Origin of the sequence: Synechococcus sp. RS9916, assembly GCF_000153825.1 — a bacterium.
GTDB lineage: Bacteria > Cyanobacteriota > Cyanobacteriia > PCC-6307 > Cyanobiaceae > Synechococcus_C.
The window spans coordinates 157,003-261,442 of sequence record NZ_DS022299.1; the positions used below are offsets into that span (position 1 = coordinate 157,003).

The 104,440-nt window shown below is 60.8% G+C and carries 132 protein-coding genes and 1 pseudogene (2 of these 133 running past the window's edge); 76 read left to right on the forward strand and 57 right to left on the reverse strand.

Annotated elements, in window-relative coordinates; translation table 11 throughout:
• Window positions 1-22: the final stretch of a hypothetical protein gene (locus tag RS9916_RS00980; protein WP_007097286.1), read on the forward strand. Its footprint begins 203 nt before the window's first position; only the last 22 of its 225 coding nucleotides appear in the window; its start codon lies beyond the left edge, outside the window; the stop codon is at window positions 20-22.
• A 27-nt stretch (window positions 23-49) separates the two neighbouring features.
• On the opposite strand, the gene RS9916_RS00985 is transcribed toward RS9916_RS00980, so the two are convergent.
• Window positions 50-508, reverse strand: coding sequence for a hypothetical protein (locus RS9916_RS00985; protein ID WP_038023001.1), 459 nt, complete (start codon window positions 506-508; stop codon window positions 50-52).
• An 82-nt stretch (window positions 509-590) separates the two neighbouring features.
• Here RS9916_RS00985 and RS9916_RS00990 point away from each other — a divergent pair, with 82 nt between their 5' ends.
• Window positions 591-1,301, forward strand: a complete 711-nt coding sequence (locus RS9916_RS00990; RefSeq protein WP_007097288.1) for a hypothetical protein — start codon at window positions 591-593, stop codon at window positions 1,299-1,301.
• Window positions 1,302-1,309: 8 nt separating this feature from the next.
• Here the strand turns inward: RS9916_RS00990 and RS9916_RS00995 are convergent, their stop codons facing one another.
• Complete coding sequence (locus tag RS9916_RS00995; RefSeq protein ID WP_007097289.1) at window positions 1,310-2,158, reverse strand: NAD-dependent epimerase/dehydratase family protein; 849 nt, start codon at window positions 2,156-2,158, stop codon at window positions 1,310-1,312.
• A gap of 212 nt (window positions 2,159-2,370) precedes the next feature.
• Between RS9916_RS00995 and RS9916_RS15010 the strand changes: the two genes are divergently transcribed.
• Window positions 2,371-2,556: a hypothetical protein gene (locus RS9916_RS15010; RefSeq protein ID WP_156777445.1), complete on the forward strand. Its 186-nt coding sequence runs from the start codon at window positions 2,371-2,373 to the stop codon at window positions 2,554-2,556.
• Between the two features lie 16 nt (window positions 2,557-2,572).
• On the opposite strand, the gene RS9916_RS01000 is transcribed toward RS9916_RS15010, so the two are convergent.
• On the reverse strand, window positions 2,573-2,854 hold the full coding sequence (locus RS9916_RS01000; protein WP_007097291.1) for a hypothetical protein: 282 nt from the start codon (window positions 2,852-2,854) through the stop codon (window positions 2,573-2,575).
• A gap of 102 nt (window positions 2,855-2,956) precedes the next feature.
• Here RS9916_RS01000 and RS9916_RS01005 point away from each other — a divergent pair, with 102 nt between their 5' ends.
• Window positions 2,957-3,247, forward strand: a complete 291-nt coding sequence (locus RS9916_RS01005) for a hypothetical protein (RefSeq protein ID WP_007097292.1) — start codon at window positions 2,957-2,959, stop codon at window positions 3,245-3,247.
• Window positions 3,248-3,610: 363 nt separating this feature from the next.
• Here RS9916_RS01005 and RS9916_RS01015 read toward each other — a convergent pair whose 3' ends face one another.
• The 4 genes from RS9916_RS01015 to RS9916_RS01030 form a co-directional block, all read right to left on the reverse strand.
• Window positions 3,611-3,922 (reverse strand): hypothetical protein, encoded by a 312-nt coding sequence (locus RS9916_RS01015; RefSeq protein ID WP_007097294.1) that lies wholly within the window; start codon window positions 3,920-3,922, stop codon window positions 3,611-3,613.
• Between the two features lie 44 nt (window positions 3,923-3,966).
• A complete protein-coding gene (locus RS9916_RS01020; RefSeq protein ID WP_038023973.1) occupies window positions 3,967-4,431 on the reverse strand; it encodes a cupin domain-containing protein in 465 nt (154 codons plus the stop codon).
• Between the two features lie 480 nt (window positions 4,432-4,911).
• On the reverse strand, window positions 4,912-5,379 hold the full coding sequence (locus tag RS9916_RS15015; protein WP_232199489.1) for a DUF4278 domain-containing protein: 468 nt from the start codon (window positions 5,377-5,379) through the stop codon (window positions 4,912-4,914).
• A 398-nt stretch (window positions 5,380-5,777) separates the two neighbouring features.
• A complete protein-coding gene (locus RS9916_RS01030; RefSeq protein WP_007097298.1) occupies window positions 5,778-6,266 on the reverse strand; it encodes a DUF411 domain-containing protein in 489 nt (162 codons plus the stop codon).
• 328 nt (window positions 6,267-6,594) lie between these two features.
• On the opposite strand from RS9916_RS01030, the gene RS9916_RS14690 reads away from it, so the two are divergent.
• Complete coding sequence (locus RS9916_RS14690) at window positions 6,595-6,759, forward strand: hypothetical protein (RefSeq protein WP_007097300.1); 165 nt, start codon at window positions 6,595-6,597, stop codon at window positions 6,757-6,759.
• A 111-nt stretch (window positions 6,760-6,870) separates the two neighbouring features.
• Window positions 6,871-7,143 (forward strand): hypothetical protein, encoded by a 273-nt coding sequence (locus RS9916_RS01040; protein ID WP_038023979.1) that lies wholly within the window; start codon window positions 6,871-6,873, stop codon window positions 7,141-7,143.
• 8 nt (window positions 7,144-7,151) lie between these two features.
• Here the strand turns inward: RS9916_RS01040 and RS9916_RS01045 are convergent, their stop codons facing one another.
• Window positions 7,152-7,973, reverse strand: a complete 822-nt coding sequence (locus RS9916_RS01045; protein ID WP_007097302.1) for a PhzF family phenazine biosynthesis protein — start codon at window positions 7,971-7,973, stop codon at window positions 7,152-7,154.
• Window positions 7,974-8,035: 62 nt separating this feature from the next.
• Here RS9916_RS01045 and RS9916_RS01050 point away from each other — a divergent pair, with 62 nt between their 5' ends.
• Window positions 8,036-8,263, forward strand: a complete 228-nt coding sequence (locus tag RS9916_RS01050; protein ID WP_007097303.1) for a Nif11-like leader peptide family natural product precursor — start codon at window positions 8,036-8,038, stop codon at window positions 8,261-8,263.
• Window positions 8,264-9,113: 850 nt separating this feature from the next.
• Here RS9916_RS01050 and RS9916_RS01055 read toward each other — a convergent pair.
• Entirely contained in the window at window positions 9,114-9,602 is a 489-nt protein-coding gene (locus tag RS9916_RS01055; protein WP_038023981.1) for a DoxX family protein, read from the reverse strand.
• A gap of 143 nt (window positions 9,603-9,745) precedes the next feature.
• Here RS9916_RS01055 and RS9916_RS01060 point away from each other — a divergent pair, with 143 nt between their 5' ends.
• Window positions 9,746-9,961, forward strand: a complete 216-nt coding sequence (locus RS9916_RS01060) for a Nif11-like leader peptide family natural product precursor (RefSeq protein ID WP_038023983.1) — start codon at window positions 9,746-9,748, stop codon at window positions 9,959-9,961.
• Window positions 9,962-9,983: 22 nt separating this feature from the next.
• Here RS9916_RS01060 and RS9916_RS01065 read toward each other — a convergent pair whose 3' ends face one another.
• The 3 genes from RS9916_RS01065 to sodC form a co-directional block, all read right to left on the reverse strand.
• Window positions 9,984-10,283, reverse strand: a complete 300-nt coding sequence (locus RS9916_RS01065) for a hypothetical protein (RefSeq protein WP_007097307.1) — start codon at window positions 10,281-10,283, stop codon at window positions 9,984-9,986.
• Window positions 10,284-10,414: 131 nt separating this feature from the next.
• Window positions 10,415-10,771 carry a hypothetical protein gene (locus tag RS9916_RS01070; RefSeq protein WP_007097308.1) on the reverse strand — a complete coding sequence of 119 codons (357 nt, stop codon included), beginning with the start codon at window positions 10,769-10,771 and terminating at the stop codon, window positions 10,415-10,417.
• Between the two features lie 16 nt (window positions 10,772-10,787).
• The gene (gene sodC, locus RS9916_RS01075; RefSeq protein WP_007097309.1) at window positions 10,788-11,321 is read right to left on the reverse strand and encodes a superoxide dismutase family protein; all 534 of its coding nucleotides are present in this window, start codon (window positions 11,319-11,321) and stop codon (window positions 10,788-10,790) included.
• Window positions 11,322-11,520: 199 nt separating this feature from the next.
• On the opposite strand from sodC, the gene RS9916_RS01080 reads away from it, so the two are divergent.
• From RS9916_RS01080 to RS9916_RS01090, 4 genes are all read left to right on the forward strand, one after another.
• Window positions 11,521-11,820 (forward strand): hypothetical protein, encoded by a 300-nt coding sequence (locus RS9916_RS01080; RefSeq protein ID WP_038023007.1) that lies wholly within the window; start codon window positions 11,521-11,523, stop codon window positions 11,818-11,820.
• Window positions 11,813-11,989, forward strand: coding sequence for a hypothetical protein (locus RS9916_RS14230; RefSeq protein WP_007097311.1), 177 nt, complete (start codon window positions 11,813-11,815; stop codon window positions 11,987-11,989). The genes RS9916_RS01080 and RS9916_RS14230 overlap by 8 nt, the downstream gene beginning before the upstream one ends.
• Before the next feature lie 152 nt (window positions 11,990-12,141).
• Window positions 12,142-12,294: a hypothetical protein gene (locus tag RS9916_RS14695; RefSeq protein ID WP_198003372.1), complete on the forward strand. Its 153-nt coding sequence runs from the start codon at window positions 12,142-12,144 to the stop codon at window positions 12,292-12,294.
• 198 nt (window positions 12,295-12,492) lie between these two features.
• Window positions 12,493-12,684: a hypothetical protein gene (locus RS9916_RS01090; protein WP_007097314.1), complete on the forward strand. Its 192-nt coding sequence runs from the start codon at window positions 12,493-12,495 to the stop codon at window positions 12,682-12,684.
• Between the two features lie 66 nt (window positions 12,685-12,750).
• Here the strand turns inward: RS9916_RS01090 and RS9916_RS01095 are convergent, their stop codons facing one another.
• Window positions 12,751-13,041, reverse strand: coding sequence for a DUF3104 domain-containing protein (locus RS9916_RS01095; protein ID WP_007097315.1), 291 nt, complete (start codon window positions 13,039-13,041; stop codon window positions 12,751-12,753).
• Between the two features lie 227 nt (window positions 13,042-13,268).
• Between RS9916_RS01095 and RS9916_RS01100 the strand changes: the two genes are divergently transcribed.
• From RS9916_RS01100 to RS9916_RS14235, 3 genes are all read left to right on the forward strand, one after another.
• Entirely contained in the window at window positions 13,269-13,421 is a 153-nt protein-coding gene (locus RS9916_RS01100; RefSeq protein WP_198003373.1) for a bacteriocin, read from the forward strand.
• A complete protein-coding gene (locus tag RS9916_RS01105) occupies window positions 13,408-13,707 on the forward strand; it encodes a hypothetical protein (protein ID WP_156777446.1) in 300 nt (99 codons plus the stop codon). The genes RS9916_RS01100 and RS9916_RS01105 overlap by 14 nt, the downstream gene beginning before the upstream one ends.
• Before the next feature lie 511 nt (window positions 13,708-14,218).
• A complete protein-coding gene (locus RS9916_RS14235; protein WP_156777447.1) occupies window positions 14,219-14,764 on the forward strand; it encodes a hypothetical protein in 546 nt (181 codons plus the stop codon).
• Window positions 14,765-14,907: 143 nt separating this feature from the next.
• Here the strand turns inward: RS9916_RS14235 and RS9916_RS01110 are convergent, their stop codons facing one another.
• Entirely contained in the window at window positions 14,908-15,345 is a 438-nt protein-coding gene (locus RS9916_RS01110) for a hypothetical protein (RefSeq protein ID WP_007097319.1), read from the reverse strand.
• Between the two features lie 153 nt (window positions 15,346-15,498).
• Window positions 15,499-15,762 (reverse strand): AbrB-like transcriptional regulator, encoded by a 264-nt coding sequence (locus tag RS9916_RS15370; protein ID WP_007097320.1) that lies wholly within the window; start codon window positions 15,760-15,762, stop codon window positions 15,499-15,501.
• A gap of 166 nt (window positions 15,763-15,928) precedes the next feature.
• On the opposite strand from RS9916_RS15370, the gene RS9916_RS01120 reads away from it, so the two are divergent.
• Window positions 15,929-16,240, forward strand: a complete 312-nt coding sequence (locus tag RS9916_RS01120; RefSeq protein WP_007097321.1) for a hypothetical protein — start codon at window positions 15,929-15,931, stop codon at window positions 16,238-16,240.
• 161 nt (window positions 16,241-16,401) lie between these two features.
• On the opposite strand, the pseudogene RS9916_RS14240 reads toward RS9916_RS01120, so the two are convergent.
• From RS9916_RS14240 to RS9916_RS01135, 4 genes and pseudogenes are all read right to left on the reverse strand, one after another.
• A pseudogene (locus RS9916_RS14240) lies at window positions 16,402-16,560 on the reverse strand (glycine zipper 2TM domain-containing protein); the annotation flags it as partial.
• Between the two features lie 576 nt (window positions 16,561-17,136).
• Window positions 17,137-17,301, reverse strand: coding sequence for a hypothetical protein (locus RS9916_RS14245; protein ID WP_007097324.1), 165 nt, complete (start codon window positions 17,299-17,301; stop codon window positions 17,137-17,139).
• A 102-nt stretch (window positions 17,302-17,403) separates the two neighbouring features.
• Window positions 17,404-17,685, reverse strand: coding sequence for a hypothetical protein (locus RS9916_RS01130; RefSeq protein WP_007097325.1), 282 nt, complete (start codon window positions 17,683-17,685; stop codon window positions 17,404-17,406).
• Window positions 17,686-18,009: 324 nt separating this feature from the next.
• Window positions 18,010-19,128, reverse strand: coding sequence for a hypothetical protein (locus tag RS9916_RS01135; protein WP_007097327.1), 1,119 nt, complete (start codon window positions 19,126-19,128; stop codon window positions 18,010-18,012).
• A gap of 83 nt (window positions 19,129-19,211) precedes the next feature.
• Between RS9916_RS01135 and RS9916_RS01140 the strand changes: the two genes are divergently transcribed.
• Complete coding sequence (locus tag RS9916_RS01140) at window positions 19,212-19,376, forward strand: hypothetical protein (protein ID WP_156777448.1); 165 nt, start codon at window positions 19,212-19,214, stop codon at window positions 19,374-19,376.
• A 27-nt stretch (window positions 19,377-19,403) separates the two neighbouring features.
• Here RS9916_RS01140 and RS9916_RS01145 read toward each other — a convergent pair whose 3' ends face one another.
• Genes RS9916_RS01145 through RS9916_RS01150 form a run of 3 tightly spaced genes read right to left on the reverse strand, consistent with a single transcriptional unit; the run spans window position 19,404 to window position 20,456 of the window.
• Window positions 19,404-19,619 carry a hypothetical protein gene (locus RS9916_RS01145; protein ID WP_050752286.1) on the reverse strand — a complete coding sequence of 72 codons (216 nt, stop codon included), beginning with the start codon at window positions 19,617-19,619 and terminating at the stop codon, window positions 19,404-19,406.
• 29 nt (window positions 19,620-19,648) lie between these two features.
• Entirely contained in the window at window positions 19,649-19,813 is a 165-nt protein-coding gene (locus tag RS9916_RS14250) for a hypothetical protein (protein WP_007097330.1), read from the reverse strand.
• Window positions 19,776-20,456 carry a phosphoribosylanthranilate isomerase gene (locus RS9916_RS01150; RefSeq protein WP_007097331.1) on the reverse strand — a complete coding sequence of 227 codons (681 nt, stop codon included), beginning with the start codon at window positions 20,454-20,456 and terminating at the stop codon, window positions 19,776-19,778. Before RS9916_RS01150 ends, RS9916_RS14250 begins: the two co-directional genes overlap by 38 nt.
• 60 nt (window positions 20,457-20,516) lie before the next feature.
• On the opposite strand from RS9916_RS01150, the gene RS9916_RS01155 reads away from it, so the two are divergent.
• The gene (locus tag RS9916_RS01155; protein WP_038023013.1) at window positions 20,517-20,855 is read left to right on the forward strand and encodes a phenylpyruvate tautomerase MIF-related protein; all 339 of its coding nucleotides are present in this window, start codon (window positions 20,517-20,519) and stop codon (window positions 20,853-20,855) included.
• A 192-nt stretch (window positions 20,856-21,047) separates the two neighbouring features.
• On the opposite strand, the gene RS9916_RS14255 is transcribed toward RS9916_RS01155, so the two are convergent.
• Window positions 21,048-21,251 (reverse strand): hypothetical protein, encoded by a 204-nt coding sequence (locus RS9916_RS14255; protein ID WP_156777449.1) that lies wholly within the window; start codon window positions 21,249-21,251, stop codon window positions 21,048-21,050.
• Window positions 21,252-21,375: 124 nt separating this feature from the next.
• Between RS9916_RS14255 and RS9916_RS01160 the strand changes: the two genes are divergently transcribed.
• The 3 genes from RS9916_RS01160 to RS9916_RS01170 all read left to right on the forward strand — a co-directional run bounded on the left by RS9916_RS01160 (window position 21,376) and on the right by RS9916_RS01170 (window position 23,014).
• Window positions 21,376-21,663 carry a DUF427 domain-containing protein gene (locus RS9916_RS01160; RefSeq protein ID WP_038023985.1) on the forward strand — a complete coding sequence of 96 codons (288 nt, stop codon included), beginning with the start codon at window positions 21,376-21,378 and terminating at the stop codon, window positions 21,661-21,663.
• A 107-nt stretch (window positions 21,664-21,770) separates the two neighbouring features.
• Entirely contained in the window at window positions 21,771-22,358 is a 588-nt protein-coding gene (locus RS9916_RS01165; RefSeq protein WP_007097335.1) for an inorganic diphosphatase, read from the forward strand.
• Between the two features lie 128 nt (window positions 22,359-22,486).
• Window positions 22,487-23,014, forward strand: coding sequence for a L,D-transpeptidase (locus RS9916_RS01170; protein WP_007097336.1), 528 nt, complete (start codon window positions 22,487-22,489; stop codon window positions 23,012-23,014).
• A 19-nt stretch (window positions 23,015-23,033) separates the two neighbouring features.
• Here RS9916_RS01170 and hemC read toward each other — a convergent pair whose 3' ends face one another.
• Window positions 23,034-23,984 (reverse strand): hydroxymethylbilane synthase, encoded by a 951-nt coding sequence (gene hemC, locus RS9916_RS01175; RefSeq protein WP_007097337.1) that lies wholly within the window; start codon window positions 23,982-23,984, stop codon window positions 23,034-23,036.
• A gap of 83 nt (window positions 23,985-24,067) precedes the next feature.
• Between hemC and RS9916_RS01180 the strand changes: the two genes are divergently transcribed.
• Complete coding sequence (locus RS9916_RS01180) at window positions 24,068-24,556, forward strand: DUF6561 domain-containing protein (protein ID WP_007097338.1); 489 nt, start codon at window positions 24,068-24,070, stop codon at window positions 24,554-24,556.
• 45 nt (window positions 24,557-24,601) lie between these two features.
• Here RS9916_RS01180 and RS9916_RS01185 read toward each other — a convergent pair whose 3' ends face one another.
• Window positions 24,602-24,940 carry a hypothetical protein gene (locus RS9916_RS01185; protein WP_007097339.1) on the reverse strand — a complete coding sequence of 113 codons (339 nt, stop codon included), beginning with the start codon at window positions 24,938-24,940 and terminating at the stop codon, window positions 24,602-24,604.
• Between the two features lie 145 nt (window positions 24,941-25,085).
• On the opposite strand from RS9916_RS01185, the gene RS9916_RS01190 reads away from it, so the two are divergent.
• From RS9916_RS01190 to RS9916_RS15030, 7 genes are all read left to right on the forward strand, one after another.
• Window positions 25,086-25,829 (forward strand): hypothetical protein, encoded by a 744-nt coding sequence (locus RS9916_RS01190; RefSeq protein WP_007097340.1) that lies wholly within the window; start codon window positions 25,086-25,088, stop codon window positions 25,827-25,829.
• Window positions 25,830-25,855: 26 nt separating this feature from the next.
• Entirely contained in the window at window positions 25,856-26,146 is a 291-nt protein-coding gene (locus RS9916_RS01195) for a DUF3104 domain-containing protein (protein ID WP_007097341.1), read from the forward strand.
• 9 nt (window positions 26,147-26,155) lie between these two features.
• Complete coding sequence (locus RS9916_RS01200; protein ID WP_007097342.1) at window positions 26,156-26,866, forward strand: hypothetical protein; 711 nt, start codon at window positions 26,156-26,158, stop codon at window positions 26,864-26,866.
• 95 nt (window positions 26,867-26,961) lie between these two features.
• Complete coding sequence (locus RS9916_RS01205; RefSeq protein ID WP_007097344.1) at window positions 26,962-27,441, forward strand: nucleoside deaminase; 480 nt, start codon at window positions 26,962-26,964, stop codon at window positions 27,439-27,441.
• A gap of 5 nt (window positions 27,442-27,446) precedes the next feature.
• A complete protein-coding gene (locus RS9916_RS01210; protein WP_007097345.1) occupies window positions 27,447-28,109 on the forward strand; it encodes a hypothetical protein in 663 nt (220 codons plus the stop codon).
• Between the two features lie 168 nt (window positions 28,110-28,277).
• Window positions 28,278-28,928: a hypothetical protein gene (locus tag RS9916_RS15025; RefSeq protein ID WP_007097346.1), complete on the forward strand. Its 651-nt coding sequence runs from the start codon at window positions 28,278-28,280 to the stop codon at window positions 28,926-28,928.
• A gap of 8 nt (window positions 28,929-28,936) precedes the next feature.
• Window positions 28,937-29,305, forward strand: coding sequence for a carbohydrate porin (locus RS9916_RS15030; protein WP_232199491.1), 369 nt, complete (start codon window positions 28,937-28,939; stop codon window positions 29,303-29,305).
• Window positions 29,306-29,417: 112 nt separating this feature from the next.
• Here RS9916_RS15030 and rpoD read toward each other — a convergent pair whose 3' ends face one another.
• Window positions 29,418-30,857, reverse strand: coding sequence for an RNA polymerase sigma factor RpoD (gene rpoD, locus RS9916_RS01220; protein ID WP_007097348.1), 1,440 nt, complete (start codon window positions 30,855-30,857; stop codon window positions 29,418-29,420).
• 382 nt (window positions 30,858-31,239) lie between these two features.
• Here rpoD and priA point away from each other — a divergent pair, with 382 nt between their 5' ends.
• Entirely contained in the window at window positions 31,240-33,474 is a 2,235-nt protein-coding gene (priA, locus tag RS9916_RS01225) for a primosomal protein N' (RefSeq protein WP_050752224.1), read from the forward strand.
• 31 nt (window positions 33,475-33,505) lie between these two features.
• Here the strand turns inward: priA and RS9916_RS01230 are convergent, their stop codons facing one another.
• The 3 genes from RS9916_RS01230 to RS9916_RS01240 are packed head-to-tail and all read right to left on the reverse strand — an operon-like array spanning window position 33,506 to window position 36,052.
• Window positions 33,506-34,609 carry a DUF3153 domain-containing protein gene (locus RS9916_RS01230; RefSeq protein ID WP_007097350.1) on the reverse strand — a complete coding sequence of 368 codons (1,104 nt, stop codon included), beginning with the start codon at window positions 34,607-34,609 and terminating at the stop codon, window positions 33,506-33,508.
• Between the two features lie 3 nt (window positions 34,610-34,612).
• On the reverse strand, window positions 34,613-35,476 hold the full coding sequence (argB, locus tag RS9916_RS01235; RefSeq protein ID WP_007097351.1) for an acetylglutamate kinase: 864 nt from the start codon (window positions 35,474-35,476) through the stop codon (window positions 34,613-34,615).
• Between the two features lie 9 nt (window positions 35,477-35,485).
• Window positions 35,486-36,052 carry a DUF2854 domain-containing protein gene (locus RS9916_RS01240; protein ID WP_007097352.1) on the reverse strand — a complete coding sequence of 189 codons (567 nt, stop codon included), beginning with the start codon at window positions 36,050-36,052 and terminating at the stop codon, window positions 35,486-35,488.
• Window positions 36,053-36,127: 75 nt separating this feature from the next.
• Here RS9916_RS01240 and RS9916_RS01245 point away from each other — a divergent pair, with 75 nt between their 5' ends.
• Window positions 36,128-36,337 carry a hypothetical protein gene (locus tag RS9916_RS01245; RefSeq protein WP_007097353.1) on the forward strand — a complete coding sequence of 70 codons (210 nt, stop codon included), beginning with the start codon at window positions 36,128-36,130 and terminating at the stop codon, window positions 36,335-36,337.
• A 16-nt stretch (window positions 36,338-36,353) separates the two neighbouring features.
• On the opposite strand, the gene RS9916_RS01250 is transcribed toward RS9916_RS01245, so the two are convergent.
• On the reverse strand, window positions 36,354-36,848 hold the full coding sequence (locus tag RS9916_RS01250) for a single-stranded DNA-binding protein (RefSeq protein WP_007097354.1): 495 nt from the start codon (window positions 36,846-36,848) through the stop codon (window positions 36,354-36,356).
• Window positions 36,849-36,883: 35 nt separating this feature from the next.
• On the opposite strand from RS9916_RS01250, the gene cobK reads away from it, so the two are divergent.
• Both cobK and cutA read left to right on the forward strand, forming a co-directional pair.
• Window positions 36,884-37,666 (forward strand): precorrin-6A reductase, encoded by a 783-nt coding sequence (gene cobK, locus RS9916_RS01255; protein ID WP_038023989.1) that lies wholly within the window; start codon window positions 36,884-36,886, stop codon window positions 37,664-37,666.
• A gap of 5 nt (window positions 37,667-37,671) precedes the next feature.
• A complete protein-coding gene (gene cutA, locus RS9916_RS01260; protein ID WP_007097356.1) occupies window positions 37,672-38,007 on the forward strand; it encodes a divalent-cation tolerance protein CutA in 336 nt (111 codons plus the stop codon).
• Window positions 38,008-38,011: 4 nt separating this feature from the next.
• Here the strand turns inward: cutA and RS9916_RS01265 are convergent, their stop codons facing one another.
• The 4 genes from RS9916_RS01265 to RS9916_RS01280 form a co-directional block, all read right to left on the reverse strand.
• Window positions 38,012-39,022, reverse strand: coding sequence for an adenosine kinase (locus tag RS9916_RS01265; protein WP_007097357.1), 1,011 nt, complete (start codon window positions 39,020-39,022; stop codon window positions 38,012-38,014).
• A gap of 54 nt (window positions 39,023-39,076) precedes the next feature.
• The gene (locus RS9916_RS01270) at window positions 39,077-40,396 is read right to left on the reverse strand and encodes an adenylosuccinate synthase (protein WP_198003374.1); all 1,320 of its coding nucleotides are present in this window, start codon (window positions 40,394-40,396) and stop codon (window positions 39,077-39,079) included.
• 100 nt (window positions 40,397-40,496) lie between these two features.
• Window positions 40,497-40,922, reverse strand: a complete 426-nt coding sequence (psb27, locus tag RS9916_RS01275) for a photosystem II protein Psb27 (protein ID WP_007097359.1) — start codon at window positions 40,920-40,922, stop codon at window positions 40,497-40,499.
• Window positions 40,923-40,938: 16 nt separating this feature from the next.
• The gene (locus RS9916_RS01280) at window positions 40,939-42,741 is read right to left on the reverse strand and encodes a proline--tRNA ligase (RefSeq protein ID WP_007097360.1); all 1,803 of its coding nucleotides are present in this window, start codon (window positions 42,739-42,741) and stop codon (window positions 40,939-40,941) included.
• A 174-nt stretch (window positions 42,742-42,915) separates the two neighbouring features.
• Here RS9916_RS01280 and RS9916_RS01285 point away from each other — a divergent pair, with 174 nt between their 5' ends.
• From RS9916_RS01285 to RS9916_RS01300, 5 genes are all read left to right on the forward strand, one after another.
• Window positions 42,916-43,389 (forward strand): hypothetical protein, encoded by a 474-nt coding sequence (locus tag RS9916_RS01285; RefSeq protein ID WP_007097362.1) that lies wholly within the window; start codon window positions 42,916-42,918, stop codon window positions 43,387-43,389.
• A 112-nt stretch (window positions 43,390-43,501) separates the two neighbouring features.
• The gene (locus tag RS9916_RS15035; protein ID WP_007097363.1) at window positions 43,502-43,762 is read left to right on the forward strand and encodes a hypothetical protein; all 261 of its coding nucleotides are present in this window, start codon (window positions 43,502-43,504) and stop codon (window positions 43,760-43,762) included.
• Window positions 43,704-44,216, forward strand: a complete 513-nt coding sequence (locus RS9916_RS01290) for an inorganic diphosphatase (protein WP_007097364.1) — start codon at window positions 43,704-43,706, stop codon at window positions 44,214-44,216. Before RS9916_RS15035 ends, RS9916_RS01290 begins: the two co-directional genes overlap by 59 nt.
• Window positions 44,217-44,313: 97 nt before the next feature.
• A complete protein-coding gene (locus tag RS9916_RS01295) occupies window positions 44,314-44,673 on the forward strand; it encodes a 2Fe-2S iron-sulfur cluster-binding protein (RefSeq protein ID WP_007097365.1) in 360 nt (119 codons plus the stop codon).
• A 3-nt stretch (window positions 44,674-44,676) separates the two neighbouring features.
• Window positions 44,677-45,039: an arsenate reductase family protein gene (locus RS9916_RS01300; protein ID WP_038023017.1), complete on the forward strand. Its 363-nt coding sequence runs from the start codon at window positions 44,677-44,679 to the stop codon at window positions 45,037-45,039.
• Here the strand turns inward: RS9916_RS01300 and RS9916_RS01305 are convergent.
• Complete coding sequence (locus tag RS9916_RS01305; RefSeq protein WP_007097367.1) at window positions 45,002-46,507, reverse strand: hypothetical protein; 1,506 nt, start codon at window positions 46,505-46,507, stop codon at window positions 45,002-45,004. The two genes, RS9916_RS01300 and RS9916_RS01305, sit on opposite strands and share 38 nt — an antisense overlap.
• Window positions 46,508-46,632: 125 nt before the next feature.
• Here RS9916_RS01305 and lepB point away from each other — a divergent pair, with 125 nt between their 5' ends.
• Window positions 46,633-47,331, forward strand: coding sequence for a signal peptidase I (gene lepB, locus RS9916_RS01310; RefSeq protein WP_050752287.1), 699 nt, complete (start codon window positions 46,633-46,635; stop codon window positions 47,329-47,331).
• Here the strand turns inward: lepB and RS9916_RS01315 are convergent.
• Complete coding sequence (locus RS9916_RS01315; protein WP_038023990.1) at window positions 47,303-48,583, reverse strand: dihydroorotase; 1,281 nt, start codon at window positions 48,581-48,583, stop codon at window positions 47,303-47,305. The two genes, lepB and RS9916_RS01315, sit on opposite strands and share 29 nt — an antisense overlap.
• Window positions 48,584-48,587: 4 nt before the next feature.
• Complete coding sequence (locus RS9916_RS01320; RefSeq protein ID WP_007097370.1) at window positions 48,588-49,919, reverse strand: histidine phosphatase family protein; 1,332 nt, start codon at window positions 49,917-49,919, stop codon at window positions 48,588-48,590.
• 68 nt (window positions 49,920-49,987) lie between these two features.
• Between RS9916_RS01320 and RS9916_RS01325 the strand changes: the two genes are divergently transcribed.
• From RS9916_RS01325 to RS9916_RS01350, 6 genes are all read left to right on the forward strand, one after another.
• The gene (locus RS9916_RS01325; RefSeq protein ID WP_232199492.1) at window positions 49,988-51,367 is read left to right on the forward strand and encodes a CPBP family intramembrane glutamic endopeptidase; all 1,380 of its coding nucleotides are present in this window, start codon (window positions 49,988-49,990) and stop codon (window positions 51,365-51,367) included.
• 85 nt (window positions 51,368-51,452) lie between these two features.
• On the forward strand, window positions 51,453-51,908 hold the full coding sequence (locus tag RS9916_RS01330; protein ID WP_007097372.1) for a hypothetical protein: 456 nt from the start codon (window positions 51,453-51,455) through the stop codon (window positions 51,906-51,908).
• A gap of 4 nt (window positions 51,909-51,912) precedes the next feature.
• Window positions 51,913-53,739, forward strand: a complete 1,827-nt coding sequence (locus RS9916_RS01335) for a penicillin-binding protein 2 (RefSeq protein ID WP_007097373.1) — start codon at window positions 51,913-51,915, stop codon at window positions 53,737-53,739.
• Between the two features lie 62 nt (window positions 53,740-53,801).
• Window positions 53,802-54,974 (forward strand): transaldolase, encoded by a 1,173-nt coding sequence (locus RS9916_RS01340; RefSeq protein WP_007097374.1) that lies wholly within the window; start codon window positions 53,802-53,804, stop codon window positions 54,972-54,974.
• A 105-nt stretch (window positions 54,975-55,079) separates the two neighbouring features.
• Window positions 55,080-55,466: a Crp/Fnr family transcriptional regulator gene (locus RS9916_RS01345; protein WP_007097375.1), complete on the forward strand. Its 387-nt coding sequence runs from the start codon at window positions 55,080-55,082 to the stop codon at window positions 55,464-55,466.
• Window positions 55,467-55,474: 8 nt separating this feature from the next.
• Entirely contained in the window at window positions 55,475-56,998 is a 1,524-nt protein-coding gene (locus RS9916_RS01350) for a deoxyribodipyrimidine photo-lyase (RefSeq protein ID WP_007097376.1), read from the forward strand.
• Here RS9916_RS01350 and RS9916_RS01355 read toward each other — a convergent pair.
• From RS9916_RS01355 to pyrH, 3 genes are read right to left on the reverse strand one after another with little or no spacing between them, the layout of a single operon-like run.
• Window positions 56,995-58,158 carry an NAD(P)/FAD-dependent oxidoreductase gene (locus RS9916_RS01355; protein ID WP_007097377.1) on the reverse strand — a complete coding sequence of 388 codons (1,164 nt, stop codon included), beginning with the start codon at window positions 58,156-58,158 and terminating at the stop codon, window positions 56,995-56,997. The genes RS9916_RS01350 and RS9916_RS01355 overlap by 4 nt on opposite strands.
• Window positions 58,159-58,172: 14 nt before the next feature.
• Window positions 58,173-58,721, reverse strand: a complete 549-nt coding sequence (frr, locus tag RS9916_RS01360) for a ribosome recycling factor (protein WP_007097378.1) — start codon at window positions 58,719-58,721, stop codon at window positions 58,173-58,175.
• 8 nt (window positions 58,722-58,729) lie between these two features.
• A complete protein-coding gene (gene pyrH, locus RS9916_RS01365) occupies window positions 58,730-59,437 on the reverse strand; it encodes a UMP kinase (protein WP_007097379.1) in 708 nt (235 codons plus the stop codon).
• 112 nt (window positions 59,438-59,549) lie between these two features.
• Between pyrH and RS9916_RS01370 the strand changes: the two genes are divergently transcribed.
• A complete protein-coding gene (locus RS9916_RS01370; RefSeq protein ID WP_007097380.1) occupies window positions 59,550-59,735 on the forward strand; it encodes a hypothetical protein in 186 nt (61 codons plus the stop codon).
• A gap of 15 nt (window positions 59,736-59,750) precedes the next feature.
• Here the strand turns inward: RS9916_RS01370 and cobO are convergent, their stop codons facing one another.
• Genes cobO through RS9916_RS01385 form a run of 3 tightly spaced genes read right to left on the reverse strand, consistent with a single transcriptional unit; the run spans window position 59,751 to window position 62,276 of the window.
• Window positions 59,751-60,416, reverse strand: a complete 666-nt coding sequence (cobO, locus tag RS9916_RS01375) for a cob(I)yrinic acid a,c-diamide adenosyltransferase (protein WP_007097381.1) — start codon at window positions 60,414-60,416, stop codon at window positions 59,751-59,753.
• Window positions 60,413-61,060, reverse strand: a complete 648-nt coding sequence (locus RS9916_RS01380; protein ID WP_007097382.1) for a class I SAM-dependent methyltransferase — start codon at window positions 61,058-61,060, stop codon at window positions 60,413-60,415. The genes cobO and RS9916_RS01380 overlap by 4 nt, the downstream gene beginning before the upstream one ends.
• A gap of 4 nt (window positions 61,061-61,064) precedes the next feature.
• The gene (locus tag RS9916_RS01385) at window positions 61,065-62,276 is read right to left on the reverse strand and encodes a site-specific integrase (RefSeq protein WP_007097383.1); all 1,212 of its coding nucleotides are present in this window, start codon (window positions 62,274-62,276) and stop codon (window positions 61,065-61,067) included.
• Between the two features lie 81 nt (window positions 62,277-62,357).
• Here RS9916_RS01385 and hemH point away from each other — a divergent pair, with 81 nt between their 5' ends.
• From hemH to RS9916_RS01415, 6 genes are all read left to right on the forward strand, one after another.
• The gene (gene hemH, locus RS9916_RS01390) at window positions 62,358-63,533 is read left to right on the forward strand and encodes a ferrochelatase (protein ID WP_007097384.1); all 1,176 of its coding nucleotides are present in this window, start codon (window positions 62,358-62,360) and stop codon (window positions 63,531-63,533) included.
• A gap of 90 nt (window positions 63,534-63,623) precedes the next feature.
• Window positions 63,624-65,477, forward strand: coding sequence for a biosynthetic-type acetolactate synthase large subunit (gene ilvB, locus RS9916_RS01395; RefSeq protein ID WP_038023991.1), 1,854 nt, complete (start codon window positions 63,624-63,626; stop codon window positions 65,475-65,477).
• Window positions 65,478-65,494: 17 nt separating this feature from the next.
• A complete protein-coding gene (locus tag RS9916_RS01400; protein WP_007097386.1) occupies window positions 65,495-65,863 on the forward strand; it encodes a hypothetical protein in 369 nt (122 codons plus the stop codon).
• Window positions 65,864-65,865: 2 nt separating this feature from the next.
• Complete coding sequence (locus RS9916_RS01405; RefSeq protein ID WP_007097387.1) at window positions 65,866-66,084, forward strand: GIVxVP protein; 219 nt, start codon at window positions 65,866-65,868, stop codon at window positions 66,082-66,084.
• A 26-nt stretch (window positions 66,085-66,110) separates the two neighbouring features.
• Window positions 66,111-67,337, forward strand: a complete 1,227-nt coding sequence (locus tag RS9916_RS01410) for a hypothetical protein (RefSeq protein ID WP_007097388.1) — start codon at window positions 66,111-66,113, stop codon at window positions 67,335-67,337.
• Between the two features lie 33 nt (window positions 67,338-67,370).
• On the forward strand, window positions 67,371-69,038 hold the full coding sequence (locus tag RS9916_RS01415) for an NAD(P)/FAD-dependent oxidoreductase (protein WP_007097389.1): 1,668 nt from the start codon (window positions 67,371-67,373) through the stop codon (window positions 69,036-69,038).
• Window positions 69,039-69,057: 19 nt separating this feature from the next.
• Here the strand turns inward: RS9916_RS01415 and RS9916_RS01420 are convergent, their stop codons facing one another.
• The 4 genes from RS9916_RS01420 to RS9916_RS01435 form a co-directional block, all read right to left on the reverse strand.
• Window positions 69,058-69,669, reverse strand: coding sequence for a hypothetical protein (locus RS9916_RS01420; protein ID WP_232199493.1), 612 nt, complete (start codon window positions 69,667-69,669; stop codon window positions 69,058-69,060).
• 68 nt (window positions 69,670-69,737) lie between these two features.
• The gene (pgeF, locus tag RS9916_RS01425) at window positions 69,738-70,580 is read right to left on the reverse strand and encodes a peptidoglycan editing factor PgeF (protein WP_007097391.1); all 843 of its coding nucleotides are present in this window, start codon (window positions 70,578-70,580) and stop codon (window positions 69,738-69,740) included.
• Window positions 70,577-71,476: a Tab2/Atab2 family RNA-binding protein gene (locus tag RS9916_RS01430; RefSeq protein ID WP_007097392.1), complete on the reverse strand. Its 900-nt coding sequence runs from the start codon at window positions 71,474-71,476 to the stop codon at window positions 70,577-70,579. The genes pgeF and RS9916_RS01430 overlap by 4 nt, the downstream gene beginning before the upstream one ends.
• On the reverse strand, window positions 71,473-72,792 hold the full coding sequence (locus tag RS9916_RS01435) for a S1 RNA-binding domain-containing protein (protein WP_007097393.1): 1,320 nt from the start codon (window positions 72,790-72,792) through the stop codon (window positions 71,473-71,475). The genes RS9916_RS01430 and RS9916_RS01435 overlap by 4 nt, the downstream gene beginning before the upstream one ends.
• 70 nt (window positions 72,793-72,862) lie before the next feature.
• Between RS9916_RS01435 and RS9916_RS01440 the strand changes: the two genes are divergently transcribed.
• From RS9916_RS01440 to folE, 6 genes are all read left to right on the forward strand, one after another.
• On the forward strand, window positions 72,863-73,684 hold the full coding sequence (locus RS9916_RS01440; RefSeq protein WP_038023023.1) for a creatininase family protein: 822 nt from the start codon (window positions 72,863-72,865) through the stop codon (window positions 73,682-73,684).
• An 81-nt stretch (window positions 73,685-73,765) separates the two neighbouring features.
• On the forward strand, window positions 73,766-74,497 hold the full coding sequence (locus RS9916_RS01445) for an aldehyde oxygenase (deformylating) (RefSeq protein WP_007097395.1): 732 nt from the start codon (window positions 73,766-73,768) through the stop codon (window positions 74,495-74,497).
• Between the two features lie 139 nt (window positions 74,498-74,636).
• Window positions 74,637-75,677, forward strand: a complete 1,041-nt coding sequence (locus RS9916_RS01450) for a long-chain acyl-[acyl-carrier-protein] reductase (protein ID WP_007097396.1) — start codon at window positions 74,637-74,639, stop codon at window positions 75,675-75,677.
• Between the two features lie 22 nt (window positions 75,678-75,699).
• On the forward strand, window positions 75,700-76,689 hold the full coding sequence (locus RS9916_RS01455) for an acetyl-CoA carboxylase carboxyltransferase subunit alpha (RefSeq protein WP_007097397.1): 990 nt from the start codon (window positions 75,700-75,702) through the stop codon (window positions 76,687-76,689).
• 24 nt (window positions 76,690-76,713) lie between these two features.
• Window positions 76,714-77,421, forward strand: a complete 708-nt coding sequence (locus RS9916_RS01460) for an SDR family oxidoreductase (protein WP_038023027.1) — start codon at window positions 76,714-76,716, stop codon at window positions 77,419-77,421.
• 11 nt (window positions 77,422-77,432) lie between these two features.
• Window positions 77,433-78,188: a GTP cyclohydrolase I gene (gene folE / locus RS9916_RS01465; protein WP_007097399.1), complete on the forward strand. Its 756-nt coding sequence runs from the start codon at window positions 77,433-77,435 to the stop codon at window positions 78,186-78,188.
• A gap of 13 nt (window positions 78,189-78,201) precedes the next feature.
• Here folE and RS9916_RS01470 read toward each other — a convergent pair whose 3' ends face one another.
• Together RS9916_RS01470 and RS9916_RS01475 are read right to left on the reverse strand one after the other, a co-directional pair.
• Window positions 78,202-78,765: a hypothetical protein gene (locus RS9916_RS01470; RefSeq protein WP_232199494.1), complete on the reverse strand. Its 564-nt coding sequence runs from the start codon at window positions 78,763-78,765 to the stop codon at window positions 78,202-78,204.
• 17 nt (window positions 78,766-78,782) lie between these two features.
• Window positions 78,783-79,460, reverse strand: a complete 678-nt coding sequence (locus tag RS9916_RS01475) for a phosphoribosylanthranilate isomerase (protein ID WP_007097402.1) — start codon at window positions 79,458-79,460, stop codon at window positions 78,783-78,785.
• Window positions 79,461-79,542: 82 nt separating this feature from the next.
• On the opposite strand from RS9916_RS01475, the gene RS9916_RS01480 reads away from it, so the two are divergent.
• The gene (locus tag RS9916_RS01480) at window positions 79,543-80,823 is read left to right on the forward strand and encodes a site-2 protease family protein (RefSeq protein ID WP_007097403.1); all 1,281 of its coding nucleotides are present in this window, start codon (window positions 79,543-79,545) and stop codon (window positions 80,821-80,823) included.
• Here RS9916_RS01480 and RS9916_RS13690 read toward each other — a convergent pair.
• Complete coding sequence (locus RS9916_RS13690; protein ID WP_071961539.1) at window positions 80,733-81,575, reverse strand: protein ligase; 843 nt, start codon at window positions 81,573-81,575, stop codon at window positions 80,733-80,735. The genes RS9916_RS01480 and RS9916_RS13690 overlap by 91 nt on opposite strands.
• On the opposite strand from RS9916_RS13690, the gene RS9916_RS01490 reads away from it, so the two are divergent.
• Window positions 81,574-82,344 carry a sulfite exporter TauE/SafE family protein gene (locus RS9916_RS01490; protein ID WP_038023998.1) on the forward strand — a complete coding sequence of 257 codons (771 nt, stop codon included), beginning with the start codon at window positions 81,574-81,576 and terminating at the stop codon, window positions 82,342-82,344. The genes RS9916_RS13690 and RS9916_RS01490 overlap by 2 nt on opposite strands.
• A 7-nt stretch (window positions 82,345-82,351) precedes the next feature.
• Here RS9916_RS01490 and RS9916_RS01495 read toward each other — a convergent pair whose 3' ends face one another.
• The gene (locus tag RS9916_RS01495) at window positions 82,352-83,350 is read right to left on the reverse strand and encodes a hypothetical protein (RefSeq protein ID WP_007097407.1); all 999 of its coding nucleotides are present in this window, start codon (window positions 83,348-83,350) and stop codon (window positions 82,352-82,354) included.
• Window positions 83,351-83,361: 11 nt separating this feature from the next.
• Complete coding sequence (locus tag RS9916_RS01500) at window positions 83,362-83,856, reverse strand: CRR6 family NdhI maturation factor (RefSeq protein ID WP_007097408.1); 495 nt, start codon at window positions 83,854-83,856, stop codon at window positions 83,362-83,364.
• A 79-nt stretch (window positions 83,857-83,935) separates the two neighbouring features.
• Here RS9916_RS01500 and psaM point away from each other — a divergent pair, with 79 nt between their 5' ends.
• The 3 genes from psaM to RS9916_RS01515 all read left to right on the forward strand — a co-directional run bounded on the left by psaM (window position 83,936) and on the right by RS9916_RS01515 (window position 85,614).
• Window positions 83,936-84,040 carry a photosystem I reaction center subunit XII gene (psaM, locus tag RS9916_RS01505; protein WP_007097409.1) on the forward strand — a complete coding sequence of 35 codons (105 nt, stop codon included), beginning with the start codon at window positions 83,936-83,938 and terminating at the stop codon, window positions 84,038-84,040.
• A 245-nt stretch (window positions 84,041-84,285) separates the two neighbouring features.
• Window positions 84,286-84,588, forward strand: coding sequence for a hypothetical protein (locus tag RS9916_RS01510; protein ID WP_007097410.1), 303 nt, complete (start codon window positions 84,286-84,288; stop codon window positions 84,586-84,588).
• 66 nt (window positions 84,589-84,654) lie between these two features.
• Window positions 84,655-85,614, forward strand: a complete 960-nt coding sequence (locus RS9916_RS01515; protein WP_007097411.1) for a protochlorophyllide reductase — start codon at window positions 84,655-84,657, stop codon at window positions 85,612-85,614.
• A gap of 48 nt (window positions 85,615-85,662) precedes the next feature.
• On the opposite strand, the gene bchL is transcribed toward RS9916_RS01515, so the two are convergent.
• The 3 genes from bchL to RS9916_RS01530 all read right to left on the reverse strand — a co-directional run bounded on the left by bchL (window position 85,663) and on the right by RS9916_RS01530 (window position 89,689).
• Window positions 85,663-86,553, reverse strand: a complete 891-nt coding sequence (gene bchL, locus RS9916_RS01520) for a ferredoxin:protochlorophyllide reductase (ATP-dependent) iron-sulfur ATP-binding protein (protein ID WP_007097412.1) — start codon at window positions 86,551-86,553, stop codon at window positions 85,663-85,665.
• Between the two features lie 209 nt (window positions 86,554-86,762).
• Window positions 86,763-88,358, reverse strand: coding sequence for a ferredoxin:protochlorophyllide reductase (ATP-dependent) subunit B (locus tag RS9916_RS01525; RefSeq protein ID WP_007097413.1), 1,596 nt, complete (start codon window positions 88,356-88,358; stop codon window positions 86,763-86,765).
• Window positions 88,359-88,441: 83 nt separating this feature from the next.
• Window positions 88,442-89,689, reverse strand: a complete 1,248-nt coding sequence (locus tag RS9916_RS01530) for a ferredoxin:protochlorophyllide reductase (ATP-dependent) subunit N (protein ID WP_038023034.1) — start codon at window positions 89,687-89,689, stop codon at window positions 88,442-88,444.
• 171 nt (window positions 89,690-89,860) lie between these two features.
• Between RS9916_RS01530 and RS9916_RS01535 the strand changes: the two genes are divergently transcribed.
• Window positions 89,861-90,349, forward strand: a complete 489-nt coding sequence (locus RS9916_RS01535; protein WP_232199495.1) for a hypothetical protein — start codon at window positions 89,861-89,863, stop codon at window positions 90,347-90,349.
• Between the two features lie 38 nt (window positions 90,350-90,387).
• Here the strand turns inward: RS9916_RS01535 and RS9916_RS01540 are convergent, their stop codons facing one another.
• Window positions 90,388-90,789, reverse strand: a complete 402-nt coding sequence (locus tag RS9916_RS01540) for a hypothetical protein (protein WP_007097416.1) — start codon at window positions 90,787-90,789, stop codon at window positions 90,388-90,390.
• Window positions 90,790-90,885: 96 nt separating this feature from the next.
• Between RS9916_RS01540 and RS9916_RS01545 the strand changes: the two genes are divergently transcribed.
• Window positions 90,886-91,671, forward strand: coding sequence for a BMC domain-containing protein (locus RS9916_RS01545; protein ID WP_007097417.1), 786 nt, complete (start codon window positions 90,886-90,888; stop codon window positions 91,669-91,671).
• 27 nt (window positions 91,672-91,698) lie between these two features.
• On the opposite strand, the gene RS9916_RS01550 is transcribed toward RS9916_RS01545, so the two are convergent.
• The gene (locus RS9916_RS01550; protein ID WP_007097418.1) at window positions 91,699-92,283 is read right to left on the reverse strand and encodes a non-canonical purine NTP pyrophosphatase; all 585 of its coding nucleotides are present in this window, start codon (window positions 92,281-92,283) and stop codon (window positions 91,699-91,701) included.
• 351 nt (window positions 92,284-92,634) lie between these two features.
• Here RS9916_RS01550 and RS9916_RS01555 point away from each other — a divergent pair, with 351 nt between their 5' ends.
• The 11 genes from RS9916_RS01555 to RS9916_RS01605 all read left to right on the forward strand — a co-directional run.
• Window positions 92,635-92,946, forward strand: a complete 312-nt coding sequence (locus RS9916_RS01555; RefSeq protein WP_006169870.1) for a BMC domain-containing protein — start codon at window positions 92,635-92,637, stop codon at window positions 92,944-92,946.
• 69 nt (window positions 92,947-93,015) lie between these two features.
• On the forward strand, window positions 93,016-94,431 hold the full coding sequence (locus RS9916_RS01560) for a form I ribulose bisphosphate carboxylase large subunit (RefSeq protein WP_007097419.1): 1,416 nt from the start codon (window positions 93,016-93,018) through the stop codon (window positions 94,429-94,431).
• Window positions 94,432-94,537: 106 nt separating this feature from the next.
• Window positions 94,538-94,879, forward strand: coding sequence for a ribulose bisphosphate carboxylase small subunit (locus RS9916_RS01565; RefSeq protein ID WP_006043651.1), 342 nt, complete (start codon window positions 94,538-94,540; stop codon window positions 94,877-94,879).
• A 100-nt stretch (window positions 94,880-94,979) separates the two neighbouring features.
• Window positions 94,980-97,355 (forward strand): CsoS2 family carboxysome shell protein, encoded by a 2,376-nt coding sequence (locus RS9916_RS01570; RefSeq protein WP_007097420.1) that lies wholly within the window; start codon window positions 94,980-94,982, stop codon window positions 97,353-97,355.
• 7 nt (window positions 97,356-97,362) lie between these two features.
• Window positions 97,363-99,153, forward strand: coding sequence for a carboxysome shell carbonic anhydrase (locus RS9916_RS01575; RefSeq protein WP_038023036.1), 1,791 nt, complete (start codon window positions 97,363-97,365; stop codon window positions 99,151-99,153).
• A 2-nt stretch (window positions 99,154-99,155) separates the two neighbouring features.
• A complete protein-coding gene (locus RS9916_RS01580; RefSeq protein WP_007097422.1) occupies window positions 99,156-99,488 on the forward strand; it encodes a carboxysome peptide A in 333 nt (110 codons plus the stop codon).
• Window positions 99,488-99,739, forward strand: coding sequence for a carboxysome peptide B (locus RS9916_RS01585; RefSeq protein WP_007097423.1), 252 nt, complete (start codon window positions 99,488-99,490; stop codon window positions 99,737-99,739). The genes RS9916_RS01580 and RS9916_RS01585 overlap by 1 nt, the downstream gene beginning before the upstream one ends.
• A gap of 43 nt (window positions 99,740-99,782) precedes the next feature.
• A complete protein-coding gene (locus RS9916_RS15330; protein WP_038023039.1) occupies window positions 99,783-100,397 on the forward strand; it encodes a BMC domain-containing protein in 615 nt (204 codons plus the stop codon).
• A gap of 76 nt (window positions 100,398-100,473) precedes the next feature.
• On the forward strand, window positions 100,474-102,354 hold the full coding sequence (locus tag RS9916_RS01595) for an NAD(P)H-quinone oxidoreductase subunit F (protein WP_007097426.1): 1,881 nt from the start codon (window positions 100,474-100,476) through the stop codon (window positions 102,352-102,354).
• Between the two features lie 6 nt (window positions 102,355-102,360).
• Window positions 102,361-103,869, forward strand: coding sequence for an NADH-quinone oxidoreductase subunit M (locus RS9916_RS01600; RefSeq protein ID WP_007097427.1), 1,509 nt, complete (start codon window positions 102,361-102,363; stop codon window positions 103,867-103,869).
• Window positions 103,866-104,440, forward strand: partial view of a CO2 hydration protein gene (locus RS9916_RS01605; RefSeq protein ID WP_007097428.1) — the 5' portion only. The gene runs 562 nt beyond the window's last position; only the first 575 of its 1,137 coding nucleotides appear in the window; its start codon is at window positions 103,866-103,868; its stop codon lies off the right edge, out of view. The genes RS9916_RS01600 and RS9916_RS01605 overlap by 4 nt, the downstream gene beginning before the upstream one ends.

Here is a 104,440-nt window from a genome sequence, read left to right on the forward strand (position 1 = left end):
CGCCGACCAGTGGGTCGCTTGACCGCATCAATGGAATGACGGGTTTGCGTCAGCGGTAGCGCTGCCAATAATGCTCGAGCAGCTCCATCAGATCGTCTGGTTTTTTGCCAAACCCACTTGGCAGGGAATGCGGCGTGTTGTTGGGGCCCACCCAGAAGGTCACCAGCCGGCTCTTGTTGCCGTAACCGGTGTGCAACGTTGTGATTCCGAAGCCGTTGATGTCACCCCAGCGGTGGTGAGAGTCTCGAAACAGGACGCGCAGACGGATGCCATCAGGCCCCAATTTGATCCAGCTGCTGTTCGGCCACAGCATCAGCAGAGACACCAACAGTCCAGTGCCGCCGAGCAGGATGCCGAGCGGAACCGCCCAAGCGGCTGTGTCGCTATCGCTGCCCAGCCATTGCAATCCCAGCATCCCCAGACCGGCGCTCCCCAGCATCACCAGCAGCCAGTTGATTGTGCTGGGTTTGAGCGTCATCGACTCCGGAAGTGCATCAGAGGATGTCATCGCGTGCCACTGCAGTCGTGAGGATGCTCAGGTTTGCACGCCTGTCTCGATGTGATTAGGTGGAATCAGCAGTCAAAGCGTGATGAAACGTTGGCCTTTGATGGTCGCGGCCTGGTTTGGTCTGCTGGGTCCCATGCCTGCTCTCGCCCAGCAATGCGACATGCGGCCAACGGTGAGAGCCCTTGTTGCACCTTGGAGTTTCGGCGACAAACAATTTCTTGGTGGTCGCACAACGATCAACTATTTCATTGAAATGGAGCCACGTCGTTACACCGTGGTGGTCGGCGATCTTGAAGGAAATGTTGGGGCTGGTAGCCCACGGAAGAGCTTTCGCGCCGATCCTTTTTACGCCCATGAGAAAGCATTGGCGAAGAAGCTAATCAGGGCCACTGATCGCCTGATTGCTCTCGATTTTCGCGAGGTGCGTCGGCAGCAGGATGCCGATCTCGTCATTGTTGGTTATTGCGATCAAAACGACCGCTTAGAAGGTTCAGCGCGTCAAAACCTTGCCGGCACGCAATACATCATGATTCTCAACGGATGCCTTGGGATTGCAACGGGTCAGACGGATGCTGTTTACCTGTTTCTGCATGAATTTGGCCATACGCTCGGACTTGAGCATCCCTTCAGCAATGTTGATGGAGATTGCCTCTACGACGACAAGCCCTTCTCAGCGGCTTCGGCCCACGCCGGCATCACGGTGATGGCTTACAAGCCTCGTCCGGGTGGGCCGCCACGGTTTTTCACCGACTACGACATTGAGGTGTTGCGCCGCATCTGGGGACCGGAATAAATTCGGTTTCAGACCTTCACGGCCTCCAGCATCGAAGGTGAGCTGAATCGGAAGCCTGCGTCCTTGATCTTGCGGTTCGACACCCGGGCATTGAGCATGCGCGATCCATTCGGTTCTGAGTGACCCCACAGAACGGGTGGCAGCCCATCGCGGTCACAGATCAGGGTCGAAAGCTCTCTTCGGCTGAGCTGCATATCGTCCACCAGGTTGTAGATCCCCCGCAGGTTGTGCCTGAAGGCAAACGCCACGCCTTGGGTGATGTCGAGGATTCCGCTCCATGCAGGCACGGCATTGCCGTTTTTGGGCACCTGTTGCCCCGCAGCCCGTTGAATCATCGCCACCATGTCGCGTCCTGGTCCGTAGATCCCGCCCAGGCGGAGCACGCAAATGCCGGTGTCGGGGCGATCAATGCTCAGCAGCTGGTCTTCGGCGGCGGCCAGCAGGGCGTTGATGGGATTGCTGGTGTCGAGCCGGCTCTCTTCGTCGACGGCCTGGCCTTGCTGGTCGCCGTACACCCCCGTGCTGCTGATCAGGGTCACGTGCAGCGGACGATGACTGGTTCGGCGCCGCAAGGCGCGACCCAATCTGCTGATGCCCTGAGCAAACACGCTTCGATAGCCCTCTCCTTGCTGGGTTGGCGCCACGCTGATCAGCAGGCCATCCAAGTCATCCACAAAGCTCAGGTCCCCATCGGGATCGGTGAGATCAACTTGATGGGCTTCGTGCACCAGCTCTTGCAACTCTGGGATGCGTTCCGCTGAACGGGTGGTGCCCACCACGTGATGGCCTCCGGCCTTCATCAGAACCGCCACATCGCTACCCACATAGCCGCAGCCGATCACGCCGTAGGTCGCCATGGTGATTGCACAAGTGGAGATGTTTTAACGGTTTTGCGCGGTTGACCTGTGCAGCTGATCTGACGGTTTTCCAACCCAGCTGTCAGTTTTTTCTGACGTCGTGCTCTGTAGTGTTCATCAGGAACAGATGGATTATTTCAGGAGCGGTAAAGCTTGGTCTGCGAAGTAATTCTGTTTTGATTACTGATACCCTGCTGGTCTCAATTCATCGCATGGCGACGCGTCTCAATAGGCCAATTTCTTGGCATGATGTCAGCAACCATGGCTCACGATCGCTGTTGATTTCAGAGCAGCGCGCGAAGGCCTGTTTTCACACCTTGGAAATGCTCGGGGCAGGATCGGTCACGACCGATGGCCGAGGCACCCTGCAGTTCTGCGCTCTCGGCCAGTTCGGTTGAGTCCCGTTGATGGCGTTTACTGAGAGCGTTCCAGCTGCTGCCGGCTGAACTGTTCCAGCACGGCCAGGAAATCGGCTTCGATCGGTGGAGTGCTGAAGCGCGTGGTGCACTGCACGCAGAAGCGGATCCAGGTGGCGGCGATAGGACCGCCCGAGGCCATCACGGTGGCGTAGGCCTGCTCAAAATCAGCGCCGGAGTTCAACTGCTCCGCGATCGCTGCGTAGAGCGCTTCCATTCCCTCGATCTGAGGATCGTTGTACACCGCATGGATTGCGGTCAGGTCGGGGGTGTCGGTCATGGTCAAAATCCTGTCACCACGACAGTCGTGGGGTGCCTCACCATGGCGGTGATCTGTTGCTGCTGACTTTGGCTACCTCTGGAGTAGCGCGCGCCCGTCTCCATGTGTCTGATCGCGTTTCTGGGGCTTCTTGCGCCCCGGGTGATCCTGCTGTTGTGCTGGTTGTTCAACAGTGCCTTCGTGCTGGCACCGTTCGCTGGCTTTGGTGTTCCCAACCCTCTGATTCCTCTGTTGGGCTTGGTGCTGCTGCCCACCACGACCCTGGGGTATTGCTGGGCGGTGGCGGGTTTCGGAGGCCTGTCGAGTTTCAGTGGCGTGCTGGTGGTGGCCGTGGGTCTGGCCATTGATCTGGGGTTGATCGGTAATGGCCGCGGTGCAGCCCGCCGTTCATGAGCGGACGCAGACACACATCGGCCTGCCGCATTCAATCCAAAGAAAATGTGAAAGAGAAAATTGATTTTGCTTGGTGATTAATACTCAAAAATACTGATTGATCTTTAGCTTTCCTTTCTAGTCGTCAGGATTTAGTGACCGTAATGTGTCGGTCATCGGACCGTACATAGCTATGAAGGCAATACCTGCTTCGCCGCTCTCCTGTTTGAAGTGGAGAGACGATGGCGATCTGTCAGACCACGACACTGCAGCTCTGGTGGCTCGCTTGGTTCGTGTGGAGAAATCCAGGCGCAGCCTCCAGGACCACCACAACCACAAGCTCGGAAAAGCGGCGAAGCCAGTGATTCCGGCGCCGTTGGCGATTTAGGCGTCGCTGTTCAGCTGCTCACGCACCCGCTTCACCGCCAGGCCCGCTTCGCTGGCGGTCACACCACTGAGCAGCACCAGGCCCAGCAGTCCGATCAGCTGGTTCTGGGGGGCTTCCGGTCCCGAGGTGCCTCCACCAAGGGCAGCGCCCACTACAAACCAGGCCGTGGAGAGGATCGAGGTGATCCAGTAGGCCTTCCAGCGGCGTTGGTAGAGATAGCCCGCACCCAGGCCGGGCAACACGTTCAACAGGGCACCCACCCAGCCGGCGGACGCAGCAAGCACCTGATCGCGGCTGGGAGGGGTCATGGGTGTTGTTCTGAGGCCCCGCACTCTGGCGGATTTCGGACCGCTCAGGGGGTGAGCACCGTCACTGGCAGTCCTGGAGTGCCGGCGTAGAACACGATCACCTCCACCTCGCTGCCCGGCAGAGCTCTGCCGAAATGCACCCTATTCACGACTTCAATCAGGGCTTCTCCGGCGCCGAATTCACGTGTGCCGCCGCCCTTGAGTTGCACTTCGAGCCGCCCTTTGGTGATCACCGCAGCATTAATCACCGGATGGGTGTGCAGCGGCAAGGTGACGCCGGCGGGGATGGTGATGCGCAGGATCTGGATCTCGGGCTGGCTGCGTGGATAGGCCGGCAGGGTGTCGCCATCCCACTCCTGGGTGGATTTCGCCAGGGTTTCCACCTGAATGCCCAACGCCTTTTCCTTGCTGCCACCGTGGGCAAGGGCGGCCGGGCTTTGGAGCATCGTGTTGGCCAGCAGCGCAAGGAAGGCCGACACGAAGGCAGTTGTTGGCTGGATCCTGGCCATGGTGCTCTGCTGGCTTCGATCAGTCTGGCGAGCTTCTCCGAACTGTCCTCGGATGGGGATCGTCAGTGGTGTGGTGGCAGGGGGATGCTGAAGCTCATCCAGGCCGAATGGGTCTACCCGACTTGCCGACCATGAAGCTTGATCACGCTCGCGCCGAACCGATGGGAACCTTGATCGTGGATGGTCGCCATCAGCCATTCCGAGCTTTGGCCTGCGCACTGGGTCCTTCGGCGATTTCTATCCTTAGCGCTCGCTGAACAGGATTGCGTTTGAGATGCAGTCAGGTTTTTAACTTGGATCGGTCTTGGCTCTGAAAATCTTCCGATCCAAGGTCGCGCTGTGGTGCGTGTTTGTGCTCAGATTGGATTGAAGCATCATTGCTCCTTCTTGATCTGATCCAACACATGCAAAGTAGAGCATATGTTGGATGTCGCTGTCTTTAAAGAAGGGTTTCATGCCGTGAAAACGACGCTGAAGGCATCAAGCGTGATGAGCCGCTAAAAACTCCTCGTCGGCTTCGCGCATGGCTTCGGCATCATCTTGGAACCAGCAGCCATAGAGGAGATGGGTGATGCGATCGACGTCCATCCCACGATCTCCCACTTCTTCCCATAATCGCTTGGCCAGTTCTGCGTCACCGCGCTGGAACTGGGCCTCGGCCAGGTCGCGGGCCACGGCCAGATACGCCTGCCGGTCGTTACGCAGTCGCGCTTCGGCACTCGCGCACTCTGATTTGGGGGCGTCCTTGATGTATTGGATTCCGCGGTAGTTCAGCTGGGGATGGTGATCGCGCTTCAGCTGGGCGCGGCAGGTGTTGTAGTGCTGTTGGTGGTAATTCAGTTCCCGGCAAGCCTTGGGTGCAGGCTCGTGGTGAGTGGTGTACGTCTTGCCCCGATACAGAAGAGTCGTCATGAGTTGTTCCGGAGAAAGCTCAGGTCCCCGTTCCATGGCCTGAGTCGAGCTGCGCCCCGCATGGGCGGGGTGAACGTTGGTAGCGATTGCTACAAAGTATTCAAGCAAGCTTGGCTCTCGGAGTCCGAGTTGTTGTGATTTTCTTTATCACCCTTGGTTTTAAGTGCTAATGCTTAGGTCTTGCAAAGGTCTTGCATCCTGCTGTTCCAATTGATGGGTCGCTCTTGGATCTTGCCGGTTGGATGTATTGCCTTGTCTCTTTCGCAGTTGGCAATGTCTCGGAGGTTTTCCAGCAGCCGCAAACTGGGTGTTGCTAATTTTTCTGGGGTTGGTGTCGATGACACAGAGGGTTTTAAGCTTGTGTCCGTTTTCTTCTTTGAGCCGATAGCCCACGTCGATGCGATTATTGGGCTGATTTGTTGCTCTATCGTGAGTCATTCGTTCGTTTGCGGATAGTGCTCATAAACGGTTGTGTGGCTGTTTTTGTCAATGGCCAGCACTGCGTAGGGCTCCGGCGTGATGCCGTCATCGTCCATCCCTGGTGAGCCCATCGGCATGCCAGGAGCTGTAAGGCCGCGAATGGAGAGATGTTCTGTTAGTAGGCGGCGAATGGCGGCGGCTGGCACATGCCCTTCGATGACGTAGCCCTCCACCAGGGCGGTGTGGCAAGACTCCAGCTCCGGGATGATTCCGTTGGAGGATTTCACTGCGTCCAGGTTGTTGCTCACTACATCAGTGATGACAAAACCAGCAGCGCTGAGGTGGTTCTCCCAGGAGGTGCAGCAGTCGCAGCTGGCGGAGCGATGCACCACCACCTTGGGGTTGGTTTGTGCCTGCGCACTGGCCGCAGCAACCAGCAGCACCAGCAGGCTGCTGAGCAGATAGCCGGTCATGCGCAGGAGCAGGGATTGCAGCGAAGTCATGCAGCCGCTTGGGGAGTGAAAATGCTGATGTGAGCACCCATGCATCCTGGCTAGGGAATGGGGCAGATGCCGCTGGACCCATGGTCACACGCACCCCCACACTTCATGAGATTGATCAGCACAGTATTGGCTTGATGTTGATCTGGTCATTCATCGTCCTGACCCTGGTGGTCACTGCATTTCCATTGATCGCTGTGTTCAGCTAAATTCAGAGGGATTTGGAAGGAGTTAGGTACAACAACGTGGGTACTTTGTTCTTCGCAATCTGAGGAGGATTTCTCCCGCATTCGTTTTAGTGTCATCGCACTGTGACGGGTGGAGTTCTCTGATGGCGACCCTGGCTCTGGCGAGTGTGACTAATCCTGCTCTTGAGGAACGCGATGCGATCGAGTCGTATTTCGAATGCATCACCAGTTGTGATTTGAATGACGGTGTTTGTGTGGAGCACTGCGTGGTGGTGCATCTGCGTGCGGAGCCTGACGACGACGGATGACGGACGTTGTTGCCGTAGCGGCCCCTGATCGCTGAGTAACCCCACTGGGGTGGAATGCTCCTGTCAGAGATGACTGGGCGCCCTAAAGTGATCTCAATGAGAGAGGTGCTGATGACTCTTCTTCTCGTGTTCAACCTGCTGCTGGTTGCAGTGATCCTCACCGACTATGTGGTGCGGCAGGTGCTGGAGCGTGTCGGGGACTGGCGCCGGGTGCAGAAGATGCTCTCCGGTCACCCTGAGATGAAAGGGGTCCACCCTGACCAGGATGGCTTGGTGGTCTTTGATATCGACGAAGACCTCGGGTCCTTCATCCTCGATAACGAGGACCCTGGAGAAAACCGACCTTTTCGCGTGGTGGTGCCCGACTTCGACGACGAAGACTGACGCTCGGCTCAGGTCACTGGGTCAGGCAAGTGCAGGGTCCCGCGCAGAAAGGGCACGACCCGGCCGCTGATGAGCACCCGCGTGCCATGCATCTGGCAGTGCAACGTTCCTCCCCGTGCCGACAGTTGGCGCGCATGCAGCGACTGCTTCCCCAAACGCTGGACCCAGTAAGGCACCAGGCTGCAGTGGGCGGAGCCAGTGACCGGATCCTCCGGGATGCCGATTTTGGGTGCGAAAAAGCGGCTCACCAGATCCACGTGTTCACCTGGCGCGGTCACGATCACCCCCCGGCCATCCAGCTGTTCCAGGGCCTGAAGGTCGGGTCTGAGGGCGCGGATCTCCGCCTCGCTGGCCAACACCGCCATCCAGTCGGCACCGCGATAACAGCTTTCAGGTACGCGTCCTAGACCTTGGATCAGGGCGTCGGGTGCGGTGCAGGGTTCGCTGTGCTGCACCGGGAAGTCCAGCGTCAGCAGTGGGCTGTTGTTCAGTGACGCGTTGTCTGGTGACCCGTTCCGCATCACTTGCAAGGCACCACTGTGGGTGTCGAAGTGGAGGGCTTTGCGCTCCGGAGCCAGGCCAAACATCACCTGGGCGGCGGCCAGGGTGGCGTGTCCGCAGAGATCCACTTCGCATCGGGGCGTGAACCAGCGCAGATCGTGGCGCTCCGTTCCGCATCTCACAAACGCCGTTTCCGAGAGATTCAGCTCAGCGGCGATGGCCTGCAGCAGGGCATCGGGAAGCCACTGGTCGAGGACGCAAACGGCGGCCGGGTTGCCTGTGAAAGGTCCCTCCGCGAAGGCGGCCAGTTGTTCGATCGGAATCTGCATGGGCTGTGCCTGCCGCAGGCCGACGGAGATGCAGTTGAATCATCTCCTGCGATCAGGAGGCGATGGAGACGACACCGCTGCAGCGTTTTCTCGATCACCTCAGCCGCGACCCGGTGCTCCAGGTGAAGGTGCAGGCCGCCGTCACAGCCGATGAGGTGGCCTTGCTGGCCCAGGAGCTCGGCTACGCCGTCTCGGGCAGTGATCTGCTGCGCTCGTCTGGCGACGCCGTGAAGGGTGTGCGCGTCACTCGCGTGGATCACCCCGGTGAATATCCCGGTCGTTACTACTGACGGCTCCTTGATGCCAACAAAAAACCCCACCGCAGGTGAGGTTTGTGTTTGAAGTGTTCTGCCGGGGGATGGATCAGCCTCACAACACCACAGACCGCCCTGCCTTCCCCTTCAAGGGTTTTGTATGGCTTTCAGCTCAGCAACAGGGCTGAGCATCAGGCTCCCCGGCGTGGATTATTGAAGCGAAGTCTGGCGGTTTGGCCATTCACTGGCTTGTGATCGATTGCGTGTCATGGCGAGGTGGTGTGGATGGTGATGGCGTTGAGGGGCTGTTCCCTTCGATGCATTCACCATCGCTCTTCAGCCGGGGGCGGGTGATGACGGCTGGCAGGATCGCCGGTGATCTTGCTCACCAGAAGACGGACCCGTGTCAAAAGAGGAGGCCGCCCCTCCCGGATGGAAGAGACGGCCTAAATCGCTCGTTTGTTCATAACGACCAACCTGAATTCAGTGTTGCCGTGGAAGTGGTTCCTCAAGCAATGGGACTGAATGAATGTGGTCGAAGCAACTGGCTGTGGCGCCTGGGGCCAGGTTCTTAAGGGGGAGGGCGGTGAAACTCCTTAGGGCACCTCGGACGGTGCAGATGGAGTGCCGATCGACGTGGCGAAACCTGATTCAGTGCCTGCCGAAGGGCTGTCCCTCTCGAATGCGTGAAGACTGTTGGAGCAGGGGCCAGAAAGTCAGCGTGCTTCTTAGCTCTGCTCGGGTGGAGCGTCGGCCGTCATTGGCGCCTCCGATCTCGTTGACATCAGTGTTGATCCAACGCTGTCAAAGGGCAATCGGTGCAATGGCGCATTGCACCGATGACGCAGCACCGCCGATCATGGAAGAGGCGTGCCTGATGCCTGAATCAGTTCTGAAATTCCGCCGCATTGGGCGTCAGCAGGGCATCAAGTTTCTCGGCCTGGGCGCGTGCACTAGGAGCGATTTTGCGCACCAGCAGTTCATCCAAGGAGAAACGACCTGGTCCTGCGGCCAGCACCATCGCTGCAGCAGCGAAGTACAGACCCAGCAGTTCGAGCAGATAGATGTTGAAGCCGTTCACCACGATGGCGTGATAGATCGCCACGCTGATGGTTCCCGCAATCGCCAGGGCCCCAAAACGGGTCAGCAGTCCGGTGATCAGCAACCAGCTGCCGATGATCTCTGAAAAGGCAGCCAGATAAGACAGGGTGATGGGGAAGGGCAGGTGCAGTGGGCGCACGAAAGCTGCCGCGAAGTTTTCGATGTTGGCGAGCTTTTCGTAGCCGTGATGAATCAACAGCACACCGGTAAAAACCCGCAGAATCAACAACCCGAAGTCCGTGAGGAATGGGCGGGTAAGAACGGAACGCAGCACGTTCGAGAGGACAGCTTCGAGAAAGTTAACGATTTCCTTGGCGCTGTCGTGAGCGCTGCGGTCAGCGCTCGCCCACCGACCGACCTCAGCCGCCTTCGTCAATGATGGGTGGCTCCCTGAACAGCTCAGCTGCTTGTCGTGCCATGGCCCTGGATCAGTTGAAGGCGTTCCTGGTGCGCATGCAAGACGATGAAGCCCTGAAGCAAACTGTGCTTTCGGCCTCCACGGCCGACGATGTGGCCAAGATCGCCGCAGGTCTTGGTTACGAGTTTTCGGGCGATGAATTGCTGCGCCTGTCGGGCAAGAAAGTGGGCCGGGTGACGGTGTCCAAGCAGGACACCCCCGGCGAATACAACTGATTCGGTTGCGTGGACGGCTGCCTCAATCGACGCCCATTGAGAGATAGGTCTCGTCAACATCCACCATCTCGGCTTCGTCGTGGTGGCATCCACAGCCATAGAGCAGGTGGAGAATGCGTCCCACCTCAAGATCCCGATCCGCCACGTCCTGCCAGAGGCGTCGGCTCAACTCCATGTCGGCCAGTTCGAACTGGGCCCGCACCAGCTCGCGGGTGATGGCGAAATAGCTCTGGCGGTCATTGCGGGCCCTGCATTCCTCGGCGGCGCTCACCGACATCAGCAGCGGCGTGGTTTTGAGGAAGGCGTTCGCGAGGTTGGGCATGACACCTCCAAAGCATTGCCCACACTTTCAGCGCTTTGCTCGCCTCTGCCTACCCGTGCAGTTGCTTATTGCCTTTTGAGCAGGGGTCGGTGGAAAGTGATTTCGGCTTGTCTCAAGTCAGCGGTGGGCATTCAACGCAGTGCCGTGACACTGCCGTCTGGGGCGCGCTGGGTGAGCTCCACCACCGGAGGGAAGGCCAGGAAGGCCAGACAGGTGAGGATTTCATCAAGCCCTTCGTCATCCAACGGCTGACGGTTCGTTTCTCCAGCGATCGAAAGCCAGGCCAGCAGCGTGGAGCCGTCGCTATGCACCACCTGGGTCATCACCCCATTGGCGTGGTCGCGTTCTTCCATGCCATGGCGATCTTCGAGGATGGCCAACACGCGCTCCAGCAGCTGCTGTCGGTTGAGGGTGTCGTTTGACAGCAGTTCAACGAAAAGGTCGGCGCCGTCGGCTTCAAAACGAACGCCGTAGCTGTGGGTGGTCATGGAGTTCTGCAAACGATTAGCGGCCCACCACCCCGCAGGCGATTCGGGCACCGCCGCCACCAAGGGCGGGGGTATCGCTGTAGGTGTCCCCGCCGGCATGGACGACGAGAGCCTTGCCGCGTAAATCGGCAGTGCTGAGTCGCGGGGCGACAACGCTGGTGGGAGTGGTGCCGTCGTCGTTCACCACCAAACGGCTGAGGTCCCCGCGGTGACCATTGCCGAACGGACCGAGGTGTTCGCCGGTCTCATCAGGATCCCAATGCCCTCCTGCAGCCAGCCCGGCCACCATGGCGCCATCCGCATTGGCTGCGCTGTCGCAGCTGCCGTTGGCGTGCAGGTGGAAACCGTGTTCACCGGGGGTGAGGCCGCTGAGGCTCGGAATGATCTCCAGGCCTTGATCGCTGTCGCGGGCAGACACCCTGCCGATCGACTCGCCGACCCCATCGGCGCTGATGCGGTGCAATGTCACCTCCACGGCAGCGGCTTTGGCGATCCCAGGCCAGATCAGAACGGCCGACACCACAAGCATCAGTGCGATCAGGCGGCGCATGGAGGTGCTGCAGAACGCCACCATTCTGCGCCAATTTCTGGTGTTCAGAGGCTCATGCGGGTGTGAAGGGTTTCTTTCTGTTTGCACTCTTCCGCTTGTGGGTGTGTGCGTTTTGATTCGCCCACAGGGAACCGTTTCTGTCGTGGCGGCCACAGTGATGGGATCCCGCTCTGCCTATCAGAGGTCAAAGGAGGGATGCATGCTCACCACCACCACGCGACTCAAGTTGCAGGAAATTCTCGGGCGCGTTGCCCGCAGCGAACCGGTCAGCCTCCAGGAGCGGGTTCTGCTCCAAAAATACGCCGACCGTGATCGCACCGTTAGCAGCTGGGTGCATCGCGCTGAGCGGTTGCGTCAACGCGGCTGCGCGGCGCCTGGGTTGGATGGTCTTCTCGATGATCTCGACCTTGGTAGCAACGATGCCGGTGATCGCCATCGCCCTGGGGATGATCTGGGTGACTGGTTTGGCGGCGCTTCCCCCTGGCTGCGCCGTGACTGAAGCCGGGCCCTTTCCCGAAAGGGGCGGTCGCCTGGTGGTGATCAATGGTCGCCTGTATCGGCGTGTGGAGCTGTCGGGTTTGCCCGCGCGTCGCTGGCGTCTGGAGGCTTTGGAGCTTTCTGAGGCCATCGCCTGGTTGATTCGTGAACAGCAGCCCCCTGCGGCTTGAGCTGTTGTGCTGTTCGCCAGGTCTGCTGAATGCAGGTCAATAGGTATTTACTGCTGGGTACTTTGTTCTTCTCAACCTCCATCAATCTGTCCCTTCAATTGCGATAGGTTCGCCTTATCGGTTCATGGAGGAGACAACGCATGATGCAAGGAATGACGTCCTTGAATGGATCAGACCAGCGGGATCAGGTTGACGCGATTGAGTCCTATTTCGAGTGCATCACCAGCTGCGATATCGATGATGGTGTGTGTGTGCAGCGCTGCGTGCTTGTGCATCTGAAGCAGGGAGATGATGGTGGTGGATGACGGTGAACGGGTTCAGGTTGAGGGTGTCTTGGTGCATCGCTTTTCGGGTCATGATGGACCGATCGATCGGCCTTGCACCGGTGCCCACTGCGTTTACTGCGCCGATGTGTCGATTGCGCGCTCTTATCTGAGTTTCTGGAGGCGTTCGCCCGACCATCGCTGCCGCAGTCAGACTGCCCATCGTCCGGGACGGCGCCATTGACTGGATCTCAGCTCAACCATCGCATCGTGCGCGACGACGGTGTTGAGGACGCGATCACCCGTCTGCGATTTTCCAGCTACGACGAGGCCTATGACGAGCTGGAGCGTTTTTACGGAGACCTGTGCTGTTCCGATGATCGGATCGAGTATGCGATCCAAGAGATTGAGATGCCCGTTGGTGACGCCTGAACGTGTTGTTGCTGCAAAGGCTTAGGGGAAGTTCTTCTTCGCAGCAGATTCAGGCAATCGGTGGGGTCAAGCCGCGAGGCCGTCCATCCCCCAGAGCACATGGCTCACTTGATCAGCGTTGACCCACCTGATCTCGCCGTCGTCCACGTCTGCAATCTGGAAGCGGCTGTTCACCTTCGGGGCCCTGGCTTTCTCACAAAACACCACCTGCCCCATCCACCAGTTTTTGCTTTCCTCCTGGCCAAGAGCTGCCGTGTCCTGGACCACCACATACTGACCAGGCCTCACGCTCAAGAACGCAGGTGGTGCCTGGTTTTTGATCGGGTCAGGGACGCCCGAGGGGTGCTGCTCGCCCATGAGTACACCTGTGCTGTTCTTGGTTCTAACCCTGGTCGCTGGGCAAAGGGCAAGTGGACAGGTTCATAACTGTGAGCAGATGCGTCTATCCACAGATCAGGCGACTATCCCGTGACTCTCCACAACTGCTTGCCACTTGGATCTGAGGCTGCTGCAGAAAGGGACTGGAAGCCCTGGCCTACTGGCCCGAAATGGCTGCTAAGACTGAAGGAGTCCTGGAGACGCTGATGCCTGCAGACAAAGACAAGAAGCAACAGCTGAAGGACGAGATCACTAAGGCCAAGCAGGCCATACAAGAGTTGTCTGATAACGAATTGAAGGGTGTCAGCGGCGGTGTTCGCGGAGGTCGTGTCAAGGATCTGCCGGGTGTTCGCTACTAACCCAGAAACTTCAACACCGAAACCCAAGGAAACAATGACTGAAAAACAAGACAAGAAGCAGGAAGTCAAAGAGGAGCCAACTACGGCGGAGCAGGTGAAACAAGAACTCTCTGATGAAGCCCTTGAAGGCTTGAGTGGCGGCCTCGGCGAAGGAAAGGATTTCAAAGCCTCAGAGCCTTATATGGTTTATGCGGATGACTCCTTATTCTACGGAAAATCTGCGGCAACAATAAAGCTGAGCTGTGTGCTTTTGTCCAGTTCTGGCGATGCCTCTGTTGGGGTATAGCCTCTACCTGTAGGCCATTTGTAATTTACAGTCGCTAATCCTTTTGAGCGCAGATTGTTCTGGATCAAAGCTGGGTGGCTCTTCTTCTTGTAGTTCGACATGATTATCCACGCAAATGTTCATTTTTTGATAGCCACTCTGCTTGCTATCTCAAGAATTTTGACTACTAGCTCTGCAGCTCATTCCCAAGAAAGAGTCATAAGTGCGAATTGTGGCAAGGCCGGAATTGTCACACTAAAGATATCTAATAACCAAGCTCACTTAAAAATACCGAAATTACGTCTTTTGATTGGAGGCTCAGTCTTCAGCTCTTGGGGTGGGCAATCCACCTCGTTTTCCTCTTCTGATAATAAGGTTTCCTTTGTGACAACAAGGGGCCATGGTGCTGGTCAATTGATAGATCACACCGAACTAAAAATGGAGAGTGGTGTCTTCTCGTGTATAGCATTAAACTAAATCAACTTCATTGTGCCCTAACTCTCACTAGTTATTTGCGAAAATGATATACACAATGACAGAAAAGGCACTTTGCGCTAAGATTAGTTCGCTATTCGCTTTTCAAAGAAAAGCCAAATACATGAATATCCAAAAAAAGTTTGCAATGCCTCTTGTTTGTGTTTCTATTCTTTGCACGGCCTGTGTGGAATCCCCGTCGCCCGATCAGCAAAGTAGAGCTAAATCTGCAAACCTCGATCAACCCGTACATAGCGAATATCTTTGGAACATTGCCAAGGAATTTGAGAATAACTCTATAGTTGCAGAGGATAAATATCTATTCAAACCGATCGAACTAAAGGGATTAAAGGTTACTGATATAGACGATGGAGTCAGAAACGAATCTGTTGAGATTGACCTATCGGCAACTATTCCTCCTGGTGGTTCATGGCAACTCTTTGCACCTTCCTCTTCATGCGAAGTTGAAAGAAGCCATCCAGCAGTCAGAGCACTACAAAAAGGCGATAATGTGACAGTTAGAGGTGTTTTCGTTAGTGAATCTATGGGGCTAAGGATGAATCCGTGTAAGTTTTTTATCCCAAGAACAGGCCAATGGCATTAAACCAAAAACCACAAGAATGGTTTCGCGTCATTACTTATAGCTCGTACAAATTCATGCTAAATCTGCAGATTCATTTGCCAAAGCGATGACGCGTAAGGAGACCAAGACGATGTAGTCGGTGTCGATCGTGGACTTGTGCCTATTTAATAACGCGTGCAGGCACCCTGAGCTGTGACTAAAAACTTTGGAAATTCCCTGCTTTGCGATGTCAGGAAATAAAATTTTCCGCTCTTCCTGAAGATCGTTACTTCTGTTTTTGTGTGCAGGATCTGCTGATAGAGCTGAACTCCTTCTCCGTCAAAGATTGCTGCACCCCAGGGGCCCCAAGGATCCCAAGTGTCTTCATCAACAGGCTCCCGAATTCGGGCATTTCCGTTTGACTCGTTGACCATGGCCATCAATCGGATGTCGACCTTTTCTGTCGCGGGTTGATCTCCTGGTGCGTCAGTGAATGTGGTAGTGCCTTTTGCTTCGCACCAAAAATGCTCAAGCCCGGTCTCCTCAGCGTTTGCAGTGAGTAGAGGATTCGCAAGAGCGATTGCCAGGAGAGAGACGGAAGACGCAATGGCGGAACGAAGCATTGTCTTTGATCTCGCAAACAGTGACGATCTCAGGCCACTCTATGAGGATCAATATGAGTGTGTGCTTGCAGGTATGTAGCGCATAGATCATGAATAGCTTGAAACCATCCAGCCCTCAGTCGAACCAGTGCGTGAGCTTGTGGCTGCCCGACTTCAGATACAACAAATCACCAGGGCATGGGCAACCCTTTGCCCCACCTGATTGTGGCTCAGCTCTTTAAGCGGCGGCACCTCTGACGGTGACTTCGCGCGCATCAAAAGGGCGCGCCTGCTCGGGCTCCCCTTAGGTCCGCACGCGTCCTTGTCGCTGACGCCCATTGGCACCAGGAGGACTGGCTTGCGCCCCACTTTGATTTCGAGCTCATCACCGGCGGTGACCTTAAGCATTGCGGTGTAGGCCTTGCCGACGAGCTTCAAATTTGTATTAGTGATCTCAGTGGGCTTTGTCGTGAATGGCTTCTCTCAGGGGGCATGCAATTCATTCCCATCGTTCAATCTCTACCAATGCCGGTGTTGTGGCTCTACCCTCTCTCAAGAAGGAGGGCAAATGGAGACTTCTTTCTCTCGATTTGAGGTTGTATTCATGTTCGTGCTGCTTCTTCTTTTGGTTCTATTGCTCGTTCTTTTTGTTGCGAGCCTGGTGGCCTCTGTCTTGATGCTTTATATGGGCTGGCGCGTAGGGCCTGTGCTGAGGAAAGACAGTATTTTTTGCTTCTTGAGCATCGTCCTTGGAGTTTTTCTATGGGTGGTTGTGTTGTCATTCTTGTTTGAACCGATGTTTGCGAGGGCCGATAATCCTATTTATTATGTGTTTTATACAGCTGCTGCAGGTGCTACTCCATTTGCCGCATTCCCTGGAATCGTCTTATTCAGTGGCAAAAAAACCAAACCGTAAGAGGCACTGGGATGTCAGCTTGGTGTCCCAGGCAATGCTTGTGCCGATGAAGCCTGGCGTTTTCAGGAGCTGTCCTGAGGTGTTTCCTTTGAAGCGGGTTAGGGCTGCTGGTTGTCACCTGGCAGCCCTGTCGTTCTGATCAACGCTCCCGTGATGGGTGGTCAGCCCCCATCCACCTGGCAGCCGATCAATGCGCCCGCTGCCCCCCCGACGGGAACACCGATCCAGCGGCCGTCGCCCCGAGACAGGGCAGCCCCCAATCCAGCCCCCACTAGACCCCCGATCACGCTGCCTTCAATGCAGCTGTTGGTGTCAGGGTTGTTGACCCGAGTGCCATGGCGATCGTCGTGATTGTGGCGATTCCAGTTGGCGCGCTGCCAATTGGCTCGCTCCCATTGCTGTCGACGCCAAGCGTTTCGTCTCCAGTGGCTGCGTTGCCAGTCGTGCCGTCGCCCTTGGTTGTGGTGCCAGTGGGCGCGGCGCCAATCGGACTGTCTCCAGTGGCGGTGGCCTGCCGGCTGGTGCGCAGGGGCGACGTTCGTCCGCACCACGGTGCGTTCGATGGTCCGTTCCACTGGGCGGTTGTCACCCACCGCGTGGCTTGCGAAGGGGTGAGCCAGGGATGGTGTGGCCGATGAGGCCATTAACAACGCCACCGCAATCGGAGTTTTGGTCATGGCTTATCTGCCGTTGCTCCATCACCCTGCTGGTTGTTGCCCCCCTGGAGGTGACTGAGTGTCTGCAGGAATGCGGCCAGATGTGACTGTTGCGTCTGGGGCCCTCAGCGTCGGCGGCCGAGCATTGCAATCCAGAGGGCGAACAGGGTGCCCACAGGCACCACGATCACCAGCAGCTGAACAATCACGAATTGGCGAACGTCGGGGTCCATCTCCGATTCAGGAGGCTTCTCCAAACATGCGACGAATGTCGCTCAACTGCAGAAGATTGATCTTTTTGCGAATGCTTTTGCAGGCCTCGCAGAAACAGAGGTTGTTCAGTGAATCGTTGCGATGCAACTGGTAGGACAAAATTAATGCTTCGTCTTTCAGGGAACGTTCCATCACAAGACGACAGGGCTGAGTTCACTCACAACACCCTGTCTGTGAGGGTGCGTCAAGGTGTGTGATGTCAGCAAATCCCAAATTCAATCTGTGCTTTTGGATTCACTTTGTGTGCGCCTGATCAGGGCTGGTTGTGGTGGTGCGCAGTTGATGCATGGCCAGGTCTAGGGCCGCACGACTGCGCAACAACAACTGGTGTTGCTCGGGGTTAAAGGCAGCAAAAGCCGGGCTGTTCAGCTCTCCCAGAATCAATTCCAGGTCGTTGCAGATGTAATGCACTTTGGAAGCTAGATCCCGGCGTGCTTCGCGTTGTCGTTGGAGGGTGGCGTCCGCTGCATAAGCCGCGAGCCAGGCTCGCGACACCGCATCGGGAATTGGGCTCATGGTCGGTGTGTTCTCGGCTGCCGACGACGCTATGAACGGCTTTGGTTGGTCACTGTGCGTTGGATCAACCGTGGGCCTTGGATCGGTCACAGGAGTGCTCCTGGGCCCGACCATTCAATCGGGAGCGTGGCGTTCCGTCGTTATCAACCGGTTAGCAGTCGGTTGGCATCGGTTGAACAGGCACCGCTCATGTGGGCCGGGTTCAGTTGATCGGACTCAGTCCCCGCACCAGCACGGATTCGTAGATCGCGACTCCAAGCAGTGAGGTGAGCATTCCGATCACCAGCAGCTTGCCGCTCATTGCTCACGCTTCAATTGCGCGGATCATGACGCGTCCGTCTCCGCTTGCCCACGCATTGGTTGGCAGGAACGGGCTGCGATCACCGCGGCTTGCTTCTTGCGGTCGCCTTTCAGGGGTTGCCGTCGGATGCCATCTCCATCGATGTCGAACGTGCCGCGTTGGCAATCGATCCGCATCGTGCGCAGTCGGTACCAGCCCTCAGGCTTGGCTTTGCCCTGTTGTTGCAGGGCATTGGCGCATGAGGATGAACTACCGGTTCCGCAACTCACGACTCCGAGAACAGCGCTGAACAGATTGCCGGCGATCTGTCGGCCCCGTTCGATTTCAAAGCGATACACCTCCGCTGTGACCCGACGGGGGCCACGGGGTGTGTTGTCGCCCATGGCAGTGCTTCTGCTGCCGCGGCGGTTGGTCACCCGTGAGAACGTCTCTGGAGTGTCCATGCTCCAGTCCCCATGGATCATTCCCGGTGCCCAGTCGTCGGCGACGCCGGCGATGAAGGCCTGATATCGGGCTTTGGGGTTGTTGTGGGGGGAGTTGATGTGGAAATCGCCGATGCTGAAAAACAGATTGGCGGCATCGGTGAAGCCCTTGACGCTGAGAGCGTCGTTTTGCATCAGCCAGGCCAGGTAACGACCGGCGCGCCAATCCGCAGCATCCTCCTCTCGCCTGCTGTAAGTGCCTCGATTGCTGTGGTGGTTCACGTGATGGCCCCATTCATGGGCCAGCACCGTCAACGCCAGCAGTTGCTCGCGGGTTTGAGAAAACCTCTGGGTGCGCTGCATCCCCCGGGTGCTGAGGCTGATCTCATTGGATTCCGGGCAGTAGGCGTTCGGCCTCCGCCCTTTGCCGCAGCCGGAGAAGCGTGCGTTGCCGTGCAACAGGGTCACAGCCGGGAGGTCTTCCACCCGGTCCTTGGCCACCTGGCGCCAATAGAGGCCCAGCATGGTGTGGTGGGCTTCCAAATAGCTTGTCTGGGTGCGTCCTTCGCTGATGTCGAGGCGAAAGTGACGCAGGGTTTCCAGTTGCTCCTCGACGCTGATACCAGGGCTGCTGTTGTTGGTTTGGGCGTTGGCCGGAAACACCAGCAGCTGGCTGAGGCTGAAGGCCAGGAACAGGCGCAGTCCGAGTGCAGGTTGCATCCGTGCTGGGGCGAACAGCCCAAGGTCACTGCCCCGAATTCAATCATCGTTGCTATGAACGAAACAGCTGCTTTGGTGTTGCGATGTCCGTCTTCACCTCCGCGTTGTCGTCGTTGATCGCCGATCCATCAGCCCTGAGGGACACGGCTGTGATCACCGGTGTCTCGACCCTCACCCTGATTGGCCTGTTGTATGGACTGCGGGAACTGGGTCGTGAGATTCGACTGTTCCGCAAAGTCAAAGCCTGATGTGGTGAACAAGATTCGCGCTGTTCATCAGGGCTGATTCCTGTTCAGGCGCTGGTTGTGTTGCGCTTTCCAGCGCCGCCTCAGCTTCCGGATCTGGGGTATGGCGAGAAAGTCCATGAAGGCAAAGGTGGCAACGCAGGGCCAGAAGCCTTTGGCGATCAGAGAGCAGATCAGTCGCGAGCTGTCGTGCTGACAGATCACCAGTTCAGCCAACCAATAGATCGCGATCTTGATCGCGAACATGCAGCACCCCTTGATCAGATCATCCCTGTTCACAGCTGCAGCACCAACCAGGCCAGTCCGCAGCTCACCACCAGCGAAACCACCCCCACCAAGGCCTTCCAGAACCGGGGGTCATTGGGTTGAAACACCAGGGTGGTGCGCAGGTCGCTCATCACGCTATCGGCGCTGGCTTGGTTGGTTGTTCCTTCCTTCATCGCTCTTGGCAAGAGCAATGAATTCAGCCATGCGCTTGAGGCATTGAAAACCGTCACTGCCTTTGACGCCGCTGTTCACATCCACGCCCCAGGGGTTCACCCTGGCAATGGCCTGGCGCACATTGTCGGGGTTGAGTCCACCGGCCAGCAGCACTGGGGTGGAGCTTTGCTGCACCAGGCGAGCGGTCTGGTTCCAGTCATGGGTCAGGCCGGTGCCGCCAACCTGGCCGGTGCTGGGATTGCTGCTGTCGGCCACAACGCCATCCACCACGGCGGCGTAGCGCTCCACCAGCGCCACGGGGTCAGCCTGATCACAATGCACGGCTTTGATCAGCGTCAGCCCTGGGTGCAGGCGACGCACCTGGGCCACCGCATCCACAGCCATCGGGCTGTGAATCTGCACGGCTGCCGGGCGCACCTGGTTGATCAGCGCCAGCAGTGCGCTGGGCTCGCTGAGGTGGCTCACCAGAACGCCACTGACGAAAGGCGGAAGCGTCGCAAGAATCGCGCGTGCATCGGCTGCGCTGACGAAATGGGCGCTGGGGTGGAGCTGGCCCACCAGCACTCCCACTGCATCGGCTCCCAGCCGTGCTGCCGTAAGGGCGTCGTCGGGGCGACGGATACCGCAGATCTTCACGCGCATCTGCTGTTTTGCATGCCCCCAACACGATGGCAGGATGCCGAAACTGCCGCTCGGTCGCCCGTGCCCCTGATCAACGTGCGCACCTCCCTTGCCTCTGTTGACGATGCCGAGGTTCTGCTCAAACAGTTGTCGGCCCTGCTTGCTGAGCAGACCGGCAAGCCTGAGGCCTACGTGATGACGCTGATGGAGACCGGAGTGCCCATGACCTTCGCGGGCAGCACCGATCCCTGCGCTTATGTGGAGGTCAAGTCGATCGGAGCACTGAAGCCACCGGCGATGACGGCGGTCTTCAGTGAGCTGATCAGTGCGCGCACCGGCATCCCCGCCAATCGCATCTACATCGGTTTCGACGATGTGCAGGCCAGTGCCTGGGGGTGGAACGGCCGCACCTTTGGTTGACCCTGGTTTGCGCCAATAAAAAAGCCGAGGCCCCCACCTCGACTTTGCCCCCATCCCATTCAGGCTTGATGCCCGTGGACCCAGGATGGTTCCCCTGCATCCCGTTGGCTCTGGGCGATTGTGCTTATTTTTTGGCCGCAGAAAATTCCCTCCCGGGCGGGTGAACGATCGCTACGGAATCGCCCTCCCCTCTTAGGCAGAGGTGGCTGCGGTGTCGAGCCGTATGGAGCCGACATCGATCAACTGCAGCAGGGTTTGCCGCAACTTCTGCTCTTGGTGGTCAAGGTCCTGACGCAACAACAGAGCGCGGTAATCGGCATCGGAGATGCGGTTGTGGAGGCGCGCCTCCAGGTAGAGCTCCACCATGAATCGGCCCGACGGGGCTGAGCAGGGCATGACCCTATGTGCTGGGCGTTGCGGTCGTGATCGCCGTTGGTTCGGCTAACCGGCAGCAGGCTGCTGGGCCTCTCGGTTGCCGGCTTGCTTGCGTCACAATCACGATCCGATCGGCACTCAGGCGATGAAAGCGATTGTCAAGGGCACTGTGATTGCGGAGAGCACCGATCTTGAAATGGTCGATGGCAATCCCTATTTCCCCCGTGCAGCGATGCGGGCTGCGTACTTCCGTGATTCCAGACTCACCACGGTGTGTGGGTGGAAAGGAACCGCCCGTTACTGGGATGTGGTGGTCGATGGAGAGGTTCTCCAGAATGTGGTCTGGAGTTACGAAACCCCCAAGCCGGCTGCGGAGGCCATCCGTGAACGCTTCGCCTTCTACCGCGGCAAAGGGGTCGACCTGGTGGATTGATGGATCCGGTCGATTCGCCGCGGTGGCTGCGTTGCTGCTTGTGATCGCGTGCAGGCGGTGTCAACGGGTGTGACTCGTAGGATCGGCGGCGCTGTCCATCGCCCCCCATGGCCAATCTCGACCAGGCTCCGAGCCGCAGCATGCCCAACCTGCTGCACGTGCTGCCGGCCTTCGCCGATGAGGCGGAGCTGCGCCTGAACACGATCGTGGAGCTCAACTCCAACACGATCAACAAATACGAGCTGATCACCGAGACCGGTCACCTCAAGCTCGACCGCGTTGGCTATTCCTCCCTGGCGTATCCGTTTGCCTACGGCTGCATTCCCCGCACCTGGGACGAAGATGGCGATCCTCTCGACATCGAGATCGTGGGCGTGACTGAGCCCCTGATCCCCGGCTCCATCGTTGAAGCCCGCATCATCGGCATCATGACCTTCGATGACGGCGGTGAAGTCGACGACAAAGTGATCGCCGTGCTTGCGGATGACAAGCGCATGGATCACATCAAGAGCTGGGAAGACCTTGGCGACCACTGGAAGAAGGAAACCACCTACTACTGGGAGCACTACAAGGATCTGAAGAAGCCTGGCACCTGCAGCGTCAACGGCTTCTTCGGCACTGAGAAGGCTGTGGAGATCATCAAGAGCTGCGAGGCCCGTTATATGGCTGAGATCGACCCCAAGCTGGTCGACTGAGTTCAGGCGCAGGCGTCTTGATACAGAACAGGCGGGGGAGACCCCGCCTTTGCTTTGTCTTCATGCCGTCAGTGCTGTTTTTTCTCTGACCGATATTTAGGTTGAGACCAGCGGGTCTAGCGGGTCTCATGTCAATTCGCGTTGTGTCGGTTTTCCGTTCGTCTGCGGCTGTGTTGGCGGCGTCCCTGGTGGTGTCTGTGGCAGCTCCAGTCGTGACCAGAGCGGCTGATCCCCAGGTGGCGAGTCTCACCGTGGGAGCAGAAACCCGCATTCATCTCGATCTGGCCAGCCGCAGGATCAGCGTGATCCGTGATGGCCAGCAACTGGGCCTGTGGCCTGTGGCCATTGGAGATCCCAAGACCCCCACCCCGGCAGGGGTCTTCAAGGTGGAGAACATGCGGATCAATCCGCAGTACCAGAGCACCAAGTCGGGCAAGGTGCATCCTGTCACCGGTCCTGGTGGTCCCCTGGGGCACCGCTGGATCGGGTTCCTGCAGCAAGGGGAGAATCAGTTCGGAATCCACGGCACCCCTTGGCCTCACTGGGTGAAGATCCGCGCGGCTGTCTCCAATGGGTGTGTCCGCATGCTGAATGCCCACGTCCAGCAGCTCTATGACCTGGTGGACGTGGGCACTCCAGTGATGATCACCCGCTGACGCGGGGATCAGTTGTTGATCACTGAGGGCGCATTTCCTCGAAAATCTCCTTGAGGATTTCGCCGGCGCCCTGGCCTTTGAGGGTGTCTGCCAGTTGTTTGCCGATCGCCTCAGCATCAGCGGTCGTGCCGCTGGCCTGATCGCGGATCAGACGTTTGCCATCGAGGCTGGCCACCATGCCGGTGAGCGTCAGGGTGTCGCCGTCGATCACGGTGTTCACACCGATCGGCACCTGGCAGCCTCCTTCGAGTTCGCGCAGGAACGACCGTTCCGCCAGGCAGCGGGCGGCGGTGGGAGCGTGCTCCAGCACCTTGATCAACTCGAGCACTTCCGGGCTGCCTTCCACGCATTCGATGCCCAGGGCCCCTTGGCCCACGGCATGCAGTGAGATCTCGCTGGGAATGATCTGGTGAATGCGATCGCCGAAGCCCAGGCGGGTCAGGCCTGCAGCAGCAAGGATCAGGCAGTCGTATTCGCCGGAATCGAGCTTCTCGAGGCGGGTGATCACATTGCCGCGCACATCCTTGAACTCAAGGTGGGGGTAGTGGTGACGCAGCTGCGCCAGGCGACGCAGGGAGCTGGTGCCCACCACCGAGCCCGCAGGCAGGGTGTCCAGCTTGTATTGCGCGTTCTTGGCGTTCACCGCCAGGGCGTCAGCGGGATCTTCCCGTTCTGTGATGCAGCCCAGCATCAGGCCTTCCGGCAGGTTGGTGGGGAGATCCTTGAGGGAGTGAACGGCGATCTCGGCCCGGCCCACCAGCATCTGGGCTTCCAGTTCCTTGGTGAACAGGCCCTTGTCGCCGATCTTGGCCAGCGCCACATCCAGGATCTTGTCGCCCTGGGTCGCCATGGCTTCCACGGAAATGGCCAAGCCGGGGTGAGCCTTCTCCAGCTCGGCTTTCACCCAATTGGTCTGCACCATGGCCAGCTGGCTTCGGCGGGAGGCGATGCGCAGTTGCTCGAGGGCCATGAACAGTCACTAGCAGCCGCCCAGACTACGCAGTCGAGCTCTCAGCTTTACGATTCGCCATATGTCGAGATGAGGTCGTCTCCATGCCAGGTCCGGTGGTGAACGGCGTCCGTCAGAACGGCTCCGTCAATCCAGTGCCGCAGCAGCCCGCCGCCGCAGAGGATGCACCTTTTCTTCCCCTGCTGGCTGAAGGCACGATCAAGCTGTTGTTGCTCTGCAGCGGTCAGCTTGTGATCGCCCGCCTGCGCAACACCACCGATCGGGACGGTGCGCCGGCCTATCAGTTGCTGCGGCCTCTTGAGGTGCAACCCAAGCGCGCCATCGATGCCGATGAGGCTGCTGCTGGGGCCAATGCGTCGAGTGGATGGCTGCTGTCTCCGTTTCTGGCTGGTCTCACGTCCCAGAGCAACCTGGTGCTGTTTAAAGGTGCTGTGGCCTCCATCCTCGACCCGGAGCCTCGTTTGATTCAGGCCTACACCACGCGTACCAATCAGGAATGCCCTCCTTCCGACACCCCTGTGGAGCGGTTGAAGCGCGCCTTTCAGGAATTCACCGACAGCATTGAGGCTTGAGGGTTGGCGTTCGTTGCTGGGGCGGCCGCCCCTTAAGCCGTCGCCTCAGGGGCGTTGTTCGACCGCCAGCATCTGGGTGGTGGCCTCCTCTTCCGCGGTAAATGCCACGTCGGGGATTGCCGCGTCGATCGACCTGCGGAAATAGAGCAGCACCTGGTCGCCGATCTTGCCTTCGTAGTAGTGCTGCCAGCCCCGCTTCCCGTAGATGTTCAGCAGGTTCTGGACCTGCAAGGGTGTGTTGGTGGCCTGACTGTTTTGGTAGTGGCTGGCAAATTCCTTTTCAAGGAATTCCTTCGACACCTTGAGTTGTTCGCTGGCCTTCACCGGATCAGGGGCCGGAATCGGCGTCACGTTCACACCCACCACCCGGTACTCGTAGGCCATCGCTCTCCACCAAAAGTGGCCTCACCCTAAGGGCTTTTTTGGGGGCTTCTTGGGCTTTGTGGCCGTGTCACCGCGCGGTGTGATCGTGCTCACGGTGTGCACCCTGCGCTCTCCATAGCTTGCGGCTGTGATCAGGAGCGGCTGGATGAATCGGTTCGGTTTCGTTTTGGCGGCGATGGTGGCCTTGCTGCCGCTGGCTCATGCAATCCCCGCTCAGTCGGGCCCTGCTCAGACGGTGTCCGCCTGTGGTTCTTCCGGTGACTTCCTCGTCCCGCCGCCATCGGGTTCCGGGAGCGGCGTGCCGCTGGGGCGTCTGGTGGTGCGGGATGGCCGTGTTGACCAGCGGGTTTGGCAGCAGCCACAGCAGCGCTGTGGTCTTGCCTTCAAAGGCGTGTTGGGCCAAGAGCAGCAGGGCTTGGCGTTGGGTGCATTTCGTTATCGCCTTCTGCCTGATGAGCAGGTGCTTGTGCTCGAATCGTGGGCTCTGTTCGGGCCGGTTGGTCGCGCTTACTACCGTCCCGAGCCGCGTCAGCAGAAGCCGCTTCCCCTTCAGACCCTGCAGCGCTGGGAAGAGCAGTGTCTCGTGCAGGCCAACTACCGCCCGGTGGATCTGGCGCCCATCAAGGGCCGCCCCCTGCACTACCGCCTTGTGAAGAACGGCTGGGTTTATCGCGTCAGCTGGGATGCACAGCAGCTGCGGTGCAGGACCGGTTCGCTTGGGCGACTCGAGGAGGGCCCGTCGCCCCTTGTCTCTTCCCATGGGTTTCGGCTTGAACAGGATCAGCTGATCGAAACCGTTCGCTTGGGCGGCTCTCGGGGTGCCAGTGCCCGTTACGCAACCCGTCGCTACCTGCCGGTCACCGCTGACAACCCACAGAAGGAGCGCTAGAACATTTGTATTGATAGAGGTGTCTGGTGAGCGTTGATCGTGCTGCTCGTCCCCGTCCGGACGCTTTGGATGTCCCGCCGGTGTTTCTCAGTGTGCGTCCTGGCGATTTTGTGATTGTGGCCAAAGCCACGCAGGTCGCCCTGCACGACGACGGCGATTGGTGGATGGGGCAGGTGGTGTTTTGCGAGGGCGGTGCCCGAGACCCCCGGGTGAACAGTCTGTTTCAGATCGCGGACGTGGACGACGGTTGCATTCACTGGGTCAATGCTGACCAGGTCACCCATGTGCTCCATGGGATGGACGGTCTGATCGCCTAGCGCCTGGGGGTGGCCCGTTGCTGGAGCCTTGGGCGCCAGCATGGACGCAGCAGCAGCGCCCTGGTGGTGGATCTTCCCTTTGGTTTGATCATCGAATCCTCCGCGGATGGGCGATTGCGGGTGGGCCAGTCCCCGTCATTGGGGTCGCCCATCGCGCTGCGTTTTGACGACAACGGTGAACTCCAGCCTGTCGCGACGGCTGGCAACGGGGAGGAGGAGGTCGGGGCTTCCGCCAAGAATGCTGCGGCGCTGATTGAGCAGGCCTGTCGCTTTGATCGCTATTCCGCTGCGCTGCGGGCGATCGAAGAATTGCTGGCGCTGCAGCTGGAGGCTGGGGTCAAGCATCTGCAGCGAACGCAGCAGGAGGGCCATTCCCAGGGGCAACGGATGCTGCCGATCCTGGCGGCCCAGAAAGCGGCCAAGCGTCAGCTGCATCAGGCGCTCGTTTTGCTGCACGGCGATGAGCAGGCCGCGACGCGTTTTGCCGTTGGGATCAAGTCGCTGTGTTCGAACTACAGCGAGGAGATCGAGCTCTGCATTCGTGTGCTGGCGGCTGTGGAAACGTTTCTGGTGCGGGCCGGAACTTGGTTCGCGGCCCAGGCCATGGACCAGTGCTTGGACTCTTCAACGGTGGCGGCTTTGGTCACCTTCAGTGCAGCAGGCTCGCAAGCCAATGCAGCCAGGGGGCTGTTGCAGGACGCTTTGCAGTATTGGGAGTGAAATCCTGCAAGTCGAGCGGCCTGAGGGGCTGGCATGGCGATCGGTTGCCCCGCCTGGTGGCCATGGCCAACCTGTGATCAGCCGTTTGCGATGTCATGGCCTCGGATCAGGATCAAACACTGATGCGTGAGGCGATCCGGCTGATGCGCGACGCCGGTGTGGTGAAGAAAACAGGAGGGCCTTTCGGTGCTGTGGTCGCTAAGGACGGAGAGGTGGTGGCAGCAGCAGGAAACAGTGTGGTGAGGGATCTTGACCCCAGTGCTCACGCAGAGGTCAACGCGATCCGGGCGGCTTGCAAAAAACTTGGAACCTGGGATCTCAGTGGTTGTGTGATGTACACAAGCTGTGAGTGTTGTCCAATGTGTTACGCCACCGCGTATTGGGCTGGGATTCGCACGGTGTTCTATGCCGCTGCATGGTCGGATTACAGCGATTTGTTCTCGGATCAGGCGATCAATGAGGACATGCAACAGCCCAAAGACAAGCGCGATATCAAGCTCATGCAACTTCTTCAGGGTGAGGCCTGTGAGGTCTGGAAAGAATTCCGTTTGCTCCCTGATGGGGCGCGTTACTGAATGCTATGGCTCCGTTGAGTGATTCCGAATTGTTTGATTCGGGTCATTTTGTGTACACCATTCATAGTGTGATTCCTTGCGAGAGTCGGCAGTCATTTGAAGACTTTCAGCGTGAAATGAATGAGGTCGCCAATCGTTTTGAGGGATACCGCGGTCAATCCATTTCATTTCAGGAAAAAGAGGATGGCCAGCATGTGCTGGCAACAACGCGGATTGTGTTCGAGGCTCTGGATCAATGCCTGCATTGGCTAGACAGTCCACAGCGACGGGGGTTGTTGCATCAGGCTGAAACCTTGATGAATTATCGCTATCAAGGAACTCTTGAGGCGGATTCCTTTGATCAGTGGATTCAGATGAGGCAGCCTAAAAAGGTTCCGATCTGGAAGGTCAATCTGCTGGTTTGGTTAGCGCTATATCCCTCGGTAATGTTATTAACGGTTTTTGGCAGCTCTAGCCTTGGTCGATTGCCTTTGCCATTGAATATGTTGATTGGCAATCTGATCACTGTTCTGCTGACCGGTCATTTTTTGGTTCCATGGCTTAGTCGTCTTTACGGGAATTGGCTTCACTCGCAGTCTCTCCGCCTGGCTTGGCTTGGGACTGTTTCGGTGTTTGTGATGCAGGTCGTTCTTCTAGGCCTTTTTTCATCCTTGCCTGGGATGTTGTGAGATGTTTCGTTGCTCAGGTTTCAAGTGCCCTAGCTTCTCCAATCGAGATTGTTGCGGGCATACTTTCCTGAGCACATCGCTTCTTGAAGCCGTGTTGTCTTGCAACCTTGCCGTGATGCGCTGCAGATGGTCTGCTTCCCCTGTCAGTTGTTTGCCGATGTGAGCTAGGTGCAGGTTGGTCAGGCTCTTGGTGGGATGGTGATCCGCGCTTTGATCGCATCGGTCTGGCTTGGGGCTGCGCCACTGATGGCTCAGCCGAGCCCCCCTACGAGTAACCCGGCTGCATCGCAAAAAGCTCCTGGCACCGGGGAGTTGGGGCGTTTGTTGGGCCTGCCTGCTGATGGTGCTCTGCGCATCAGCGGTGTTTGGGTTGGCAATGGCACCTCCCAGTGGGCAGGAGGTGTGTCCGACCAGAACGGCGTCAATGGTGCTCAGGAATTCCTGCTGGAAGCGAGTTTGGATCTGGGTAAAGCCATCGGTCTGGATCACACCTGGATCTGGGTTCAGGGTCTGCAGGTGAACACCACAAGCGATGCAGGTTTGGTGACAGGCAGTGTGCAGGGGTCTAACAGCCTCACAACACCACCACCTTGGAATCGTTCGGAATTGTTTGAGTTCGCGGTCCGCAAGGATTTTTGGGATGGACGGCTCCGTTTGATTGCAGGAAAGCAGTCAGCCAGTATCACGTTTGCCAACATCAACCGCCCTGATCAAACGACAGACCCTCGTTATCAGGTGGTGAATCTGTGGTCTGCCAAGACAGCGTTCCCACCAATTGCTTTGCCGAACTGGGTGCATGGGGGGTGTATGCATTGCTGACTCAGCGTTTGTCCAGTTTTCGCCCCGAGCAAGACAGCAGTGGGATCACGAGTTTTCTCAGTGCTGGATGGTCGCCATCGATCAGCAATCACATGGGTGCGTCTGTCACGGCCGGACTCACGGCGATTGGGCCTTTGGAAAGCCGCCCGAATGACAGCATTGGTGTTGGCCTGGCCTGGGCTGAGATCAACCGAACTCAGCCATTTCTGGAGGCTGAGTTCAATGCCAATGAGTTGATGTTGCAGGGGTATGTGCAAGTCGCTCTTGCTGACTGGCTGTATCTGCAACCCACGATCACCGTGCTTCCTCTGGTGGGGGATCGCGATGCTGAGGATGACTCGCTGAGCGGCTTGCTTCAACTCACGATGCTGTTTTAAGTGGACGGTGAGTTTGGCCGATTTCTATTGTTTTCTAGGCATTAAAAAACCCAGTGCATGACTGGGTGAAGTGGAGAGGATGGGAAGAGCCGGGGTGGCTCTTGCTCCTTGATTACTTGATGTATTCCTTGAGCACCCCGTTGCGGTTGGGGTGACGCAGCTTGCGCAGCGCCTTGGCTTCGATCTGGCGGATGCGCTCTCGGGTCACATCGAAGATCTGGCCGATTTCTTCGAGGGTCTTCATCCGACCGTCGTCGAGGCCGTAGCGGAGGCGCAGCACATCCCGCTCCCGTGGGCTGAGGGTGGCCAGCACCCCTTCCAGGTCTTCCCGCAGCAGGTTCTTTGCCACGTCCTGTTCTGGATTTTCGATGTCGGCTTCGATGAAGTCACCCAGGCGGGAATCCTCTTCCTTGCCGATCGGGGTTTCCAGAGAGATGGGCAGCTGGGCGCTCTTGGCGATGAAGCGCAGCTTCTCGATGGTCATCTCCATCGATTCGGCGATCTCTTCTTCCGTCGGCTTGCGACCGAATTCCTGGCTGAGCACCTTGGTGGTTTTCTTGATCCGCGAGATGGTCTCGTAGAGGTGAACCGGCAGGCGGATGGTGCGCGACTGGTCGGCGATGGCACGGGTGATCGCCTGACGGATCCACCAGGTGGCGTAAGTGGAGAACTTGTAGCCCTTCTCGTGGTCGAATTTCTCTGCGGCGCGGATCAGGCCGAGGCTGCCTTCCTGAATCAGGTCCTGGAAACTCAGGCCCCGGTTCATGTATTTCTTGGCGATCGACACCACCAGGCGCAGGTTGGACTGCACCATCTTTTCCTTGGCCCGACGGCCCAGCATCAGGCGGCGGCGGAATTTGATCAGGGGCATTTCCACCAGGGCTGCCCACTCCTTGGTGTCCGGCTCACGGCCGTTATCACTTTCAAACTGGGCCGCCAGTTCTTCAAGCAGCAGAAGATCGGCGATTTTGCGGGCCAGCTCGATCTCTTCATCCGGCCTCAGCAGGCGGATGCGACCGATTTCTTGCAGGTAAACGCGAATGGAATCTTCGGTGTAAACCCCTTTCGGTCCCACCTTGATGCTGGCCAGAGCTTTGGCCCTGGCCTCTTTTTCAGCGGCAGCTGACGCTGGTTTGTTAGCAGCTGGTTTGGCCACAGCTGCTTTGGCGGTGTCAGCAGGCGCAGCCTCAGCCTTAGCAGCAGTTTTTGAAGCGCTGCTCTTGGCGGTTGTGGATTTGGCTGCAGTGGCCTTCGCGGTTGTGGTTTTGGCTTTGGCAGTTTTGGTTTTGGTGCTGCTGGCCTTGGTGGTTTTCTTGGCGGGCTTGGCTTTACCGTCTGCAGCGGCCAGAAGTTCGTCTGCAGCCGCTTTCAGATCCGTGTCTTTGGGAAGCGCAGCTGCACGGGTCCGAGGTGTGCGGGTTTTGGCCGCCTTGGCCGCTTTCTCTTCAGCAGAGGGCTTCACCGGCTTGGCCTTACCACTCGAATCAGCGAGCATCACGATGGATGGCTTGGCAGCGGCTTTGGCCTTAGTTTTGCTCGCAGCAGGACTCATAACGTCGAGAAGGTCAGCAGGGTTAGCGGTAACGACGGCTCCTGCCGAAACCAAGTTCGGCAGCAGGCCAGTTCAATGCAGTTCAGGCGTGCTTCAGCACCGAATCCAACGAGAAGCGGTGACGCAACTGAATTAACAAGGCTTGGCTGGTGTCTGGGACTGACGCAGGGCTGTCAGGGGCGTTCTTAGACCGGTCGACCGACGTGGGATGGATCCCTGGTTCGAGCTGCGCGTCTTCCCTCTGGACGGAACTCTGCTTGTTCCGACAACAGCGTAAAGCTGTCCAACTTCTCTATCTTAAAAAAAACTTGCGACACCTGCAACTCCACCTTTGTAGCGGTCGTGGGAGGCGAAGGTGACCACTGTGCTTCCGACCGGGCGGATGATTGAGGTGGATGTGTGGCTGGAGGCGGGCCGAGACGGGCGTGCATTCAGCTATTGCGACCGCCAGCAGCTCGGTGTCGGTTTGGGGGATTTGGTGCGCGTTTCCCTGCGGGGCCGCCCTCTCCAGGGACTGGTGATCGCCTGCCGCGAGCAGGGCGACGCGTCGATCGATCCCAAGCTGCAGCCGGTGCAGGCCGTGATTCAGGCGGCTGCCGTTGACCCGGCCTGGCGGACCTGGCTGGATGCCATGGCTTGTCGTTGTCATACCAGCCCGTTCCGGATGTTGAAGGCGGCGCTGCCCCCCGGTTGGCTCGGGCAGCGTCCCAGGGCTCCGGTCGCAGAGCGGATGCGCTGGTGGGTGTCGGTGGTGGCGGCAGCGGGCCCAGACGCGACCGAGGCTGCGCTCCCCAGGCGGCAGCAGGACTTGTTTCGCCATCTCCAGGATGCAGACGGTTGCTGGCAGAGCCAGCTCCAGATGGAGGGATTCGGTGCCCACCTGATTCAGGCGCTGTTGAAGCGGGGGCTGGTGCAGCGCGAGCAGCGACCCGCATCCAGCGGCGATCAGGCGGACGCTGCTCCTGCTGCGCCATTGGAGGAGCCTCAGATGCTCACCCCTGAACAGCAGCAGGTGGTGGAGGCGTTCTCCTCGCAGCCCGATGGGGGCGGAATGCTGCTCTGGGGCATCACGGGTTCCGGGAAAACGGAGGTCTATCTGCAGCTGGTGGCTCGGGAGTTGGCAGCGGGTCGCCATGCCCTTGTGCTCACACCGGAGATCGGTTTGATCCCGCAACTCGTTGACCGTTGCAGGCGGCGCTTCGGCGAGCGGGTCGTTGAATATCACAGTGGTTGCAGTGATCGGGACCGGGTGCGCGCTTGGCGCCGTGCTCTTGATGCCTCCCAGCAGGGCAGTGGCCCCCTGGTGGTCGTGGGAACCCGTTCCGCCGTGTTCCTGCCCCTGGCGCCTCTCGGGCTGATCGTGCTGGATGAGGAGCACGACAGCTCCTACAAGCAGGACTCACCGATGCCCTGCTATCACGCCCGAGACCTGGCCCTGGAGCGGGTGCGCTGTATGGGCGGTCGGGTTCTGCTAGGCAGCGCGACCCCCTCGCTCGAAACCTGGACACAGCTCTCTCCTGCAGGCCCTCTGGCCCTGGCACGCCTCACCCGGCGGATTTCTCAGCAGGAGCTGCCCCCGGTGCATGTGATCGACATGCGCCTGGAGTTGGCTGATGGCCACAAGCGCTTGATCAGTCGCGCTCTGATGGACCGTCTGGCCCAGCTGCCCGAGAGCGGTGAGCAGGCCGTGGTGCTGGTCCCCCGGCGCGGTTACAGCAGTTTTCTCAGCTGCCGTAGTTGCGGTGAGGTGGTGATGTGCCCTCATTGCGATGTCGCCCTCACCGTTCACGGCAAACAGCCGGGGCGGCAATGGTTGCGTTGCCACTGGTGTGACCACCGCGCTGAGGTGGAATCCCGCTGCAGCCATTGCGGTTCCACAGCCTTCAAGCCTTTTGGTGCCGGAACGCAGCGGGTGCTGGAGCGGTTGGCGGACGAACTCGAGGGATTGCGGTTGTTGCGGTTTGACCGCGACACCACTGGTGGTCGCGATGGCCATCGCCGCCTGCTGGAACAGTTTGCGGCCGGTGAAGCGGATGTGCTGGTGGGAACCCAGATGCTCGCCAAGGGGATGGATCTTCCCCGGGTCACCCTGGCGGCGGTGTTGGCTGCGGATGGCTTGTTGCACCGTCCGGATCTGCGGGCCGGAGAACAGTGTTTGCAGTTGCTGTTGCAGCTGGCGGGTCGGGCTGGCCGCGGCGAGCGTCCCGGCCAGGTCTTGGTGCAGACCTATTCCCCCGATCACCCAGTGATCCGCCACCTGGTGGATGGCCGCTACGAGCGATTTCTTGAAGAGGAGGTGTCCTTACGACGGGAGGCTGCACTCGTGCCGTTCAGTCGCGCCTGTCTGTTGCGTCTCTCCGGCGAGTCGGCCGCGGCGACGGCCACGGCTGCCAGCGTGCTGGCGGAACAGGTACGCCCGCTTTGTGCGGCTGCCAATTGGTGGTTGCTGGGGCCGGCTCCTGCTCCGGTGGCCCGGGTGGCCGGTCGCAGTCGCTGGCAACTGCTGCTGCATGGGCCAGCCGGCAGTGCCTTGCCCTTGCCCCCCGGGACGGCGCTCTGGGATTCCCTTCCCTCCGATGTGGCCCTGGCGGTGGACCCTGACCCTCTGCAGTTGTGAGGTGTGCGGCCACGCGCGTGGCCGATGGCAGCTAAGACGGCAGTTCTGGATAGCCGAAGCCCAACTTGAGACGGATCTGCTGCAGCACCAGTGTCAGGGCCAGCAGCAGCACCACCACCACGCTGCCCAGCCCGAGGGGGCTCCAGTGCCAGCGGCGCACAGTCAGTTGATTGCGGCTTCCCGCTTGAAGGGGCCACACCAGCCGGCCGTGGTCGACCGCGGCGGGCATGGGGTTGCTGCTGGAGTGGCCTGATCCCGGCAGGGGCGCCACGCTCACGCTCAGTGCGGGCAGTGGAAGGTCACCAAGCTCCTCGAGATTCACCACCAACTCAAGCTGCTGCTGCACGCCCACCAACCAGTTGCGTTCCTTCAGCTGCAATTCAGGCGCAGGCAGTGTCAGCCCTGCCGCAGCTCCTGCTGCGGTGATCGTGGTGGCCAGGAGTTGTTCTGCGTCTGCAGCCCGCAACACAGGTGCCTCAAACCGCTGGGTCCCTGAAGGCACGCTGCCTGCTCCTTTGGACCAGGCCGATCCATCCGCCTTCAGTTTCTGCGCAAAGGTGGTTTGCCAGGGCAGCAGTCGTCCGGTGCCACTGTCACTGCTCCAGCCCAGCTTTACCCGGTCTGGACCCACGAGATCGATGTCGGCATTCAGCCGGCCGCAGCTGCCCAGCAGCAGGGTGAGCCCGACCAGTACCGCGATCACAACAACTGCAAACCCCGGTGCAGCGGCCTGGGTCGGTCCTGTCGGCGGCGGCGGTGGTGGTGGCGGCCCTTGGTTGCGGCGCCGGCGCATCGGCCGTGGGCGTTCCCCCATCTGGGCTGACATCTCCAGGGTGGGAAGCTGCATCGACCAGCTGGCCGGCCGCTGCAGGCTTGGCGCTTCCAGCACCTCCAGCAGCTGCTTGGCCCGCAGGCGGAGATCGCTGTCCCGGCAGCGGGTGAGCATCCGGCAGGTGCTCAGCGCCTTCGACTCCTGCCCCTGCCCCATCCAGGCGGTGACCATCAACATGCGGATGCGGGCTCCTTCGGGGTCCGTGATCGGATGCGCCTCAGCCAGAGGCTCCAGCAGCTCGAGGCACTGGCCGTAATCACCCCGGTCGAGGGCGGCTTCAGCCGGGGCCGTGGGCAAGCTCATCGATCAACCGCGACCCATCACCATCGTGCCGATGCCTGCATCGGTGAACACCTCCAGCAGCAGGGCGTGGGGCACACGGCCGTCGAGGATATGGGCCGCGGCCACACCCTGGGCCAGGGCCCGAATGCAGCACTCGGTTTTCGGAGTCATGCCCCCCGCCACGACGCCGTCTTCGATCAGTTGGCGCGCTTCCGACAGACGCAGTTGGGGGATCAGAGACTCGGGATCGTCGCGATCCCGCAGGATCCCAGGGGTGTCGGTAAGCAGGATTAATTTCTCCGCCTCCAGCGCTGCCGCCAGTTCTCCGGCCACGGTGTCGGCATTGATGTTGTGGGCGGTGCCATCACGGGTGGCCGCCACACTGGAAATCACCGGCACGTAGCCCTTTTCCAGTAGTGGTTCGAGCACGTCAGGGTTGACCCGGGCCACGTCGCCCACGAGGCCATGGCTGCCATTGCCCCATGGGCGGGCTTCCACTAGCAATCCGTCGCTGCCGCTAAGGCCGACGGCCCGGGCGCCCAGCTTGTTCAAGCCGTTGACGATCTGTTTGTTGACCCGGCCGACCAGCACCATCTCCACCACATCCATGGTGTCGGGATCGGTGACACGGAGTCCGTCGCGAAACTCGGCAGGAATCTCCAGACGTTTCAGCCAGGTGTTGATCTCAGGGCCCCCGCCGTGGACCACCACCGGTTGAACCCCCACGCTGGTCAGCAGGGCGAGGTCGCGAAAGACCGCTTCACGCAACTCGGCGTGCACCATGGCGGCCCCGCCGTATTTGACAACGATCCGCCGCCCGGCGAAGCGCTGGATGTAGGGCAGGGCTTCACTGAGGACGGAGACTCTCAGGGTGTCGTCGCTGGCCATCGCTCGCGTTCACTGCCCTCCATGCTGACCTGCGGCCGGAGCCGCCGCCTGCAGGAGTCGGAGATCGATGCGGTCTCCCCCCAGATCCTGGAGATCGGCATGAAGCCCTTTGGCGAAGAAACGCCCTAGCCGCTCTTGCTTCTCGGTCCAGCGCTCAAGGCTCACTGCACCAAGCTCAAAGCGCAGTCGCAGTCCGTAGCCGTCGGCTCCATTCAGTTCTTCAATCTCCAGCAATTGAGGCGGGGTGTCGTCGTCCCAGAGCTTGAGAGCTTCCAGGGATGATTCCAGATGGGCTTTCTGGCCGTAGCGCCAACGGGTTACATCGGCCAGCAACTTGCCCAGCTCGGGGGCTGCGGCTTCCCGCTGCGCCTTGAAGGTGTTCGCCGGCACCACCCGTTTGGCCGGTGGCAGCTCGGATGATTTCAAGGCCAGACCCCCCAGGAGAATCGGGATCCCGTAGAAAATGGTGGGAAGGCTGAGGTTGGCGTTGCCGGTGCCGTAGGCAACGGCTCCCACCACGGTGAGTACGCCGCCGGCAACGGTAATCAGGTTGCCTGGTGAGAACAGATCTTTCATGGACGCCACTCTGATGCACGCGCCGCGCAACTGCGTCGCGCGCGCGAGAATGCCTGAAGACCCTGCACTGGCTTGATGGAGAGCAGCTCCCCCGGCCGCGATCACCAACCGGACCTCGCCACGCTGATCAGCGATCTGGATCAGGACCGGGCCTGGTTGCTTCAGCAGATTGACAGCGGTCGTTGGCCCGAGCTGCGTCTTGATCTTGCCGCTCTCGAACGGGAACTCGGGCAACTCCTGGTGCGCGCTGCAGAACGCCTGGAGGGCGATGCCCGGCGCACCTGATCGTTCCGTGCAGTCGTCAGAAGGGGATGTCGTCGGTGTCCGGCACCAGAGGGGCACTGTTCCACTGGGCTGCCTCAGGGGCTGGCGCTGGAGCTGCAGCGGCCGGAGGGTTCTGACGCACAGGTGCGGGTGCGGCCTGGCGCTGGCCCTGCGGGGCCATGCCAGCGTTCGGCGCTTGACCGCCACCCTGGGGTTGCGCGGGGGCGGCAGCGCCAACGGGGTGAAGTCGGGACAAGGTGAATTCGGCCCGTTTCTCCTTGGTGCCGTCCTGGCGGGGCACCGTGTTCATGCGCAGACGCCCTTCGATCAGCAGGCGCTGGCCTGGTTGCACCCGGTTCTGCAGATCCTGCGCCAGGTTGCCCCAACCCACAACTTTGAGCTGACCCGGTGGGTCATCGGGGCGCAGGCCGTCAAACCGCACCTCCATTTCGGCGATCGGTGTCTGGTTGTCCTGGGTGTAGCGAAGGGTGGGTGCCTGCATCACCTCTACTTCGAGCACGCAGTGATTCATCGCCGTCCGGTGCGTTGAAAGAGAGCGCCATCCTGATGCAAGAGCCGCGGAATCGCCAGTTGCATGTCTGGCTGCTCGCCGGAACAGGTGAGGGTCCTTCCCTGGCGAGCGCTTTGCTGGCCAGGGGTTTTCAGGTCAGCGTGAGTGTGGTGACTGAGGCAGCGCTTCGGCCCTACAACGCGCTGTCTCTCCACCATCGATGGGCTGGAGCCTTGTCCAGTGTCGGGGCGATCGTGGCCCGCATTCAGCACGCCAGGATCGATCTGTTGGTCGATGCCACCCATCCCTTTGCCACCCAGGTGAGCGCTCAGCTGGTGCAAGCCGTCAATCAGGTCTCCTGCCCCTTGGTTCGCTTCGAGCGGGCGTTGGAACCAGCTCCTGCTGCGCAGGTGATTGAGCGGGTGGATGCCATACCCAGTGATGCTTTGGCAGGGAAAAGGGTGCTGTTAGCCCTGGGTGCCCGTCACCTTGCCGCTGTCGTGCCTCCCTTGCGGGCTGCTGGAGCCCAACCGCACGCCCGGGTGCTGCCCACCCCCCTGGCGCTGCGCCAGGCGGTGGCTGCTGGCCTGGCTGACGAGCACCTGGCTCTGCTGCAGCCGCTCCAGGGAACCGTGCCGGGTCGTCTGGAAACAGCGCTTTGCCGCCATTGGCAGATCGACGCCGTTGTCTGCCGGCAATCCGGTGGCGTCACCGAGCGCTGCTGGCACCAGGTGTGCTCTGAGCTGGGCCTCGACCTTTGGCTCCTGCGCCGCCCTGGCCCACCTGCCTCCGTGCCGGTGGTGCATAGCGTGGAGCAGATGCTCACCCTCTTGGGCTGATCGCCATGGATGCCACCACTGCCGATCCTCTGGTTCTGGTGCTGACCACCGAAGCGGATGAAGGCAAGGCCGATGCTCTGGCGCAGGCGCTGGTGGAGCAGGGATTGGCCGCCTGCGTGAGTCGATTGCCAGTGCGTTCCACCTACCGCTGGCAAGGCCAATTGGAGTCTGCGCAGGAAGTGCAGTTGCTCATCAAAACCAGTCGTGCCGGCTGGCCCCGCCTCGAGCAGGGGTTGAGGGCGCTCCACAGCTACGACACCCCCGAACTTCTCCACTGGGAGGCCGAGGCTTCGGGGGCCTACGGCGCCTGGGTGTCGGAGGCTGTTGCCCAGGCGCCGTAGGCGCTCAGTTGAGGTGGGTGCTCGCCAGGGTCTTGAGGCACTCCTTGGAGCGGGCGCCCAGCTGGGTGACGATCTGGCCGGCGCAGAGGGCCCCGAGCTGGCCGCAGCGCTCCAGGGAGTCTCCCTGGGTGTAGGCGTGCAGGAAGCCACCGGCATAGAGGTCGCCTGCCCCTGTGGTGTCCACCAGGTCGCCAAGGCTGTAGATGCCCACATCCCAGCGCTGATCACCGCTCAGCACCACGGATCCTTGGTCGCTGCGGGTCACGGCAATCACAGAACAACGGCCGCGCACCTGCTCGAGGGCGGTTTCGAAGTCATCGGTTTGGTAGAGCGACTTGATTTCGACCTCATTGGCGAACAGCACGTCCACGTGGTTGTGGACCAGTTCAAGGAAGCTGTCGCGGTGGCGGTCGACGCAAAAGCCATCGGAGAGGGATAAAGCCACTTGGCCGCCTGCGGCCCGGCAGGCTTCAGCACCGGCAAGGAAGGCCCGCTTGGCAGCCGGGCTGTCCCACAGATAGCCCTCGAGATAAAGGACCTTGGTCTGCTTCACCATCGACAGATCAAGATCATCGGGTTCCAGCTGGGTGGAGGCCCCGAGGAAGGTGCACATCGTGCGCTCCGCGTCTGGAGTCACATAGATCAGGCAGCGGGCTGTGGTGGCGCCAGTGGTTGCCGCCGACGTTTCGAAGCGGGTGCCCACGGCCCGGATGTCATGGCTGAAGATTGTTCCGAGCTGGTCATCGCGCACGCGACCGATGAATCCGGTCCGCCCTCCCAGCTGAGCGATGCCCACCATGGTGTTCGCCACCGAGCCCCCAGAGGTCTCCTGGCCTGGGCCACTGGCTTGGTAGAGGGTTTCAGCCTGTTTCTCGTCAATTAGAGCCATCCCACCCTTCTGAAGGGAATGGGTGTTGAGGAATCCGTCGTCGGTCTGGACGAGCACATCAACAATGGCGTTGCCGATCCCCACGACATCGAGGGTGGCGTTGTTGTTGAAGCGGGAAGTGCTCATCAGGGGAGGCTGCGTCGTATGCGCAGTATCACCCTTGATAGTTCTCGGCCTTGATCAGGCGCTCAGCAAGGCGCGTTTGGGGCCATGGATAGGGTCCTCCACCACAATCGTCTGGTCGCGGCCGGCACCGAGCGACACGATTGCAATCGGCACTTCCATCAGATCCGCGAGGAAGCGCAGATAGGCCATGGCCTTTTCGGGCAGGTCTTCAAGGGTGCGGCACTCAGCAGTGGAGCACTGCCAGCCGGGCAGGGTCACGAAGATCGGCTGGCAGCGGGCAAATTCCTCGGCGCAGGACGGGAAGTGTTCAATGCGCTCACCGTCGAGGTCATAGGCCACGCACACCTGGAGTTCATCCAGTTCGTCGAGCACGTCCAGCTTGGTGATGGCGAGGCAGTCGAGACCGTTCACGCCGACGGCGTAGCGGCCGATCACACCGTCGAACCAGCCACAGCGGCGCCGGCGGCCCGTTGTGGTGCCAAATTCACCGCCGCGGTCACACAGGTGGTCGTTGAGACTGCCCTCCAGTTCGGTGGGGAAAGGACCTTCGCCCACGCGAGTGGTGTAGGCCTTGGCCACGCCGATCACCCGGTCGATCAGGGTGGGGCCGACACCAGCACCAATGCAGGCTCCACCGGAAATGGGGTTGGAGGAGGTGACGTAGGGGTAGGTGCCGTGGTCCAGGTCGAGCAGGGTTCCTTGAGCACCCTCGAACAGGATGTTTTTGCGGTCGCGGGCGGCCTGATGGATCTCCCGGGTGCAGTCGACCACGTGGGGAGCGAGCCGCTTGCCGTAAGCGAGGTACTCGCTGATCACGTCCTCGGCATCAAGGGGTTCGACGCCGTAGATCGTCTGGAGCAGCTGATTCTTTTCCTGCAGGGGGCCGTCGAGGCGGTCGCGAAGGCGTGCCTCATCCAGTAGGTCAATCACCCGGATGCCGCTGCGCTGTGACTTGTCGGCATAGGTGGGGCCGATCCCCCGGCCTGTGGTGCCGATCTTGCGGTCGCCCCGCTGCTTCTCCATCGCCTCGTCGAGCAGGCGGTGGTAGGGCATGGTCACGTGGGCCGTGGACGACAGCTTCAGCCCAGAAATATCGATGCCGTTGGCGATGAGCATGTCGAGCTCACCCAACATCACTTTGGGATCCACAACCGTGCCTGAACCAATCAGGCAAACGGTGTCGGGATAAAGGATGCCCGATGGAATTAGGTGCAGTTTCAGCACCTGCTCGTCCACAACGATTGTGTGCCCTGCGTTGACGCCGCCCTGATACCGGACAACGACATCAGCGGAGCGGCTCAGGAGATCGGTGATCTTCCCTTTTCCCTCGTCACCCCACTGCGCACCGATGACGACAACGTTGGCCAAAGACACTGCGGCCCGAAGCCGCCAATCTGCACAATCAAGGAGTTTCGCAGTTCCCCCTGCCTTCGGTCAAAAGGCTCGGGGGAATCGTTGCGAATCCGGTTGTGGGTCAGCTACCGCGTACCGCGGCCTTCTCCGCCTTGCCCAGTTCTTTGTCCACCCGTGCACGGAGGGTGTCGGGCAGAGGGCGATTGGCGTAGGTCTTGTAATGACCCGCCAGGGAGTTCAGCGCTGTTTGCATCGTGGTGAAGGAGCTGAGGCCATTCACCTGGGGGCGGGGGCGGTAGCGCGACATGTAGTCGTTGATCAAATCGGTCGCAGCGGTTTCCGCTTCTGCACGGCCTTCGTCGTCCTGCCCCATGGCAATCGTGGATTGCAGTGTGTGCACCACCGCCACCGTGTCTTCCACGTAATCCCCGGTGAGGGTTGAGGCCCCTGCGCCGGAACAGGCTGTGAGCATCAGGCAGAGACCCAGGCAGGCCGCCAGGGTCAGGCTCATCAGTTGTCTGGACAGGCGTTGCAGGGCGGAAAACATGGACGCTGCTCTGGATTCAGTCGACTGTAGGGCTGGTGATGGTGTTCATCACCTGCCGAAGCGCTGTGATCGCCTCGGCGTGGGGAAGCACCTGGGTGTCGCGGGTGGCTCGCTCCACCAGTTCCACTTGGCCGTTGGCCGCATCGCGTCCCACGACAAGTCGCCAGGGGATACCAATCAGATCGGCATCTTTGAATTTCACGCCGGCCCGTTCGCTGCGGTCATCGAGAAGCACGTCGATCCCGCTGGCTTGGAGGGTGCTGTAAAGCTGCTCGCCCAGCTGGAGCTGGGTGTCGTCCTGCATGTTCGCCACCACAATCACCACCTGGAAGGGGGCGATGGCCAGAGGCCAGCAGATGCCGGCCTTGTCGTGGTGTTGTTCCACGGCGGCCTGCGCCAGGCGGGAGACACCGATGCCGTAGCAACCCATCCAGAACGCGTCCTGACCGCCTTCGGCAGTGGTGAAGGTGGCGTCCATGGCCTGGGAATACTTGCGTCCCAGCTGGAAGATGTGCCCCACTTCAATGCCACGACGGGCCACCAGGGTCTGGTCGGGAGATTGCAGGCAGCGGTCGCCGGCCTGCGCGTTGCGAAGGTCGATGGCCTTCGGGCTGCCATCGAGCCTGCTCCAGTTGCTTCCCCAACGGTGTTGATCGGGGGTGTTGGCGCCGCAGACGAAGCGGTCAAGCTCCGCGGCGGTGGGATCGGCCAAGCGAAGGAACTGGGTGGTCCAGCTCTTGGCTCCCTCCAGCACGCTGTCGGGAAGGTCGGGGCCGAGGGCGCCAAAGGGCCAGGGTTCCAACCCTTGTTTGCTCACCTGCTCGGCGCTAATGGGAGTGATGTCGAGGACGCCACCGTCGAGAGTTGCGCAGACGGCATTGGCCAGCTTCACCTCGTTGAGTTCCTGATCACCGCGAAGGCTGATCAGCACAGGTTGTTGGCTCCCAGATTCCATCCGTGCCAACAGCGCCAGCACTTTCACCACCTGGCTGGCGTCGAGATCCTGGCCGCTGCACAGTTCGTCGATGCTGGCTTGGTTGGGCGTGTCGATGACCCGCTCGTCTCCAGCTGGCAGGGGGGTCGCCGGCGTGGGGATGGAGACGGCTTTCTCCAGGTTGGCGGCATAACTACCGTCCTCACTGGTGAGAATGAGGTCTTCGCCGGCTTCCGCCGTCACCATGAATTCCTGTGAGGCTGCTCCGCCAATGGCGCCACTGTCGGCCTCAACAGCCACTGCCTGAAGCCCGCAGCGTTCAAAAATGCGCCTGTAGGCAAGATCCATCTCGCCGTAGCAGCGCCCCAGGTCCTGCTCGTCGGCGTGGAATGAATAGGCGTCTTTCATGATGAATTCGCGCCCACGCATCAGACCGAAGCGGGGGCGGATCTCATCTCTGAACTTGTTTTGGATCTGGTAAACCGTCACCGGTAACTGGCGGTAGGAGCGCAGCAACTCACCTGCCAGGGAGGTCACCACCTCTTCATGGGTTGGTCCGAGTCCGACCTGGCGCCCCTGGCGATCCTCCAGGTGGAACATGATCCCCTCGCCCGCGGTGTAGCCCTGCCAGCGACCGCTGCGTTCCCAGAGTTCGGCGGGTTGAAGCTGGGGAAGCAGAGTCTCCAGGGCCCCTGTGGCATCCATCTCCTGCTGCACGATCGCGCTGATCTTGCGCAGCACTCTCCACATCAGAGGGAGGTAGGCATAAATCCCGGAGCCGACTCGGCGGATGTAGCCCCCGCGCAACAGCAGCTGATGGGATGCGATCTCCGCGTCTGCGGGCACATCCCGCAGCGTCACCAGCATCAGGCGGGAGACGCGCATGGGAGTGGGGATGCAAAGGAAGCGGGAAGCTATCACTGCTGAGCCGGATTCCCTCGGTCTGGAACGCCGTGCGTGGGCGATCAGTGAACTGGCACCACGGGCCGCAAGTAAGGCTGCAGCATGAGTCTCAACTGCTAACGTCCGCGAGACATCAAGCCTCAGAAGGCCTCCTGCATGTTTCCCCGTTCGGTTGATCCCACTCTTTCTTCGCCCGGTCTCAGCGTTGAAGGTGGTGCCGACGTTGATGCCGTGATGGCCCGCTCCGAATCACTGGTGGGTATCGAGGAGGTTCAGAAATCCCTGAATCGCTCCCGCGCTTCGGTGTATCGCTACACCAACACCGACCCTCGCAATCTCAACCCTCCCTTCAATCCCCGCAAGCTCAACCCTGAGTACAGAAGCGATCAGAAGGATCCGCTTCTGTTCCACCCCAATGAGGTGGCTCGTTTTGCCAAGGATGTGCTGCGGATTAAGGAAGTCACCGTTGAGGTGCTCAATTCCCCGTCGACGGCGACCCAACAGTGTCTGACGGCAATTCTCGAGGAATTGCGCATGATTCGATCCCAGCTCGATGTCCTTCAGGTCAGTCCTGCCGATCCATCTGATCTGGCGGCGCGGCGTGAGCGTCAGGATCGACCTGCCGCCTGATGCCGAAAACGGTGTCATGATGATTTCAGCGCAGGTCGCTTTCCGGTCTGCGTCGCTCACTCCCGCCTCTTCCTTGTGAACGCCTGAGTGGGTTGTCCTTTTTCTCCCCTGCATGGACCCCGAGCCTGCCAACGGTTCTCAACCCGAGCCCTCCCCGTCTGAGCCTCCTGGGGGTGACACCCTTGATCTCTCAGGCCCCTCGTTGCTGCTGATCGGCTTTTCAATTGCTCTTGCCACGCTTGGTTTTCCTGTGGCTGCTGTGATTGTCGATCGTCCGTCAGGATTAGTTCAAGCCCCCATTGCGCAGGATCGCGATGGATCTTCACTCCCTTCTGCCCTCGCCGTCACCGGGTCTCGTCAACCTGGTGGTTGAGATTCCAGCGGGCAGCCGGAATAAATACGAATATCTCGAGTCTGCAGGGGTCATGGCCCTGGACCGAGTGCTTCATTCCTCGGTCCGCTACCCCTTCGACTACGGCTTCATCCCCAACACCCTGGCGGAAGATGGCTCGCCGCTCGACGCCATGGTGATCATGGAGGAGCCCACCTTTGCGGGTTGTTTGATTGTGGCCCGACCGATCGGTGTGCTCGACATGCACGACACTGGTCATTACGACGGCAAGATCCTTTGCGTGCCGGTGGCGGATCCGCGTCAGAGAGGCATCGAGAGCATTCGGCAGATCGCCCCGAACCAACTCGAGGATGTGGCGGAATTCTTTCGGGTTTACAAAAACCTCGAGGGTCGGGTGACCTCGATTGGGGGGTGGCGTGATGTTGATGCCGTGCAGCCTTTGCTGAGGGACTGCATGGCAGCAGCCAGGACTTGAATCAGGCGCGACGATGTTCCGGATGGATTCGTTGCAGATGTGTCAGAAGGGGCCCACTTGCTTGTAAGTTGGTGCGCGCCCAGCATGTGAACGACCCGTGCCCACCATCCGTTTTGAGCAGGAAGGCCAGCAGGTCGGTTGCATCGAGGGAGCGAATCTTCGCAAGGCTGCTCTCTCTGCAGGTATCAACCCCTACAAGGGCCTCAACAACCTCAACAACTGTGGTGGCGTCGGTCAGTGCGGCACCTGTGTGGTGGAAGTCGTCGAAGGCGCTCAGAATCTTTCCCCCCGCAGCGATGTGGAAGAGGTGTATCTCGCAGATCGCCCCGCCAACTACCGCCTCAGCTGCCGCACCAGCGTCAACGGTGATGTGACCGTGCGCACCCGCCCCTCCGACGGCGTCGGCAAGGGCTCCAACAGCCTGCTGGGTGCTGTGAAGAACCTCTTCGGCAAGTGATTCTTGGCTGAACCGCTCCGCGTCTGGAGTTATTCCCGCTGCTCAACCTGCCGAAAGGCTTTGGCATGGCTCGAGCAGCAGGGAATAGATGTCACCGTGATTGACATCACTGAAACTCCCCCTTCCCGCGCCCTCCTTGCCGAGGCCGCCGATCATCTCGGCACTCGTGCTCCTCTGTTCAATACCAGCGGTCTCAGCTATCGCGCTCTCGGCTCTGCTGTCGTCAAAGCCATGAGCGACGAGGAGGCTCTGGATGCACTCGCTGCCGATGGCAAGTTGATCAAACGTCCATTTCTGGCTTTGCCAGAGGGCAAGTTCTTGGTGGGCTTCAAGCTGGATCAGTGGACTGAGGCATTTCAGGGCTGAAGCTCAGGCCGTCCAGTTCGGTAATTAATTCGTTCACACCGCCCTGCTGACGCAGCTGACGAACACCCGAGCGTTTCAGTTCCTCGAGGAAGGCTGACACCAGCTCCTGGCTCCGTTCCAGGACTGGTCCCTGTTCGAGGGTGTGCGCCAGCTCATCCCAGAAGCGGTCGAGAACATCGATCGAGAGGTCTTCCATCGTGATGTCCCGTTGTCCCAAGCGGTCTCCTGCGGTTCGGGAGAGTCCCAGCAAGGCATCCACCATGCCTCCAGCCAGCTGGCGACTGAATTCTGTTTCCGCCCGTTGAAACGGTGCCAGATCCCTCAGCGGTGCTGGGACCACCACATCATTGACACTGCGTTGCAGGGCATGGCCGAACAGCGCGACAAGCTGAGGTCGCATGCCTGGCCCCACCTGGGTCAGCAGCAAGGGAAGCCACAGGCGCAGCAGTTCCGCCAGTTCCCGCTCGCCGTTGTCGTCGAGGCTCTGGTGGCTGCGTAATTTGCGGATCCGTTGCGGTAACTCCGGCGAACGCACCAGCTGTTGCATCGCATCAAGCAGGCGCACCGTCAGCACCTCGAACAGCTCCAGGGCCAAGACGGCAACAACGGCGCGACTCACTGCCGTGCGCAGAGGCTCGAGTTGGATCAGTTGCGCGTTGGAGAGGCGTTCAGTGACGGGAACCACCCGCAACACGCGCCAGAACGGCAGCAGGAGGGGGAGGTCGATCCAGCGCCGCAACAGGGCATCGCGCCACCGAATCCTTGGGTAGCGCCGTTTCAGGCGAAAAGTGCGCAGCAGAATATCGAGCAGAAACAGGATCTGGAACGGGACGTCGATGCGCCAGGAATGGTCGATCGGTAATCCGCTCTCATTGATGCCGCGCCAGTAATTGGTGGCTGCCAAAGGCAGGATTCGACGGTTCCAGAACGCCCGTTCCTGCTCCCAGTTCGTGCTGTTGAGGTAGGAGTCGCTCAGGAGATAAGCGGCGGCTTGTTTGGGTGAATCCCTGCCGGCTCTGGCTCTCAGGCGGTTCTTCAGTTTTTCTAGTGTGCCCGCATTGCCGGAGCTCACGAAGGGGTTTTCATCGATCAACTGACTGTTGTGCACCACCATCTCCAGCCGGCGCTGCCGCGCCGCATTGCTGTCGATGCCCTGCTCAGCCGCGATTTGCTCCAGTTCGCGGAAGTGGGCGATGTATGCCGCGGTGTCTCGGTGGGCTTCGATCCCCTTCACAGGGTCGTAGATCGGTGTGATGTCAGGCAGCCAGGGCAGGGGGATCCCCAAGCTGACGGAGGGCAGCGGATACAGGGTGCGTTGCAGCCAGAAGCTGCGCAGCGGCACATAGGTGACGTCGAACAACACCCAGGCGAGATTGGCCGCTGCCACCAGGGCCACTGCCTGGTCCCAGCGATGCCAGAAGCGGCCCGCCGCAGTGGTCTGCAATCCTTGCCAGCGGGGGCGGACCATGGAATATTTCGCTGACTTCCAGGCTAGAAGCGGTCGCGAGTCACGCCTATCCTGCTCACAACATTATTTTCTGAGCCGAGTTGGCCGACGAGCAGAAGGACGGGCAATCCAACGGACAACGGTCATTGGATCAACACCCTCAGGGCCAACCTGTAGAACACGAGGTTTCCAAGTCTCCAAAGGCGCATCCCTTTTGGGATTTCTGGGCTCCCGTTCTGTTCACCATTGCGCTCTATTTCGGCTTGCGGCACTACGTCGCTGAGGCCCGCTTCATTCCTTCCGGTTCCATGCTGCCCGGATTGCAGATCAATGATCGGCTGTTGGTGGAGAAGCTCAGTTACCTCACGCGCAAACCTAAACGGGGCGAGATCGTTGTCTTCAACGCTCCCCATGCTTTTGACCCAGCGTTGCGCAGCCCGAATCAACCGTCGGGTCTGCAGTGCACATTGGCCAATATCCCTTTGATCGGTCTGATTCCTGGCCTCAGGCATAACGCCTGCGATGCCTACATCAAGCGGGTGGTTGCACTCCCTGGCGACCAGGTTGTGGTGAACCCTCGGGGCGAAGTGACCCTCAACGGTGAGCCATTGAAAGAGCCCTATGTCACCAATTACTGCAGCTTGGATGACCAGGGGATGAGTCGTTGCGGCACCCTCAATGTGACCGTCCCCAAAGGCCATGTGCTGGTTCTTGGCGATAACCGGGCCAACAGCTGGGATGGTCGCTACTGGCCTGGTGGACCGTTCTTGCCTGAGGACGAGATCCTCGGTCGGGCCACGTGGAGGTTCTGGCCTTTTAAGCGGTCGGGCGCACTGGGCTCCTGAGGCCACAAGCCACCACAGCTCCATGCAGCACCTGGTCCAGCAGCGGGTGGTTGGCACCGCGTGCTGCGTTGGGGTGATCGAGTGATGCGGTCCATTGGTGATGGGGATCGAACAGCACCCAGCGGTTGCTACCGATTTGCAGCTGTTCTTCCGGCTGCTGGAGCAGTCGCGAGGGGCCGAAGCTGAGGGCGTCCCAGAGTTGGGGGATCGACCAGCCCCGTTCCTGAATGAGCCGTTGCCAGAGCGTGGGCAGCACCAGTTGGTGCCCCACCAGTCCAGTTCGTCGCTGCCCTGGAGGGAGAAGGCAGTCTTCGCGGTCGAGGGGGACGGCGTGCACGCTTACGGCCGTGATCACATCGTTTTCCAGCGCTTCGATTAGAGCAATGCGATCGTTCGGGCCTCCAAGAGAAGGCCTCACGCACCATCCCTGGGCCGTGGGGCTGAGCTGGTTGCGGTCCGTCACCAGGTGCCACCAGTGCACGCTGGCCTGGGGACGGACAGTCGCCTCATGCAGAAGGGCCACCCCTTCGGCTGTGGACAGATTCATCGCCACCAACCGTGGCTTGGGGAACAAACGCTGGAGTTCGAGCAGTTGCCCCAGCGGCAGGGTCTCGCTGGCGACGGGATCCATCGGCCATCCGGCCCGCAGGGTCTCGACCCCTTCGCGCACCATGCCGCCGCCTTGGATCTGGGGATCCCGCGGGGCCACCAGCACGGGTGCAGTCCCCATCTCGTTGAGCAACAGGCTGCGTTGCAGCAGGCCTGCTGCAGGCATGGCATCGCCGTCGCAGAAGCCGACGGCCCCTTGCTCCAGCAGATCGCCATGGCAGCTCAGCTGGTCGCCGGCACCATCCAGGGTCAACGCACCCCAGAGGTGGATGCGCACGTCGTTGTCGGGGCTGCTGCTGAAGCCATGCAAGCGTTCGACCCTGTCGCGCCAGGCTTTGGCACGTGGCAATAAGGCCACCTGGCCGTAGCCAGCCCTTGCTGCGGCATGGCGCAGGCTGACCACATTTTCATGGTGTTCGCAGAACGGTTCCTCCAGCACGGAGTGGGGATCGACCAAACAAGGAGCCAGCAGTTGATCGGCCGCGCTCTGCACGGGCACCGCCTGCGTTGCCCCCTGAGAGCGAGCCTCCTCCCCGAGGGCAACCAGCTCGCCGTCGATCAGTAGAGCAGCTCCGTTGTGGATGACGTCCTGACCGCTGCCAACCAGGACCCTGACGGGATCGAGCAGAACGGTCAGGGACATCAGCTCAGAGGGCTCCAGCAGCGGTGTGATCCAGCACCCCACCCAGATGGGAGGTGAGGTTGAGACAGGTCACTACCGCAGGCTGGCCCGGAACGGTCGGCATGTCGACCACTGTCACGCCACCGTTGCCCTGCTTCACCGCCCAGATGTCAGCGGGGGTGAGACCCAACAAGTGACAGAGGATCGTTTTGTTGACAGCGTCATGGGCCACCACCAGGGCTGTTTCCGAGGGATCGAGGCTGTTCGCAATCGTGGTCCAGGTGTTGACCGACCGCTGCCACACGTCCTGGATGGTCTCCCCTTCCGGCATCTGAACCGTTTCAGGCGTGCGCTTCCACTCCTCCAGCAGGTCACCCCATTCGGCTTTGATTTCCTCCTCAAGCTTCCCTTCCCAGAGGCCATGGCCGATCTCCACCAGGCCCCGCGTCACCGTCATGGGCACACCAGGGTGGGAGCGCAGGATGCCTTCCGCGGTCTGGCGGGGGCGCGACATGGAGCTGCTGTAGGCCCGCTGCAATGAAACGCCTTCGAGGAATCCTCGGGCGGCTTCCGCCTGGGCATGGCCGTTTTCATTGAGGGGGATGTCGATCTGACCCTGGAAGCGGCCCTGGCGATTCCAGTTGGTTTCCCCGTGGCGCACCAGCACCAGTCGTGCACCCTGACCTTTCTTGGGCAGGGACTGCCCAAGATGCGCGGTGTTGTTCAGACACTCGATCTGCACCTGCCGGCCACCGCCGCTCTTGGGGCTCAGGTTGAACACCGACAGGGAAGCGTTATCGATTTGCAGCCGGCGGAAGCCTTGTTCGGGCTCACCCAGCAGCACCAGCATCATGCAGCGGAGGATGGCGTTGTGGCCGACCACCAACACCGTGTCATTGCTGTCGATGCTGTGGCGCTCCAGTAGGCGGCTCAGAAAATCCCTCGCCTGCGCCATCAGCTCTGGCAGCGGTCGATAGCGACTGCCGTCCTTCCGGGTCAGTTCCAGCTCTTCCGGACATTGCTTCCAGGTCTTGAAGCCATCGGGGTCCTGGGCCGCGCGCTCATCGGCGCTCATGCCGCTCCAGGGTTCCAGATCAATTTCCAGCAGACCGTCGTCCATCACGGGATTCAGCACTCCACCCCAGGCCTGCAACAGGCCCTCACACGTGGAGGCGGCCCGGCGCAGTGGTGAGCTGTAGGCGGCTGTGATTGACACATCCTTCAGTGCCGAGCCGGTGCGGCGAGCCTGCTCCTGGCCTTCCGGGGTGAGGACGGAAAGGTCATCCCTCCCCTGGATACGGCGCTCCACGTTGAAGCTGCTCAGGCCGTGGCGCACCAGGAGGAGACGGAGAGACAACGGTTGTGAGGTCGAGGCGGGGCCATCGTATTGGGGGGTGAGAATCGGTTCATCTCGCTCTGGATCTGTTGACGTCCACGCCGACTGGTCGCCGGTTGTCTTCCAAAGGACTGCTGGCCCTGATCTCCCTGGTTCTGGCGATGAGCGTGTGGGTGCTTGGCCTTCGAGACAGCCTCAGCCGTGACTCCGTGGCACCGGCGCTGTCTCTACAGCAACAGGAGAAAGCACTGCTGGCCGAGCCGGCTCTGCCGGAGCCGCTCAAGCCCCTGCTGGTGGGTGCTGATCCGTCTGCGCAGCTGCTGGATGCCCTGTTGGAAGTGCCCCTGGATCGGCTGGATGACCGTCAGCGTTTGCTGCTCGCGTCTCTGACCGGCGATGCGGTCCAGCGTCAGCAGGCCCTTGCCCTGCCAATCCAGAGCTCTGATCTTCAGGATTTGCAGCAGGCCTTGATTCGGCATCAGGCAGATGCGTCCCTGTCTGAGGCCAATGCCGCCCTGCTGAAGGCTCCACAGTTCGACCCCCTGCTTCGAACGCTGGGGTGTCGTGGGTTGGGTGGCACGGCTGCGCAGTGCATTGATCCTCGCGCAGCTGAGGTGGCGGCTCTGGCGAGTCGTCGATTGCTCCTGGCGGAACTGCTTCCGATCTCTGCGTTGCTCCTTGGTGCGCTGCTGTTGCTCAGGCACCTTTGGTTGCGGGTTCGCGGACGCATTCCCAGTTGGCCTCCCTTGGTCGGTCCTCTGCTGACGCCTGCCGATATGGCGATTCTCGTGGCCGGGGGCTTTGTGTTGCTCGGTGAGGTGCTGTTGCCGGTGTTGGTCAGTCCGCTGATCATGGTGATTTCACAGGGCCTATCGGGTGGCCTCGGCCAAGCGGTGGTGGTGCTGGTGGGATACGTCAGCCTGGCGATCCCGCCCCTGGCAATCCTCAAGCTGCAGCTGCAAGGGTTGGGTGATGAGGAGGTCCCTGCAGGTGGCTGGTTGCAATGGCGCCCCTCGCCGGTGTTCCCCGCCCTGCTTCAGGGCGCGAGGGGCTGGTTGATGGTGATGCCGCCGGTGGTGTTCACCGGGTGGTTGATGGGCAAGCTGCTCGGCGATCAAGGCGGCAGCAACCCTCTGCTGGAAATGGTGCTGCGCAGCGACAACCCTCTCGCGCTTCTGCTGCTGGCCCTCACCGCCGTGGTGCTGGCACCGCTGTTTGAGGAGCTGGTCTTCCGGGGGGTGATGTTGCCTGTGCTGGCGCGATGGCTCGGCCGTGGCTGGGGGGTTGTTCTCAGTGGTTTGGTGTTCGCCGTCGCCCACCTGAGCATTGGGGAGCTACCGCCCCTGCTGGTGCTGGGGATCGGTCTGGCCATGCTGCGTTTGAGCAGTGGCCGACTGCTGCCCTGTGTGGTGATGCATGCCTGTTGGAACGGCGCCACGTTCATCAACCTGATCCTGCTGGGCTCTTGATCCGTCAATCCCTTCCCAGCAGAGGGTTTGCGGGCTTGCGGGAGGCCTTTGTGGGTGGTTCACTGACCCCAATGACTTCTATGTCGTGAGCGCCCTTCCCCAGCCACGCATCGTCCCGGCCGAGCGCGCCTCGACCTCTGGCGCTTTTGAGCTGATTCAGGGGTCGATGTCGGCCCAGAAAGTGGCGCGCCAGTCACCTCTTCTGGCTGGTCTGCATCGGGTTGCCGATGGGTCACTCTGCGGGGTTGTGTTGGCCGTGGTGGCCCTTTCTGGGCTCACGCTTCACTGGCAGCACCGCTGGACCGTGGCCTTCCGGCAGCTGGAGGACACCCGCAACCTCTCCCATCGCCTCACTGAATCCACGGCGAATCTCGAACGTCACTTGCTGGAGAAAGCCAGTCACCCCGGCACGCTGGTGCCCACGAAAGTGTCCAACCTGGTTTATCTCGATCGCCCGCAGGTGGAATCCACTGTTTCGGAAGCTGATCATCTGGCCATGATTCAGTCCTGGATGGATCAGCCGATCCAGCAGGGGTACTGAAGCCATGGGGGACTCCCAGGATGAGGGCCGTCGCCGGCGACGTCGTTCGCGCCAGCGCGTGATCGCCCTGGAGACGGTTCCGGCATCACGGATGCGTTGGGTGTTTGCTCTGCTCTGCCTGGGCCTTGTGGGGCTCATGGGGCGGATGGCCTGGCTTCAGGTGTTCCAGGCATCCACGCTGGAGGCACGGGCCCGCAGTTTTCAGACTCAGCAGACGGATCCGCTCGGGACGCGGCGCCCCATCGTCGATCGGGCAGGACGGTTGGTGGCCCTCGATGAAGAGCGCTTTCGCCTCTGGGCCCATCCCAACAACTTCCGTTTCCCCGGAGACGAGCCCACCCTGGTGCGTCCGCCCCTGGATATCGCCCGCCGTCTTTCTGGTCTGCTGGCCGTTCCGATGGCAGAGCTGGTGCAGCGTATGGGCGATCGCCCCTCGGGGATCCGCCTTGCCGAAGGCATTGATCCGGAGACGGCGGCAGAGATTCGCCGTTTGGCGATCAGTGGTGTTGACCTTGAGCCCTATCCCTACCGCGTGTATCCCCAGGGGGATCTGTTCGCGAACGTGGTTGGCTTCCTGAATCTGGAGCGGGTCCCTCAGGCCGGTCTGGAGCAAAGCCGCGATCGCGATCTTCAGCGGCATGAGCAGGCCCGGAGCCTGCGGCGCGGTGCCGATGGAACCCCTTTGCCCGACAACCTGGCCCCCGGCACCTTTTTCGGCGATGACCTGCGTCTGCAGCTCACCCTGGATGCCCGTCTTCAGGAGCTGGCTGCCAAGGCCCTGGCTGCGCAGGTGAAGGAGTGGAAGGCCAAGAAGGGAGTGGCCATCGTGATGGATGTGCGCAATGGCGAATTGCTGGCCCTCGCCTCGACGCCCACTTACGACCCCAACCGCTACTGGAAGTTCCCTGCGGCTCGTTTCCGCGAGTGGTCTGTGCAGGATCTTTATGAACCTGGGTCCACCTTCAAACCGATCAACCTGGCCATCGCTCTCCAGGAGGGTGTGATTCAGGCGAATGGCAAGGTCAATGACATCGGCCAGCTGCAGATCGGTGGTTGGCCGATCAACAACCACGACCGTCAAGCCAACGGTGTGATCGACTTCCCCACCGTGCTGCAGGTGTCGAGCAATGTCGGCATGGTTCAGGCGATGCGCAATCTCCGGTCGTCGCTCTATTGGGATTGGCTCGCGAAGCTCGGGATTGAAGCGCGACCGGATACCGATCTTCCCGGTGCCATTGGTGGGCAGCTCAAGACGAAGGAACAGTTCACCACCCAACCGATTGAGCCAGCGACCGCGTCCTTCGGCCAGGGCTTCAATTTGACCCCTCTCAAGTTGGCTCAGTTGCATGCCTTGCTTGCCAACGGAGGGCGTCTGATCAGTCCTCACATCACCCGTGGTCTGCGCTCCGGTGATGGGTTGGCGCGGGTTGATCGCGCCAAGGGGTTGCCATTGATGCGCCCTGATGTCACCCGCACGGTGTTGGCCTGGATGGAGTCGGTGGTGCAGAAGGGCAGCGGCAAAGGGGCTTTCACCCCTGGCTATCGGATCGGTGGCAAGACCGGTACGGCCCAGAAAGCACAAAACGGCATCTACGTGCCGGGCGCCAAGATCTGCAGCTTCGTGGCCACATTGCCGATCGAAGATCCGCGTTATGTGGTGCTCGTGGTGGTGGATGAGCCCCAGGGGGAGAACGCCTACGGATCCACCGTGGCGGTGCCGGTGGCCAAACAGATCATCGATGGCTTGTTGGTGATCGAAAAGATCCCCCCCACCGGTGCCCATACAGCCCTTGAACCCGCATTGGAGCCGGCGGTGAAACCAGCTGGTTAGCGGGGGGATGCCAGTTCGTGAGGGCTGGCTACGTTACGGGCCTAGAGCCTTCCTGTGCATCCATGGCTTCTCTTCTTGAACAGCTGTCCGCCATGACCGTGGTCGTGGCCGACACCGGTGACCTTGAGGCCATCCGTCGGTTCACCCCTCGGGACGCCACCACCAATCCCTCTCTGATCCTGGCGGCTGCACAGATTCCCGCTTATCAGAATCTGATCGATGAGGCGCTGCGTTCGTCGCGCAAGCTGATCGGCGAGAACGCCCCCGTCGAAGACGTGGTGCATGAAGCGCTCGACGAGATCAGTGTGATCTTCGGCAAAGAAATCCTCAAGATCGTGCCCGGCCGCGTGTCCACGGAGGTGGATGCGCGTCTCAGCTTTGACACCGAGGCCACCATCGCCAAGGGCCGCAAACTGATTCGTCTCTACAACGATGCTGGCATCAGCAACGATCGTGTGCTGATCAAGATCGCCTCCACCTGGGAAGGCATCAAGGCGGCTGAGGTGCTGGAGAAAGAGGGCATTCACTGCAACCTCACCCTGCTGTTCGGCTTCGGTCAGGCCGTGGCCTGCGCTGAAGCAGGGGTCACCCTGATCTCCCCCTTTGTCGGTCGCATCCTGGATTGGTACAAGGCCGAAACCGGTCGGGACATGTACCCCGGTCCAGAAGACCCCGGCGTGCTCTCGGTCACCCGCATCTTCAACTACTTCAAGACCTACGGCTACAAGACCGAGGTGATGGGAGCCAGCTTCCGCAACACCGATGAAATTGTTGAGCTGGCCGGCTGTGATCTGCTCACCATCTCACCCAAGCTGCTGGATCAGTTGCGCGGCATGGATGCACCCCTGACCCGCAAATTGGATGGTGCCAATCCCAGCAGCAGCGAGGCTCAGATCCATGTGGATCGCTCCCGTTTCGATGCTCTGATGGCTGATGACCGCATGGCCACCGACAAGCTCGGCGAAGGCATCAAGGGCTTCAGCAAGGCGATCGAAACCCTGGAGGCCCAGTTGGCCCACCGCCTGGCAGAACTGGAGGGCGGCGCAGCCTTCCGGCATGCCGTGCAGGAGATCTTCCTGCTCAACGACATGAACGGCGACGGCTGCATCACCCGTGATGAATGGATGGGCAGCGATGCCGTGTTTGATGCACTTGATCTCGACCATGACGGCCGTCTCACCCCCGAGGATGTGCGCAAAGGATTCGGTGCCGCGTTGACGCTGACGACGGCCTGATTTCCCTGGTCATGGACTGCATCACGCTTGGTGGTGATGCACAGGCTCCCTTGCACGTTGGGAGCCTTTTTTCGTTTAAATGCGGAGACTCGCGGGGCAGAGAGATTGAACGCACTCGACACCATGCGGGCACTTGCGGCCAAACGCGAAGTTCATGTCGCCGAAGCCGGGGAAGTGATCTTTGCTGCTGGTGAAGCAGGTGCGTCGATGTTTGGCCTGCTTGAAGGTCGTGTGCGTTTGGTCTGGACGACCGAGAACGGTCAGGAAGGGTATGAGCTGATCTCTGCGGGTGATGTGTTTGGTGCAGGAGCGCTGGTGACACCTGACCACCGCCGTTTGAGCACAGCAACAGCGGAAACGGCTTGTCGGCTGATTGAGATGAATCGGGAGAAGTTCCTGTTTGCCGTTCAGGAATCGCCCATGTTCGCGATCGAACTGCTGGCGTCGGTGGATGAACGCCTGCGTGACCTGAAGATGCACGACAGCACCTGACTTGGGGTATGGCGGATCTGCAGGCTCAGCCCCAGTTGGTGTGGTTCAAGCGTGATCTACGCACCGTCGACAACCGCCCCCTGCTCGAGGCCTGTGCCCATGGGCCAGTGCTGCCTCTTTACATCGTTGAACCTGAGTATTGGCGGCAACCGGATGCCTCTGCCCGCCAGTGGGAGTTCTGTCGGGAATCGTTGGAGCATCTTCGCCGCGAGCTGGCGGCGCTGGGACAACCCCTGGTGGTGCGTTGCGGTGAGGCTGTCACTGTGCTGGAGCGGGCGAGACGGTCTCTCGGTATCGCCGCCATTTGGAGCCATGAGGAAACCGGCAACGGCTTCACTTACGACCGGGACCGTGCGGTGCTCGCGTGGACGCGGGATCGAGGAATTCCCTGGATCCAGATTCCCCAGTTTGGTGTGACCCGGGGGTTGAAACGACGCGAGGGTTGGGCCCGGCGCTGGGAGGAGCGCATGGCCGAACCGTTGGCACCCGAGCCCCCCAAGCTGCTGCCGCTCTCTGATCTGGCTCTCGGGGAGATACCCACCGCTGAGGCGTTGCAGTTGTCTCCGGATCCTTGCCCTCTGCGCCAGCGGGGTGGGCGGGAGTCAGGGCTGCAGGAGCTGAGTGATTTCCTGACGTCCAGGGTGCAGCGCTATGCGCGCAGCATCTCCAGCCCAGTGGTGGCCTTTCGGGGCTGTTCCCGTCTGTCTCCTTACCTGACCTGGGGCTGCCTGTCGATGCGGGAGGTGGTGCAGGCCAGTCGCACCCTCACTGGTCGTGGTGTCAGCAGTTTTGGCTCGCGTTTGCATTGGCACTGTCATTTCATTCAGAAGCTGGAAAGTGAGCCAGCGATTGAATTTCACGACTTCCATCCCTTCATGCGGGGGATTCGGCCGATGGATTCGGAGCGGTTTCAGGCCTGGAAGGAGGGCCGCACTGGCGTTCCATTTGTGGATGCCTGCATGCGTGCCCTCCTGGCCCATGGCTGGATCAACTTCCGGATGCGGGCGATGTTGATGTCCTTCGCCAGTTATCACCTCTGGCTGCCTTGGAGGGAAAGCGGTTTACACCTTGCGCGTCAGTTTGTTGATTACGAGCCGGGTATCCATTGGAGTCAGTGCCAGATGCAGTCGGGCAGCACGGCGATCAACACGATCCGCATTTACAACCCTGTCAAGCAGGGGCAGGACCATGACCCCAACGGCCGCTTCATTCGTGAGTGGTGCCCTGAGCTGGCCTCGCTTCCCAATGTGTATCTGCATGAACCCTGGAAGCTGGATGCCCGGCGTGCGGAACAGTTGGGTTGCCGTCTTGGTGTTGATTACCCCGCTCCGGTTGTGGATCCAACGGCCGCGGCGCGGGAAGCGAAGGATCGGATCTGGGAGATTCGCCGAGCTGCGGGGTTTGATCGCATCGCCGATGGCATTCAGCAGCGCCATGGATCCCGACGGGCCGGTCTCTCCCCTGTGACGACCCGTCGCCGCTCCCGCAGTGAGCAGAAGGGGGGCGATCAGCAACTGCAGCTGGAGCTTTAGCCCCGCTTCAGCAGGAGACGTTTGATCACCCGCTGGGCGATGTCGCCGTAGCCCATATCGCCGGAAAGGATCTGGGCGATCCGTTGGGGTGCCGTTGGTCGTTTGATCCCCAGCTGATAGCCCACTTTGGGGAAGCGATAGAAGACCTGGGCGATGCGCCGTCCCCAGGCCATTGAGTCGCCCCAGCGTTCGCGCATCCGCTTGGAGTATTGGCTCAGATCCTTGGCCTCACCACGCAGCCATTGATCGAGGCAGGAGGCGGCTTCGCACCCGCTCATCAAGGCGGGGCGCAAGCCCTCGGCCAGGAACGGATCACACAGCGAAGCGGAATCGCCGACGGCAAGGATTCCCTCTCCGTGCAAGGGCTGATGGCCATTCCACACCCGCAATGCTGCCTTCTGGCGCAGACCAGCATCAGCAGCAAAGCCGAGGTCAGGCAGCAGCTGGCGCAGGATTGTGTCGCTGTCGGCGCCATGGCGGCCGATGAAGGTGCCCACACCCACGTTGACGCCATCGCCCATGGGGAAGGCCCAGGCGAATCCGTGGTGCACCAGTCCGAATTCGAATCGCGCTGATCCCTGCTTCAAGTTGCCGCGACCCTCCAGACGCACCGATGTGGTGCTGGCTAGATGCAGACTGCTTGGGCCCAACCCGAACCGGGCTGGCCAAGGGGATCCAGAACCATCGGCAATCACCACGGCACGGGCCGCCTGGGTGCGTCCGTCAGCCGCGCACACCTGCCATTGGCCCTGGGGGTCGCGTTGCAGGTCAGTGACCTCAAAACCACTCCGCAGTTCGGCGCCGTTCTCGATCGCTTTGTCGATGAGCAGTGCATCGAGACGTTCTCGGCGCACGATCCAAAAGGGAGCGGAGCCCGGGAGTTCGGCGACCACCGGATCGGTGAGGCACCAGCTGAATTCCACCCGCTCGATCACCTCGTCGACGGCGGGGGAGAGGGAGAAGGGAAACCATTGCTGCACGGAAGCGGCCATGCCGCCGCCGCAGGGTTTGATTCGACAGACGCCGCTGTCCTGGGAACCGCCATCAGCGCGGGAATCACGCTCAAGCAGCGTGACCCGATGGCCGGCATGACTGAGATGAAAGGCAGCTGCAGCGCCAGCAGCGCCGGCGCCGATCACCACCACGTCGGAGCTGCTCACCCTGTGTTCCGCGATCAGACCTTGAGGATGTCGGCTTCCTTCTCGGCCAGATGCTTCTCAAGAATGCCGATGTACTTGTCCAAGGTCTTCTGAACGCTGTCCTGTTCGTCGTGGCTCTGATCTTCCGAAAAGTCGCCGTCTTTTTCCTGCTTCTTGATCTTGTCGATCGCGTCGCGACGGATGTTGCGCAAAGCCACCTTGCCTTCTTCGGCGTATTTGGAGGCGAGCTTGCAGAACTCCTTACGCCGTTCCTCGGTCAGGGGCGGCACGTTGATGCGGATGAGCTTGCCGTCGTTGTTGGGGGTGAAGCCCAGTTCGCTCATCGCAATCGCCTTTTCGATCGAGGCGAGGGCGCCCATGTCGAACGGCTGAATCTGAATGGTCTGGGAATCGGGGGTGGTGAGCGTCGCCAGGGATTTCAGAGGGGTGTCGGCGCCGTAGTACTCCACCGAGATGCGATCCAACAGCGAAGAGTTGGCCCGTCCGGTGCGGATGGTGTTGAACATGCGTTGGGTGGCTTCCACCGACTTCTGCATGCTTGCTTCGAGGTCTTGCTTCGACATGACGAGATTCAGTTGCTGATCCGGGAACCGATGGGCTCACCAGCCACGGCTTTGCCGATGTTGCCAGGTTCGAACAAATTGAAGACCACGATGGGGATGTTGTTGTCTTTGCAGAGGGCGATGGCCGTGCTGTCCATCACCGCCAACTCGCCGCTCAAGACCTGCTGGAACGTGAGGTGCTCATGCTTCACCGCGTCGGCGTGCTTTGCGGGATCCTTGTCGTAGACCCCGTCCACCTTGGTGGCCTTGAACACCACGTCGGCGCTGATTTCTGCAGCACGCAGGGCGGCGGTGGTGTCAGTCGTGAAAAAGGGATTGCCGCAGCCTGCGCCGAAGACCACGACGCGTCCCTTCTCAAGATGGCGGATGGCTTTGCGGCGGATATAAGGCTCTGCCACTTCCTGCATTTCGATGGCGGTTTGCACCCGTGTTTCCACTCCAGCGCGCTCCAGACCGTCCTGAAGGGTGATGGCATTCATCACCGTGGCCAGCATGCCGACGTAGTCGGCGGTGGCTCGGTCCATCCCTGCGGCAGAACCCTTCAATCCCCGGAAGATGTTGCCGCCACCCACCACAATGGCGAGCTCAGTGCCACCGGCCATCACCTTGGCAACGTCGGAGGCGATGGATTGAACGATGGCGGGATCGATTCCATATCCCTGATCACCCATCAGCGCCTCGCCGCTGAGTTTGAGCAGGGCACGCTTGTAGGCCATTCGTCCACCAGATCTTTTTGACAGTAGCAAGGGCCTTTTCGCCTGCCTTGAGCTGCATCAGCACTGGTCACTGCTGGAAAACGCGCTTGGATAGAGCAACTGGGATCAGTCCATGCCAGACGACGGCACACCGCGCAGTGGCGTGATTGCCCGGCTGACCCTTTCGGCGCTCGACCGTGCCAGTCAGGATCCGTCCTGCTGGAAGGATCCGATCGTGCACCGTGCCCTGTTGGTGAGCGGTCTCTCCGTCCTCACCGCAGCACTCGGAGTCTTGACGAACGATCTCGAGCAGTCCTGAGGCTTTTGGTCACGCTCAGAACTCAATACCGGCCTGAGCTTTGACGCCCTGTTCCCGGAAAGGGTGGTGGATCAGCGTCATTTCCGTGACCAGGTCGGCGCTCTCTACAAGGCTGGCGGGGGCCCCCCGACCGGTCACGGCCACATGGCAGAGCTCCGGCCGCTCGCGCAAGCCCTGGATCACGGTGTCGGCCTCGATGTAGCCCAGTTTCAAGGCCACGTTCAGCTCATCCAGCAGCACGAGTTTGTAAGTGCTGTCGCGCAGGTAGCCCAGGGCGGTCTGCCAGGCCTCCGCCACCAGCTGTTGATCGCGTTCGCGGTCTTGGGTTTCCCAGGTGAAGCCTTCCCCTAGGGCATGCCAGGCCACCTGGTCCCCGAAGGCCTTCAGGGCTCGGGCCTCGCCAGGCTCCCATCCTCCTTTGATGAACTGCACGATCGCCACCCGTTCGCCATGGCCGAGGGTGCGCAACACCAGTCCGAGACCGGCCGTGGTCTTGCCCTTGCCCTGGCCGGTGAACACCAGCACCAGACCCTTCTCCTTGTTGCGTTCCTCCACCCGCTGACGCTGCACTTCCTGGCGGCGTTCCATCCGTTTGCGGTAGCCGCTGTCGTCGGTTTCGGGGGCGAGTTTGCCACCCATCCCCAGTTCAGCGGCTGCCTGATCGAGATTGTTGTTGCTCATGCAGTGACGGATGCGGTGGGACGGGAGGCGGTGATGCGCTGCAGGGCCTCCCCTGCCAGCAGCTCCTGCTCCACGGAACAGAAGCCAAGCTCCTGAAGCTGGGCGGGCAGGTTGTCCTCCAGCATGGCGAGGGCGGTGTTGGTTTCAAACAGGGCGCAGAACAGCTGCTGAGGAATGCGCAGCCAGGGCCCTGCCGGATGCAAATCCACCAGCACCAGCCAGCCACCTGGACGAAGCAGTCGCAGGCATTGACGCAACACAAGCTCCCGTTCCCGCCGCGGAAACTCGTGCAGAGCGACGCTCAGCTGAATGGCATCAAAGCTGCCGTTCTCCAGTGGCGGGTCCTCTGCCAGCCCTTCCACCCGTTGCATTCCGGGATGGCGTTTTTCCGCCAGTTCCAGAGCCAGTGGTGAGACATCCAGGCCAGTGACCTGGAATCCGGCATCGAGCCACGGTGCTGCCGCTTCGCCGCTGCCGCAGCAGAGATCGAGCACCGCGGCGCTGGGCTGGAGCCTGGAGCGCAAGGCGTCGACGCCCAGGCCTCGCAAGCGCTCCACGCCTCCCACACTGAGGGACGACACCGCCGTGACCGTGTCGTAGATCCAGCGGTAGCGGTAGGCCAGTGGCCTCAGAAAGGACGACATTCAGTTAGGCCAGATGGCGGGCGAGGGCCGCATCCACCGCCTGTTGCTGGTCGCGACGGGTGATCCAGTGGTGGTAGGTGCGGGTGTGAATCGCAACGGAGTGGCCCATCATTCTCGCGGCCACCGTGTCGGGGAGGCCGATGTGAATTGTGCGCACAGCCCAGGCGTGCCGCAGGTCGTAAGGGGTGAGTGGCAGCTCATAACGGCGGAACTGCTCCGCAACCCGTCGCCCGACCTGCTGCAACGTTGTGTGACGCAGATCGGTGCAGACGTCTGGCAATAACCCCGGCTCCCGTCCGAGTTCGCCGAGGTGAAAGCGGTCCACCCATTCGGGGTGGAAAGGCCACACCTGGTGCTCTCCGGTTTTGGTGGTGGGGAGGACGCGCAGCACTTGATCGCTTCTGGGGGATAGGGCACTGAGGTCGGCAAAGAACACTTCGTGATTGCGCAGCCCATAGGTGGCCATCAGCCCGAAGGCAAGCCTCCATTTGGGGTTTGGGATCTTCAGCACTGCTTCCAGAATCTCCCCGTCACTGGGCAGTTGGCGGAACCGGGCGCGGTGCAGGCCATACCCCCCTGCTTCCGCGCGCCAGTTCTCCGGTAAGGCAATGTTCAGGTGCCGTGCCAGAGCCGCGAGGGTGGTGGCGCACTGCTGGCGGCTGCGACTGCCGTCGCTGTAGCTGCCGAGGGTGAGTGACAACAGCTCACTGCTGAGGGTGAGTTGGCGTTCGCTGCCGATCGCTTCAAGCCGTCGCAGATATGGGCGATAGGCGGACGTCCAGGTGGTGCGACTTCCGGCGGGTGACCGACGACGCTGTGGGTCATTGAAGAAAGCCTGCTCGAAGCGTTCCAGTTCAGAGCGCAGCGGGGTGTTGGCGGTGGTGGTCTTGCCATGGCTGGAGGTGGCCGCTGGACCCTCTGAAGGGGGTTTCTCCGGTTCGCTAGGGCTCCATTGCGCCCAGTCGAACTGCTCCCGACGCAGCTGCAGATCCACCAGTTGCAGCAGTTGGCGCGCCTCCTCCAGCCCCGTCGCTGTGGCACTCACCCCAAGACTCAGTCGTTGGGTGCGGTTCTTCCCGGGAGTGGTGCGGCAGGGAAGGGGGCCGCGCAGATTGAGTCGACGCCCGCGTTGCTCGAGGCGGAGGCGGATGCCCTCCGCACTCAGAGAGGCATTGATAGCGGCTAGATCAGCACTGAGATCCACGCTCGCAGTCATTGGGCTGCAGTCAGCACGATGGCGTCACCTTGGCGTCAATGGGGGTTACGCTCAAGCCCAATTTCTAAGAGCGGCTCTTCCATGGCCCGGGTCGGCGTTCTTCTGCTCAATCTCGGAGGCCCGGAACGGATTCAGGATGTGGGGCCGTTCCTCTACAACCTGTTTGCGGATCCGGAGATCATCCGACTGCCGATTCCGGCTCTGCAGAAGCCTTTGGCTTGGTTGATCAGCACCCTGCGCAGCAGCAAGTCGCAGGAGGCCTACCGCTCGATTGGTGGCGGCTCACCTCTGCGCCGCATCACGGAACAGCAGGCTCGTGAGCTGCAAAGCGAGCTGCGCCAGCGCGGTATCGAAGCCACCTCTTATGTGGCGATGCGTTACTGGCATCCCTTCACGGAATCCGCTGTTGCCGACATCAAGGCGGATGGCATTGAGCAGGTGGTGGTCCTGCCCCTGTACCCCCACTTCTCCATCAGCACCAGCGGCTCCAGCTTCCGAGAGCTGCAGCGCCTTCGTCAGCTGGATTCCTCCTTCCAGCAACTTCCCCTTCGCTGCATTCGCAGCTGGTACGACCATCCTGGCTATGTGCGCTCGATGGCCGAGCTGATTGCGGAGGAGATTCGCGCCTCGGATGTTCCTGAAGAAGCACACGTCTTCTTCAGTGCCCATGGCGTTCCCAAGAGCTATGTGGAAGAAGCGGGTGATCCCTATCAACAGGAGATCGAGGCCTGCACCGCGTTGATCATGAAGGAGCTGGAAACCATCCTTGGCTCCAGCAATCCCCACACCCTCGCCTACCAAAGTCGGGTGGGTCCGGTGGAGTGGCTGAAGCCTTACACCGAAGAAGCGCTCGAGGCACTGGGTGAAGCCAAAACCAGGGATCTGGTGGTGGTGCCGATCAGTTTTGTGAGCGAGCACATCGAGACCCTCGAGGAAATCGACATCGAATACCGCGAGCTGGCCACCGAGTCAGGTGTGGTCAATTTTCGCCGGGTGCGGGCTCTGGACACCTATGGCCCCTTCATCCAGGGCTTAGCCGACATGGTGGCGTCGAGCCTGGAGGGCCCGGAGGTCAATCTCGATCAGGCTGCCGAGTTGCCCAACACGGTGAAGCTGTATCCCCAGGAAAAATGGGAATGGGGCTGGAACAACAGCTCAGAGGTCTGGAATGGTCGCCTGGCGATGTTGGGCTTCTCCGCTTTCCTCCTGGAGCTGATTACCGGCCACGGTCCTCTGCATGCCCTCGGCCTGCTTTGAGCTGACCGTCGCAACAGCCTCTCCGTAGCGTGATACCGCCGCTTGGCGGATGGGCCCTTAATCTGAGGGTTGGCCCTGTGTGACGACGCTGTGACCCTGACTTCTGCGCCAACGGTCTCCGGTGCTTCCCTCGCGGACGGCAAGCAACGGATCACCGGTGCTGAAGCACTGATGGATGCTCTGCGCCGCCACGGCGTGGACACGATTTTTGGGTACCCCGGCGGGGCCATCCTCCCCATCTATGACGCCCTTCACGTGGCCGAAGAGCAGGGCTGGGTGCGTCACATCCTGGTGCGCCACGAACAGGCGGGCACCCATGCGGCTGATGCCTATGCCCGTGCCACGGGCAAGGTGGGTGTCTGTTTCGGCACGTCAGGCCCCGGGGCCACCAACCTGGTCACCGGCATTGCCACCGCCCAGATGGACTCCGTGCCGATGGTGGTGATCACGGGCCAGGTGCCCCGTCCTGCTATCGGCACGGATGCCTTCCAGGAAACGGACATCTTTGGCATCACCCTCCCGATCGTGAAGCACTCCTGGGTGGTGCGCGATCCCGCTGATATTGCCTCAGTGGTGGCCCAAGCTTTCTTCATCGCAGCCTCCGGTCGTCCGGGCCCGGTGCTGATTGACATCCCCAAGGATGTGGGCCAGGAGCAGTTCGACTACCTACCGGCGGAACCCGGTTCCGTGGTGCCGGCCGGTTTCCGTCTCCCTCCCCAGGCCGACCCCGCGTCCCTGGATACAGCCCTCGACCTGATCCAAGACGCGCAGCGCCCCCTTCTGTATGTGGGTGGTGGAGCGATCTCCGCGGGCATTCACCAATCGTTGGCGGAGCTGGCCCATCGTCATCAGCTGCCGGTCACCACCACCCTCATGGGGAAAGGTGCCTTTGATGAAAATGATTCCCTCTCGGTGGGCATGCTCGGCATGCATGGCACCGCTTACGCCAATTTTGCGGTCACGGAGTGTGACTTGCTGATTGCGGTCGGGGCCCGTTTCGACGATCGCGTTACCGGCAAGCTCGACACCTTTGCGCCTCGTGCGCGGGTGATCCACTTCGAGATTGATCCAGCGGAAGTGGGTAAAACCCGCCGCGCTGAGGTGGCGGTGCTGGGCGATCTGGCCCAGAGCATGGCGCAGCTGGTGGAACGCAGCCGCCAGCGCGATATTCGCCCCACCACTGCAGCCTGGTTGGCCAAGATCACCACGTGGAAGGAGCAGTATCCCCTCACCGTGCCAACGCCGGAGGGTGAGATCTACCCCCAGGAAGTGCTGATTGCTTTGCGCGATCTCAGTGTCGGGGCGATCGTCACCACCGATGTCGGCCAGCATCAGATGTGGTCGGCGCAATATCTCCGCAATGGACCCCGCCAGTGGATCAGCAGTGCTGGTCTGGGCACGATGGGCTTCGGTATGCCTGCAGCCATGGGCGCCCAGGCGGCCTGTCCCGACACCAAGGTGGTGTGCGTGGCGGGTGACGCCAGCATCCTGATGAACATTCAGGAGCTGGGAACCCTGGCTCAGTACCAGCTGCCGGTGAAGGTGGTGATCGTCAACAACCAGTGGCAGGGAATGGTGCGCCAGTGGCAGGAGAGCTTCTACGACGAGCGCTACTCCGCGTCGAATATGCAGACAGGCATGCCTGATTTCGTCGCCCTGGCTCAGTCCTTCGGCGTTGGAGGTGTGCGCATTGATGATCGCGACAACCTGGTGTCTGGGCTGCGAGACGCGCTGGCTGCTCCAGGCCCGATGGTGATCGATGTGAGGGTGCGTCGCGGCGAGAACTGCTACCCGATGGTTCCCCCCGGTTGCAGCAATGCCCAGATGGTTGGTCTTCCGACCCACCCGGAGTTGGCCATGGATGCCACCCGCAGCTGTGGCTCCTGCGGTGCCGTCACGAGCCATGAGCATCGCTTCTGCCCCTCCTGCGGAGCTTCGCTTTGAGCGTCAGGGGATCTGTCTTGGTGACCTGGATTCAACGCTGCGTGGCCGCCCTCTCCCTTGTGGTGCTGGCCTTGATGGCGATGGCTCCTCAGGTGGAGGCCGCTGAGGTGCTGCAGGTGCGCTCGTCGTCCTTGCTGCAGATCGGTGATCGCAACCGCAACTACACCGTGCAATTGGCCTGCCTTGAGGTGGCGGATGCTGATGAGCAGGCGGCAGTGACCTACCTGCGCCAGGCGCTGCCCCGTCGTCAGCGGGTGAACCTGCGACCCGAAGGCTCCGTGGATGGCACCCTGCTGGCTCGCGTCACTCCCCTGGGTTCTGATCAGGATCTGAGCGCGGCCCTAGCTGAGGCCGGCTTGGCCCGCCTCAGCTGCGGGGCAGCCTGACGATGGCGCGCAACACCGTTGCAGCAGGTGTGGTGATGGTGCCGTGTCTGCTCCTGGGCGCGGCGTTCATGAGTACTGCCCTCTGGACTGATGCTGCTGGTCCCAATCGCCCACTGGCCTTAGGTCTCGGGGCGATGCTGTCGGGAGCTGGTCTGCTGGCCTATTTCCTGCCGGGGTCAGAGCCTGTGACAAATCAGGACGAGTCGGAGCGCGATCCCTAGCTTGAAGTGGCTGGGATTGCACCCCCATGGCCCTCTTGATCAAGACCTTTCTCGTCTCCGCAGTGCAGCGGTGTCGCGAAAGGTCGCTCCGTTGGCGTCCCCTGCTGTTGGTGCTGGCCAGTGTGGTCGGATGTCAGGCCATGGCTGCCAGCCGACAGATCACGGCACCGGTTGCTTTGGTCATCCCCAGGGGACTTGAGGGGGCACGTCAATCGTTCCTGCAAGGGTTATCGCTTGGGGAACAGGCCGTGCGTGCCTGTGGTGCCACCCCGGCCCCTTTGATGATTCAGTCGCTGGGTTGGGATGGTGACCCTCGGGCTCTCTTCCCCACCAATGGCGAGGGAGAACCCTTGCTTCCGTCTCTGGTGGTGGCTCCCTATGCCGCTGATCTGCGCACCTACAGCCAACTGGCGCAGGACGGTGATGCACGGGTGTTGCTTGCCCATCAGCGGGGATCGTCGTTGGATGGATTAACCGGTCTTGATGAACAGGGGCGGTTATGGCCGTTGCTTCCATCCCGGGACGATGATCTGCGTGCGCTGGCGCAAGGGGCGCTCGATCGCGGCTTCAAGCGGGTGATGGTAGTGAGTGATCCTTCGAGCCATGAAGGGGATTGGTCTTCTGCATTCGTGACGCAGTTCGAGGGGGTGGGAGGCAAGGTTCTCTCCTATACCCAGGAGAAGGTGCAGGAGCTGGATGGCACCGATTCCAAGCGCCTGGTCCTGCTTCAGAAGGATGTGGACTGGCTCGGACCTGATGCGATTGTGCTGGCGGCAGCGCCGCAGGGTCGGCTGGCGGGGCTGCTGAGCGAGCAGCAGCGCCAGGGTCGCGTGGGCTCGCGGCCAGCCTGGGTTTGGTTGATCAGCCCAGCGCGAACCGCTGACGTGCCTGCGCAGTCTTGGCCCCAACTGGTTCTGGAGACCCCGGCCCATGGGCCGGGGTGGGCAGGTTTTTCCAAGCGTTTCCAGCAGCGTTGGGGTTATGCCCCCGATTTGGTCGCTGCTGCTGGTTATGAGACGGCTGGCGTGTTGGCGCTCACCACCGCCGGACCGGTGCCCCTGGCCAGTGATGGCACGCAGGATCCGCTGGCCTGGGTGAACCCCACGGCGGATCCATTGCCTTTGTGCGAGGCGATCGAGCGCCGCCGCAAGGGTGAATCAGCCCGTTTGGAGGGGGTGGCGAGCGATTTTGCGCTACGACCAGGCAAGGCCCCGACCGGTGTGGCCTCATCCCGTCTGATCGCGCCTCAGTAAGGTTTTTGAGCAAGCCCGGGGCAGTGGACGCAGGTGTTGCGCTTGAGCGAGGTTCGGCTGCCTCTCGATCATGGGCAGGAAGATCTGGAGCAGGCGATTTTGCGCCGATTGCGCATTCCGCCGGAACGGCTGTTGAGCCATCGCCTGATCAAGCGCAGCATTGATGCACGACGGCGCGAACGCATTCAGCTGATTTACAGCCTTGATGTGGAGGTGCGGGGCGAATCGGCTGTGTTGCGCAAGCATCGGGCCGATCAACGGCTCCGGGTTGCCCCCGACACCCGCTATCGCCCAGTGGCCAAGGCCCCTGAGGGATTTGGGATTGAGGGAACCACACGGCCCGTGGTGGTGGGGGCAGGTCCCTGCGGTTATTTCGCTGCGCTCTTGCTGGCGCAGATGGGCTTTCGCCCGTTGCTGCTGGAACGGGGTCAGGCCGTGAAGCAACGCACCGCTGACACCTTCGGTTTCTGGCGGGGCAACAGCCCTTTCAACCCAGAATCCAATGCCCAATTTGGTGAGGGTGGAGCGGGAACGTTCTCTGACGGCAAGCTCTACAGCCAGGTCAGTGATCCTGAGCACTATGGCCGCAAGGTGCTGGAGGAGCTGGTGGCTTGTGGCGCCAGCGAGGAGATCCTTACGGTGCATCGCCCCCATATCGGCACGTTCAAGCTCGCCACGGTTGTTCGCGGCCTCCGTGCTCGGATTGAAGCCTTGGGAGGTGAAGTGCGGTTCAACAGCCGCGTGACACGCCTTCAGCTCAGCGATGGCAGCGCTGAGAAGCCGTATCAACTCGATGGGTTGGTGTTGGCCGATGGAACGAAGATTCCCTGTCGCCATCTGGTGCTGGCTCCCGGTCATTCAGCGCGGGACTGCTTTGAAATGCTGGAGGAGATCGGTGTGCAGCTGCAGCGCAAACCGTTTTCCGTCGGCGTGCGGATTGAGCACCCGCAGCATCTGATTGATGCAGCCCGTTGGGGGGAGGCGGCGGGTCATCCGCGCCTCGGGGCCGCCGAGTACAAGCTTGTGCACCATGCCGAGAACGGACGCTGCGTTTACAGCTTCTGCATGTGTCCGGGTGGATTTGTGGTGGGGGCAACGTCGGAAGAAGGCCGGGTTGTCACCAATGGCATGAGCCAGCATTCCCGCAACGAGCGCAACGCCAACAGCGGTTTGGTCGTGGCCCTGGACGCCGATGATCTGGCCCCATTTGAGCGCTTCCCCGGTGACCCATTGGCGGGGATTGCCCTGCAACGGGAGTTAGAAGAGCGCGCCTTCAGGCTGGGCGGCAGCTGTTATGCCGCACCGGCGCAGCGTCTGGAGGATTTCCTCGCGTCCCGGCCATCGACCCGTCTTGGTGCCATCGCAGCGTCGTATCAGCCGGGCGTGCATCCCGCCGATCTGGATGATTTGCTGCCCACGCCCATCGTTGAGGCCTTGCGGGAAGCGTTGCCGGCCTTTGCCCGCAAGTTGAAGGGTTACGACCACCCTGATGCAGTGCTCACTGGCGTGGAAACGCGCACGTCATCGCCTGTGCGGATTCCCAGGGATGACGCGCTCGAATCGCTCAATGTGCGGGGGCTGGTGCCGGCGGGTGAGGGGGCGGGATACGCCGGCGGCATCCTGTCCGCTGGAATTGACGGCATTCGGGCCGCTGAGGCCTTAGCCCTCCAAATCCTCGCAACGGGTCCGCAGCCCAATTGACCCTCATCCGTCCCGGCGATCAATACCAGGAAAAGGGAACGGAGGAGTGGTGCACCACGATGCGTAAGGCACCCGAATCATCACGCACGTAGCCGAAGGTTTTGTCGACCTTGCTGGTGGTGCCGTCAGCCGCTTCAACAACCACCCAGCCCATGGCATTGGCGGTGTTGCCAAAGATCTGAATCACGGCCATGTCAGGCTCACATTTCACCCAGGGGCTGCGCTTGGCCCCGGGTGTGCCAATGGCGAAACCAGGGTCGTCAAAGGCAGGATTGCCCCCCACGAAATACGACAACGCACCACTGCGGGTGTCCCGGAACGTGACGTCACCCTTGGCCCAGGTGGGGTTAAAGGCCACGGGACCGAACTGATAGCCGTAGGCCGCATCAATGATTTCGCCTGCCAGGGGCTTGGATTTGGCCAGCCCTCCCTCGGAGTGGGCTTTGCTGATGCTGACGAGGGCGTTGCACCAGGCGTCTTGGGCCGCCTTCACGTCGCTGACACTGATGGTTGCTTCCATCACCGATGGCTGGGCATCGGCGGCAACTGCACCCATGAGCAAAGGTGTAAGAGACGCTGCGCCGGCCAGTCCCAGGCGAAGAATCGATTGGAACATCGTGAAAGCTGACATGCTTTCTTCAAATTGGCTCTTGGTTGACAATTCGTCAGCCCTAGCCCTTCATCTGTGAGTGGCCTGGCTCAGATTGGCGCTTGCGCCACGATCCCGCTCCACTGAACCGCTTTGACCTGATCACGACGCCAGGAGTGGAATAACTCGGGTTCACTGACCGTGCAGAGCGGGCAGTGGGCGATGCGTTCGCTGGCCAGGCCTGAACTCTGGAGTTGCAATCTGGCGGCCGCACGGATGTCCAGGCGGTGCCGTCCCTGCTGCTCATCCGGCAGCAGGACTCCGCTGTCCCGCAGGGCGGCAGTGGAGTCTCCAGCGGCTGCGGAAGTGTCTGGGATCGCAGCGGCGATCGCGTTCACCACCTCTTCTCCCACCTGGTAGCACTCTCCGCTGACGGCCGGGCCGAGGGCAATGACCAGCTCATCATGCCGGGCCCCGCGTTCCACTAACCGGTTCATGGCTTCGATCAAGATGCCAGAGGCCACGCCGCGCCAGCCGGCATGGCAGGCCGCGGCATGCCCCGTTCCTGGGTCAGCAATCAGAACCGGTGTGCAGTCGGCGCCGCAGACCCACAAACTTTGACTGCCTCGGTTGCTCACCAGGCCATCAGCTTCAGGCCACGGGGCGCGATCGGCGTCCGATGCTTCGAGCACAAGGGAGCCATGCACCTGCTTGGGGCGATGCACCGTGATCCCGGCTGAAAGGTAGGTGGCGAGTTCATCGGGTTCTCGCCCCTGCCATCGGCGGGTGAAAAACCCATGTTCAAAGCCGTTGGCCTCCAGCAGGTCGCAGCTGAGGTAATAGCCCCCGTAGCAACCGATCCATGTCCATCCTTCAACGGTGTTGAAAGCGTTGTCGGGGACGGCAAACGGATCGGTGTTGAGCGGGTCGCCAGGCAAGCCCGCTTCGGTCATGGCTCGGGCTGATCACGGAGCATCCAGAACCCTTCGAAACGGGGATGATCCGGCGTGGTCTGCACGGCGATGAATTGCAAGCCGGAGGCTGTGGTGCGGGTCTCGGCGAGGGCTTGCTTGGCTGCTTCGGCACTCGCTGGGTCCAGATCGGTCACCAGCCAGCTGTCGTCCTGGCCGGCGTCAAGGATCAGCTGACGCCCATCGATCCTCAGACGCACGGGCTCGAGGCCGCCGAGCCAGCCCGCCAGAGCGAGAGCGCGTGTGCTGCTGAACAGGCGAAGACCCGGGATGGGTTGGGCTGGATCGAGGCCTTCCGGAATCGGCAGCAAGCCGTTGAACCCGAGAGGCCATTCCTTGGCCTCGGCAAGGCTGCCCAGAGGGAGGTTCGCCCAGCTCAACGCATCGCCGCGAACCGCTTCGGGGAGTGGGATGGCGGGGGTGCTTACGGCCACGGGTGGTGGGGCGAGGGGGCCTGCCATGTAGCCCTCTTCCTTGGGATACACCTCGCGGTCCCGCTCGGCCATCCAATCGATCAGCGCGTAAGTGCGGCGACTCGGAACCATTTCCAGATCCAGGGCCGCAGCTGCGCGCTGCACCATCGTGCGCATGGCACTGCGCCAGGAGCGCAGCCGCCGGGGTGCTCGCCATCCATCCGCTTCGGCTGCGGTCATGGCGTCACGCAGTGCTTCCGTCAGCCAGGTGGAATTCACCTCCCCCGCAGGGCAGCGACGGGCGTAGCGGAATGCTTCACCTCCGCCCAACTCCGGGGTGCTGCTGATCAGCAATTCCCAGCGCTTTTTGCCATCAGGCTCAAGGATCGGCCTTGAATAGAAGTCGAGCTCCCAGTCGGCTTGCCGGTCGAGGGTTGGGTTGCGAGGCGGGTCGGCCGCGATCATCCGGCTGATTGTTCTTGTTGTCTGAGGACGTTACGAGCACGATTGGCCCGATCGACGGCTTCCGCCATCACTTTGTCTTTTTCAACCAACAGTTCGCCGGGCTGACCTTCGAGCATGGCGGTGTTGAGGGCAATGCGTCCTCGGCCCGGGTCGAGCTCAGTGATCAGTGCCTTCACTAGGTCGCCGTGGTCAAACACTTCGCGCAGGGATCGGAGGCTGCCGCCGGTAATCACCGACTGATGCAACAGACCACTGATCCCCCCAAGGTCGACGAAGAAGCCATAAGGCTTCACCGCCACAACGTGGCCTTCCACCAGCTGACCCACTTCCAGCTCAGAGAAGCGGGCTGCCGTGGCGGCTCTCTTCTCCGACAGCACGAGCTTGCGGGTTTCTGAATTCACCTCGAGGAATGCCACCCCAAGGGTTTTGCCCACCAAGGATTCGTGGTTTTCACCATCCTGCAACTGGGAACGAGGAATGAAGCCCCGCAGCCCTTCCAGATCGCAGGTGACGCCGCCGCGGTTGAAGCCGCTCACCTTGACCTGCACCACCTTGCCTTCTTTCTCCAGCACCTTCACCTTGTCCCAGCTCTGGCGCAGGGCCAGGGCGCGACAGCTGATGGTGACCATGCCATCCGCGTTCTGCTCACGGGTGACCAGCACATCGATCTCAAGTCCTTTCGGAAAGCGTTCCTTGAGGTTGGTGATCACCCCGAGGCCGCATTCGCTTTTGGGCATGAAGCCGGGGGCTTTGCCGCCGATGTCGACATAGACGCCATCGCTTTCAAGGCCGATGACGGTGCCGTGGACCACGTCACCCGTGGTCCCCACCGGTTCGTTTTCATCCAGGGCAGCCAGGAAGGCTTCTTCGTCGAAATCAAAGTCGTCGACACTGCGGCTGCGGGCGGCTGGCTGCGCGCTACCGCCCTGGGCACCTGCTGGGCTGCCCGTGCTGGATCCTTTGGAGCGGGGCTTGCGATCGGCAGGACCGAGGAGGTCGGCCATGGTGAGACCCTCCAGATCGGAGGTGTCGAACAGGTCGTCGTCCCCTTGAGCAGGTGCCTTGGCCGTGGCGGGGCGACTTGGGGCCGTTGGTGCGTTGGCAGCCGCGGGAGCACCAGCCTGTTGCGCGGCTTGCTCCAGTTCACGGGCCCGCTGAAGAGCCTGTTCAGCGGCAGCACGTGCTGCGTCCGCTTCGCGACGCAGACGCTCTTGCTCGTCCTTGCGGGTGATCTGCATCACCTGCGGGGGTTTGAGATCGGCGGAAGGCTTCGGCGCCTTGGGTTGTTTTGGCTGCGGGCTGCCTGATCCGGCCATGGACCCCTGTGAGTCGTCGATAGCGCAGTCTGACAGGCAGGGTGGGATGGTGCCGACGAAGTGCGCATCGATGATCAGTTCTCAGCACTGCCTCGATCGTCTGCCCTGGCCGGAGGTGGTGGATGGGCTTCAGCGCCCTGGCTCCACGGTGGTTTGGCCATTCGGTGCCATTGAGCAGCACGGACCCCACTTACCCCTAGCCACCGATGCCTTATTCGCTGATCGCATGTTGGATCGGGTGTTGGCGCAGTTGCCATCCGACCTGCCGATCTGGCGTTTGCCTGTTCAGGCCTTGGGGTTTTCACCCGAACATGCTGGCTTCCCGGGCACGCTTTCCTTACCTGCAGACCTGCTGATCCGATTGGTGGAGACGGTGGGTCTTCAGTTGGCCGCTCTGGGCGTCCGCCGCCTGGTGTTGTTCAACGCCCATGGCGGCCAGATCGGCCTGTTGCAGGCTGCGGCGAGAGAGCTGCGCGCCCAGGCCCCTGGCATGGCCGTACTGCCCTGCTTCCTCTGGAGTGGGGTCAGCGGGCTCAGAGAGCTGTTGCCGTCGCCAGAGCTGGCGAACGGCCTGCATGCGGGCCTGGCTGAAACCAGTCTCATGCTGGCTTTGGAGCCATCTCTGGTGGGTCCGCAGCGGCCGGTGGATGGTGAGCATGGCAATCCTTCAGTGGCTGCCACCCCTCCGGAAGGTTGGAGCTTGGAGGGGGCTGCTCCCTGCGCCTGGTTGACCTCCGATCTCAGTGTCAGTGGGGTTGTGGGTGATAGCCGAGCTGCCAATGCCGAGCTGGGGCAGCAGCTTGAGCACCGGGTCGTGGATCACTGGCAGCGCTTGTTTCGCAGCCTTCTGGCCAGCGACTGGCCACCGGTCGACTCTGTGCTCAGCTCGTGATTTGAAAGGACCTAAATGGTCCAAATGAGGTTGTGCTGGTTACAGTCGTTCGCATTGCCTGTTTATGGGAACGATCGATCCATGCCGACCCTCAACTCGCCTGAGGTCGCTGCCATCAGTGATCAGGACGGATCTGCTTCGCAACTGCCTGACTTCAGCAGCGCGGCTTACAAGGACGCATACAGCCGCATCAACGCGATTGTGATTGAGGGTGAACAGGAAGCTCACGACAACTACATCTCTCTGGGAACCCTGATCCCTGATCAGGCTGACGAGCTCAAGGGGCTGGCCCGCATGGAGATGAAGCACATGAAAGGCTTCACCGCGTGCGGCAACAACCTCGGCGTCACCGCTGATATGGATTTCGCCCGCACCTTCTTTGCCCCTCTCCACGGCAACTTCCAGAAGGCCATGAAGGAAGGCAAGGTGGTGACCTGTCTCCTGATTCAGGCCCTCTTGATCGAGGCCTTCGCCATTTCCGCGTATCACATCTATATCCCTGTAGCCGACCCCTTCGCCCGCAAGATCACCGAAGGTGTGGTCAAGGACGAATACACCCACCTCAACTACGGCCAGGAGTGGCTCAAAGCCAATTTCGAAGCCAGTAAGGACGAGCTCATGGAGGCCAACAAGGTCAACCTCCCCTTGATCCGCTCCATGCTCGAAGAGGTGGCCAAGGATGCGGCTGTGCTGCACATGGAAAAAGAAGATCTGATCGAGGATTTCCTGATCGCATACCAGGAAGCACTGAACGAAATCGGTTTCAGTTCCCGTGATATCGCCCGTATGGCGGCCGCTGCTCTGGCGGTCTGATCGGTACGACCACCCTGGTTGTTCGACCAACTGGGGTGGCGTCACGTAGCTTCCGCTACATGCTTTCGTGAGAGCATGGCGGCACCAGGCCTCAGCGGTTGCGGCCAGGGATCCTCAACCTGTTGATCGTCGGCGGTACATGTTTGGTCTGATCGGACACTCCACCAGCTTTGAGGCCGCAAGGCGCAAGGCCTCTGAGCTCGGGTTCGATCACATCGCCGAAGGTGATCTGGATGTTTGGTGCAGTGCGCCTCCCCAGCTTGTTGAGCACGTCGAGGTGACCAGCGCCACTGGCAAGACGATCACCGGTGCCTACATTGATTCCTGCTTCGTGCCGGAGATGTTGAGCCGCTTCAAAACGGCGCGGCGCAAGGTGCTCAATGCGATGGAGCTGGCTCAGAAGAAGGGCATCAACATCACGGCTCTGGGGGGCTTCACCTCCATCATTTTCGAGAATTTCAACCTGCTGCAGCACCAGCATGTGCGCAGCACAACCTTGGAGTGGGAGCGGTTCACCACCGGCAACACCCACACCGCCTGGGTGATCAGTCGTCAGGTGGAGAACAACGCGCCCTTGCTGGGCATTGATCTGTCCTCAGCCAAGGTGGCCGTGGTTGGTGCCACCGGTGATATCGGCAGCGCTGTGTGCCGATGGCTTTCGCAGCGCACTGGTGTTGGTGAGTTGCTTTTGGTGGCACGCCAGCAACAGCCTTTGCTCGATCTTCAGCAGGAGCTTGGCGGTGGTCGCATCCTGAGTCTGGATGAGGCTTTGCCCGAGGCTGATGTGGTGGTGTGGGTGGCCAGCATGCCGCGCACGCTTGAAATCGATGCCGCATCGCTCCGTAAGCCCTGTTTGATGATTGATGGGGGCTACCCGAAGAACCTGGATGCCAAGGTCGCCAGTGCAGGGGTGCATGTGCTCAAGGGCGGCATTGTCGAGTTCGGCAGTGATATCGGCTGGTCGATGATGGAAATTGCTGAGATGGAGAAGCCTCAGCGCCAGATGTTTGCCTGTTTCGCAGAGGCAATGCTGCTTGACTTCGAGGAGTGCCACACCAACTTCAGTTGGGGGCGCAACAACATCACCCTTGAAAAAATGGATTTCATCGGTGAAGCCTCTGTGAGACACGGGTTCTCCACCCTCAATCTCAACCCCCAGCCTCAGGCTGCCGTCGCCTGACTTTTTCTCCCCTAACGCTGCTATGGCCCGTCGTCATCTGCTCGAATTCGAGAAGCCTCTGGTTGAACTGGAGCAGCAGATCGAGCAGATCCGCGAGCTGGCCCGCAGCTCTGAAGTGGATGTGAGCCAGCAGCTTCTGCAGCTGGAAACCCTGGCCGCCCGCCGCCGAGAGGAGATTTTCTCCAATCTCACACCGGCGCAGAAAATTCAGGTGGCGCGGCATCCCCATCGCCCCAGCACCCTGGATTACATCCAGATGTTCTGTGATGACTGGGTTGAGCTCCATGGCGATCGCCGCGGCAGCGATGATCAGGCGCTGGTGGGAGGCGTCGGTCGGATCGGTGACCGTTCCGTGCTGCTCTTGGGGCATCAGAAAGGGCGCGACACGAAAGAAAATGTCGCCCGCAACTTCGGCATGGCCACCCCTGGCGGCTATCGCAAAGCCTTGCGGCTGATGGATCACGCCGATCGCTTCCGCCTGCCAATTCTGTCGTTCATCGACACCCCTGGTGCCTATGCGGGGCTGCTGGCCGAGGAGCAGGGTCAGGGTGAGGCGATTGCTGTAAACCTGCGCGAAATGTTCCGGTTGAGGGTGCCCATCATCGCCACGGTGATTGGCGAAGGTGGTTCCGGTGGTGCCCTCGGGATTGGTGTAGCGGATCGTCTGCTGATGTTCGAGCACAGCGTCTACACCGTGGCCAGCCCGGAAGCCTGTGCCTCGATTCTCTGGCGTGATGCTGCAAAGGCTCCGGAAGCCGCCGCAGCTCTGCGGATCACTGGTCCGGATCTGCGCAGCCTGGGCGTCGTGGATGAAGTGCTGCCGGAGCCTGCTGGTGGCAACAACTGGGCTCCACTTCAGGCAGGCGAGGTGCTGCGAGAGGCCATTGAGCGCCATCTGAATGACCTCGACCGTCTGTCTGAACAGGAGCTGCGCGATCAGCGCTACAGCAAGTTCCGTGCCATGGGTCGCGTGTTGACCGTTGGCTCAACAGAAAACGATCTGGCTGTTTAAGGTCAATAAGTCTGCTGAGGCTCTTTGCCGTCTGTTCTGATTACCGGGGCGTCACGAGGCATTGGTCGGGCTGCTGCTTTGGCTTTTGCTCAAGCTGGCTGGGATCTGCTCTTGCTGTCTCGTAGCGAAGCCGCACTTCAAGCTCTCTCCTCCGAGATTGCCAGTCTTGGCCGTCGGGTGAGATTCCAAGCCTGTGATCTTGCCGATCCAGCGGCCATTGCACCTGCTGTGGAGCAACTCCTTAGCCATGGTCAACACCCTTCGGTGCTGATCAACAACGCAGGTGCGGCCTACACGGGTGATTTGCTGGCCATGCCGCTCGAACGGTGGCAGTGGTTGCTTCAGCTCAACCTCACGAGCGTGTTCCAGCTTTGCTCCGCTGTGGTTCCGTCCATGCGTGGTGCTGGCGGACTCGTGATCAACGTGAGCAGCCATGCTGCTCGCAACGCCTTTCCAAGCTGGGGTGCTTACTGCACCACCAAAGCTGCTCTTGCCAGTTTTACGCGCTGCTTGGCGGAGGAGGAGCGGGCCAACGGGATTCGTGCCTGCACCCTCACCCTTGGTGCAGTGGATTCGTCCCTCTGGGATTCCCCCACGGTCGACAGTTCCTTCGACCGGCGTGCCATGCTGCCACTCGAGCAAGCTTCTGCAGCACTTCTTCACCTTGCCGAGCAACCGGCCACCCAGGTGATTGAGGACCTCACCCTGATGCCCGCTGTGGGCGCCTTTTAATTACGCCTTCAATGACTTCAACGCTCCCAGCCACCAGTAACGGCCTCAGTGGCGGCAACGTGCAAGCTACGGACGGCGTCGTCCAGACCGTCTCGGCCCAGATCAGTGCCCGTCTGAAGGCAGCCGGTGTCTCGTTCCTGGCGAATGACAACATTGCCGACTTCATCCTTCCTGGAGAAATGCAGGCCCTCGAGGCCGAAGTAGGCGACCGTGTGCGTGATCTTCTGCGCAGCCTGGTGATCGATATCGAGAACGATCACAACACGGAGGAAACGGCCGAGCGCGTGGCTCGGATGTACCTGCACGAAGTGTTCAAGGGGCGTTACCACCAGCAGCCCAAGGTGGCCAGCTTCCCCAACGTCAAAGAGCTCGACGAGATCTACACCGTTGGTCCGATCACCGTTCGCTCAGCTTGTTCACACCACCTGGTGCCGATCATGGGCAACTGCTGGATTGGCATCAAGCCTGGTAGCAGGGTGATCGGTCTCTCCAAGTTCACCCGCGTTGCCGATTGGGTGTTTTCCCGTCCTCATATCCAGGAGGAAGCGGTGATGATTTTGGCTGATGAGATCGAGCGCCTTTGTGAGCCCAAAGGACTTGGCATCATCGTGAAGGCTCAGCACTACTGCATGAAGTGGAGAGGTGTGCGCGAACCGCAAACCAGCATGGTGAATTCCGTGGTGCGTGGTGATTTCCGACACGACCCCAGCCTTAAGCAGGAGTTCTTTGAGCTGGTGCGTCAGCAAGAAGCCCTGCTGAGCACCTGAGGCCTGCTGTCCGTTAGGGCCCCTCGATGGGGCCCACAGCATTGCTGTTGGTCTTCAGCACCTTGCCTTGATCCGTGGTCACTGTGAGCACGGCCATGACTGAGCTGCCAGCGTCGTCGGCATTGATCACGTAAGTCCGTTCGCCAGCGGAATCGATCAGTTGCCAGTGGCCTTTCGCGGAGCGTCGATACCAGTGGATCGTCAGCGTCTCGATTGTGCTGTCGTTGAACTCAAGCTCTGCTTTGAGAAGCGCTCTTTGACGTGCCTCACCGACCACCGCAAAGTGTTTCAGGCCCGCGATGGCCTGAACGATCCGCCCCTCCGCTTGCTGGTCGCGAGTGATTTCGCCATCCAGCACCTGAATTTGTTGCTGGGGGGTGGCGGTTAAGCCCGGAACGCATTGAAGACTGCCATTCTCCAGTCGGCAGCCGGGGAGCATGCCCTGACCTCGCACCGCGCTGGTGGTGCTCAACAGCAGGCTCCCCGTGAGTGCCCAACCGATCAGCGCACCTGCCGATCGCGTCTTCATCGGACTGGTTGGTTGGCCGCTGCGGGAGGACGGAAGAAAACGCACCATGGTGCTGGGGTCTTGGCTCAAGCTAGATCTGCTGTAGCAGTGGCCTCGATTAAGTCACGCACTTTGGTGAGGTCTTTGACGCCTGGTGCGGTCTCCAGCCGGCTGGAGGCATCGAGGCCGTCGGGACGCACCTGGCTGAGTAAGTCAGGAATCCATTCAGCACTGATCCCTCCTGCGAGCCACCAGGGCATGGCTGAAGGCAGCTGGCGTTCCAGTTGCTGAAGCCAGCTCAGCTCCAGTCGATGCCCCGTACCGCCAAGCTGTTCGGCACTCCAGGCATCCAGCAGCAGAGCATCCACGCAGGCTTCGTAGCGCTGCAGGCATTCGAGGTCTTGGGGTTGACGTAAGCGCAGGGCCTTCCACCAGCGGGTTTGCGGGTGGCGCTGGCGCAGGGTTGAACATCGCTCCGGTGTTTCGTTGCCATGAAGCTGCACCACTGTGGGGATCCCCTCTCCCCTCAGCGCTTCGTTCAACTGGGCATCGTCGGCATCTGCCACCACCCACACCCGCTCCACACTGGGATGGTGGTGATGCAGATGGGCAAACAGGTCCCTGCGCTGCTGCTCAGGGATGAAACGGGGGGTGGCGGCGACACCGATCACGCCGATCGCTTTCGCCCCCATCGCTGCAATGGCGCAGGCTTGTTCGACGGTGGTCAGGCCGCAGATCTTGACGGCCACAGCTGAATCGTTCATGGATGGCTCCTGCAGCCCGTTGAAATGCAGTTTCTAGGATTAGGAGGAAGAAGGCCCTGCTGTGGCCTCGCGGAGGAGTCCTGTGGGTGAAGGCTGGCAGCTGATGCGCATCCGGGGAATTCCCTTGCGGGTGCACCCCAGTTGGTTCCTGATCGTTTCCCTGATCACCGTGGTGGCCCAGCCCAACTGGTCATCCTTACCCGAGGTGCAGGCGCTGGGGGTTTGGAGTTCCTGGCTGTTCAGCCTGCTCACCGCGTTGCTTCTGTTCGTGTCCGTGCTGCTCCATGAGCTCGGTCATTCCCTGGTGGCGCTTCGAGAAGGCGTGCAGGTGCGCAGCATCACGTTGTTCCTCCTGGGAGGCGTGGCCCGGGTGGAACGCGAATGCCCGACAGCCATGGGGGCCTTTCGGGTGGCTGCGGCCGGCCCATTGGTCAGTTTCGTTCTTGGGGCTGCTCTGCTGTTGGGCGTTCACTCCGCGGATCACATCAGCCCGATCCTGGGACGCCTGGTGTCAGAACTGGCGGTGGTCAATGTCGTTTTGGCGTTGTTCAACCTGCTTCCTGGCCTGCCCCTTGATGGGGGGTTGATCCTCAAGGCTCTGGTGTGGCACTTCACCGGCAGCCAACGCAAAGGCATTCAGGTGGCAACGGCCACCGGTCGTTTCCTCTCGCTGTTTGCGATTTTCATGGGGGTGTGGCTGTTCTTGGCCAAGGGAGGCGGCATCGGGGCGTTGTGGTTGGTGATGCTCGGTTGGTTCGGCCTGGGTGCATCCCGCAATCAAACCCAGGTGCTGATGCTGCAGAACGTTTTGCGCAAGCTCACGGTGCAGGCGGCCACGGCCCGGCGTTTCCGGGTGCTGGAGGCGGATCAGCCTCTGCGCCGTTTGAGTGAATTGCGCTTGGGCGGCCAACAGGAGGGGATCGACGGCGATGCTCGGCCGGCGGACTGGGTGTTGGTCACCCGTGGCGGTCGATGGTTGGGCACCATTGACGATGCGCCGTTGCGTGATCTGCCAGTTCAGCAATGGGATCGGCAGATCCTGGCGGATCATCTGCAGCCGCTGGACACTCTTCCCTCGATTGCGGAAACCGAACCGTTGTGGAAAGCCGTGCCTGCCCTGGAAGCCAGTGCTCAAGGTCGCTTGCTGGTGATCAACCGCGCCGGATTGCCCGCTGGCACCCTGGAGAGGGGCGATGTGGGTGAGGCGGTTCTCAAGGCCCTCAATCTGCGCTTGCCGCCTCCAATGCTGGAGGCGGCCCGTCGTCAGAACGGCTATCCGTTCGGCTTACCCCTGGTGCAGGCCGTTGCGTCGATGCAGGCCTCAGGGTTGCTCGAGGAAGAGCCATCTCCAAAGACGCGATAAAGGCTCACTTGCTTCCTGATCTCATCCCATTGGGACGTCTCGAGCTGATGGGGCATCCAGCTCAGCCCAGGCCAGAGCAGCGGCAATGCGTCTTTCAGTGCGGCCACGATGGGCTCGCGGGTTAGGCCCTCTAGCGGTGATGGCGGGTCGCTCTGGAAGAGGTCTCGCCAGAGTGCGGCAGGAGGTTGCAGCACGATTTCACCATGCTGGAGCAGGTGCCCGCGGCGCCAGAACTGAGCGCTCCCAATGCGTTTGCTTCTGTTCCCATCCATCAGATCAGCACTGGTGGAGCTGGCAAAGCAGTGCGCTGACCCCGCCGTCGCCTCGGCTTCTCCTGCCTGGAGTGTCACCCCCAGCTTCGCGAATCCTTCGACGAGCCACTGACTGGTGGCTTGATAGGCCTGCCGCCGGCTTCGTGGTGCATGGGGCCAGATCAGTGCGTAGGTCAGGCCGCCGGCATGAAGCACGCCCCCACCACCACTGGGGCGTCGGACGCGCTGCAAAGCGCCTCTCTGCTCCAGCCTCGTCCAGCGACCAGGCAGCTCTTGCTGATGATGCCCCAGGGACAGCCAGGCCCCAGGCCAGGTGTAGAAGCGAAGCACCGGCGACGTCAGGGCTCCTTGCACGCATTGCTCCAGGAGCCAGGCATCGAGCGCCATCTGTTCAGGGCCTTGGAGCTCCAGCTGCGGCAACAGCAGGCCGCTGCGCGCTGGGGCGGGCGGGCAGGATGCATTGGTTGGCGTGATGGGCATGGAGCTGGGTGATCTGCTGGTGGCGGTGCCCCTCGGTCTCCTCGCCGGAGCCCTCGCAGGCCTGTTGGGCATTGGCGGCGGTCTGATTTTCGCGCCTTTGCTGCTGTGGATGGGGCTGCCGCCTCACCAGGCCCTGGCCACCAGCACATTTGCGATCGTTCCCACTGCCCTCGGTGGCACGGTCACCCACCTGCGTCAGCGCGCCATCCCAGCCCAGCAAGGCCTGGCGATCGGCCTGGCGGCCTTTCTATCGGCATTGCTGTTCAGCCAATTAGGTCGCTTCGCGGAGGGCTGGCATTTGTTGTTGCTCCAGTGCCTGATGTATCTGGTGCTGACTGTGACGATCCGGGCCGAAACGGACGACGCTGAACTGCAAGCGTCACAGTCGCTGCCGTGGGCCGGTCTGATGCTGATCGGTGGTGTGGCCGGCCTGGCTGGCGGAATGCTCGGGTTGGGTGGCGGTTTGGTGATGGTGCCTCTGATGGTGCGCACGCTGGCGGTGCCCATTCGTCTGGCCATCCGCTTCAGCACCCTGGCGGTGGCCTGCTCGGCCTCGGCGGCCTCCTTGCAGTTTCTGGTGGAACAGCGTGGTGATCCCTCCATGGGCTTGTTGCTGGGGTTCACGGCAGCCCTGGCTGCCCAGTGGAGTGCCTCCCGGTTGGATCGTGCGAAGCCCGGCACCCTGGCGGCTTTGCTGCGGGCCTTGGCGCTGATCCTTGCTCTCGACAGTGGCAGGCGTGCTCTTCAGCTCGCCTTGCATCTCAGCTGATTGTTGATCAGTGAACCGTCCATGCGATCAGGGGCTGCAAGCCCAGGGCAACGACCAGACTCACCACCAAGGCGACAGTTGCTTTCCCGAGGTCGCTCCCCATGCCTAGGAGCACAACGGTTCCACTGCGGGCGTTGTTCAACGCTTCCCACGGCTGCTTTCTGCTGAGCAGGGCCAATTCCCTCCCGGCCAAGACACCCAGAAACACCCAGGTGGTGCTGAGGGGAAAACTGCTGAGCAACCCCTGGGCGAGCAGACACAGCCCGAATACGCAATCAATCACCGTTGCAGAGCGCAGATCAGTGGTGTCGGTCTTGGATCGGATCACGGTCTGGATCGGCCCGCCCCCCAGAGCGATCAGGATGCAGAGCCCCAGGCAGAGGATCAGCGTGGTGCTGGCCATCGCTGGCCCGTTCAGCGTTCTCGGGAGATAGACAAAAATGTTGCCCATGTCCTGAACCATCCACAGGCTCCACAGAACTGCTGTGGAGCCCCACTGCAGGGCAAGCCAGATGGTGTTGATCGGAGCGCCACGCCGGGGGCTGCGCAACACCCAGCGTTCAAGCACCCAGAGCCCGAAGCCCCAGCTGATCAGTGCGATCACGAGGGCCAGCCCATAGCCGCAGATAGAGCTCTGGATCAGCCTGGTGCTTTGACTGGGAACGAAGCTCGACAACACCAAAAAGGAGGTGCTGACAGGGGCGCCCCAGGCTGTCAGGGCCAGGACGACAAGCGGTGGAATGACATAGACCCAGGTGAATGGGGCTGGCATGGGGAACAGGGCGAGTCGTCCCCAGGAGGGGTCGCCACCATGGACACGCCAACCCACTAGCAGCACCGCAGTGGTGATGGCGCTGATAAACGCCATCTGGATCCACTTCGGCGTCGTTCCGTCGTTGGATGTGATGTAGGTGCCCAGGGTCTGGAGGGAGTCGTTGGCCACCAAGGCATAGGCCGCGATCAGGAACCCGATCACCATCCAGAGGTTGATGGTTGCTCCCTCCATCGGCAGGCGGACTAGGGGTGTTGATCAAGCAGGGCCCAGAAGCCCGGGTCGAGTTCGTAACCAAGGGTGGCGGCCATCTGATTGAGGTTGCCCCGTTGCGATTGCTGCTGCCCGCGGTTGAGGTGGTCCAGCAACATCAGCCGCTGGGTCACCCAAAGCTCAAGGGCTTGTGGATCAAAACGGATCCCCTCGCTCGGGCTGAAATCGTGGGGCACAAGCATGGCCACATGTTGCGCGAGGTTTCCTCCGGAACGCTCCAGCAGCAACGGCAGCCAGGGATGCTGCGCATCGGCTCGCAGCGCCCAGAGCCGTGGTTCAGGGCATTCACTTAATTCGCGGGGATCATCGGCATCCCTGGGCCACGCGTAACGGAGTTCCACCACGGCGCCTGCCTTCAGACGCTCAGGTAAAGGCTGCTCCATCCAGGCTTGGAGAGGGCTGAGGTCGAGCTCCTGGATCGCGCGGGCATCGATGTTGATGACGTGATCGAGGGGTCCGGCGTTCATGGGGGTGTGACAGGCCTTTGCGAATGATGGCGTCTTGCCGTGTCAGGCAGGAAGAATGAGACCGTTTCCAGGGATTCCCATGGCCAGCGCCCTCACCCAGTCCGAGATCTTCATCGCCCTCGTGGTTGCTGCCCATGCGGGCATTCTGGCTGTGCGTCTTTGCGTCAGCCTCTACCGCGCCTGATCGTTTCAGGGGGCGTCTTGCCCCCTTGGCATCGCTCGCCCGCTGCGTTACAAGCGGGCATTCGATTCATCACTTTGGCCACTCCCTCGGCTGATGTTGTTGCCCGACGCCGTTTCGGTCGCGCTGAGTCGACGACGATGAGGCCTGCGGGCAGCGCTGTAAGGCGTCGCAGTCGTCAGAGTCCTGTCCAAGAGAGGTCGGCTCAGCCGCCATCGACAGCGGCGTCTCAGGTTGATGCAGCAACCTTGGCTGCTGAGCTGCAGCTTCAGGTCGAGCGTCGTGAAAAGCTCTGCAGTGCCTTGGCACTGGCAGTCAAGTTGGGATTGGTGGCTCTTGGTGGAGTCAGTCTCGTCAAACTCTCGTTCGCTTATCAGGAACGCCTTGACCGTCATGGGGAACTAGCGGCTGTTGTCGAGGTGGAGTCGAGCAAGTTGAACCAGCTTCAGCAGCGGTTTGATCGACTCTTCACCCTTGGCGGCGATCGTCGTCTGATGGATGAGCAGGATCAATGGATTGCTCCGAACCGGCTGCGGGTGATCTGGCGCTGAGATTCGTGACCACACGACGACTGACGAGGGCTTGCGCGGCAGACTGTCGCCTTCTGTACTGCTGAGATGACCGGTACCCCTGGCACTGTTCTGGTGACTGGAACCACCTCCGGCGTAGGCCTGAACACTGTGAAGGCCCTGGCGAGTCAGGGTTGGACGGTGATCACCGGCAATCGTTCTCCCCAACGGGCTGCCGGTGCTGCAGATGCACTCGATATTCCCAAGGAGCGGTTGAAGCACATCCAGATGGATCTTGGCGATCTTGACTGCGTGCGCCGCGCCGTTGCCTCCCTCGACCAGCCGATCGATGCACTCGTCTGCAATGCAGCGGTCTATAAACCCCGCCTCAAGCAGGCTGAGCGGTCACCCCAGGGTTATGAGATCTCGATGGCGACCAACCATCTGGGTCATTTCCTGTTGATTCATCTTTTGATGCCTGCATTGCAGGCGTCGACCCATCCCTCCAAGCGAGTGGTCATTCTTGGCACCGTGACGGCCAATTCCAAGGAGCTTGGCGGAAAGATTCCGATCCCCGCACCCGCGGATCTCGGTGATCTCTCAGGTTTTGAAGCGGGTTTTCAAGAGCCCATCACGATGGCCAACAACAAGGCCTTTAAGCCGGGTAAGGCTTACAAAGACAGCAAGCTTTGCAACATGATCACCACTCAGGAGCTGCATCGTCGGCTTCACGGTGAGACCGGCATCGTGTTCAGCTCTCTGTATCCCGGCTGTGTGGCGGATACGCCGTTGTTCCGTAACACGCCCAAGGCGTTTCAAACGATTTTCCCCTGGTTCCAGAAGAACATCACTGGTGGTTATGTCACCCAGGCCTTGGCCGGTGAGCGGGTTGCTCAGGTGGTCTCTGATCCTGATTTCGCCGTTTCAGGAGTGCACTGGAGCTGGGGTAATCGTCAGAAGAAGGATGGCCAGCAGTTCAGCCAGGAGCTGTCTGACAAGGCAACAGATCCGCAGACAGCGGAAAGGGTTTGGGATCTGTCGATGAAGCTGGTGGGTTTAGGAGGCTGAAGGTAGGGCCCGATGTTGCTGCCTCCCTGATGGGGAGGCAGTGCTGCATCAATCAAAGCCGAGGAGGTCAAAGATCTCCCGGTCTTTGAGAGGTTCGGCATCCAAGGGTTCGACGTTCTCCAGCATGTTGCGGGCCAGGCTCAGATACTCGTTCTGAACGGCCTTCACGCCCTCATCGTTGTCGTCCATCTCGAAGATGGTGCACTTTTTCAGGCGTGAGCGGCGGATGGCATCTACATCACGGAAGTGGGCCATGGTTTTGAGGCCCGTTCGACCATTGAATTTATCGATCTGATCGGTGTCTGCGGATCGATTGGCCACAACGCCGCCAAGGCGCACTTTGTAGTTTTTCGCTTTCGCTTGGATGGCTGCCACGATGCGATTCATGGCAAAAATTGAATCGAAATCGTTGGCTGTGACGATCAGGCAGTAGTTGGCGTGTTGCAGCGGTGCTGCGAAGCCTCCGCACACCACATCGCCCAACACATCGAAGATCACCACATCGGTGTCTTCCAGCAGATGGTGCTCCTTGAGCAGCTTGACGGTCTGGCCGGTGACGTAGCCACCGCAACCCGTACCTGCTGGAGGGCCGCCACTCTCAACACACTTCACGCCGTTGTAGCCCGTGAACATGAAGTCATCGGGGCGCAGCTCTTCGCTGTGGAAGTCCACCTCCTCGAGGATGTCGATCACCGTGGGCACCATGCGGTGCGTCAGCGTGAAGGTGCTGTCGTGCTTCGGGTCGCAGCCGATCTGCAGCACCCGTTTCCCCAGTTTGGAAAAAGCAGCCGAGAGGTTGGAGGAGGTGGTCGATTTGCCGATCCCCCCTTTGCCGTAGACGGCGATCACCAGAGTTCCTTCTTCGAGATTCACCGACGGATCCTGGTGAACCTGAACACTGCCTTCACCGTCAGCTGGACGCGTGAGAGTTGTTGTCATTGTGGTGAGCCACCTAAAGGTATTGAAGTGCAGCGAAGGAGGGTCTGGTTCGCTCAATGATGATCTGACACAACAGGTTGAAGTGTGTGTGTTTCAGCACATCATTTGGACTCAAATACGTGGTTTTTCTGTGAATTTATTCCTAGGTATTTATGCGTTTTCTGTTCTGTTAGGCGGGTCGTCTTGAGAGGCTGAGGGCTCTCTGGTGCTCAAGCGCTGAAGTGGGCTTTGGCGTCGTAGAGCGTTTCGCTGTCGATTTGACCTCTTCCCTGCTCGCGGGCATAGGTCTCCGTGTTGCGGCGAACTTTTCCGCGCACAAAGAAGGGGATTTTCTTCAATTCCGCTTCGCCATCTGCGGTCCAGGTGAGCGTTGTCTCCCCTGACACATCGCCAGCGACAGCGGTCATAGCCGGAGCCGCGTTGGGTTCGGGTTGCCCCGACTGCAGCCCACCGAGATGGCCGAGATGGCTCTGGTGACCATCCACGAATTCAAAATCGTGGCGGAACATGCCAATCAGGTGTTCCTCCAGGCCCATCATCAGCGGATGCACCCAGGTGTCGAAGATCACATTCGCGCCTTCCCATCCCATCTGAGGGCTATACCGGGCGGGCACATCCTGCACATGCATGGGCGTGCTGATCACGGCGCAGGGGATCCCCAGTCGCTTGGCGCTGTGGCGTTCCATCTGGGTGCCCAGCACGAGTTCTGGGGCCGCCTCCGCCATGGCCGCCTCCACTGCCAGGTAGTCGTCACTGATCAGTGCTTCCAAACCCAGCTCCTTGGCTTTGGCCCGCACGGGGCGGGCCATTTCCCGGCTGTAGGTGCCGAGCCCAACCACCTCAAAGCCAAGTTCACGCCTGGCGATCCGTGCGGCCGCAAGCACATGGGTGCCGTCGCCGAAGATGAACACCCGTTTGCCAGTGAGGTAAGTGGAATCCACCGATTCGGAATACCAGGGCAGGCGCGACTGTTGGGCTCCCTCGTCGCTGGCCGGGGGCTCCATGCCGAGCAGTGCGCGCAGCTCCGCGAGGAAGTCGGTGGTGGCGCCAACCCCGATCGGCACCGTGCGGGTGAAGGGTTGGCCGAAGGTTCGCTCCAGCCAGCTGCAGCTGGATTCGGCGATTTCCGGATAGAGGCACACATTCACATCAGCGTCCGGCAGTCGCATCACATCAGCCACCGACGCATCTAGAGGCATCACCACGGCCACCTCAATGCCATGGCGATCCAGCAGTTTGCGCACTTCAAGCACGTCGTCGCGGCAGCGGAAGCCCAGTAGGGATGGGCCCAGCAGGTTTACCCGCGGTCGGCGTTGTTCCTCCTTCCAGGCTGTCGGGTTGTGGGCGCCCGGGTTGGCGGGCTGTTGCTTTAGCAGTCCTCGCACCAGCTGATAGAGCGTTTCGGCAGCTCCCCAGTTCTCTTTCTTGCTGTAGGCAGGCAGTTCCAGGGTCACAACCGGCAGATTCAGCCCCATGCCGCAGGCCAGTGCACCGGGCTGGTCTTGGATCAATTCCGCTGTACAGCTTTCCCCCACGAGCAGTGCATCGGGTTCAAACCGCTCCACGGCTTCCCGCACGTGACGTTTCACCAGCTCGGCTGTGTCACCGCCGAGATCGCGGGCCTGAAAGGTGGTGTAGGTGACCGGAGGCCGTTGTCCGCGGCGCTCGATCATGGTGAACAGCAGATCCGCGTAGGTGTCGCCTTGCGGCGCGTGCAGCACGTAATGCACTCCCTTCATCGAGGCTGCGATGCGCATCGCTCCCACATGGGGTGGGCCTTCATACGTCCAGAGCGTGAGGTCCATAACGGCGAATCAGAGAGAAACGGGACGGGGATCGGGGGAAAACAAAGGATGCTGGGGTGGCTGGGCTCGCAAGAGAGGCGCCGTCAGCATTGGCGCCCCGCGGCCAGCAGTTGATGGCGGTGCAATGGTCTGGAGAACAGTTCAGCCAGTTCTCCGGCCTGATCGATGCCATGGATGGGGCTGAACACCAATTCGATCGACCACTTGGTGGCAATTCCTTCCGCCTCCAACGGGTTGGCCAGTCCCATGCCGCACACCACCAGGTCTGGACGGGCGTCTCGCACCCGATCAAGTTGTTGTTCCACGTGCTGTCCTTCCATGACGCGCGTCCCATCGGGCAGCAGCTCCAGCTCACTGCGCATCAGGTCGCGATTCAGGTAAGGGGTGCCCACTTCCACCAAGTCCATGCCGCACTCCCGTTGCAGGAATCGGGCCAAGGGCAATTCCAGCTGGGATTCCGGCAGCAGAAAGATCCGTTTGCCAGCCAGCTTCTGGCGGTGCGGCTCGAGGGCCAGCCGCGCCCGTTCCATCAAGGGGTCGAGCGTTGCCCTGATCTGGGCCGCGTTGATATCCCAGGCCTGGGCGGCCGCTTCCATCCACAGACGGCTGCCTTCCGCCCCAAGGGGGTAGGGGGCTGGGAGGATCTCAGCCCCCCTGTCCCGCAGTCGGCGCGTGGTGTCGCTGAGAAACGGCTGACACAAGAGCACCTTGGTGCCCGGGCCCACCGGGGGTAGATCCGTCGACTGGCGTGGCGGCAAGCTGCGCACCGTGTCGATCCCCAGCCGCTTGAACAGGGTGATTAAGCGGTCTTCGACCGCATCGGCCAGGGTTCCCACCAGCAACAGTTGACGTTCCGTGCTGGTGGGCAACATCGGCACGAGGGCGCTGAGGGCGCCGTCTTCCCCCTGGGTGAACGTGGTCTCAATCCCACTGCCGGAGTAATTCACCACGCGAACGCGGCCCTCCATCTCCTGGTTGAGCTGTTCGGAGGCTCTCGCCAGATCCAACTTGATCACTTCACTGGGGCAGGACCCCACCAGGAACAGGGTGCGGATCTCAGGGCGTCGGGCCAGCAGATCCCGCACCACGCGTTTGAGTTCGTCGTGGGCATCAGCAAGGCCCGCTAGATCCCGCTCGCTGAGGATTGCTGTACCGAAGCGGGGCTCGGCGAAAATCATCACCCCAGCAGCGCTCTGAATCAAATGGGCGCAGGTGCGGGAACCGACCACCAGAAAAAAGGCGTCGGGCATCCGGCGATGCAGCCACACGATTGAGGTGAGCCCGCAAAACACCTCGCGGGGGCCTGATTCCTTCAGCAGGTTTGCGCTCATGGCATCCAGGTGCTGAACTCCTCCACCTTGCTGAGCTTGCGTCGCTCTGGCAGGCCGTGCCAAAACTCTTTGGAATCGCTTCAGAACGGGTGTGGAAACCCTGATTAGCGTTGAAGAGGAGATTGCTCAAAATCCTTGGCACTCGCGCGATTTCTGCCTGCCGTCATGGTCATGGGCCTCACACTTGCGGCGTGTCAGTCCCCCGCCGACAAAGCGGTTGATGATGAACTGAAGGTTGCCGCCGGAGTGGAGGCTGTTTGTGCTGCCCGCTCTGATGTGGATGCAGCCGTGGCATCCGTTGCTGCGCTCACTCCGGAGTCGACGGTTGGCGATGCAGAACAGGCCGGTGAAAAACTGCGCGCTGCGCTCGCCAAACTTGATGGCGCGGAAGGGGAGCTGAGTAAGGCCGAAGTCAAGGAGTACCGCGATCAGGTCGCCTTGTTCCAAGAGGAGGTGGAGAAGGTCCGCAAGGACAAATCCCTCACACTGAAAGAGGCGTCTGAGCAGCTGCAGGGCAAGGTGGCTCCTTTGGTGGTTGCCCGGGCTCAGCTGGCGTCAGCCACCGTGTGTGTGGAGATTGACGAGGAGCCGACGGCCAACAAAAAAGCCGATGCTGATGGTCCCGACGGGACCAACGACACCGACAAAACAGACAATTGAAGGGAGACGTGTTGATGGCTCTCTCTTAATCCCTGACTTCAGAGCCGGCGGCGGAAGCGGTCATCCCGGAAGCTGTTGCTCTCTGCGTTGTCGTCGACACGGCTCAGTCGCCAGACGTTGCGGCTGATGCGTCGGGCTTTGAGTCCACCCCGCTCCACGGTGTCTGCTGCGGGCCGTGCACCGAGGAGAAGGCTGACTTCCGTTGTGGTGAGCGGGGCACCGGTGTCGATGGCGAGAGCGGTCAGTTCCAGGCGCTGACGCATCTGTCGCATGGAATCGGCAGCTTCCCGACCGGGCATCTCCAGCCAGGGGAGTTCAGCTTGGCCTTCGTTGGCCAGACGTTGCATCAGGCCATAGCTCACGAGTCCGAGCGCCTGTTCCGCATTGAGCTCGGTGGCCAGCTCGCTGGACGGGGCGGGGCTTTGCTTGGAAGAAGCCATAGGCCAGAACGCGGATGCGCGGAAGGTATCGGCTCTGTGCCACAAAGCAAGCTGTGACCGACAGTTTCTTGATCACCTTCCGTTAAGATCCGCCCCATGAATCGTTTCGCCGGCTTGGACAACCGGGAGCGGCGACGCGGAGGGAGCGCGCTGGTCACTGGAACGGAGGTGCACGCCTCCGCCGGCGGAGCCAGCTGCGTTGTGACGACAGATTCTGAATCTCCGCGTTTGTTGCGGCAGAACAGCCATGTGCAGTCGATTGAACTGCGCACCTATGTGTTCATTGATTCCCTGCAGCCACAACTGGCGGCCTACATGGGAACGGTGAGCCAGGGTTTCTTGCCGATCCCAGGTGATGCCTGCCTCTGGATGGAGGTGTCCCCGGGGATGGCGGTGCACCGGGTGACCGACATCGCACTGAAAGCCAGCAATGTTCGCCTCGGACAGATGGTGGTGGAACGGGCCTTCGGTTCGATGGCTCTTTATCACCGCGATCAGAGCACCGTGATCCACTCCGGTGATGTCGTTCTCGAAGCGATTGGCAGCTCGGTCGAACAACGCACCCCTGCAGACGTCAGTTGGACAGAAGTGATCAGGGCGATCACCCCTGACCATGCGGTTCTGATCAATCGACAAAATCGCCGCGGTTCGATGATCGAAGCCGGGATGAGCATGTTCATCCTGGAAACCGAGCCGGCGGGCTATGTGCTCATTGCCGCCAATGAAGCCGAAAAAGCGTCCAACATCACCTTGGTGGATGTGAAAGCTGTCGGAGCTTTCGGTCGTCTCACCCTGGCAGGCCGGGAAGGTGATGTGGAGGAAGCTGCTGCTGCAGCCATGCGGGCCATCGAGATGATCAACCGACGTTCAGCATTGCGTTAACGCGCTGCTGCAGGGCTTGGGTTTCGATCAGTCGAGCTTCAGCCGCTGACGCAGCCGTGGAGCGAGGGCGCGTGCGGCTTTCCCGCGACTGCCAAGCCGTGCAAGCTGGGAGTCATTGAGTTGGCCGTAGCTGCAGCGGGCTTCACGCACCCAGAAGAGGGATTCAATTCCTGCGCCCGGGTAAGCGGGGACGGTGAGTAATTCCCCCCAGCAGACCCCTTCGGCTTCCTCAACACAAACGCCTTCCGGGTTGCACAACACCATTGCGCTGCGGAAGCAGGCGGTGCGGTAGGGCTCGTCGCCCAATGCCTCGATCAACCTCTGGAGTTTTGCCTCGTTGTTGGGAGCGAAGCGCGCGGTGTAAAGGCCGGGGGCTCCATTGAGGGCATCCACTTCAAGGCCGGAGTCATCGGCGAGAGTCCACGTTCCTGTGTGCTGGGCTGCAGCCTCAGCTTTGAGGCGTGCATTTTCGAGGTACGTGCTGCCCGTTTCTTCCACATCAAGGTGGTCGGGTTGACGCCTCACCTCAACCGGAAGAGGACCAAGCATGTGCTCGATCTCCGCCACTTTGTAGGGATTGCCACTGGCAATGGTGAGAACGGGATGACCCAATCCGAAGCTGATGCGGCTTCCATTGTGTGGTCTAGGGGTAGGAAACGTCTGAGTTGATAAGCGGTCGGTCGCGAAGCGGCGTCAGAACGGGTTGAACATTCCACCCCTGCAGGCGCAGGGAACTGACGCCAGGGTGAATTTATGCACTGTGGGCCGGCTTGCAACCGAATGTTCACGGCTCCACACCTGGCTTCCAACAGCCCTGGCAAACAGTCACTGACTGGGGTATTAGTCCCACTTATCAAGTTCACTATGGACAGTGATGCGGGAAGTCGTCCAAATCTCTTGACGAGTTCCGGCTTGAGGAAGCAATGTCGCCAGCGAACATTCCACCCCTTTCCCCGGTAGGCAATGGCTAACGAAACCATGGGCATCGCTCTCGGCATGATCGAGACCCGCGGCCTGGTCCCCGCGATCGAAGCAGCTGACGCCATGACCAAGGCTGCCGAAGTGCGCCTGATCGGTCGTGAGTTCGTCGGCGGCGGTTACGTCACCGTTCTGGTGCGCGGCGAAACCGGTGCTGTGAACGCAGCTGTTCGCGCTGGTGCTGATGCTTGCGAGCGCGTCGGCGACGGTCTCGTGGCTGCTCACATCATTGCCCGCCCCCACCGCGAAGTTGAGCCTGCTCTGGGCAACGGCAACTTCCTCGGCCAGAAGGACTGAGATCTGACGCTGAACCTCTGACGAGGTAGCGCTTCTCTCCATTCTTCACCGACCTAACGGAGTTATTCCATGAGCAAGAAGTACGACGCTGGGGTCAAGGAGTACAGGGACACTTACTGGACTCCTGATTACGTTCCCCTAGACACCGACCTGCTGGCCTGCTTCAAGTGCACCGGCCAGGAAGGTGTGCCCAAGGAAGAAGTCGCCGCAGCTGTGGCCGCTGAATCTTCCACCGGTACCTGGTCCACTGTGTGGTCCGAGCTCCTCACCGACCTCGACTTCTACAAGGGCCGTTGCTACCGCATCGAGGACGTCCCTGGTGACAAGGAGTCCTTCTATGCGTTCATCGCCTACCCCCTCGACCTGTTCGAAGAGGGTTCCATCACCAACGTTCTGACCTCCCTGGTCGGCAACGTGTTCGGTTTCAAGGCTCTTCGCCACCTCCGTCTGGAAGACATCCGCTTCCCGATGGCCTTCATCAAGAGCTGCTACGGCCCGCCGAACGGTATCCAGGTCGAGCGCGACCGGATGAACAAGTACGGCCGTCCTCTGCTGGGTTGCACCATCAAGCCGAAGCTCGGCCTGAGCGGCAAGAACTACGGCCGTGTGGTCTATGAGTGCCTGCGTGGCGGTCTGGACTTCACCAAGGACGACGAGAACATCAACTCCCAGCCTTTCCAGCGTTGGCAGAACCGCTTCGAGTTCGTTGCGGAAGCCATCAAGCTGTCTGAGCAGGAGACCGGCGAGCGCAAGGGTCACTACCTCAACGTGACCGCCAACACTCCCGAAGAGATGTATGAGCGCGCCGAGTTCGCTAAGGAACTCGGAATGCCGATCATCATGCACGACTTCATCACCGGTGGCTTCACGGCCAACACCGGTCTTTCGAAGTGGTGCCGTAAGAACGGCATGCTGCTGCACATCCACCGCGCCATGCACGCGGTGATCGACCGTCATCCCAAGCACGGCATCCACTTCCGCGTTCTCGCCAAGTGTCTGCGTCTGTCCGGTGGTGACCAGCTCCACACCGGCACCGTGGTCGGCAAGCTGGAAGGTGATCGTCAGACCACCCTCGGCTACATCGACCAGCTGCGCGAATCCTTCGTGCCCGAAGACCGCAGCCGCGGCAACTTCTTCGATCAGGACTGGGGTTCCATGCCTGGCGTGTTCGCCGTTGCTTCCGGCGGTATCCACGTGTGGCACATGCCCGCCCTGGTCACCATCTTCGGCGACGACTCCGTTCTGCAGTTCGGTGGTGGTACCCACGGTCACCCCTGGGGTTCCGCTGCAGGTGCTGCTGCCAACCGTGTGGCCCTCGAGGCCTGCGTCAAGGCACGCAACGCCGGCCGTCATCTCGAGAAAGAGAGCCGCGACATCCTCATGGAAGCCGCGAAGCACAGCCCCGAGCTGGCCATCGCCCTCGAGACCTGGAAGGAGATCAAGTTCGAGTTCGACACCGTCGACAAGCTCGACGTCCAGAGCTGATCGGTGCGGAGGGTGCCATCACCGGCACTCTCCACCCGTTCTTCGTCATGACTCCGGCCGGATCACACGAGTTCCGGTCCCAACAATTTCGTAAACCAGGATCCCCATGCCTTTCCAGAGCACCGTGGGTGACTATCAAACAGTCGCCACCCTGGAGACCTTCGGCTTCCTCCCGCCGATGACCCAGGACGAGATCTACGACCAGATCGCGTACATCATTGCCCAGGGTTGGAGCCCGCTCGTTGAGCACGTCCACCCCAGCAACTCCATGGCCACCTATTGGTCCTATTGGAAGCTGCCCTTCTTCGGTGAGAAGGACCTCAACGTTGTGGTCAGTGAGCTCGAGGCTTGCCATCGCGCTTACCCCGACCACCACGTGCGCATCGTCGGTTACGACGCCTACACCCAAAGCCAGGGTGCCTGCTTCGTGGTCTTCGAGGGTCGCTGATCCCTCGACCTAACGGTTCCGAGCCCTGACCTTCATCAGGGCTCAACTTTTTTTCGAAGGGATTCATCCCTTCCATTCACGACGACACCCTCGGGCGGACATGGCAAGACTCTCCAGTCGCGAACTCGCACTTGAGCGCCGCAAGGCGTTGACTACGGCCGGTAAGAAGGCATCGGTTGCTGCCGGTGACAAGGCCAATCGTGTGCGTAACGCCTCGGATGCACGTCCGACCCGCACCAATGCAGCTGAGGCTTCAGCTCCTGCTGCACCTGCTCCCGCTGCTCCGACCCGTTCCTCCGGTCTGAGCGCGAGCGCTCCTCGCCCCGCCTCGTCCCACTCCTCCCAAGTGAAGGCCGTCCGTCAGCCCAGCCGCGAACTGGTGTTGGCTCGCCGTGAAGCCCTGTCCCGCCGCGGCAAGACTGCCGACACCAGTCGGGATCGAAACCGCTCTGATGTGGCCCGTACCACCAAGCCCGCTGCCGCGGCTGAGCCGGCCAAGAAAGAGTGTGGTTGTGGCGGTGCCCGCGCTACTGAGAAAGCAGCACGTCCTGCAGTCACCGTCGAGCTGAGCAATCGCTCCGGTGATCGCCGTGCTGCTGCGGAGCGTCGCACAGCCTTTCCGAAGCGTCGTGCCATCGAAAACCCCAGTCGCGCACTGGTGTTGGCCCGTCGTGAAGCCATGGCCAAGCATGGCAAAACCGCTGGCAAGCAGCCCACGAGCGCAGCAGCTGTTGCGCGTCAGGCCAACCCTGATCTCACCAGCCGTGAGCTCGCCCAACAGGTGCGTGAGCTGCGCACCAAAGCCGGTGCTCGCAACAAACAAAGCGCTGGCGTCACCCGCCCCACTGGCCCCAACCGTCACGGCGCCAAGCAAGCTGCTGCCGCTGATGCTCATTGGAAGGTTGGTGAAAGCACCACTACCGCTGGTCAGACCGTCACCGGTACCCAGGCCAACCGCTCGGTGAAAACCACCGGCAACGAGGCCAGCACCTGCCGCTCAATCACTGGCACCGAGTATCTCGGCGCTGAGGTGTTCCAGACCTTCTGCCAGACCGCTCCCGAACCCACCACTCCCGCCAAGGTTCGCGTTACTGCCACCAGCCACGGCAACCGCGTGACCGGCAACGAAGTGGGTCGTTCCAGCAAGGTCACCGGCGATGAGCCTGGCACCTGCAAGGCCGTCACCGGCACTGAATACATCTCTGCAAATCAGTCTGCTGCTTATTGCGGCGGCTCCAACCCTTCTCCTCGCAAGGTGGGCCATAGCCTCACCCTCGAGGGCCGCCCCGTCAGCGGCGTGATGGTCGGTCGCTCCTCCAGCGTCACCGGTGATGAAGCCGGTGCAGGTCGCGGCCTGACCGGCGATCAGTACCTTGGTTCTGATCCCCTGCCCGAAGGTCGCCCTGCCGCCAAGGTTGGCGTTTCGGCAACGCTGTCTGGCACCGGCGTGACCGGCACGATGGTCGGCCGCTCCTCCGCCGTCACCGGCGATGAGTTCGGCTCCTGCCATCGCGTCACCGGTGATCAATACGTCAGTGCCGAGCAGGTCAATGCCTTCTGTGGCAGCAAGCCTGAGCCTGAAGCCGCGAAAGTCGGTTTCAGCATTACCAATCGCAATCAGGTGGTGAGCGGGACCCGCACCGGTCGCTCCGAGCGCGTCACCGGCGATGAGCCCGGCAGCTGCCAGGCTGTTACCGGCACCCCCTATGCCGGCCTTGAGCAGGCTGGCCAGCACTGCGGCACTCCCGCTGTGCAAGCCATCCGTGAGCGCACTCCTGTGCGTCTCGGCACCCCTTCCGCTGCGATGACCGGCATTCAGCCCGGCGTTGGTGGTGTGATGACCGGTGATGAGCGCGGTGCTTGTGAAGCAGTGACCGGTACTCCCTATGTGGGCGCAGATCAACTGGCCGCTGCCTGCGGCAGTGATGCTCCTGCTGGCACCGAGACCCACGGTGAAGCTCCCGAGGGTGCTGCTTGGACCCGCTTCAGTGTTGTCTCTCCTGCCCGTGCTGCCCAACAGCAGCGTGATGCCCGCTCCGGTGTGACGGGTACGTCCTACGAACAAGGGAATCGGATTACCGGCCCTTTTGACATGGCTGGCGGCAAGGTGACCGGTACCGAGCAATTCCGCTTCGATAACCGCGAATTCCAAAACCGTCAGCAGCAGCGTCAGTTCCAGCCGACCGTGGCTGTGGTGAGTGAGCCTCCTGCAAAGCCTGCATCCCGGGTCACCGGTGAAGGTTCCTCCACCAAGATCACCGGTGACGACTGGGATCGCGGTGAGCATGTGACCGGCACTGAGGGCGCTTCGGCACGCCGCCGCAACCCCAGCCGTCCCGGCCCGATGAGCGCCATGTCTCCTTTCGAGCGCAAGCGCAATGAAGAGTCTGAATGGCCCGTCAGCCGTGTGACCGGTTCCAGCGGCAACACGGATAAGGGTTCCCTGATCACCGTCTCCGGCGGCGCACGGGGCTGATCGAGGGATGGTTCGCTCCCAATCGTCTCGGAGCGGGCGCCCCATGGCCCCTACAGCTCCCACCCGTCGACAGCTGCAACAAGCCAGCACGATCGCCGTCTTGGGCGAAGCCTCATCCTCATCCGATCAGGCTTCAACCCAGGCAGTCACCAGCTCCACGCGAAGCGCTGCGCTTGAGCGGCGTAAAGCACTGACGACGTCCGGCAAAGCCGCAGTTCTCAATGGTGGAACTGTGAGTGGTGGTCGGATCCGCACGGGTCGGGACACGCGACGTCCTGTGGCGCAGCAACCCAACTGGGTGCGGCGTAAGAAAGACGCTGGCAAGTCGGAGCCTTCGTGTTCACCCAAGTCTCGTTTTCGCTCCGCCACTGCTTCTCAGCGTGGTGTTCTCGGTGCCCATCCCCTCACCAACCTTGAGGACAACGCCCGTCTTCAGGCCTATGAGCTGGAGGTGAAGGGCCGGTTTGAGCGGATTATTCCGCTTTTGCAGAACGTGTCTGCACTGCAGCACGACGCCGACTTCTTGGATCAGGCACAACGACTCGCCCGGGCTGAGTTGGGTTTTGATCTACCCGACCACATTCTTGAAAAATCCTGGGTGCGTCCATTGGACATGCGTGCCCTGTTCGCCTGGTGTGTGTTTCAGTCGCATCAGGCCTTCAGTGAGCGGTTCTTCCTGGATGATCCTCTTGAAGGCTCCTCGGGCAGTGCTCGTGCTGACGCATTCAATGCGTTCCTCCTGGAGTGCGGATTTCATCTGCTCGATGTGACGCCCTGTGCTGATGGGCGGCTGGCTCATTCGATTGCCTACGCCTTACGCATTCCCTTCAGTGCAGTACGCCGCCGCTCCCATGCGGGTGCTCTTTTTGATGTTGAAAACACCGTCAATCGTTGGGTCAAGACCGAACATCGTCGGTATCGCGAGAGTCTCCCCAATGAGGCCCATGCACCAACCCGTTATCTGAAAACGGTCACGTATCACTTCAGCTCCCTTGATCCCCACCATCAAGGGTGTGCAGCCCATGGCAGCAATGACGCTATCGCCGCCAGTGCTGGTCTCCAGAGACTCCACGACTTTCGTGAGGCCGTCGAAAACAGCTTCTGCTGTGGCGCGTCGGTGGATCTTCTTCTGATTGGCCTCGACACCGATACCGATGCGATTCGCGTGCACGTGCCCAGCCGTGATGGGGAGATTCAGCTCGATCACTGGCTCTGTGCCCAATCGCTTTACGAGAGCACAGCTCCCCTCACAGCAGCCCAGGCATCCGAGGCTGTGACGGCCGCTGTTCAAACCCACTGCTCCCAGGCACCGGAGCCCGGGATGGTGCGGTTCATCAGCCAGTTGTTGATTAACAACATCTCGCAGCAGGATTATGTGCGCTCTCTGCACCAGGGGCCTTACCCCGATGCGGGCCATGCTGAGCGTTTCATCGGCGTCGGCATCGGGTTCAAGGAAGTGCATTTGCGCAACCTCACCTACTTCGCCCATCTCGACACTGTTGAAGAAGGCGCCCCAGATCTCGACGTGGGTGTGAAGATCTTCAAGGGGCTCAATGTCTCGCGGGATCTGCCGATTCCTGTCGTTGTCCGTTTCGATTACTCCGGCAAAGTCCCGGGTGCTCGCGATCGCGCGATCGCCGACTGCCGCCGTGTTCAGGACGCAATCACCACGCGCTACCAAGACCTCGTTCGCGAAGGTCTTCTGCATCTGTTGCTCACGGTTCGCGACCGTGACCAGCCCATTCCTGCCGAAGCGGTAGGGTCCACCCTCGAGCCTGTTCAGCAGGAGGCCCACTGATCATGTTGATTGTCAAGGTCATCAAGCCTCTGGTCTCGACGAACCGGATCCCTGATTTCGAACACAAGCATCTTCAGGTGGTGCTGGATGGCAGCACCAAAAAAGTGGCTGTCGATGCAGTCGGTGCTAAGCCGGGCGACTGGGTCATCTGTGTGAGCAGTTCCGCTGCCCGTGAGGCCGCTGGGAGTAAGTCGTATCCCAGTGATCTCACCATCGTTGGGATCATCGACCATTGGGAGCCCGACCCGCCGAAACCCTCCTCCAGTGCAGCTCCATCGCCTGCTCCGAAGGCTTCCGGTGCTGCGCCTTCCGCTCCCAAGGGGACTGCCGGCTGATGGAGATCATGCAGGTGACTGGAACTCTTGTGTGCACCTTCCGGGTCGCCGGATTGGATCACATGCACCTGCGCCTTCTCAAGAACAACAAGGGCAAAACCCTTGTTGGCGTCGATCCCGTCGGGGCCCGTGAAGGCAACTGGGTGTTCACAGCCAGCGGTTCGGCTGCTCGTCATGCCTGCCCCGACAACACCGTCCTTACGGATCTCACCATCGGTGGGATTATCGACAACTGGACACCGGATGGATAGCTAGCGCTCCGTTCCCTTTCCGTCCTGTTCATCACCTCACGTCATGGCCACACCTACTCCCCGCCGTCGTTCCAGCGCTGCGTCGTCCTCGGCAGCTGCGAAAGCATCGGCCACCCCTGCTGCCTCGAAGGCAAAGCCAGCTGCCAGCACTGCTGCCCAGACCACCATTGATGTGACCCCCGTGACCGCCTCCACTTCCGCTGCATCGTCGACAGCCTCAGCGAGCTCCCGCACCACCACGACACGTCGCAGCACTGCGGCCCGCAGCACCACGCGTTCCACTGCAGCCCGTTCCGGTGGGAACAAAGGTGGAAGCGGTTCCACTACGGGTCGTGCGTCCAGTGCCTCCCCCTCTCGCTCGGTTCAGGGCATCGCTCTGGGCATGATCGAGACCCGAGGCGTGGTGCCTGCGATCGAAGCAGCTGATGCCATGACCAAGGCCGCTGAGGTCACCCTTGTCAGCCGCGAGTTTGTCGGCGGTGGTTACGTCACCGTGATGGTTCGGGGTGAGACCGGTGCTGTAAATGCTGCCGTCCGCGCCGGTGCTGACGCCTGTGAGCGCGTTGGTGATGGCCTGGTGGCTGCCCACATCATTGCCCGCCCCCATCAGGAAGTGGAGCCTGCCCTCACGGCTTCAGGTGCAACCCGCCGACTCTGAAGACCCTTGTCAGTCCCTGGCTGATCGGGTGAAAACTCCGTCAGTTCGGGATTCCGCGGTTTATATTCCGCACCCAATGCGGTGGTTCCGCAGCTGTTCTCGTCACCTCCTCTTGATTTCGGATCTGACCTTTGCTGAACAGACGTCCTGGTTGATCCCTTTGTACGGGTTCACCGGGATGGTGTTGGCGCTTCCCTGGGCAGCGGGCTGGTTTCGCCGTGATGCGCACCGCCCCGCCGCCTACCTCAATATTCTTCTCACCCTGCTGGCTTTCGTGCACGGAAGCTTGGTGCTGCAGGACGTGATGGCGCTTGGACCAGCGACGCTGCACTATCCGTGGCTCAGCGTGGTTGACCTGCAGCTCGACATCAGCTTCAGCCTGTCGCTTACCAATGTTGCGGCGCTCGAACTGATTACGGGTCTGAGTCTGGTGTCTCAGATCTATTCGCTCGGCTACATGGACAAGGAGTGGGCCCTTGCCCGCTTTTTCGCGCTACTTGGCTTCTTCGAGGGCGCCATGTCGGGCGTGGTGCTAAGCGACACCCTGTTCCAGAGCTATTTCCTCCTGGAGATGCTCACCCTGTCCACTTATTTGCTGGTGGGCTTCTGGTACGCACAGCCCTTGGTGATCACCGCGGCCAGGGATGCCTTTCTCACCAAGCGCGTTGGTGATGTGTTGCTTCTGATGGGTGTCGTCGCCCTGGCTGCCTACGCCGGGGTGATGGGATTTGATGATCTCTACGCCTGGGCCGCAGAAGACAAGCTTTCCCCCCTGGCCACAACCCTGATCGGTCTTGGTCTGATTGCAGGACCAATGGGGAAGTGTGCCCAATTCCCCATGCATCTCTGGCTCGATGAAGCCATGGAGGGGCCAAACCCTGCATCAATCCTGCGCAACTCCGTGGTGGTGACGTGCGGAGCCATCGTGCTCCTCAAGGTGATGCCTCTGCTGCAGCACGCCCCAGTCACGCTTGTTGTGCTGCAAGTGGTTGGTGCCATCAGTGCCATCGGTGGCTCCCTGGTTTCCATTGCCCAGGTCGATATCAAGAGGACTCTGTCGTATTCCACCACCGCCTATCTGGGTCTGGTGTTTATCGCCATTGCTCTGCAGGTGCCGGTCCTCGCGCTGTTGATCCTCTTCTCTCACGCCGTATCAAAGGCATTGCTGTCGATGAGCGTCGGCGGTGTGATCGCCGCCACCAATTGCCAGGACATCACCGAGCTCGGTGGTCTTGGTGGACGCATGCCTGCCACCACCACAGCCTTTCTGGTCGGGGGAGCAGGCTTGGTCGGTCTTGTTCCTCTTGGTGGCTTCCTCTGTCTGGCCCAATCAGTCGAATTGATTGGAGCGCGCTCCTCCGGATTGGTGGTCATCTTTTTGCTGACCAATGCCCTCACAGCCCTCAACCTTGCCCGCGTTTACCGCCACGTGTTCTTGGGGCAGCCCCTGCTGAAAACCCGCCGCGCTGTTGAAGTGAACTGGCAAATGGCCTTCCCGATGGTGGCGATGACCGTCATCGTGATTCTCACCCCCATTTTCCTGATTCGACTCGAGTCCCTTGAAGGGCTTCTCGCATTCCCTCTCTGGGCCGCTGGGCTTGTGGTGGGCAGTGGCTTGATCGGCGTGGTTGCAGGAACCCTGCTTCCCCTCAGCAAGGCCTGGTCCCGTTCGATCAATCCCGTCGTCCGTTGGTTGCAGGATCTGCTGGCCTTCGACTTCTACACCGAGCGCTTCTATCGCATCACCATCGTGAACGTGGTGGCCGGGTTCTCAAGACTCGCCTACGCCTTTGATCGCATTGTTGTGGATGGACTGCTCCATGGGATGGCTCGGTTCTCCCTCAGCAGTGCTCAGAGCCTCAAATTGAGCATCAGCGGTCGCAGTCAGACCTATGTGCTCACTGTGGTGGCCGCCATTCTTCTGTTCCTCAGCTCCTTGAGCTGGCTGCTGCGCTGATCACCGATGCTCCTCTCTCTTCTCCTCTTGATCCCGCTGCTGGGAGCATTGCTGATCACTCTGATCCCAGGTGATCGCACCAGTGCTTTTTTCCGCTCCTTCACGGCCGTGCTGCTGATCGCACAGTGCGTTGCCAGTGCGGCCCTCTTGATCCCCTTCAATCCGGCTGACTCAGGTCTTCAGTTGATTGAGCATTTTGCTTGGTTGCCGAGCATCGGTCTCGACTACGTCCTGGCTGTGGATGGTCTCTCCATGCCGCTGGTGCTGATGAATGGCGTGCTCTGCCTCGTTGCGGCTCTTGCATCCCGCAAGATTGAGAATCGCCCCAGGATTTATTTCGCGCTCCTACTGGTGATCAGTGGTGCTGTGAACGGTGCCTTTCTGGCCCAGAACCTCCTTCTCTTTTTCCTGTTCTACGAGCTGGAACTGATTCCCCTCTGGATGTTGATTGCCATCTGGGGAGGGACCAATCGGGCCTACGCCTCCACCAAGTTCCTGATCGTCACGGCTGTGTCGGGAATGCTGATCCTTGGAGCCTTCCTCGGCCTGGCGTTGCTGTCCGGCAGCGTTGATTTCAGCCTCAACCCCGTTCTCCCGGGTGCACTGCCGATCACAACCCAGTTGTTGCTGATGGGTGCTCTCCTGATCGGTTTCGGGATCAAGATCCCTCTCTTCCCTTTCCACACCTGGCTTCCTGATGCCCACACCGAGGCTTCAACTCCAGTCTCTGTGTTGTTGGCAGGGGTCCTTCTGAAGCTGGGCACCTATGGATTGCTTCGTTTCTGCCTTGGCCTTTTCCCTGAGGCGTGGCACCTGGCTGCGCCTTGGCTGGCTGGTTGGGCTGCGGTTTCGGTGCTCTATGGCTCTCTTGCCGCCATCGCCCAGACCGACATGAAAAAGATGGTGGCCTACAGCTCCGTTGGCCATATGGGTTACGTGCTTCTTGCCGCCGCCGCCGCCACACCGCTCGGTTTGATTGGAGCCCTCTTCCAGATGGTGAGTCATGGCTTGATTTCGGCCATCCTCTTCCTCGTGGTTGGGGTTGTGTATGAACGCACCGGGACGCGCGATCTGAATATCCTTCGGGGATTGCTCAACCCCCAGCGGGGACTTCCCCTCAGTGGCACGTTGATGATCATTGGCGTGATGGCCAGTGCGGGAATTCCCGGCATGGCTGGATTTATTTCTGAGTTTCTGATTTTCCGGGGCAGCCTTGGGCCGTTCCCCTTGGCCACCCTGTTGAGCATGGTGGGCTCCGGGCTGACAGCCGTGTATTTCTTGTTGCTGGTCAACCGCGCATTCTTTGGCCGCCTCGCGGTCGCCTCAGGTCAGGATCCAAATCCTCGTGTGCTCTCGCCCGTTCCGCTTGCCCAACAGATGCCCGCCATTCTTCTTTCACTTGGCATTCTTGTGCTCGGTCTTGTCCCACACCTGTTGGTGGGTCTGAGTGAAGCCACAACCACCGGCCTCAGCCAATTTGCCGTCACCACGATCTCCGGAGGTCTGTCCTCATGACTGTGATCCAGGCTCCCACCCCGACCGAGGCTCTCCCCGATCTTGATGAGTTAATGGCTCGGCTTCTATCCGACCGTCCGTTGTTGGATGACACGCCTGACCATCTGCTTCAGGTGGTGAATGTGCTTGAGAGTTACGGCCTGGTTCTTGATGCTTACAGCCGAAACCTGGTCTTTCAGGGGGAGACCCAGCTGTTGAAGCCCTTTCCAGTGATGCGTTTTTTCCATGAGGGCTTTTCGTTTGAGCGCCTCTGGCAACACCTGATGGGGGATCGCATCAACTTTGAATACGCTGAATACTGCCAAAAAGCGATGTTCTGGCATGCCACTGGTGGCATGGATGCTTACTTCGACACCGAGCCATTTTTAGAGGCCTGCCAGCGCATTATTCAGCTTCGTTGTCGCCGCGATCCTCTGATGGCGATGATCAATCGACTCTTCCCTTCATTTGCTCCGGAGTCGATTCGTTCGCTCACCACGATTTATGCCCTGGGTTTGTTCTGGCGGGTGATGAGCGATATCTTCATTGATCTGGCACGTCGCTACAAGATTGGTGAGGTGGCCTGCGTCAA

Excerpts from the sequence above, each read along its gene's own strand:
- RS9916_RS15010 (WP_156777445.1), top strand. The coding sequence starts at position 2,371 with ATGGCGACGCGTCTCAATAGGCCAATTTCTTGGCATGATGTCAGCAAC.
- RS9916_RS01540 (WP_007097416.1), bottom strand. The coding sequence starts at position 90,789 with ATGGCTTCTTCCAAGCAAAGCCCCGCCCCGTCCAGCGAGCTGGCCACC.
- RS9916_RS01245 (WP_007097353.1), top strand. The coding sequence starts at position 36,128 with ATGGAGAGCAGCTCCCCCGGCCGCGATCACCAACCGGACCTCGCCACG.
- RS9916_RS01535 (WP_232199495.1), top strand. The coding sequence starts at position 89,861 with ATGGGCCTCACACTTGCGGCGTGTCAGTCCCCCGCCGACAAAGCGGTT.
- RS9916_RS01285 (WP_007097362.1), top strand. The coding sequence starts at position 42,916 with ATGTTTCCCCGTTCGGTTGATCCCACTCTTTCTTCGCCCGGTCTCAGC.
- RS9916_RS14255 (WP_156777449.1), bottom strand. The coding sequence starts at position 21,251 with ATGCCCTGCTCAGCCCCGTCGGGCCGATTCATGGTGGAGCTCTACCTG.
- RS9916_RS01445 (WP_007097395.1), top strand. The coding sequence starts at position 73,766 with ATGCCGACCCTCAACTCGCCTGAGGTCGCTGCCATCAGTGATCAGGAC.
- RS9916_RS01110 (WP_007097319.1), bottom strand. The coding sequence starts at position 15,345 with ATGCTTCGTTCCGCCATTGCGTCTTCCGTCTCTCTCCTGGCAATCGCT.
- RS9916_RS14695 (WP_198003372.1), top strand. The coding sequence starts at position 12,142 with ATGACGTCCTTGAATGGATCAGACCAGCGGGATCAGGTTGACGCGATT.
- sodC (WP_007097309.1), bottom strand. The coding sequence starts at position 11,321 with ATGCGCCGCCTGATCGCACTGATGCTTGTGGTGTCGGCCGTTCTGATC.
- RS9916_RS01595 (WP_007097426.1), top strand. The coding sequence starts at position 100,474 with ATGCGGTGGTTCCGCAGCTGTTCTCGTCACCTCCTCTTGATTTCGGAT.
- RS9916_RS01305 (WP_007097367.1), bottom strand. The coding sequence starts at position 46,507 with ATGGTCCGCCCCCGCTGGCAAGGATTGCAGACCACTGCGGCGGGCCGC.
- RS9916_RS00995 (WP_007097289.1), bottom strand. The coding sequence starts at position 2,158 with ATGGCGACCTACGGCGTGATCGGCTGCGGCTATGTGGGTAGCGATGTG.
- RS9916_RS01100 (WP_198003373.1), top strand. The coding sequence starts at position 13,269 with ATGCCTGCAGACAAAGACAAGAAGCAACAGCTGAAGGACGAGATCACT.
- RS9916_RS01210 (WP_007097345.1), top strand. The coding sequence starts at position 27,447 with ATGGCTCCGTTGAGTGATTCCGAATTGTTTGATTCGGGTCATTTTGTG.
- hemC (WP_007097337.1), bottom strand. The coding sequence starts at position 23,984 with ATGGCCCTCGAGCAACTGCGCATCGCCTCCCGCCGAAGCCAGCTGGCC.
- RS9916_RS01560 (WP_007097419.1), top strand. The coding sequence starts at position 93,016 with ATGAGCAAGAAGTACGACGCTGGGGTCAAGGAGTACAGGGACACTTAC.
- RS9916_RS01525 (WP_007097413.1), bottom strand. The coding sequence starts at position 88,358 with ATGGACCTCACGCTCTGGACGTATGAAGGCCCACCCCATGTGGGAGCG.
- RS9916_RS01410 (WP_007097388.1), top strand. The coding sequence starts at position 66,111 with ATGGCCCTCTTGATCAAGACCTTTCTCGTCTCCGCAGTGCAGCGGTGT.
- RS9916_RS00985 (WP_038023001.1), bottom strand. The coding sequence starts at position 508 with ATGACATCCTCTGATGCACTTCCGGAGTCGATGACGCTCAAACCCAGC.
- RS9916_RS01575 (WP_038023036.1), top strand. The coding sequence starts at position 97,363 with ATGGTTCGCTCCCAATCGTCTCGGAGCGGGCGCCCCATGGCCCCTACA.
- RS9916_RS00990 (WP_007097288.1), top strand. The coding sequence starts at position 591 with ATGAAACGTTGGCCTTTGATGGTCGCGGCCTGGTTTGGTCTGCTGGGT.
- bchL (WP_007097412.1), bottom strand. The coding sequence starts at position 86,553 with ATGACAACAACTCTCACGCGTCCAGCTGACGGTGAAGGCAGTGTTCAG.
- RS9916_RS01430 (WP_007097392.1), bottom strand. The coding sequence starts at position 71,476 with ATGATCGCGGCCGACCCGCCTCGCAACCCAACCCTCGACCGGCAAGCC.
- RS9916_RS01555 (WP_006169870.1), top strand. The coding sequence starts at position 92,635 with ATGGCTAACGAAACCATGGGCATCGCTCTCGGCATGATCGAGACCCGC.
- RS9916_RS01380 (WP_007097382.1), bottom strand. The coding sequence starts at position 61,060 with ATGTCGTCCTTTCTGAGGCCACTGGCCTACCGCTACCGCTGGATCTAC.
- RS9916_RS01000 (WP_007097291.1), bottom strand. The coding sequence starts at position 2,854 with ATGACCGACACCCCCGACCTGACCGCAATCCATGCGGTGTACAACGAT.
- RS9916_RS01135 (WP_007097327.1), bottom strand. The coding sequence starts at position 19,128 with ATGCAACCTGCACTCGGACTGCGCCTGTTCCTGGCCTTCAGCCTCAGC.
- RS9916_RS01040 (WP_038023979.1), top strand. The coding sequence starts at position 6,871 with ATGACTCTTCTTCTCGTGTTCAACCTGCTGCTGGTTGCAGTGATCCTC.
- RS9916_RS14690 (WP_007097300.1), top strand. The coding sequence starts at position 6,595 with ATGGCGACCCTGGCTCTGGCGAGTGTGACTAATCCTGCTCTTGAGGAA.
- psb27 (WP_007097359.1), bottom strand. The coding sequence starts at position 40,922 with ATGTTTTCCGCCCTGCAACGCCTGTCCAGACAACTGATGAGCCTGACC.
- RS9916_RS14235 (WP_156777447.1), top strand. The coding sequence starts at position 14,219 with ATGACAGAAAAGGCACTTTGCGCTAAGATTAGTTCGCTATTCGCTTTT.
- RS9916_RS01315 (WP_038023990.1), bottom strand. The coding sequence starts at position 48,583 with ATGTCCCTGACCGTTCTGCTCGATCCCGTCAGGGTCCTGGTTGGCAGC.
- RS9916_RS01405 (WP_007097387.1), top strand. The coding sequence starts at position 65,866 with ATGGCGCGCAACACCGTTGCAGCAGGTGTGGTGATGGTGCCGTGTCTG.
- RS9916_RS01165 (WP_007097335.1), top strand. The coding sequence starts at position 21,771 with ATGGCCAATCTCGACCAGGCTCCGAGCCGCAGCATGCCCAACCTGCTG.
- RS9916_RS01060 (WP_038023983.1), top strand. The coding sequence starts at position 9,746 with ATGGCCCTGGATCAGTTGAAGGCGTTCCTGGTGCGCATGCAAGACGAT.
- RS9916_RS01240 (WP_007097352.1), bottom strand. The coding sequence starts at position 36,052 with ATGAAAGATCTGTTCTCACCAGGCAACCTGATTACCGTTGCCGGCGGC.
- RS9916_RS01350 (WP_007097376.1), top strand. The coding sequence starts at position 55,475 with ATGGCGGATCTGCAGGCTCAGCCCCAGTTGGTGTGGTTCAAGCGTGAT.
- folE (WP_007097399.1), top strand. The coding sequence starts at position 77,433 with ATGACTTCAACGCTCCCAGCCACCAGTAACGGCCTCAGTGGCGGCAAC.
- priA (WP_050752224.1), top strand. The coding sequence starts at position 31,240 with ATGATTGAGGTGGATGTGTGGCTGGAGGCGGGCCGAGACGGGCGTGCA.
- RS9916_RS01370 (WP_007097380.1), top strand. The coding sequence starts at position 59,550 with ATGCCAGACGACGGCACACCGCGCAGTGGCGTGATTGCCCGGCTGACC.
- RS9916_RS15330 (WP_038023039.1), top strand. The coding sequence starts at position 99,783 with ATGGCCACACCTACTCCCCGCCGTCGTTCCAGCGCTGCGTCGTCCTCG.
- RS9916_RS01530 (WP_038023034.1), bottom strand. The coding sequence starts at position 89,689 with ATGAGCGCAAACCTGCTGAAGGAATCAGGCCCCCGCGAGGTGTTTTGC.
- RS9916_RS01280 (WP_007097360.1), bottom strand. The coding sequence starts at position 42,741 with ATGCGCGTCTCCCGCCTGATGCTGGTGACGCTGCGGGATGTGCCCGCA.
- RS9916_RS01490 (WP_038023998.1), top strand. The coding sequence starts at position 81,574 with ATGGAGCTGGGTGATCTGCTGGTGGCGGTGCCCCTCGGTCTCCTCGCC.
- cobO (WP_007097381.1), bottom strand. The coding sequence starts at position 60,416 with ATGAGCAACAACAATCTCGATCAGGCAGCCGCTGAACTGGGGATGGGT.
- RS9916_RS01500 (WP_007097408.1), bottom strand. The coding sequence starts at position 83,856 with ATGAACGCCGGACCCCTCGATCACGTCATCAACATCGATGCCCGCGCG.
- RS9916_RS01130 (WP_007097325.1), bottom strand. The coding sequence starts at position 17,685 with ATGAGCCCAATTCCCGATGCGGTGTCGCGAGCCTGGCTCGCGGCTTAT.
- RS9916_RS01600 (WP_007097427.1), top strand. The coding sequence starts at position 102,361 with ATGCTCCTCTCTCTTCTCCTCTTGATCCCGCTGCTGGGAGCATTGCTG.
- RS9916_RS01030 (WP_007097298.1), bottom strand. The coding sequence starts at position 6,266 with ATGACTTCGCTGCAATCCCTGCTCCTGCGCATGACCGGCTATCTGCTC.
- RS9916_RS01570 (WP_007097420.1), top strand. The coding sequence starts at position 94,980 with ATGGCAAGACTCTCCAGTCGCGAACTCGCACTTGAGCGCCGCAAGGCG.
- RS9916_RS01095 (WP_007097315.1), bottom strand. The coding sequence starts at position 13,041 with ATGGGCGAGCAGCACCCCTCGGGCGTCCCTGACCCGATCAAAAACCAG.
- RS9916_RS01495 (WP_007097407.1), bottom strand. The coding sequence starts at position 83,350 with ATGGAGGGAGCAACCATCAACCTCTGGATGGTGATCGGGTTCCTGATC.
- cobK (WP_038023989.1), top strand. The coding sequence starts at position 36,884 with ATGCAAGAGCCGCGGAATCGCCAGTTGCATGTCTGGCTGCTCGCCGGA.
- RS9916_RS01005 (WP_007097292.1), top strand. The coding sequence starts at position 2,957 with ATGTGTCTGATCGCGTTTCTGGGGCTTCTTGCGCCCCGGGTGATCCTG.
- RS9916_RS01470 (WP_232199494.1), bottom strand. The coding sequence starts at position 78,765 with ATGGTGCGTTTTCTTCCGTCCTCCCGCAGCGGCCAACCAACCAGTCCG.
- RS9916_RS14250 (WP_007097330.1), bottom strand. The coding sequence starts at position 19,813 with ATGAAGGAAGGAACAACCAACCAAGCCAGCGCCGATAGCGTGATGAGC.
- frr (WP_007097378.1), bottom strand. The coding sequence starts at position 58,721 with ATGTCGAAGCAAGACCTCGAAGCAAGCATGCAGAAGTCGGTGGAAGCC.
- psaM (WP_007097409.1), top strand. The coding sequence starts at position 83,936 with ATGGCCAGCGCCCTCACCCAGTCCGAGATCTTCATCGCCCTCGTGGTT.
- RS9916_RS01475 (WP_007097402.1), bottom strand. The coding sequence starts at position 79,460 with ATGAACGATTCAGCTGTGGCCGTCAAGATCTGCGGCCTGACCACCGTC.
- RS9916_RS01585 (WP_007097423.1), top strand. The coding sequence starts at position 99,488 with ATGGAGATCATGCAGGTGACTGGAACTCTTGTGTGCACCTTCCGGGTC.
- RS9916_RS01065 (WP_007097307.1), bottom strand. The coding sequence starts at position 10,283 with ATGCCCAACCTCGCGAACGCCTTCCTCAAAACCACGCCGCTGCTGATG.
- RS9916_RS01050 (WP_007097303.1), top strand. The coding sequence starts at position 8,036 with ATGGAGACGACACCGCTGCAGCGTTTTCTCGATCACCTCAGCCGCGAC.
- RS9916_RS01145 (WP_050752286.1), bottom strand. The coding sequence starts at position 19,619 with ATGTTCGCGATCAAGATCGCGATCTATTGGTTGGCTGAACTGGTGATC.
- RS9916_RS01515 (WP_007097411.1), top strand. The coding sequence starts at position 84,655 with ATGACCGGTACCCCTGGCACTGTTCTGGTGACTGGAACCACCTCCGGC.
- RS9916_RS01190 (WP_007097340.1), top strand. The coding sequence starts at position 25,086 with ATGAATCGGTTCGGTTTCGTTTTGGCGGCGATGGTGGCCTTGCTGCCG.
- pyrH (WP_007097379.1), bottom strand. The coding sequence starts at position 59,437 with ATGGCCTACAAGCGTGCCCTGCTCAAACTCAGCGGCGAGGCGCTGATG.
- RS9916_RS01170 (WP_007097336.1), top strand. The coding sequence starts at position 22,487 with ATGTCAATTCGCGTTGTGTCGGTTTTCCGTTCGTCTGCGGCTGTGTTG.
- RS9916_RS01435 (WP_007097393.1), bottom strand. The coding sequence starts at position 72,792 with ATGGCCGGATCAGGCAGCCCGCAGCCAAAACAACCCAAGGCGCCGAAG.
- RS9916_RS01140 (WP_156777448.1), top strand. The coding sequence starts at position 19,212 with ATGTCCGTCTTCACCTCCGCGTTGTCGTCGTTGATCGCCGATCCATCA.
- RS9916_RS01230 (WP_007097350.1), bottom strand. The coding sequence starts at position 34,609 with ATGAGCTTGCCCACGGCCCCGGCTGAAGCCGCCCTCGACCGGGGTGAT.
- RS9916_RS13690 (WP_071961539.1), bottom strand. The coding sequence starts at position 81,575 with ATGCCCATCACGCCAACCAATGCATCCTGCCCGCCCGCCCCAGCGCGC.
- RS9916_RS01455 (WP_007097397.1), top strand. The coding sequence starts at position 75,700 with ATGGCCCGTCGTCATCTGCTCGAATTCGAGAAGCCTCTGGTTGAACTG.
- hemH (WP_007097384.1), top strand. The coding sequence starts at position 62,358 with ATGGCCCGGGTCGGCGTTCTTCTGCTCAATCTCGGAGGCCCGGAACGG.
- RS9916_RS01565 (WP_006043651.1), top strand. The coding sequence starts at position 94,538 with ATGCCTTTCCAGAGCACCGTGGGTGACTATCAAACAGTCGCCACCCTG.
- argB (WP_007097351.1), bottom strand. The coding sequence starts at position 35,476 with ATGGCCAGCGACGACACCCTGAGAGTCTCCGTCCTCAGTGAAGCCCTG.
- RS9916_RS01440 (WP_038023023.1), top strand. The coding sequence starts at position 72,863 with ATGATCAGTTCTCAGCACTGCCTCGATCGTCTGCCCTGGCCGGAGGTG.
- RS9916_RS01265 (WP_007097357.1), bottom strand. The coding sequence starts at position 39,022 with ATGAGCACTTCCCGCTTCAACAACAACGCCACCCTCGATGTCGTGGGG.
- RS9916_RS01160 (WP_038023985.1), top strand. The coding sequence starts at position 21,376 with ATGAAAGCGATTGTCAAGGGCACTGTGATTGCGGAGAGCACCGATCTT.
- RS9916_RS01545 (WP_007097417.1), top strand. The coding sequence starts at position 90,886 with ATGAATCGTTTCGCCGGCTTGGACAACCGGGAGCGGCGACGCGGAGGG.
- RS9916_RS15015 (WP_232199489.1), bottom strand. The coding sequence starts at position 5,379 with ATGGAACGGGGACCTGAGCTTTCTCCGGAACAACTCATGACGACTCTT.
- cutA (WP_007097356.1), top strand. The coding sequence starts at position 37,672 with ATGGATGCCACCACTGCCGATCCTCTGGTTCTGGTGCTGACCACCGAA.
- RS9916_RS01015 (WP_007097294.1), bottom strand. The coding sequence starts at position 3,922 with ATGACCCCTCCCAGCCGCGATCAGGTGCTTGCTGCGTCCGCCGGCTGG.
- RS9916_RS01290 (WP_007097364.1), top strand. The coding sequence starts at position 43,704 with ATGGATCTTCACTCCCTTCTGCCCTCGCCGTCACCGGGTCTCGTCAAC.
- rpoD (WP_007097348.1), bottom strand. The coding sequence starts at position 30,857 with ATGAGTCCTGCTGCGAGCAAAACTAAGGCCAAAGCCGCTGCCAAGCCA.
- RS9916_RS01045 (WP_007097302.1), bottom strand. The coding sequence starts at position 7,973 with ATGCAGATTCCGATCGAACAACTGGCCGCCTTCGCGGAGGGACCTTTC.
- RS9916_RS01420 (WP_232199493.1), bottom strand. The coding sequence starts at position 69,669 with ATGTCAGCTTTCACGATGTTCCAATCGATTCTTCGCCTGGGACTGGCC.
- RS9916_RS01205 (WP_007097344.1), top strand. The coding sequence starts at position 26,962 with ATGGCCTCGGATCAGGATCAAACACTGATGCGTGAGGCGATCCGGCTG.
- RS9916_RS15035 (WP_007097363.1), top strand. The coding sequence starts at position 43,502 with ATGGACCCCGAGCCTGCCAACGGTTCTCAACCCGAGCCCTCCCCGTCT.
- RS9916_RS14245 (WP_007097324.1), bottom strand. The coding sequence starts at position 17,301 with ATGGAACGTTCCCTGAAAGACGAAGCATTAATTTTGTCCTACCAGTTG.
- RS9916_RS01450 (WP_007097396.1), top strand. The coding sequence starts at position 74,637 with ATGTTTGGTCTGATCGGACACTCCACCAGCTTTGAGGCCGCAAGGCGC.
- RS9916_RS01150 (WP_007097331.1), bottom strand. The coding sequence starts at position 20,456 with ATGCGCGTGAAGATCTGCGGTATCCGTCGCCCCGACGACGCCCTTACG.
- RS9916_RS01185 (WP_007097339.1), bottom strand. The coding sequence starts at position 24,940 with ATGGCCTACGAGTACCGGGTGGTGGGTGTGAACGTGACGCCGATTCCG.
- RS9916_RS01385 (WP_007097383.1), bottom strand. The coding sequence starts at position 62,276 with ATGACTGCGAGCGTGGATCTCAGTGCTGATCTAGCCGCTATCAATGCC.
- RS9916_RS01120 (WP_007097321.1), top strand. The coding sequence starts at position 15,929 with ATGTTCGTGCTGCTTCTTCTTTTGGTTCTATTGCTCGTTCTTTTTGTT.
- RS9916_RS01070 (WP_007097308.1), bottom strand. The coding sequence starts at position 10,771 with ATGACCACCCACAGCTACGGCGTTCGTTTTGAAGCCGACGGCGCCGAC.
- RS9916_RS01080 (WP_038023007.1), top strand. The coding sequence starts at position 11,521 with ATGCTCACCACCACCACGCGACTCAAGTTGCAGGAAATTCTCGGGCGC.
- pgeF (WP_007097391.1), bottom strand. The coding sequence starts at position 70,580 with ATGACCGAAGCGGGCTTGCCTGGCGACCCGCTCAACACCGATCCGTTT.
- RS9916_RS01020 (WP_038023973.1), bottom strand. The coding sequence starts at position 4,431 with ATGGCCAGGATCCAGCCAACAACTGCCTTCGTGTCGGCCTTCCTTGCG.
- RS9916_RS01340 (WP_007097374.1), top strand. The coding sequence starts at position 53,802 with ATGGCTTCTCTTCTTGAACAGCTGTCCGCCATGACCGTGGTCGTGGCC.
- RS9916_RS01580 (WP_007097422.1), top strand. The coding sequence starts at position 99,156 with ATGTTGATTGTCAAGGTCATCAAGCCTCTGGTCTCGACGAACCGGATC.
- RS9916_RS01180 (WP_007097338.1), top strand. The coding sequence starts at position 24,068 with ATGCCAGGTCCGGTGGTGAACGGCGTCCGTCAGAACGGCTCCGTCAAT.
- RS9916_RS01335 (WP_007097373.1), top strand. The coding sequence starts at position 51,913 with ATGGGGGACTCCCAGGATGAGGGCCGTCGCCGGCGACGTCGTTCGCGC.
- RS9916_RS01250 (WP_007097354.1), bottom strand. The coding sequence starts at position 36,848 with ATGAATCACTGCGTGCTCGAAGTAGAGGTGATGCAGGCACCCACCCTT.